Source organism: Buchnera aphidicola (Nurudea shiraii), from assembly GCA_039829955.1.
GTDB classification, from domain to species: Bacteria; Pseudomonadota; Gammaproteobacteria; order Enterobacterales; family Enterobacteriaceae; genus Buchnera_B; species Buchnera_B aphidicola_AY.
On the sequence record CP140035.1, the window covers coordinates 230,687 to 346,029 of the forward strand.

General features: G+C 24.6%; 94 protein-coding genes, 3 tRNA genes, 1 rRNA gene and 4 pseudogenes (1 of these 102 cut by a window edge). 56 read left to right on the top strand and 46 right to left on the bottom strand.

The features are described from left to right. The 12 genes and pseudogenes from murD to U0T63_01055 all read right to left on the bottom strand — a co-directional run. A protein-coding gene (gene murD / locus U0T63_01000; GenBank protein ID XBC39485.1) for a UDP-N-acetylmuramoyl-L-alanine--D-glutamate ligase crosses the window boundary here: on the bottom strand, positions 1-692 show its 5' portion. It extends 613 nt beyond the left edge of the window; 692 of the gene's 1,305 nt are visible here — the first part of the coding sequence; the start codon lies at positions 690-692; its stop codon lies beyond the left edge, outside the window. Positions 693-716: 24 nt separating this feature from the next. Further along, positions 717-1,796, bottom strand: coding sequence for a phospho-N-acetylmuramoyl-pentapeptide-transferase (gene mraY / locus U0T63_01005; GenBank protein ID XBC39418.1), 1,080 nt, complete (start codon positions 1,794-1,796; stop codon positions 717-719). Further along, positions 1,777-2,232, bottom strand: coding sequence for a cyanophycin synthetase (locus tag U0T63_01010; protein ID XBC39486.1), 456 nt, complete (start codon positions 2,230-2,232; stop codon positions 1,777-1,779). Before U0T63_01010 ends, mraY begins: the two co-directional genes overlap by 20 nt. Positions 2,233-2,334: 102 nt before the next feature. Further along, positions 2,335-3,163, bottom strand: a pseudogene (locus U0T63_01015) (Mur ligase family protein). Next, positions 3,160-4,545 (bottom strand): UDP-N-acetylmuramoyl-L-alanyl-D-glutamate--2,6-diaminopimelate ligase, encoded by a 1,386-nt coding sequence (locus tag U0T63_01020; GenBank protein XBC39419.1) that lies wholly within the window; start codon positions 4,543-4,545, stop codon positions 3,160-3,162. Before U0T63_01020 ends, U0T63_01015 begins: the two are co-directional and overlap by 4 nt. 121 nt (positions 4,546-4,666) lie before the next feature. Then, entirely contained in the window at positions 4,667-6,106 is a 1,440-nt protein-coding gene (locus U0T63_01025; protein XBC39420.1) for a penicillin-binding transpeptidase domain-containing protein, read from the bottom strand. Beyond that, the gene (locus U0T63_01030) at positions 6,061-6,378 is read right to left on the bottom strand and encodes a hypothetical protein (protein ID XBC39421.1); all 318 of its coding nucleotides are present in this window, start codon (positions 6,376-6,378) and stop codon (positions 6,061-6,063) included. Before U0T63_01030 ends, U0T63_01025 begins: the two co-directional genes overlap by 46 nt. 119 nt (positions 6,379-6,497) lie before the next feature. Next, a complete protein-coding gene (locus U0T63_01035) occupies positions 6,498-6,722 on the bottom strand; it encodes a cell division protein FtsL (protein ID XBC39422.1) in 225 nt (74 codons plus the stop codon). Further along, entirely contained in the window at positions 6,715-7,659 is a 945-nt protein-coding gene (gene rsmH, locus U0T63_01040) for a 16S rRNA (cytosine(1402)-N(4))-methyltransferase RsmH (protein ID XBC39423.1), read from the bottom strand. The genes U0T63_01035 and rsmH overlap by 8 nt, the downstream gene beginning before the upstream one ends. A gap of 75 nt (positions 7,660-7,734) precedes the next feature. Next, positions 7,735-8,214, bottom strand: a complete 480-nt coding sequence (gene ilvN, locus U0T63_01045) for an acetolactate synthase small subunit (GenBank protein XBC39424.1) — start codon at positions 8,212-8,214, stop codon at positions 7,735-7,737. Next, the gene (gene ilvB / locus U0T63_01050; protein XBC39487.1) at positions 8,211-9,941 is read right to left on the bottom strand and encodes a biosynthetic-type acetolactate synthase large subunit; all 1,731 of its coding nucleotides are present in this window, start codon (positions 9,939-9,941) and stop codon (positions 8,211-8,213) included. Before ilvB ends, ilvN begins: the two co-directional genes overlap by 4 nt. Positions 9,942-10,193: 252 nt before the next feature. Further along, the gene (locus U0T63_01055; protein ID XBC39425.1) at positions 10,194-11,138 is read right to left on the bottom strand and encodes an FAD:protein FMN transferase; all 945 of its coding nucleotides are present in this window, start codon (positions 11,136-11,138) and stop codon (positions 10,194-10,196) included. A gap of 413 nt (positions 11,139-11,551) precedes the next feature. On the opposite strand from U0T63_01055, the gene U0T63_01060 reads away from it, so the two are divergent. Continuing rightward, complete coding sequence (locus tag U0T63_01060; GenBank protein ID XBC39426.1) at positions 11,552-12,991, top strand: Do family serine endopeptidase; 1,440 nt, start codon at positions 11,552-11,554, stop codon at positions 12,989-12,991. A gap of 107 nt (positions 12,992-13,098) precedes the next feature. Here the strand turns inward: U0T63_01060 and dapD are convergent, their stop codons facing one another. After that, complete coding sequence (dapD, locus tag U0T63_01065) at positions 13,099-13,923, bottom strand: 2,3,4,5-tetrahydropyridine-2,6-dicarboxylate N-succinyltransferase (protein ID XBC39427.1); 825 nt, start codon at positions 13,921-13,923, stop codon at positions 13,099-13,101. 94 nt (positions 13,924-14,017) lie between these two features. Further along, positions 14,018-14,812: a type I methionyl aminopeptidase gene (gene map / locus U0T63_01070; protein ID XBC39428.1), complete on the bottom strand. Its 795-nt coding sequence runs from the start codon at positions 14,810-14,812 to the stop codon at positions 14,018-14,020. 295 nt (positions 14,813-15,107) lie between these two features. Here map and rpsB point away from each other — a divergent pair, with 295 nt between their 5' ends. From rpsB to dnaE, 8 genes are all read left to right on the top strand, one after another. Then, positions 15,108-15,809: a 30S ribosomal protein S2 gene (gene rpsB, locus U0T63_01075; protein ID XBC39429.1), complete on the top strand. Its 702-nt coding sequence runs from the start codon at positions 15,108-15,110 to the stop codon at positions 15,807-15,809. 31 nt (positions 15,810-15,840) lie between these two features. After that, complete coding sequence (gene tsf / locus U0T63_01080; GenBank protein XBC39430.1) at positions 15,841-16,641, top strand: translation elongation factor Ts; 801 nt, start codon at positions 15,841-15,843, stop codon at positions 16,639-16,641. A 153-nt stretch (positions 16,642-16,794) separates the two neighbouring features. Next, positions 16,795-17,532, top strand: coding sequence for a UMP kinase (pyrH, locus tag U0T63_01085; protein XBC39431.1), 738 nt, complete (start codon positions 16,795-16,797; stop codon positions 17,530-17,532). A 100-nt stretch (positions 17,533-17,632) separates the two neighbouring features. Then, entirely contained in the window at positions 17,633-18,190 is a 558-nt protein-coding gene (gene frr / locus U0T63_01090) for a ribosome recycling factor (protein ID XBC39432.1), read from the top strand. 111 nt (positions 18,191-18,301) lie between these two features. After that, the gene (gene ispC, locus U0T63_01095) at positions 18,302-19,498 is read left to right on the top strand and encodes a 1-deoxy-D-xylulose-5-phosphate reductoisomerase (GenBank protein XBC39433.1); all 1,197 of its coding nucleotides are present in this window, start codon (positions 18,302-18,304) and stop codon (positions 19,496-19,498) included. Between the two features lie 48 nt (positions 19,499-19,546). After that, positions 19,547-20,290 (top strand): polyprenyl diphosphate synthase, encoded by a 744-nt coding sequence (gene uppS, locus U0T63_01100; protein ID XBC39434.1) that lies wholly within the window; start codon positions 19,547-19,549, stop codon positions 20,288-20,290. Positions 20,291-20,520: 230 nt separating this feature from the next. Beyond that, positions 20,521-20,958 carry a 3-hydroxyacyl-ACP dehydratase FabZ gene (gene fabZ, locus U0T63_01105; GenBank protein XBC39435.1) on the top strand — a complete coding sequence of 146 codons (438 nt, stop codon included), beginning with the start codon at positions 20,521-20,523 and terminating at the stop codon, positions 20,956-20,958. A 113-nt stretch (positions 20,959-21,071) separates the two neighbouring features. Continuing rightward, positions 21,072-24,305, top strand: a complete 3,234-nt coding sequence (gene dnaE / locus U0T63_01110; protein ID XBC39436.1) for a DNA polymerase III subunit alpha — start codon at positions 21,072-21,074, stop codon at positions 24,303-24,305. 108 nt (positions 24,306-24,413) lie between these two features. On the opposite strand, the gene U0T63_01115 is transcribed toward dnaE, so the two are convergent. Further along, positions 24,414-26,117: a proline--tRNA ligase gene (locus U0T63_01115; protein ID XBC39437.1), complete on the bottom strand. Its 1,704-nt coding sequence runs from the start codon at positions 26,115-26,117 to the stop codon at positions 24,414-24,416. 214 nt (positions 26,118-26,331) lie between these two features. Here U0T63_01115 and flhB point away from each other — a divergent pair, with 214 nt between their 5' ends. Continuing rightward, positions 26,332-27,477, top strand: a complete 1,146-nt coding sequence (flhB, locus tag U0T63_01120; protein XBC39438.1) for a flagellar biosynthesis protein FlhB — start codon at positions 26,332-26,334, stop codon at positions 27,475-27,477. Next, entirely contained in the window at positions 27,478-29,586 is a 2,109-nt protein-coding gene (gene flhA, locus U0T63_01125; protein XBC39439.1) for a flagellar biosynthesis protein FlhA, read from the top strand. Positions 29,587-29,769: 183 nt separating this feature from the next. Here flhA and argS read toward each other — a convergent pair whose 3' ends face one another. Next, positions 29,770-31,497, bottom strand: a complete 1,728-nt coding sequence (argS, locus tag U0T63_01130; protein ID XBC39440.1) for an arginine--tRNA ligase — start codon at positions 31,495-31,497, stop codon at positions 29,770-29,772. Between the two features lie 360 nt (positions 31,498-31,857). Here argS and U0T63_01135 point away from each other — a divergent pair. The 3 genes from U0T63_01135 (at position 31,858) to U0T63_01145 (ending at position 33,651) form a co-directional block, all read left to right on the top strand. Next, positions 31,858-33,412: ribosomal RNA gene (locus U0T63_01135) — 16S ribosomal RNA — on the top strand. A gap of 59 nt (positions 33,413-33,471) precedes the next feature. Beyond that, positions 33,472-33,545, top strand: a tRNA-Ile gene (locus U0T63_01140). Between the two features lie 33 nt (positions 33,546-33,578). Then, positions 33,579-33,651 (top strand) — tRNA-Ala (locus U0T63_01145). Between the two features lie 3 nt (positions 33,652-33,654). Here the strand turns inward: U0T63_01145 and gloB are convergent. Beyond that, the gene (gene gloB, locus U0T63_01150) at positions 33,655-34,416 is read right to left on the bottom strand and encodes a hydroxyacylglutathione hydrolase (GenBank protein XBC39441.1); all 762 of its coding nucleotides are present in this window, start codon (positions 34,414-34,416) and stop codon (positions 33,655-33,657) included. Positions 34,417-34,457: 41 nt separating this feature from the next. Continuing rightward, entirely contained in the window at positions 34,458-34,919 is a 462-nt protein-coding gene (rnhA, locus tag U0T63_01155; GenBank protein XBC39442.1) for a ribonuclease HI, read from the bottom strand. Positions 34,920-34,955: 36 nt separating this feature from the next. Here rnhA and dnaQ point away from each other — a divergent pair, with 36 nt between their 5' ends. The 4 genes from dnaQ (at position 34,956) to grpE (ending at position 37,289) form a co-directional block, all read left to right on the top strand. Then, on the top strand, positions 34,956-35,678 hold the full coding sequence (gene dnaQ, locus U0T63_01160) for a DNA polymerase III subunit epsilon (protein ID XBC39443.1): 723 nt from the start codon (positions 34,956-34,958) through the stop codon (positions 35,676-35,678). A 64-nt stretch (positions 35,679-35,742) separates the two neighbouring features. Beyond that, positions 35,743-35,816: transfer RNA gene (locus U0T63_01165), tRNA-Asp, on the top strand. 343 nt (positions 35,817-36,159) lie between these two features. Continuing rightward, on the top strand, positions 36,160-36,630 hold the full coding sequence (gene gpt, locus U0T63_01170; protein ID XBC39444.1) for a xanthine phosphoribosyltransferase: 471 nt from the start codon (positions 36,160-36,162) through the stop codon (positions 36,628-36,630). A gap of 101 nt (positions 36,631-36,731) precedes the next feature. Further along, positions 36,732-37,289, top strand: coding sequence for a nucleotide exchange factor GrpE (gene grpE / locus U0T63_01175; protein ID XBC39445.1), 558 nt, complete (start codon positions 36,732-36,734; stop codon positions 37,287-37,289). A 90-nt stretch (positions 37,290-37,379) separates the two neighbouring features. Here the strand turns inward: grpE and U0T63_01180 are convergent, their stop codons facing one another. Further along, on the bottom strand, positions 37,380-37,664 hold the full coding sequence (locus U0T63_01180; GenBank protein ID XBC39446.1) for an RnfH family protein: 285 nt from the start codon (positions 37,662-37,664) through the stop codon (positions 37,380-37,382). Positions 37,665-37,790: 126 nt separating this feature from the next. Between U0T63_01180 and smpB the strand changes: the two genes are divergently transcribed. Continuing rightward, on the top strand, positions 37,791-38,270 hold the full coding sequence (gene smpB / locus U0T63_01185; protein XBC39447.1) for an SsrA-binding protein SmpB: 480 nt from the start codon (positions 37,791-37,793) through the stop codon (positions 38,268-38,270). Positions 38,271-38,314: 44 nt separating this feature from the next. Then, positions 38,315-38,773 (top strand): tRNA adenosine(34) deaminase TadA, encoded by a 459-nt coding sequence (tadA, locus tag U0T63_01190; GenBank protein ID XBC39448.1) that lies wholly within the window; start codon positions 38,315-38,317, stop codon positions 38,771-38,773. 17 nt (positions 38,774-38,790) lie between these two features. Here the strand turns inward: tadA and acpS are convergent, their stop codons facing one another. The 5 genes from acpS to lepA all read right to left on the bottom strand — a co-directional run bounded on the left by acpS (position 38,791) and on the right by lepA (position 43,670). Next, complete coding sequence (gene acpS / locus U0T63_01195) at positions 38,791-39,171, bottom strand: holo-ACP synthase (GenBank protein XBC39449.1); 381 nt, start codon at positions 39,169-39,171, stop codon at positions 38,791-38,793. Positions 39,172-39,287: 116 nt separating this feature from the next. Next, positions 39,288-40,151, bottom strand: a complete 864-nt coding sequence (gene era, locus U0T63_01200) for a GTPase Era (protein XBC39450.1) — start codon at positions 40,149-40,151, stop codon at positions 39,288-39,290. Next, a complete protein-coding gene (rnc, locus tag U0T63_01205) occupies positions 40,148-40,828 on the bottom strand; it encodes a ribonuclease III (protein XBC39451.1) in 681 nt (226 codons plus the stop codon). Before rnc ends, era begins: the two co-directional genes overlap by 4 nt. Positions 40,829-40,924: 96 nt before the next feature. Further along, on the bottom strand, positions 40,925-41,662 hold the full coding sequence (lepB, locus tag U0T63_01210; GenBank protein ID XBC39452.1) for a signal peptidase I: 738 nt from the start codon (positions 41,660-41,662) through the stop codon (positions 40,925-40,927). A 226-nt stretch (positions 41,663-41,888) separates the two neighbouring features. Further along, the gene (gene lepA / locus U0T63_01215) at positions 41,889-43,670 is read right to left on the bottom strand and encodes a translation elongation factor 4 (GenBank protein ID XBC39453.1); all 1,782 of its coding nucleotides are present in this window, start codon (positions 43,668-43,670) and stop codon (positions 41,889-41,891) included. Between the two features lie 294 nt (positions 43,671-43,964). Here lepA and mnmA point away from each other — a divergent pair, with 294 nt between their 5' ends. The 9 genes from mnmA (at position 43,965) to lipA (ending at position 53,592) form a co-directional block, all read left to right on the top strand. After that, a complete protein-coding gene (gene mnmA, locus U0T63_01220) occupies positions 43,965-45,074 on the top strand; it encodes a tRNA 2-thiouridine(34) synthase MnmA (GenBank protein XBC39454.1) in 1,110 nt (369 codons plus the stop codon). A 38-nt stretch (positions 45,075-45,112) separates the two neighbouring features. Beyond that, complete coding sequence (locus U0T63_01225) at positions 45,113-45,754, top strand: DUF489 family protein (GenBank protein ID XBC39455.1); 642 nt, start codon at positions 45,113-45,115, stop codon at positions 45,752-45,754. Between the two features lie 42 nt (positions 45,755-45,796). Continuing rightward, the gene (purB, locus tag U0T63_01230) at positions 45,797-47,185 is read left to right on the top strand and encodes an adenylosuccinate lyase (GenBank protein ID XBC39456.1); all 1,389 of its coding nucleotides are present in this window, start codon (positions 45,797-45,799) and stop codon (positions 47,183-47,185) included. Between the two features lie 171 nt (positions 47,186-47,356). Beyond that, positions 47,357-47,935, top strand: a complete 579-nt coding sequence (locus U0T63_01235) for a transglycosylase SLT domain-containing protein (GenBank protein XBC39457.1) — start codon at positions 47,357-47,359, stop codon at positions 47,933-47,935. A 93-nt stretch (positions 47,936-48,028) separates the two neighbouring features. Further along, positions 48,029-48,814 (top strand): SDR family oxidoreductase, encoded by a 786-nt coding sequence (locus U0T63_01240; GenBank protein ID XBC39458.1) that lies wholly within the window; start codon positions 48,029-48,031, stop codon positions 48,812-48,814. Positions 48,815-48,926: 112 nt separating this feature from the next. Further along, positions 48,927-50,873 carry an exoribonuclease II gene (locus U0T63_01245; GenBank protein ID XBC39459.1) on the top strand — a complete coding sequence of 649 codons (1,947 nt, stop codon included), beginning with the start codon at positions 48,927-48,929 and terminating at the stop codon, positions 50,871-50,873. Between the two features lie 254 nt (positions 50,874-51,127). Next, complete coding sequence (locus tag U0T63_01250) at positions 51,128-51,775, top strand: YchE family NAAT transporter (protein XBC39460.1); 648 nt, start codon at positions 51,128-51,130, stop codon at positions 51,773-51,775. Positions 51,776-51,894: 119 nt separating this feature from the next. Beyond that, entirely contained in the window at positions 51,895-52,503 is a 609-nt protein-coding gene (lipB, locus tag U0T63_01255; GenBank protein ID XBC39461.1) for a lipoyl(octanoyl) transferase LipB, read from the top strand. A gap of 162 nt (positions 52,504-52,665) precedes the next feature. Then, the gene (lipA, locus tag U0T63_01260) at positions 52,666-53,592 is read left to right on the top strand and encodes a lipoyl synthase (protein XBC39462.1); all 927 of its coding nucleotides are present in this window, start codon (positions 52,666-52,668) and stop codon (positions 53,590-53,592) included. Here the strand turns inward: lipA and pyrF are convergent. Continuing rightward, complete coding sequence (gene pyrF / locus U0T63_01265) at positions 53,589-54,317, bottom strand: orotidine-5'-phosphate decarboxylase (protein ID XBC39463.1); 729 nt, start codon at positions 54,315-54,317, stop codon at positions 53,589-53,591. The genes lipA and pyrF overlap by 4 nt on opposite strands. A 560-nt stretch (positions 54,318-54,877) precedes the next feature. Here pyrF and ribA point away from each other — a divergent pair. Then, positions 54,878-55,480: a GTP cyclohydrolase II gene (ribA, locus tag U0T63_01270; GenBank protein XBC39464.1), complete on the top strand. Its 603-nt coding sequence runs from the start codon at positions 54,878-54,880 to the stop codon at positions 55,478-55,480. A gap of 574 nt (positions 55,481-56,054) precedes the next feature. Here the strand turns inward: ribA and cls are convergent. The 8 genes from cls to trpD all read right to left on the bottom strand — a co-directional run bounded on the left by cls (position 56,055) and on the right by trpD (position 64,062). Beyond that, positions 56,055-57,515 carry a cardiolipin synthase gene (cls, locus tag U0T63_01275; protein ID XBC39465.1) on the bottom strand — a complete coding sequence of 487 codons (1,461 nt, stop codon included), beginning with the start codon at positions 57,513-57,515 and terminating at the stop codon, positions 56,055-56,057. 302 nt (positions 57,516-57,817) lie between these two features. Beyond that, entirely contained in the window at positions 57,818-58,213 is a 396-nt protein-coding gene (yciA, locus tag U0T63_01280; GenBank protein XBC39466.1) for an acyl-CoA thioester hydrolase YciA, read from the bottom strand. A 30-nt stretch (positions 58,214-58,243) separates the two neighbouring features. Continuing rightward, on the bottom strand, positions 58,244-58,774 hold the full coding sequence (ispZ, locus tag U0T63_01285; protein ID XBC39467.1) for a septation protein IspZ: 531 nt from the start codon (positions 58,772-58,774) through the stop codon (positions 58,244-58,246). A 34-nt stretch (positions 58,775-58,808) separates the two neighbouring features. After that, positions 58,809-59,552, bottom strand: a complete 744-nt coding sequence (locus U0T63_01290; protein XBC39468.1) for a YciC family protein — start codon at positions 59,550-59,552, stop codon at positions 58,809-58,811. Positions 59,553-59,645: 93 nt separating this feature from the next. After that, on the bottom strand, positions 59,646-60,455 hold the full coding sequence (gene trpA, locus U0T63_01295; GenBank protein ID XBC39469.1) for a tryptophan synthase subunit alpha: 810 nt from the start codon (positions 60,453-60,455) through the stop codon (positions 59,646-59,648). Positions 60,456-60,461: 6 nt separating this feature from the next. Beyond that, on the bottom strand, positions 60,462-61,643 hold the full coding sequence (gene trpB / locus U0T63_01300; protein XBC39470.1) for a tryptophan synthase subunit beta: 1,182 nt from the start codon (positions 61,641-61,643) through the stop codon (positions 60,462-60,464). A 34-nt stretch (positions 61,644-61,677) separates the two neighbouring features. Continuing rightward, on the bottom strand, positions 61,678-63,051 hold the full coding sequence (trpCF, locus tag U0T63_01305; GenBank protein XBC39471.1) for a bifunctional indole-3-glycerol-phosphate synthase TrpC/phosphoribosylanthranilate isomerase TrpF: 1,374 nt from the start codon (positions 63,049-63,051) through the stop codon (positions 61,678-61,680). A 15-nt stretch (positions 63,052-63,066) separates the two neighbouring features. Beyond that, a complete protein-coding gene (gene trpD, locus U0T63_01310) occupies positions 63,067-64,062 on the bottom strand; it encodes an anthranilate phosphoribosyltransferase (GenBank protein ID XBC39472.1) in 996 nt (331 codons plus the stop codon). 217 nt (positions 64,063-64,279) lie between these two features. Between trpD and U0T63_01315 the strand changes: the two genes are divergently transcribed. Together U0T63_01315 and sohB are read left to right on the top strand one after the other, a co-directional pair. Beyond that, positions 64,280-65,161, top strand: coding sequence for a DMT family transporter (locus U0T63_01315; protein ID XBC39473.1), 882 nt, complete (start codon positions 64,280-64,282; stop codon positions 65,159-65,161). A 391-nt stretch (positions 65,162-65,552) separates the two neighbouring features. Further along, positions 65,553-66,596 carry a protease SohB gene (gene sohB / locus U0T63_01320; GenBank protein ID XBC39474.1) on the top strand — a complete coding sequence of 348 codons (1,044 nt, stop codon included), beginning with the start codon at positions 65,553-65,555 and terminating at the stop codon, positions 66,594-66,596. Positions 66,597-66,892: 296 nt separating this feature from the next. On the opposite strand, the gene U0T63_01325 is transcribed toward sohB, so the two are convergent. Beyond that, a complete protein-coding gene (locus U0T63_01325; GenBank protein ID XBC39475.1) occupies positions 66,893-67,684 on the bottom strand; it encodes an inositol monophosphatase family protein in 792 nt (263 codons plus the stop codon). A gap of 253 nt (positions 67,685-67,937) precedes the next feature. On the opposite strand from U0T63_01325, the pseudogene rlmN reads away from it, so the two are divergent. The 4 genes and pseudogenes from rlmN to glyA all read left to right on the top strand — a co-directional run bounded on the left by rlmN (position 67,938) and on the right by glyA (position 72,999). Beyond that, positions 67,938-69,028: pseudogene (gene rlmN, locus U0T63_01330) on the top strand (23S rRNA (adenine(2503)-C(2))-methyltransferase RlmN). A gap of 111 nt (positions 69,029-69,139) precedes the next feature. After that, positions 69,140-70,234, top strand: coding sequence for a flavodoxin-dependent (E)-4-hydroxy-3-methylbut-2-enyl-diphosphate synthase (ispG, locus tag U0T63_01335; protein XBC39476.1), 1,095 nt, complete (start codon positions 69,140-69,142; stop codon positions 70,232-70,234). A 113-nt stretch (positions 70,235-70,347) separates the two neighbouring features. Next, the gene (gene hisS, locus U0T63_01340; protein XBC39477.1) at positions 70,348-71,634 is read left to right on the top strand and encodes a histidine--tRNA ligase; all 1,287 of its coding nucleotides are present in this window, start codon (positions 70,348-70,350) and stop codon (positions 71,632-71,634) included. A gap of 96 nt (positions 71,635-71,730) precedes the next feature. Then, on the top strand, positions 71,731-72,999 hold the full coding sequence (gene glyA / locus U0T63_01345; protein XBC39478.1) for a serine hydroxymethyltransferase: 1,269 nt from the start codon (positions 71,731-71,733) through the stop codon (positions 72,997-72,999). A gap of 1,216 nt (positions 73,000-74,215) precedes the next feature. Here glyA and bioB read toward each other — a convergent pair. Then, the gene (bioB, locus tag U0T63_01350; protein ID XBC39002.1) at positions 74,216-75,247 is read right to left on the bottom strand and encodes a biotin synthase BioB; all 1,032 of its coding nucleotides are present in this window, start codon (positions 75,245-75,247) and stop codon (positions 74,216-74,218) included. A gap of 726 nt (positions 75,248-75,973) precedes the next feature. Then, a complete protein-coding gene (locus tag U0T63_01355; GenBank protein ID XBC39003.1) occupies positions 75,974-76,972 on the bottom strand; it encodes a beta-propeller fold lactonase family protein in 999 nt (332 codons plus the stop codon). A 1,166-nt stretch (positions 76,973-78,138) separates the two neighbouring features. Between U0T63_01355 and U0T63_01360 the strand changes: the two genes are divergently transcribed. From U0T63_01360 to gap, 4 genes and pseudogenes are all read left to right on the top strand, one after another. Beyond that, entirely contained in the window at positions 78,139-79,338 is a 1,200-nt protein-coding gene (locus tag U0T63_01360) for an FtsX-like permease family protein (GenBank protein ID XBC39004.1), read from the top strand. Beyond that, positions 79,331-80,019: pseudogene (locus U0T63_01365) on the top strand (ABC transporter ATP-binding protein). The gene U0T63_01360 and the pseudogene U0T63_01365 overlap by 8 nt, the downstream one beginning before the upstream one ends. Positions 80,020-80,033: 14 nt before the next feature. Then, on the top strand, positions 80,034-81,278 hold the full coding sequence (locus tag U0T63_01370; GenBank protein XBC39005.1) for an FtsX-like permease family protein: 1,245 nt from the start codon (positions 80,034-80,036) through the stop codon (positions 81,276-81,278). A gap of 361 nt (positions 81,279-81,639) precedes the next feature. Continuing rightward, the gene (gene gap / locus U0T63_01375) at positions 81,640-82,635 is read left to right on the top strand and encodes a type I glyceraldehyde-3-phosphate dehydrogenase (GenBank protein ID XBC39488.1); all 996 of its coding nucleotides are present in this window, start codon (positions 81,640-81,642) and stop codon (positions 82,633-82,635) included. 146 nt (positions 82,636-82,781) lie between these two features. Here gap and fldA read toward each other — a convergent pair whose 3' ends face one another. Continuing rightward, positions 82,782-83,309, bottom strand: a complete 528-nt coding sequence (gene fldA, locus U0T63_01380; GenBank protein ID XBC39006.1) for a flavodoxin FldA — start codon at positions 83,307-83,309, stop codon at positions 82,782-82,784. A 297-nt stretch (positions 83,310-83,606) separates the two neighbouring features. Here fldA and U0T63_01385 point away from each other — a divergent pair. From U0T63_01385 to sucB, 5 genes and pseudogenes are all read left to right on the top strand, one after another. Beyond that, positions 83,607-84,027, top strand: a pseudogene (locus U0T63_01385) (deoxyribodipyrimidine photo-lyase). Between the two features lie 462 nt (positions 84,028-84,489). Continuing rightward, positions 84,490-85,038, top strand: a complete 549-nt coding sequence (locus U0T63_01390) for an FAD-binding domain-containing protein (protein XBC39489.1) — start codon at positions 84,490-84,492, stop codon at positions 85,036-85,038. 17 nt (positions 85,039-85,055) lie between these two features. Next, positions 85,056-85,799 (top strand): Nif3-like dinuclear metal center hexameric protein, encoded by a 744-nt coding sequence (locus U0T63_01395; GenBank protein ID XBC39007.1) that lies wholly within the window; start codon positions 85,056-85,058, stop codon positions 85,797-85,799. A 193-nt stretch (positions 85,800-85,992) separates the two neighbouring features. Beyond that, entirely contained in the window at positions 85,993-88,746 is a 2,754-nt protein-coding gene (locus tag U0T63_01400) for a 2-oxoglutarate dehydrogenase E1 component (GenBank protein XBC39008.1), read from the top strand. Between the two features lie 14 nt (positions 88,747-88,760). After that, complete coding sequence (gene sucB / locus U0T63_01405; protein ID XBC39009.1) at positions 88,761-89,969, top strand: dihydrolipoyllysine-residue succinyltransferase; 1,209 nt, start codon at positions 88,761-88,763, stop codon at positions 89,967-89,969. Positions 89,970-90,042: 73 nt separating this feature from the next. Here sucB and U0T63_01410 read toward each other — a convergent pair whose 3' ends face one another. Next, complete coding sequence (locus U0T63_01410) at positions 90,043-90,528, bottom strand: OmpA family protein (GenBank protein ID XBC39010.1); 486 nt, start codon at positions 90,526-90,528, stop codon at positions 90,043-90,045. Positions 90,529-91,319: 791 nt separating this feature from the next. On the opposite strand from U0T63_01410, the gene gpmA reads away from it, so the two are divergent. From gpmA to U0T63_01425, 3 genes are all read left to right on the top strand, one after another. Continuing rightward, complete coding sequence (gene gpmA / locus U0T63_01415) at positions 91,320-92,015, top strand: 2,3-diphosphoglycerate-dependent phosphoglycerate mutase (GenBank protein ID XBC39011.1); 696 nt, start codon at positions 91,320-91,322, stop codon at positions 92,013-92,015. A gap of 153 nt (positions 92,016-92,168) precedes the next feature. Beyond that, on the top strand, positions 92,169-93,131 hold the full coding sequence (pfkA, locus tag U0T63_01420) for a 6-phosphofructokinase (GenBank protein XBC39012.1): 963 nt from the start codon (positions 92,169-92,171) through the stop codon (positions 93,129-93,131). 99 nt (positions 93,132-93,230) lie between these two features. Beyond that, positions 93,231-94,028 (top strand): aquaporin, encoded by a 798-nt coding sequence (locus U0T63_01425; protein XBC39013.1) that lies wholly within the window; start codon positions 93,231-93,233, stop codon positions 94,026-94,028. Between the two features lie 17 nt (positions 94,029-94,045). Here the strand turns inward: U0T63_01425 and tpiA are convergent, their stop codons facing one another. The 5 genes from tpiA to serS all read right to left on the bottom strand — a co-directional run bounded on the left by tpiA (position 94,046) and on the right by serS (position 101,119). Then, positions 94,046-94,822, bottom strand: coding sequence for a triose-phosphate isomerase (gene tpiA, locus U0T63_01430; GenBank protein ID XBC39014.1), 777 nt, complete (start codon positions 94,820-94,822; stop codon positions 94,046-94,048). A 189-nt stretch (positions 94,823-95,011) separates the two neighbouring features. Beyond that, the gene (gene rpsA / locus U0T63_01435; GenBank protein ID XBC39015.1) at positions 95,012-96,688 is read right to left on the bottom strand and encodes a 30S ribosomal protein S1; all 1,677 of its coding nucleotides are present in this window, start codon (positions 96,686-96,688) and stop codon (positions 95,012-95,014) included. A gap of 579 nt (positions 96,689-97,267) precedes the next feature. Further along, a complete protein-coding gene (gene aroA / locus U0T63_01440) occupies positions 97,268-98,551 on the bottom strand; it encodes a 3-phosphoshikimate 1-carboxyvinyltransferase (GenBank protein XBC39016.1) in 1,284 nt (427 codons plus the stop codon). 81 nt (positions 98,552-98,632) lie between these two features. Beyond that, positions 98,633-99,727, bottom strand: coding sequence for a 3-phosphoserine/phosphohydroxythreonine transaminase (gene serC, locus U0T63_01445; protein XBC39017.1), 1,095 nt, complete (start codon positions 99,725-99,727; stop codon positions 98,633-98,635). 99 nt (positions 99,728-99,826) lie between these two features. After that, positions 99,827-101,119: a serine--tRNA ligase gene (gene serS, locus U0T63_01450; GenBank protein XBC39018.1), complete on the bottom strand. Its 1,293-nt coding sequence runs from the start codon at positions 101,117-101,119 to the stop codon at positions 99,827-99,829. A 358-nt stretch (positions 101,120-101,477) separates the two neighbouring features. Between serS and trxB the strand changes: the two genes are divergently transcribed. The 3 genes from trxB to aspS all read left to right on the top strand — a co-directional run bounded on the left by trxB (position 101,478) and on the right by aspS (position 104,674). After that, positions 101,478-102,446: a thioredoxin-disulfide reductase gene (gene trxB, locus U0T63_01455; protein XBC39019.1), complete on the top strand. Its 969-nt coding sequence runs from the start codon at positions 101,478-101,480 to the stop codon at positions 102,444-102,446. A gap of 80 nt (positions 102,447-102,526) precedes the next feature. Further along, positions 102,527-102,745: a translation initiation factor IF-1 gene (infA, locus tag U0T63_01460; protein ID XBC39020.1), complete on the top strand. Its 219-nt coding sequence runs from the start codon at positions 102,527-102,529 to the stop codon at positions 102,743-102,745. Between the two features lie 198 nt (positions 102,746-102,943). Next, a complete protein-coding gene (gene aspS / locus U0T63_01465) occupies positions 102,944-104,674 on the top strand; it encodes an aspartate--tRNA ligase (GenBank protein ID XBC39490.1) in 1,731 nt (576 codons plus the stop codon). 73 nt (positions 104,675-104,747) lie between these two features. On the opposite strand, the gene U0T63_01470 is transcribed toward aspS, so the two are convergent. Both U0T63_01470 and znuC read right to left on the bottom strand, forming a co-directional pair. Next, a complete protein-coding gene (locus tag U0T63_01470) occupies positions 104,748-105,533 on the bottom strand; it encodes an iron chelate uptake ABC transporter family permease subunit (GenBank protein ID XBC39021.1) in 786 nt (261 codons plus the stop codon). Positions 105,534-105,575: 42 nt separating this feature from the next. Continuing rightward, a complete protein-coding gene (znuC, locus tag U0T63_01475; GenBank protein XBC39022.1) occupies positions 105,576-106,286 on the bottom strand; it encodes a zinc ABC transporter ATP-binding protein ZnuC in 711 nt (236 codons plus the stop codon). 347 nt (positions 106,287-106,633) lie between these two features. On the opposite strand from znuC, the gene U0T63_01480 reads away from it, so the two are divergent. Continuing rightward, positions 106,634-107,839, top strand: a complete 1,206-nt coding sequence (locus tag U0T63_01480) for a peptidoglycan DD-metalloendopeptidase family protein (protein XBC39023.1) — start codon at positions 106,634-106,636, stop codon at positions 107,837-107,839. Between the two features lie 52 nt (positions 107,840-107,891). Here the strand turns inward: U0T63_01480 and pyk are convergent, their stop codons facing one another. Next, on the bottom strand, positions 107,892-109,331 hold the full coding sequence (gene pyk, locus U0T63_01485) for a pyruvate kinase (protein ID XBC39024.1): 1,440 nt from the start codon (positions 109,329-109,331) through the stop codon (positions 107,892-107,894). 393 nt (positions 109,332-109,724) lie between these two features. On the opposite strand from pyk, the gene zwf reads away from it, so the two are divergent. The 4 genes from zwf (at position 109,725) to tsaB (ending at position 115,254) form a co-directional block, all read left to right on the top strand. Continuing rightward, a complete protein-coding gene (gene zwf / locus U0T63_01490; protein ID XBC39025.1) occupies positions 109,725-111,191 on the top strand; it encodes a glucose-6-phosphate dehydrogenase in 1,467 nt (488 codons plus the stop codon). Between the two features lie 357 nt (positions 111,192-111,548). After that, positions 111,549-112,427 carry a protease HtpX gene (gene htpX, locus U0T63_01495; protein XBC39026.1) on the top strand — a complete coding sequence of 293 codons (879 nt, stop codon included), beginning with the start codon at positions 111,549-111,551 and terminating at the stop codon, positions 112,425-112,427. 545 nt (positions 112,428-112,972) lie between these two features. Then, complete coding sequence (locus U0T63_01500) at positions 112,973-114,538, top strand: TerC family protein (GenBank protein XBC39027.1); 1,566 nt, start codon at positions 112,973-112,975, stop codon at positions 114,536-114,538. A gap of 62 nt (positions 114,539-114,600) precedes the next feature. Beyond that, a complete protein-coding gene (gene tsaB / locus U0T63_01505; protein XBC39028.1) occupies positions 114,601-115,254 on the top strand; it encodes a tRNA (adenosine(37)-N6)-threonylcarbamoyltransferase complex dimerization subunit type 1 TsaB in 654 nt (217 codons plus the stop codon). The last annotated feature ends 89 nt before the right edge of the window (positions 115,255-115,343 follow it).

Sequence of the window (115,343 nt, forward strand, 5' to 3'; positions counted from 1 at the left end):
TCACCCTTAAGAGTTCCGAATGTAATATGTGGATATGCTTTAATTTTAGGGTTAAAAGATAAATTATCATCTAAATTTAAAACAGAAAACATAGCATTATTATAAATTTTTAATTTTTGTTTGATATACTCAGTTATACCGTATGGATATCTATTCATGTGATCTGGGCTAATATTAAGAACGGTTGCAACTCTAGCTTTTAAGCTAATAACGGTTTCTAATTGAAAACTAGATAATTCTATTACATATATTTCTGCAGAGTGATTAAGAATGTTAAGTACGGGTAGTCCAATGTTTCCGCCTAAGTATACTTTAATTCCAGAAAATTTTAATATATCTTTTACCATTGTTGCTACTGTGCTTTTACCATTAGATCCAGTAATGGCAATTATAGGAGTATTGGTTTCTCTTACGAATAATTCAATATCTCCAATTACTTCAATGCCTTTTAATTTTGCAAATATTATTGCTGGATGATATAGAGATATTCCAGGACTAACTATGATTAATTCGGATTCTTGTATCCATTTATAATTTATTGAACCAACGTGATATATTATATTTTTAAAGTTTTTTACATGTTGAATATATTTAGGATCTTTATTAAAATCTAGTATCTTTGGATATATGTTTTTTAATATAAAGAACTTTAAACAAGAAATTCCTGTTAATCCCATTCCTAATATTAATATTTTTTTTTATGATAATTATACATTTTAATTGACCTTAAGTATGAAATCTAGTCCTAATATTGTAAATATTAAAGAAATTATCCAAAATCTCACTATTAATCTTGGTTCAGGACACCCTTCTAGTTCATAATGATGATGTATAGGTGTCATTTTAAATATTTTTTTCTTTTTAATTTTAAAATAACTTACTTGAATAATTACTGATAGAGTTTCAATAATGAATATTCCGCTCATAATGAAAAATATCATCTCTTGATGCAATAATATTGCTATTATTCCTATAGTTCCTCCTAAAGATAAAGATCCAATATCCCCCATAAATATTTTTGCTGGATAGGTATTAAACCATAAAAATCCTAATCCAGATCCTATGATAGCAGAGCAAAAAACTGCTAATTCATCAATGTTAGGTGTGTATATAATGTTAAAATTTTGTAAATAATTTACATTTCCAGAAATAATTGATAAAAAGTATAATCCTGTAGTTATAAAAATTATAGGAACAATAGCTAGTCCATCTAGTCCATCTGTTAAATTTACCGCATTGCTAGATCCTAGCAATATAAAATATAGTAAAGCAATATATATTACTTTAATATTAATTAATATATATTTTTTAGTTGGCAATATCAATTGAATAAAAAAATTATTTTTAGTTGTGGAAAGAATCAAAATAATAGAAAAAATAGACATTATAGATAAAAGAATAAGTTTCGATTTGTATGACAATCCTGTTGATGTTTGATAATAATTTTTTTTATAATCATCAATCAACCCTATTAATCCAAATCCTATCAACGTTATAAGTGTATTCCATATATATATGTTAGACAAATCAGCCCATAAAAAGATAGAAATAATAATAGAAGATAATATTAGAAATCCCCCCATAGTAGGTACGTTTTTTTTTGTATAATGTATTTTTGGGCCGTTAGCGCGAATAACTTGATAAATTTTGTTTTTTTTTAGGAAATTAATTAGAATGGGTCCTAATAATAAAGAAGAAGTAAGAGCTGTTAATAGACTAAAGATGGAACGTTTTATTAAGTTCGAGTGAGTTTTAAAATATGCATAAAAAAAATATTTAAGAATTAGTAAGATCATTTCGGTACTCCTGAATTAATTTTTTAACTACTTTTTCTAATTTTTCACTCCTTGATCCTTTTATTAAAATTGTTATTTTTTTGTGTTTTAATGTTTTTTTTATTATTTTTTCTATTAGCATATTAAAAGAATAAAAATGTTGTCCTTTCTGGCTATTTTTACTTATTTCTAGACTTAATTTCCCAATACTCATGACATTATTTATTTTAGACATATAAATAACATTCCCGATTATTTTGTGATATAAGATACTCATCTTACCTAGTTCAGACATATCTCCAGAAACAAAAATTGTATAACCTGGCATATTTTCTAAAACTTTAATTGCTGCAATCATGGATGCAACGTTAGCATTATAAGTATCATTAATAATAGTTATATTTTTATTTATTTTAATTATTTCTAGTCGTCCAGATATTTTAGAAATTTTAGACAATCCGAGTTGAATAAACTTAAATGGAATTTTAGATGCTATTGCTATAGAAATTGCTGCGAGAGTATTAGAAATATTATGAAATCCTAATAATGGAATATTAATGTTAACGTTTCCGAAAGGGGAGTGTAATTTAAATGAAGAACCTTTATTATTAAGAATAATATTGCTGGCGAATAATTGGGTTTTTTTTTATTGAGAACCAAATTATGTTTCGGTTTTCCGCATTTTTTTTCCATTTATTCCAATGATGACTATCTGCATTACAAATAATTGTCCCGTTTTGAGACAATTTTAAAATAATTTCTTGTTTTGCTTTAGATACACCGAACAAAGTTTTAAATCCTTTTAAATGTGAGGGATGAATGTTGTTTATTAATACAATATTAGGTTTTACTATATTTGTAGAATATAAGATTTCTTTTGGATGATTGGCTCCAATTTCGACAATCAAATGTTTGTGTGATTTATTCAAATTTAATAAGGTCAATGGTACCCCTATATTATTGTTAAAGTTTTTCAATGTTGACAGAGTTTTTGCATAGCATTGAAATATGGAAGTAGCTATTTCTTTAACTGATGTTTTTCCAGAAGATCCAGTTATTGCGATTACGTTAGCATTACTTTTTTTTCTAATCCATAGTGCTATTTTTCCTAGCGCTAGAATGGTATTTTTGACGATAATTTGAGGAATGTTTATATTAGTTTTTTTTTCTAATAAAATGGCTGCAGCTCCTTTTTTGATCGCTTCTGGAATAAAATCATGTGCGTTGTAACGTTTTCCTACTAGGGCTATAAATAGGCATCCTGGAGTAATTTTTCTTGAATCGATATTTATAATAGAAAAAATCAAATTTTGTTTTTTTATATTTTTTGCGTTAAAATAAATTCCATTTGTAATAGAACGTATTTTTTTAAAGGAGAGTGGAATCATATTTGTTGTTTTAATAATGTTTTAATTGTTTCACAATCAGAAAAATATAAAACTTTTTCTTTTATAATTTGGTAAGTTTCATGACCTTTTCCTAATACTAGAATGCAGTCAGAAGTTTTCGCATTTTTTATTGCAAATTGAATAGCTTTTTTTCGATCTAATATAATATAAATATTTTTTTTTGATTGAAATCCTTTCATAATTTCATTAATAATTTCCATAGGATCTTCATTCCTTGGGTTATCGTTGGTTAAAATTATTTTGTCGGCTATTTTTTCCGAAATATGCCCCATTAAAGATCGTTTAGATTTATCTCTATCTCCTCCACATCCAAAGATGCACCATATGTTATGGTGGTATTGTTTTCGTACAAAAGTTAATACGTTTTTGAGAGCATTTTCGTTATGTGCATAATCAACAATTATAGATGGTTTTTGAGTAATTTTAAAGTGTTGCATTCTTCCAGAAATAGTTTTTATTTTTTTACATTTTTTTATTAATAATGAAAATGGATATTTTAACTTTAATAATGCAGCTAAAGCTAACAACATGTTAGTAACATTAAAGTCCCCAACTAACTTACTATTTAATTTTCCTTGCCCCCAACTAGATTTAAAAAAAATTATAGTGCCATCTATGTTATTTATAATTTTGTGAGCATATATCCATTTTTTAAATAAATAATATTTAAAATGTTTGTTTATGCTTACAACGATAGTATTTTTTTTAGAAAGTTTTTTAGTCCAAATATGTCCAAAGTAATCGTCATAATTTATTATAAATGTTTTAATGGTATTTGTAGAAAAAAAACTCCATTTTGTTTTTATATAGTTTTCTATGGTTTTATGATAATCTAAATGATCTGAAGAGATATTTGTAAGTATCGCTATGTGAAAACGTAACTTTGAAATTCTATTTTGTAGTATTCCGTGTGAAGATACTTCTATAGCGACAGTATTTACATCTTTTTTATTCATTTCTTTTATAAATTTTTGTATATTTATCAGTGATTCAGTAGTATTTAGAGACGGTTGGAGATTATTATAAACTCCGTTTCCTAAAGTTCCCATGATTCCTATTTTTTTTTTTAATAAATAACTCCATTGAGCTATAATATGAGTAACAGTACTCTTTCCGTTTGTTCCAGTTACTCCAATTAGTTTTGATATATTGACAATTTGGTAATATCTTTCTGATATTTCGTAAAGATATTTTGATAGTTCTAAAAAATATATTATAGGAATGCTTTGTTTTATATGTTTAATGTATCCATGCAGTTCTTTTTTTTTTGTTTCACATAGAATAGCAATAGCTCCTTTTTTAATAGCTTCTTGAATAAATTCTTTTCCGTGGTATTTAGTTCCCTTTAATGCTAAAAACAAGTTTTTTTTTTAATATTTTTACTATTTGATGTAATTCCAGTTATTTCTAAAGAATCTTTGATTTCTATCCAAGGTTTTAACAAAAATTTTAAGTTATTTTCCATTTTATTCCAGTATTTTACTATTTTAGTAAGTTATCAGGTTTAATATGTTTCGTTTTTAATGCAAAGCTCATAATTGAATGAAATACAGGAGCTGAAATTGCACCTCCATAATACTTTCCTGCTCTTGGATCATTAATAATAATAATTAAAGAAAGTTTGGGATTGCTAATGGGAGCTATTCCGATTGTATATGCAACATATCTATCAATGTATTTTCCTTGTGAATTTGTTTTCTTCGCAGTTCCTGTTTTTACAGCAATTTTGTATCCTTTTATCGCTGCTTTTTCTCCTACTCCTCCTGGTTGAGTAACTGATTGAAGCATATTGAGAACAATTTTTACTAAAGATTTAGAAAATATTTGTATTCCCTTAGTTTCGCTTTCTACTTTAATAATAGATAATGGTTTATACAATCCGTATCTACCAATTGTTGTATATACATTCACTAATTGAAGAGGGGTAGCCATCAAACCATATCCAAAAGAAAACGTTGCTTTGTCTAAGTTTGTCCAGTTCTTTTTTTTAGGGTAGATACCATTTGTTTCTCCTATTAGTCCTGAATTAGTAGATTTTCCTAAACCGAATTTAGAGTAAATATCAGTTAATTCAGATTCTGACATTAATAGTGCTAATTTAGATACTCCTATATTACTAGATTTTTTCAAAATATCAGTTATTGACAATTCTTTATGATATGACACATCTTGTATTATATGTTTGTTTATTATAAATGGAGTAGTATTAATTACAGATTTTGGAGTGATAATTTTTTTTTGTAACGCTTTCATAATTATCATAGGTTTAACGGTAGATCCAGGTTCAAAAACATCAGTGACAGCTTTATTTCGAATTAATTCCATAGATACGTTCTTTAAATTGTTTGGATTATATGTAGGGCTATTAGCTATAGCTAAGATTTCTCCAGTTTTGATATTTATGAGTATGGCTGTTCCAGATTTAGCTTTATTAAGATCTACGGCATAATTTAATTCACGACATATGACTTCTTGTAATCTTATATCGATACTTAAATTGATATCGTGTGGAGCATTTTTTTTAATTAATGTTATATTTTCGATAACATTTCCAAATTTATCAGTTCTAATTTTTCGTTTTTCTGGAGTTCCTGCAAGTGTGTTATTAAAGCTTTTTTCTACTCCTTCAATTCCGATTCCATCAATATTAGTGAATCCAATTAATTGCGAAGTTAAAGTTCCAAATGGATAGTATCTTTGAAAATCTTTCGTGACGTAAATTCCTGGAAAATTTAGTTTTTTTATACGTTTTCCAATGTTTTGACTTACTTTTTTAGCTAAATATGTAAAACGATTATTTTTGAAATATTTAATTTTATATAGAATTTCTTTTAATGGCATATTTAATATATTAGACAGTGTATTCCATTGTTTTTTTAAAATGGTTTTTTTTTTAAAAAAAATAGTTTTGGATCTATGCAAATATTGTTTACAAGCATACTTAAAGCTAAAAGGTTTCCTGATCTATCTTTAATCGTTCCTCTCAAATTTGGTTTTGTTTGTATTCTTAATGTTCTAAAGTCATTTTCTTGTATTAACTGCTTAGTTTTAAATACTTGTAATTTAGTAATATTATATAAAATAAAAATAATAGACAATATTATTATACTTAACAGAAAAAATATTCTATTATTAAAATAATAATATTTTCTTGGTACGTTATTAAATTGTAGGTCGTCAATAATGTGTTTCATTAATTTAAAGATTTCCTATTATGTTAGTTCAATTATCGTTAAAAATAGTATTTTTTTGGACGAATTTATAAATATTAGATTAAATTTTTTGGCATCTTTTTCAATTTTTTCATGAGAAGTTAATAAGATTTTTTTAAGATTGAGTTACTCCAATTTAGGTTCATTTTTTCGTTAATTTCATTTAATTGTTCTTCTTGTGAAATTAATAGTCTAGTTTTTTGTATTGTAATAACTGTTAAAATTGAAAAAACGGTAATCATTAAAATCAAAGTTAAAACGTGCTTATGTAGTTTTATTATATCTTTCAAAATTATTTTAGGTAAGGTGTCAGTATTGTTATTCATTAATGCCTTTTTTTTCGGCTACTCTTAAAATTGCACTTCGTGCTCTTGGATTAGAATGAATTTCAGATTGTGTTGGAAAAAATTTTTTTATGATTTTTAATTCTAGTTTCTTTAGATTTTTTAGTTGTGTTTCAGTAATAGCTATTCCAGATGGAATAAATGGAAGTGTGCTATTTTTAAGCATAAATTTTTTAACAATGCGATCTTCGAGAGAATGAAAACTGATAACTAACAATCTTCCATTTGGAGCTAATATTTTTAACGCATATTTTAGGACTTTACTTAATTCATCTAGTTCTTTATTAATGTGTATTCTAATAGCTTGAAAAGTTTTTGTAGCTGGATGTTTTCTTCGTTTTGGAACAATTTTTTTTATGAGTGTAGTGAGTTGAATAGTTCTAGTAATAGGTATAATTTGGTTTTGTTTTATAATAGTTTTAGCTATTTTTTTTGAAAAACGTTCCTCTCCAAAATTGTACAATACTTTTGAAAGTGATTTTAAATTAGATTTCATTAGCCATTGAGCTGCTGTTATTCCTATAGTAGGATTCATTCGCATATCAAGTGGACCATCTGAAAGAAAAGAAAACCCTCTACGGGAATCGTTAATTTGCATTGATGATATACCTAAATCTAATAATATTCCATGTACTTTTTCTTGAGTATATTGTTTTCTAAAGTTCTTTAAAATATGAGAGAAATTTCCTGAAATGATATGAAATCTACGATCTTTTATTTTTTTAGCTATTTTAATAGAAGATGGGTCTTTATCAATAGCATATAATTTATTTTCTTTAGTTAAATGTTTTAATATTTCTTTTGTATGCCCACCACATCCAAATGTACAATCAATATAAATTCCATTACTTGTAATTTTTAAAGATTGGATTACTTCTTTCAGTAAAACTGGTATATGATTTATAGTGAGATCTTTCATGATTTTATTGATTATATTAATATGTTTTTAACCATAATATTTTATGGGGATTTTAATTTTGAATGAATTTACATTTTAATTTTTAGAAATATTAATTATTCCTGAACGAGATATCTCTATAATTTCAGATATATTTTTAATAATTTTTAAATATGAATTCAGTTTATTATTAGTTCCTGATAATTCTACTATATAATGTAAAGATGTTACGTTTACAATAATTCCTTGAAAAATATTTGTAATTTTTTTAAGTTTTGTTTTAATGCTATTTTTGGTATTTTTAATTTTAACTAATATGATTTCTCGTTCTAAGTAGTCTTTATTTTTTATCTCAGTTACTTTTAGTACATCAATGAGTTTATGTAGTTGTTTTTCAATTTGTTCGATTGTCTTTTCATCGCCTATAGTTTGTATAGTAATTTTTGACAATGACGGGTCTTCAGTAGGTGTTGCTGTAATGCTTTCTATATTATATCTTCTTTGTGAAAATAATCCTACTACTCTTGACAATGCTCCAGATTCGTTTTCTAATAAAATAGTTATAGTTTTTTTCATAGAACTGTCTTTCCGTTCTTTTTTAACATCATATTGTTCATGCCACCATTTCGGATTTGCATAGGATATACATGTTCAGAAGTATCTATGATTATGTCAACAAATACTAAATTTCCTTTATTTAGTTTTTTTAAAGATAATTTTAATTTTGTTTCTAGTTCTTTTGGATTTTTAATCGATATTCCTATGTGTCCATATGATTGTGCTAACTTAACGAAATTAGGTAACGATTCCATATAGGAGTGAGAATGTCGACCTGAATAAATTATATCTTGCCATTGTTTTACCATGCCTAGTGATTTATTATTCAGATTTAATATTAAGATTGGTAAGTTGTATTGCATAGCTGTAGATAGCTCTTGAATGTTCATTTGAATACTTCCGTCTCCGGTAATACATATAACAATGTCTTTTGGACATGCTAGTTTTACACCTAAAGCAGCAGGTAATCCAAAACCCATAGTACCTAATCCTCCTGAGTTAATCCATCTCCTTGGTTTACAAAAAGGATAATACAGGGCTGTAAACATTTGGTGTTGTCCTACATCTGATGAAATATAAGCATTTCCTTTAGTTAACTTCCAAATCGTTGTAATAACTTTTTGTGGTTTAATATTCTTTTCATTTTCATTGTAATGTAAACTATTTGTTTTTTTCCATTCATTTATTTTTTCCCACCATTTTTTTAAACGATGTGATCTTTTTGTGAGTAAGTTATTAGTTACAATTTTTAACATTTGTTGCAATATATTTTTAGCATTTCCTAGTATTGGAATGTGAGCAGTGATAGTTTTTGATATAGATGTAGGATCAATATCAATATGTATAATTTTAGCGTTTGGACAATATTTTTCTACATTGTTGGTTGTTCTATCATCAAATCGTACTCCAATTGCTAGAATAACGTCTGAGTGGTGGATAGCCATGTTAGCTTCATAAGTTCCGTGCATTCCTAACATTTGAAGATTTTGAGGATGATTTCCTGGAAAAGCTCCGAGACCCATTAAAGAAGTAGTTACTGGAATATTAAGTTTTTCTGCAAACACTGTTAATTCATTGTGACTATTTGAACTGATGATTCCTCCTCCGGCATAAATTATGGGTTTTTTAGCTGACTTTAAGATATCTATAGCTTTATTGATAAGTTTAGTGTCTCCTTCAGTTATAGGATTATATGATCTTATATTTATTTTAGAAGGCCATTGATATGACTTTTTGTTACATGAATTAAGTATATCTTTTGGGAGGTCTATAACTATTGGTCCTGGTCGACCACTTGATGCTAACCAGAAGGCTTTTTTAAAGGTGATCGGGATATCTTCAGTTTTTTTTACTAAAAAACTATGTTTTACTATTGACCTAGAAATCCCGATCATATCGCATTCTTGAAATGCATCATAACCTATTAAGCATGACGCTACTTGACCTGATATTACTACCATAGGAATTGAATCCATATATGCTGTTGCAATTCCTGTAATGGCATTAGTAGCACCGGGACCTGATGTTACTAGTACGACTCCTACTTTTCCAGTAGCTCTTGCATATCCATCAGCCATATGTGTTGCTCCCTGTTCATGACGTACTAAAATATGTTTAATATTAGTGTTGAATTTCAAGGCGTCGTATATATCTAATACTGCGCCTCCAGGATATCCAAAAATATATTTAATACCTTGGTCAACTAATGATTGAACAACCATCTCAGATCCTGATAACATTTTTATTTTTTCATTCATAATTTTTGCTTTTTTAAAATATGGTTTGAAAATAGATATTTAATATTTTTTATGTATTTTGAATTATTTATATACATAGCTAAGAATTCGAATTTATAACGTTATAATTACAACATATATATTGAATTTTAGATTAAATTTATAAGTTTATGATAAAATGTTTATTTTTAAATGTAAATCTATATATTTTAGGTTTTTAAATTTTGTTTTTATTGTGAGGTTGAACTTATAATTTATATATTATAATTTCATTAAATGAAATAAGTTTTTTATTAAAAAATCATGAAATCGGGGGGAAATCCAAGTAAATAAGGTGGATTTATATTGTCTTATCAAACATACAGCTAACTTTTCTTTGACTGCTAGATTTTTAGCTCGTTCAAATCCTAATATTATTAATCCTGTATCCCATGCATCTGATTCTAATGCTGATTTTGAAATTACACTCACTGAAACTAAATTATTTTCAATAGGTTTCCCTGTATTAGGGTTAATTAAATGTGTTATTTTTTTTTTATTTAAATAATAATAATTTCTATATGTTCCTGATGTACTAATAGAATGGTTATATAGTTTTACAAGCATATGGATTTTTAATGTTGTATCTATCGGTTTTTGTATAGCTATTATTTTAGGTTTAGAAAGGTCGTTTCCAATGTGACTAACAATTGCTCCTCCTACAGAAATTATAAAGTCTTTAACTCCTCTTTTTTTTAATAATTCTCCTAAATGGTCTGCAATAAAACCTTCTCCTAATGTGGATAGATCTAATGTTATTGTTTTTATTTTTTTTTTTAAATAGTAATTTTTATTTTTTTTGATAAGTTGTATTTTTTTTAATCCTGTTGAGAATAGTGCATGTTTGATGTCGTTGTTATTTGGAATATGAAACAAAACAGAATTAGGTCCAAATCCCCATAGATTAATTAATTTTCCTATAGTAATATCTAAAGAATTAAATGTTTTTTTACCTACTATTAATGCTGTTGATATAACTTGTGCTAAATTTTTGCTAATATGTTTAGGTGTAGTACTGTTGTAGTTATTAAATTTAGAAATTTCAGAGTTTTTTTCCCAAAAAGACAATGTATTGTTATCTTTATTAATTTGTTTTTTAATTTCTTGAATTAGTTTATTTTTGTTGATGTTTTTAGGAATAAATTTTATTTTCCATGTTGTGCCCATGGTTATTCCGGATAGATAGATTATTTTATTATGCTCTTTTTTTGACAAATTTATATACAATATTATAAATAAAAAAAAAATGTGTTTTTAAGTAGTTTTTCATTATTTCCTTATGTTTTAAATAGAATGCATATTTTTGTTTTATATATATTTTAAACACCAAATAAATTCCAATGAGCAGATTTTAGAATTTCTATTAATTTTAAATTTTAACTTAGATATTAATGAACTATTACTTATTTTCGTATAATAATTATATTTAGCAAATTTTTATTTTAATTTTGTATAAAATAGATGTATATATTATATAATTGAATTAAATAAAAGAGTATTATTTTAAAGTTTTAATTTTGAAGCGTATTTAACTATATTTTAAATGTTTTGTTAAATTTTAATTTAATGATGAGAAAAAGATGAAAATTGTAGTATTATTATTGCAGATAGTTTCTACATGTATTATTTTGTTGTTAAATGTAGGTATTTCGTCAAATAAATCTCCATTGCTTCGAGATATATCACGTTTAGAATCTTTTAATGCTAGTTTAGCTCCGATGTTGGAGAAAGTTATGCCTTCCGTAGTAAGTATAAATGTTGAAGGTAGTATTATTGTTCAAAATCGTTATATTCCTCGTCAATTTCAACCATTTTTTAAAGATACTTCTCCATTATGTCAAAAAGGATCTCCATTTAGAGATTCTCCATTATGTAAGGATGATTCAGATAGCGGCCCTTATAACGAGCAATTTCGTGCATTAGGATCAGGTGTAATTATTAATTCTAAAAAAGGATATGTAGTTACTAATAACCATGTTATTGATCACGCTAATAAAATTCAAGTTCAATTAAGTAATGGAAGTCAATATAATGCAAAAGTTGTGGGTAGAGATTCGCGTTTCGACATTGCTTTACTACAATTAGATGATATTCAGAATTTACAAGAAATAAAAATTGCTGATTCAAATTCATTGAGAGTAGGGGATTATGTTATTGCTATTGGTAACCCATATGGTTTAGGTGAAACTGTTACTTCAGGAATTGTTTCTGCTTTAAATCGAACTGGATTGAATATTGAAAGTTATGAAAATTTTATTCAAACTGATGCGGCTATTAATCGAGGTAATTCTGGAGGGGCATTAATTAATTTAAAAGGAGAATTAATTGGAATTAATACTGCGATTTTAGCACCAGATGGTGGAAATATAGGTATAGGATTTGCAATTCCAGTTAATATAGTACACAGTTTAGCTAAACAAATGATAGCTTATGGTCAAGTACATCGTAATGAATTAGGTATTTCAGGTTCAGAATTGAATTCTGAATTGGCTAAAGCTATGAAATTAGATATAAGTCAAGGAGCTTTTGTTAGTCGAGTAGTTTCAAAGTCACCAGCTGATGTTGCAGGAATACGACCTGGAGATATTATTGTTTCTTTAAACAAAAAACCTATTTTAAGTTTTTTAGCGTTACGCGCTGAAATAGCTTCTTTACCAGTTAATACAAAAATGGAATTAGGGTTATTAAGAAACGGAAATTTTAAATCTGTTGTTGCAGAGTTAAAATTGCGAGTTATACGAAAAATTAATTCGAGAAGTTTAAGAGAATCAATAGGAGGTGCTGAGTTAAGTGATTTTTATTTAAATGGTCAAAAAAAAGGTATTTACGTTGAGGGTGTTAAAAAAGATACAGAAGCTTTTCGTATTGGTTTTAAAAAGGATGATATTATTATTGATATAAATAAATATGAGATATCCTCTCTAGAGGATTTTAGAAAATTATTAAGTAATAATCCAGAAGTGTTAGTATTTCATGTTAAACGTGGAAATGAAATGATATATTTGTTAACACAAGAGTAAAAATAATACTTACCTAAAATAAAAATTGAACATTTTATTTTAGGTAGGTTGGTTTTTAATTGCATATGTGCGCTTAAAATATTCTAAAACAATTTTTCTAAAAGTATTTATTTAATATTTCTTAAAATTTTATTTATTTTTATCTTGTCAAGTGTTTTACTGTCTACTTTTTTTACGATAATAGCACAATATAAATTATAATCTTTGTTTTTAGAAGGTAGACTTCCTGGAACTACGACAGATCCTTTTGGAACAATCCCGTAAGAAATAGTTTTTTTTTCTCTATCATAAATTTTTGTACTTTTTCCTATGTATACACCCATTGAAATAACTGAATTAGATTCTATAATCACTCCTTCAACAATTTCAGATCTTGCTCCGATAAAGCAATTGTCTTCAATTATTGTAGGATTGTTTTGTATGGGTTCTAACACTCCTCCTATTCCAACACCACCCGATAAGTGCACGTTCTTTCCTATTTGCGCGCAAGATCCAACTGTTGCCCATGTATCTATCATGGTTCCTTGATCAATATAAGCACCTATGTTCACAAAAGATGGCATTAAGACAGTATTTTTCCCAATAAATGTTCCGTATCTAATTGATGCAGGAGGAACAATTCTGATTTTATCGTGAATAAAGTGATGTTTTTGATATTTCGAATATTTGTATTTTATCTTATCATAATATTGAATATCTCCATTTTTTAAAATTTTATTTTTGTTTGTAATAAAGTATAATAAAATAGCTTTTTTAATCCATTCATGGGTAATCCAAGTTTTTTTTATCTTTTCAGAAACTCTTAATATGCCTTCGTTTAACATAGATATTACTTGATTAATAGTAGTGATAATTGACGTGTCAATGTTTTCGAAATCAATGTCGTTTCTATTTTCAAATGTATTTTCAATTATTTTTTTTAAATTTTTCATATTTGATTTATGATATATTTTGTTTTGAGTATAAATATTACAATAGCATGTTTTAAGTAATTTGATTTTAAAATTAAAAGATATTTAATAACTATTAGTTTTTTAATATTTTTGGAATTTTTTCCCCTTTTTGTATTGTTAATATTTCGCATCCTTCTTCGTTAACTAAAATTGTATGCTCATATTGAGCAGATAAACTAGCATCTTTTGTTTTTACTGTCCACCCATCATCCATACATTTTACTTCGCAATTACCTGCATTTATCATAGGTTCTACTGTAAATGTCATTCCAGGTTTTAAAACTATTTTTTTGTCACTGTGATGATTATAATGTAATATTTGAGGTTCTTCATGAAATTTAGTTCCAATTCCATGACCGCAATATTCTTTTACTATAGAAAAATGATAATTTTCCACATGTTTTTGTATCGTTTTTCCAATTTCATTTAAAAGTATTCCGGGTTTTATAACTTTTAATGATAAATATAAACTTTTTCTAGCTACTTTACATAGTAATTTTCCCAGTTTTGTGGGTTTTCCGACGAAAAACATTTTAGATGCATCTCCGTAGTATTTATTTTTTATAATTGCTACATCGATATTTACAATATCTCCATGTTTTAGTTTTTTATTATGGCTAGGAATTCCATGACAAACGACGTTATTGATAGAAACACATATAGATTTTGGAAATCCATTGTATCCTAAACATGCTGGTTTAGATTTTTGGTGATTTATCATATATTTATGACAAATTAAATCTAGTTCTCCTGTAGAGATACCAGGTTTAATATGATTTTTAATCATTTCTAAAACTTCTGCTACTAGCTTTCCAACTTTTCGCATTTTTTCTATTTCATAATTTTTTTTTATAGAGATATTGGTCATGATATTTTTATGTATTAGTTTTTATAAATATTTATTATAAATATTTTTTGTAATAATAGATATTATTGGATAATTATATCTTTTAAAATGTTTGTATTTTATACTTTTAAAGTATTATATTGTTAGATATTAAAAAAACAGTTCAAATGTTATTGATACATATATGTTATTGTATAGATTTAATTACATTTTAACTTTTTAAACTTATAGAATTTTATTCTAATTTATATTAAAAATATGTCTTATTCAAATTTAACTTTATGTTACTTTCTTGTATTTATTTGTTGGAGCATCTATGTCTGTTACATCAATCAAAGATATGCTAAAAGCAGGTGTACATTTTGGCCATCAAACTCGTTATTGGAATCCGAAAATGAAATCTTTCATTTTTGGTTCAAAAAACAAGGTTCATATTATAAATTTAGAAATTACTTTTTCAATGTTTCATTTTGCATTGTCTGAGTTAAAAAAAATTGTGTCAAAAAAAGGAAAGATATTATTTGTTGGAACGAAAAAGTCAGCACGTAAAATAGTAAAAAGTACAGCAATATTATGTGAACAATTTTATGTCAGTCATAGATGGCTGGGAGGAATGTTAACAAATTGGAAAACTGTACGTCAATCAATAAAAAGATTAAAAGATTTAGAATTACAGTCCAAGGACGGAACGTTTAAAAAACTAACAAAAAAAGAAGCATTATTACGTATGCGTGAATTGTATAAATTAGAAAGTAGTTTAGGTGGTATTAAAAACATGGGAGGATTGCCTGATGCTTTGTTTGTTATAGACGCAGAATATGAAAAGATAGCTATAAGAGAAGCTAATAATTTAGGAATTTTGGTGTTTTCTATAGTAGATACTAATTCTGATCCTGATGGAGTAGATTTTATCATTCCTGGAAATGATGATGCTATTAGAGCAATAACTTTGTATTTAAATGCTGTTTCTAAAATTATCGTTAGTAGCGTAATAAACAAAAATGAAATCAATTCTTAAAATTAAAATAGTATAATTTGAAGGATATTTAATGAAAGAAATTACAGCACTTTTAGTAAAGAAATTGCGTCTTCAGACTGGTGCAGGAATAGTTGATTGTAAGAATGCTTTGGTACAACAAAAAGGAAATTTTGAAAAATCTATTGATTTTTTAAGAAAGTTAGGACAGGTAAATGCAGTACAAAAGCAATCGAATATTACTTCTCAAGGTTGCATATTCATTGGTCGTAATGAAAAACATTCTGCTATGTTAGAGTTAAATTGCGAAACTGATTTTGTTTCGAAAGAACATAATTTTTTAAGTTTTGGAAAAGATATAATAAATTATTTAATTGTTTCAGGAACAGATGATAAAAAATTGTTAAGAAAATTTTTCGAACAAAAAAGAATTGATTTAATTTCGAAACTAAATGAAAATATTTTTATTCGTCGCTCAGTAGTGTGTAATGGATCTAATATTGGTAGTTATTTACATCATAATCGAATAGGTGTTTTAGTACAAACTAAATCTTATTGCCAAGAGAAATTAATTAAAAACATTGCTATGCATATAGCTTCTAGTAAACCTGAATATCTTTGTCCTAAACTTATTCCTCAGTCTGTTTTAAATCGAGAATATAATATACAATTAGAATTAGCTAAGAAATCTAAAAAATCTGAATTTATTATAGAAAAAATAGTACAAGGAAAAATGACTAAATTTTCAAATAAGGTATCGTTATTAGGACAAAATTTTGTTTTTGATCCTCATAAAACGGTTGGAGATATTATATTAGAAAATAATGTTGAAATAATTTCATTTTTTCGATTTGAAGTAGGAGAATTGATTTAGGTGAAGATTATGTTTTATAAATGATGAACTTAAATATTATTAATAAACCGCCTGGTGGCGGTTATTGCAGTTTTAATTAAGTATTGGTAACTTTATAGAGTTAGTAACATGTTTATTTTATTTATTTTAACTTATTTCGGTAATAAATTTTAAATGTCAAACAAAAATGATGCAATATTTAAATTTAAACGCATTTTAATAAAATTAAGTGGTGAATCGTTATTAGGTAATAGTGAATTTGGAATAGATATAGAGGAATTAGATCGTATTGTAAAAGAAATAAAAGATGTTGTAGATTTTGGCGTTCAAGTAGGTTTAGTTATTGGTGGAGGGAATATATTTCGAGGAGGAAAATTAGCAAATTTTGGAGTAAACAAAATCATTTCAGATAACGTAGGTATGCTATCAACTATTATTAATGGATTAATATTGCATGATGCAATGAGTAGAATTAATATTAATGTACGCTTAATGTCGTCATTTCAAATTGGTTCTATATGTGAAATTTATCATTTTGAAAAAGCTATAAATTGGTTAAATAAAAAAAGTGTGGTTATATTTTCTGGTGGATTAGGAAATCCATGTTTTACTACAGATTCTGCTGCTTGTTTACGTGCGATAGAAATACAAGCTGATATTATTTTAAAAGGAACTAAAGTTGATGGAGTTTATTCCAGTGATCCAAATCGATATTGTGACTCAATATTATATAAAACAATTACTTATGATGAAGTTTTAAACAAAGAATTAAAAGTTATGGATTTGTCTGCTTTTATATTGGCTCGTGATTATGAATTGCCAATTTGTATTTTTAATATATATAATCCAGGAATTTTATTTCGTATTGTTAGAGGGAAGCAAGAAGGAACATTGATTAAATCTTCCTTTTAAATATATGGTTTAAATATTTTCATAAAATTTTTAGATAGTATTAATGTTTGATTGCATATTTTATGCAAATGTTATTCATGAAAATCGTAAGGATATTATTATGATTGAAAATATTAAGGAATTTTCAAAAACTAAAATGGAAAATTGTATTACAATACTGATAAATAATCTTGATACATTACGTACAGATAGAGCATCTCCTTCAATTTTAAATTCTATTTATATAGATTATTTTGGAAATAATGTACAATTACAAAAATTAGCTAATATAATTGTAGAGAACTTTAATACTTTAAAAATTAGCTTATTTGACGTTTCTATTAAAAATCGTGTGAAAAAGTCTATAGTAAATTCTAATCTTGGTTTAAATCCAATTTCAATAGGAAATGATTTAAGAATAGTATTGCCTTCTTTAACAGAGGAAAGAAGAAAGAGTTATATTAAGATGGCAAAAAATTTTTCGGAACAAAGTCGAATTTGTATAAGAAACGTGCGTCGTTCTTCTAATGAGAAAATTAAACGTACTTTAAAAGAAAAATTAATTAGTAGTGATATAGAAAAAAGTTTACAGAGTGATGTTCAGATTTTAACGGATTTTTATATAAATAAGATTTCTAAAATTTTAAAAATAAAAGAACATGATTTAATGAATATATGATCAATGGTTTAATACACGAACTATAAATAATAGATTGTATAACGTTATATTTTGGTTGTTGCGAAAAATATTGTTTTTTAAAATTTTTAGTCTTTTGTATTGGATAATACTATGAAAAAAATAGTTATTTTAGGTTCTACGGGATCGATTGGAATTAATGTTTTATCGATTATTCAAAAAAATCCTAAATTGTTTAAAGTAGTTGCGTTATCTGCTGATAAAAATATAAAAACGATGATTCGACAATGCGAAATTTTTTCTCCAAAATGGGCCTCTTTAAGAAGTATAAAAGCTGCTAAAGAATTGAAAATTCAACTTGAGAAAAGAAATATAAAAACTCAAGTTCTTTCGGGAAATCAAGCTTCTTGTCAATTAGCTAGCTTAGAATCAGCGGATTATGTTGTTTCTGCAATTATTGGTGCTTCAGGTTTGATTTCTACATTACATGCAATTAAGTCTAAAAAAACGATATGGTTGGCTAATAAAGAGTCTCTTGTTATTGGAAATCATTTATTGATGAAAGAAATAAAAGCTAATAACACTGTTTTAATACCTCTTGATAGTGAACAGAATGCTATGTTTCAAAGTTTTCCTATTAATATTCAAAAAAATATAAGATCGATAAACTTAAATGAATATGGGGTAAAATCTATTGTTTTGACAGGTTCCGGAGGCCCTTTTTTAAAATTTCCTTTGCGTCAGTTAAGAGATGTCACCCCGTATCAAGCTTGTAAGCATCCAAATTGGATTATGGGAAAAAAAATTTCAGTTGATTCAGCTACTATGATGAATAAAGGATTAGAATACATTGAAACTAAATTATTATTTAATGTTCGTAATGTTGAAATAGAGTTAGTAATACATCCGGAATCAATTATTCATTCTATGATTAGATATCAAAATGGAAGTGTGATAGCAAATTTATCTGCTAACGATATTAGAATCTCTATTGCATATGCAATGTTTTGGCCCGATAAGGTAATGTTTAATTTACCTCATCTCGATTTTTTTGAACTTCAAAAATTATCTTTTAAAAAACCTAATTTTAAAAAATATCCATGTTTGAAGTTAGCGTTACATGCGTATCGTAGTGGACATGCTTCTATAATAGTATTGAATGCTGCGAATGAAGTCGCTGTTTTTGAATTTTTACGTTCAAGAATTCGATTTACTGATATTCACAAAGTTGTTGAATCTGTATTAAATATGTTATCTTTTTCTAATCCTCTTGATTTTGATGAAATATTAAATATTGATAGAGTTTCTCGAGTTAAAACACATGAGATTATTTCTGAATTTTTCAAATGAAATATAAAATTATTATTTTATTAGTAGAATTTAGGTTATAGAACATTTATGTCATTAAAAAATTTTTTGAAACACAATAAAAACTATGAAGATATTTTTCCGAAACATATAGCTATAATCATGGACGGTAATGGAAGATGGGCTAAAAAAAGGGGACAGCCTCGTGTTTTTGGTCATAAAGAAGGGTTAAAATCTATTCGAAGAGCGGTGTCATTTTCTATATTTTATAAGTTGAAAGTTCTCACTTTATATGCATTTAGTAGTGAAAATTGGAAACGACCAATTTTAGAAGTCATGGTGCTAATGGAATTATTTTTTTTTGGATTATATCATGAAGTTAAAAATTTAAATAAACATAATATATGTTTAAAAGTTATTGGAGATACTACTAAATTTAATTCTGTTTTAAGGAAGAAAATTGATATTGCAGAAAAATTAACTAAAGATAATGATGGTTTGATATTGAACATTGCTGTAAATTATGGAGGAAGATGGGACATTGTTGAAGCTGTTAAAAAAATTTCTCGTCAGGTAATGAACAACTCTTTATCTATTGATAATATTACTGAATCTACTATTTCCGAGAACGTATCTATCAATGATTGTATTCCTATAGATTTTGTAATTCGCACTGGTGGAGAATATCGATTAAGTAATTTTTTTATTTGGCAAATTGCATATTCAGAATTGTACTTTATTGATGTTTTTTGGCCTGACTTCAATAGAAAGTTTTTTGAAAAAGCAATTTTTTCATTTTTAAGAAGAAATCGTCGATTTGGTACTTCTAATTAGGTATTAATATTAATAGATATCCAAGTTTTTATGATTTTACATAGAATTCTTAAGATGTTTGTACATGCTATTTACATATTTAAATTATAGTTTTTGAAAAATTTTTTGAAATATGTTTAAAAGAAGTAATGTTTAATTATATTGAAAGCGTTTTAATTATCAATTTATCATGTTAATGATTGTTAAGTTATATATAATTCATATTAGTTTAATAATTTGTAATTTTTTATATGTGTATATTAATATCTAAAGATATTTCAAAAATTTTGCCCCATCAATATCCCTTTATATTTATTGACAAAATTATTAAATATGTAAGAGGAAAATATGTTATTGCAGTTAAAAATGTAAATTTTAAAAGTTCTTTTTTAAAAGGACACTTTCCAAATTATCCAATTTTTCCAGGAGTATTAATTTTAGAATCAATTCTTCAGACAGCGTGTTTTTTAGCATTTAAAAGTATGACTGAGTTATGCAAAAAAAAACTATTTTATTTTTCTAGCATTGATTATGCAAAATTTAGAAAAAAAGTATTTCCAGGTGATACAATGATTATATATGTAAATATTTTAAATTTTAGAACAAATATAATGCGATTTCATGGAAATGTAGTAGTAAATGAGAAAATGGTATGTGATACACAAATGTCTGTTGTATATAGTAGATAGTTATAGAATTTTATTTTTAACAATATATTTTAAATATATATGACAATTATTTTTAATTTAATATTAAAATAACTTATTTATATGTAAGTAAATATTATTATCGGAATGCATTTATGCTAAATCCAAAATTTATTCATCTTAGAGTGCATAGTGACTTTTCTATGATTGATGGATTAGCTAAACCTAGTGCATTAATTAGAAGAACAGAAAAATTAGGTATGCCTGCTGTTGCTATTACAGATTTTAGTAACTTGCATGGTGCAATTAAATTCTATAAAGAAGCGTTTCATCGAGGTATTAAGCCTATTATAGGTGTTGATTTTAATATGAGTTCTGATAATTCTAATGTGTTAGATAGTTTGACTAGAGTTACTTTGTTAGCAAAAACTAATATAGGGTACAAAAATTTAATTCTTTTAATTTCTCGAGCATATCAAAATGGATATACCAACGAGGTTGGAGTATCAATAAAAAAAACGTGGTTAACTGAGCATTGTGAAGATATCATTTTGTTATCAGGTGGTTGTTATGGTGATATTGGAATTAATTTACTACAAGATAATAAGTTAGAAGTTTATAAAAATTTGGTATTTTATGAAAAATATTTTCGTGATTCTTATTATTTTGAAATAACTCGTACTGGAAAATTATATGAAGAAGAGTATATTGAATTAGTAAAATATTTGTCTATTAAAGAAGGTATACCTTTAGTAGCTACAAATGAAGTTTGTTTTTTAAATAAAAGTGATTTTTTAATTCATAAGTATCGAGTTTTTATCAACAAAGGATATACGATATTTGACAAAAAAGCTAATCATGATTATACGCCTCAACAATTTTTGAAAAATGAAATTCAAATGTCTAAATTATTTTTAGATCTTCCTGAGTCTCTTTTAAATAGTGTAGAAATAGCAAAACGTTGTAACGTTATCTTACAATTTGGGAAATATTTTTTACCGAAATTTCCAAAAATTAAAAATAGTGCCAATGACTATTTAATTTCTAAGGCAAAAAAAGGATTGTTAAAGAGATTGATGTATCTTTATCCTGATAAGGATACTAGAGATCAATGTCAAAGGAAGTATTTTTCTCGTTTATTTTCTGAGTTGGACATAATATTCAAAATGGGTTTTTCTGAATATTTTTTGATAGTCATGGAATTTATTAATTGGTCAAAAAAAAACTTTATTCCTGTTGGACCTGGAAGAGGATCAGGTGCTGGGTCTTTAGTTTCTTATGTTTTAAACATAACAGAATTAGATCCGTTGCAGTTTGATTTAATATTTGAAAGATTTCTTAATGTAGAACGTGCTTCGATGCCAGATCTAGACATCGATTTTTGTATGGAAAGTAGAGACAAAGTTATTGAACATGTTTCAAAAGTTTATGGCCGAAAATCTGTATCTCAAATTATCACTTTTGGAACTTTAACGGCCAAAGCAGTTATCAGAGATGTTGGTCGAGTATTAGGTTTTCCTTATGGGTTTTTAAATCGTATTTCTAAATTAATCCCTTTAGATCCTGGAATGACTTTAGATAAAGCTTTGTCTTATTCTCCAGAATTTTTAAAACTTTATAATTCTGAAGAAGAAGTAAAAAAATTAATTGAAATTTCTAAAAAATTGGAAGGAACAACTCGGAATGTTGGGAAGCATGCTGGAGGAGTAGTTATTTCACCAGGAAATATTACGGATTTTTCTCCTTTATATTGTGATGAAAATGGTTTTAATCCTGTTACTCAATTTGACAAATCAGACATTGAATCAATAGGATTAGTAAAATTTGATTTTCTTGGATTGAAAACACTTACAATAATTTATAATACTATAAAAATAGTAAATTTTAACTTATTAAAAAATAAGAAAAAGTTAATAGATATAAATTATGTTTCTTTAAAAGATTACAATTGCTTTAAATTTTTGCGTTTATCTCATACTGTTGGAATTTTTCAATTAGAATCATACGGAATGAAAAATTTAATTTTTCGTTTAAAACCGGACTGTTTTGAAGATTTAGTAGCCCTTATAGCTTTATTTCGTCCAGGTCCTTTAAAATCAGGTATGGTAGATAATTTCATAAATAGAAAGCATAAAAGAGAGAAAGTATTTTATCCTGACAAAAAATGGCAGCATATTTTATTAAAACCTATTTTGAAATCTACATATGGAGTAGTTTTGTATCAAGAGCAAGTGATGAAAATTGCTCAGGTATTAGCAAATTATACTTTAGGAAATGCAGATATTTTACGTTATGCTATGGAAAAGAAAGATCCATTAGAAATGAATAAGCAAAGAGCCATATTTAAATTAAAATCTAAAAAAAATGGTATTGATTCGAAATTAGCAATGAATATTTTTAGTTTGTTAGAAAATTTTGCTGGGTATGCATTTAATAAATCTCATTCTGTTGCTTATGCTTTAGTTTCATATCAAACTTTATGGTTAAAAGTGTATTATCCTTCTGAATTTATGTCTTCTGCGATGAACGCTGATATAGATAATACTGACAAATTAGTTATTTTAATACGTGAATGTAAAAGAATGAAATTAAGTATTGTACCTCCAAATATTAATATAAGCGATTATTATTTTAAAGTAGATAGTTTTGGAAATATTATTTATGGTTTAGGAGCAATAAAAGGAATTGGAAAAAATATTGTTTCTTCTATTATTAGTAATAGAAAAAAACATGGATTGTTTTCTGAATTATTTGATTTATGTATTCGCATTAATTTGCCACAATTAACAAAAAGAGTAATTGAAAGGTTAATTAAATCAGGAAGCTTTGATTGTTTAGAACCTAATCGATTTGCTTTAATGGAAGACTATGGAAACATAATACAATCTGCTTATCAATATTTACAATATAAAAAATTAAAAAAGATAGAATTATTTGGATCTTTATTTATGGATTTAAAAAAAATAAGAAACGATAATTCTTCTGCTCATGTCAGTTGTTCTAAAAAGTTAATTCTTGATTGGGAAAAAGATAGTTTAGGGTTATATTTTAGTGGACATCCCGTTGATGAGTATTTGAATTTATTTCAAGCGTTCTCAAATTGTGTTCGTATTAAGGATATATGGAGTTTTAAAAATAATCATAGAGTAACTGTATGTGGTATGATAACTATGTTAAAACACAAAGTAACAAAGAATAACAACAAGATAATAATATTTTTATTAGAAGATCATTTTCTTCAATTAGATGTTATATTATATAATAGTGTTTTAGAAAAATATAAATCTAATTTAAAAAATGATTTAGTAGTTGTTGTTGTAGGATACTTAAAAATTAATAAGATTAGTAAGAAATATTCCATTTTAGCAGAAAAAGTTATATTTTCTTAAAGTTTTAATAGGTCATTCTTGTTTTTATAATTTTAAAGTTTTATTGAAAAATTTTAATATATATGGTTAAATTTTTTATAGTTACATAAAATAATTTAACCACGTCTTTTATGCTGATGTTATTTTTTGTACAAGTATTGAAATTATTATGCTTTTTAAAACAATTTCTCTTTTATTTTTAGACCTATCGTGATATTCCACTTTACCATCTTTTATAAGATTTTCACTAATTATAATATTATATGGTATTCCTATAAGTTCCATTTTAGAAAACATTATTCCAGGACATTCGTCTTTGTCATTTAAAATTACTTCAATATTATTTTTGCGCAGTTTATGATAAATTATTTGTGATTCTTGTTGAACTTTTTTAGATTTATAAAAATTAATAGGTATAATAGCTACTTGAAATGGTGCTATAGAAATAGGCCAAATGATTCCTTTTGTATCATTATGTTGTTCGATAACAGAAGATATGGTTCGCGTAATTCCAATTCCGTAACATCCCATTTTTAAGAATTTTTTATGACCAGTTTGGTCTCGAATTTCTGCTTTCATTATTCGAGAGTACTTTTCTCCTAATTGAAAAATATGTGCTATTTCAATGCTTTTTTTAATTTTTAATTTTCCTTTTCCATCAGGACTAATATCGTTTTTTACTACGTTTCTGATATCAAAACTTTTAGGAATATCTAAATCTTTATTCCAATTGACATTATTAAGAAATTTACCTGTAATATTAGATCCTATAGTAAAATTTTCAAGAGAGATTACTGAAAAATCAGCTATGACAGGTATATTTAATCCAATAGGTCCTATGAATTCGTGTGTAGTTCCTGTTATATCTAGTATTTCTTCTTTAGAAGCTAATTTAATAGGAGGTGAAATAACATTTGTATTTAATAGTTTAGTTTCATTAATGGTAAAATCTCCACGTATTAATATTGCTAAAAATTTATTTTTTTTAAATTTTATTAATATTGTTTTAATTGTGTTTTTATTTAATAAATTACATTTTTTTGAAATATATAATGAAGTTTTCGAAAGAGAGTTATTTTTAAAAGTATTTAATACGCTATTGTTTTTAGATTCTATTTTGTAAGTAGCTACTTGTATATTAGCTGCATAATTAGATTTATTTGATAATGCAATGATGTCTTCTCCATTTTCGCTTAATGCTTGAAATTCATGTGATTTAACCCCTCCTATTGTTCCTGAATCTGCTTTTACAATATGAAATTTTAAATTCATTTTTAAAAATATGTTTTTGTAGGTATCTTGTATTAAATCATAAGTATTTTGAAGAGATTCTACGTTAGTATGAAAAGAATATCCGTCTTTCATAATAAATTCTCTAGATCGTATTACTCCGCAACGTGGTCTAATTTCATCTCGAAATTTAGTTTGAATTTGATATAACAATAATGGAAGTTGTTTGTATGACTTAAGTTCATGACTAATAAAATTTGTTATTAATTCTTCATGAGTTGGTCCTAATATAAATTTACTTTTTTTTCGATCTAATATTTTAAATAGTTCTAGTCCATATATGTTGTTTCTGTTGCTTAAATTCCATAAATTTTCAGATTGTAATATTGGCATTTTAATTTCTAGTGCATTAAGTTTGTTCATTTCTTGTCGAATTATTTTATTTACATTGTTTAATATTCGTATTCCTGTAGGTAGCCAAGTGTATATTCCTGATGCGTGTTGTCTGATTAGTCCTGCGCGTAACATTAATGTATGACTAATACTATTTGTATTTTTAGGATTTTCTTTTAATGTTGAAAATAGATAATTTTTAGCAAGCATTTATTTTGATTCTCAAGTAAAATAATGTTCGTAATATATTTACAAATCTGTAGGACATTTGTAGAAATTTAAAATTTTAGTTTTTATTCTGTTTATAGTTATATTTTAGAATTATTTTAAATATTTAAATTGAATTTAACATAACGATATGTTTTGTTTTTAGTAGATAATATATTATATATTAAATACATTATTTAATAAAAAGGTAATAATTTTGAGTAAAGACAATAGTGAAGAAAAAACGGAAAGTCCTACAAGTTATCGATTAAAAAAAGCTAAAAAAGAAGGTAACAAACGATATTTTCGAGAATTAAATATGTTTTTGATTTTAATATGTGTTTTGTTTATTTTTTGGTTTAATCGAAATTATATATCTATTGTTTTCGAAAATATTATGCGTTCTCATTTAACTTTTAATAGTGATATTATTAAAGAAGAATTTGTTTCAAATTGTAACTTATTTTCGTTAGTAAAATTTAATATTTTTTATTTATTAAAAATTATTTTTTTTCCTATTTTTTTAGTGATATTGCTTTCAATAGTTTTCAGTAATTCGAATTTTAGTATTAAGTGTTTAAAATTTGATTTTGAGAAATTAAATCCTATTGAAGGAGTAAAAAAATTGTTCTCAAGTCAAGTTATTGTAGAATTGATTAAAACACTTTTAAAACTAATTTTAGTGAGCTATGTATTGTATATTTACATGTTTGATTTTTTTTTTAAATCTTTAAATTTTATGGATAGAAATATTATTTTTGTATTGAAAAAAGGATTTTTTTCAATTTTTTTGTGTGTTTTAACTATTTTAGTAGTAATGATTCCTATTGTATTATTTGATTTTTTTTGGGTAACATATTGTTTTTATAAGAAACTTAGAATGACTCGCCAAGAAATAAGTGACGAGTTTAAAAAAATGGAAGGTAATCCTCATATTAAATCTCGCATTCGAAGAACGATGCGAACAACAGCACGTCGTCGTATGCTGTCTAATGTTAAAAAATCTGATGTTATTATTATGAATCCTATACATTATGCTGTCGCATTACAATACGATAAAAATAATATGAGTGCACCTAAAATTATAGCTAAGGGATCTGGAAAATTGGCTTTTAAAATTAAAAATATAGGCAATAAATACTCTATTCCTATTTTTTTTTCATTTTCGTTAGCGAGTGTTTTATATCATTATACAGATGTTGGACAATATATACCAAATACATTATACGCCGCTGTTGCAGAAGTATTAGCTTGGGTGTGGAAAGTTCAAAATTGGAAAGAAAAGGGTGGAATTTTTCCTCAACAACCTAACGATTTTTTTATTCCTTTAAAATTACATAGTTTAAAAAAGGATAAAAATTAAATGGCTAAAACTTCATTATTATCTAATATTTTAAAACAATTAAGTTTAATAAAATGGCAAATATTAGCTGGACCTTTTTTAATTTTAATTATTTTATCAATGATGGTTTTACCTTTAGCTCCGTTTATTCTAGATTTATTATTTACTTTTAATATTTCTATTTCAATTGTTATATTATTAGTTTCGATGTTCACAGTTCATACATTAGAATTTACTGCTTTTCCCATAGTTTTATTATTTTCTACGTTATTGCGTTTAGCATTAAATATTGCATCTACAAGAGTTATTTTACTTTATGGACATATAGGATCTTATTCTGCTGGAAATGTAATACAAGCATTTGGGCATTTTTTAGTAGGCGGAAATTTTGCAATAGGCATAGTTGTATTTGTAATTTTAGTTATTATAAATTTTATGGTAATTACGAAAGGAGCAGGTCGTATAGCTGAAGTAGGAGCAAGGTTCACATTAGATGGTATGCCAGGAAAGCAAATGGCAATTGATGCTGATTTAAATGCAGGATTAATTGGAGAAAAGGAAGCAAAAAAACGTCGCTTAGAAATTGCACAAGAAGCTGACTTTTATGGTTCTATGGATGGAGCGAGTAAATTTGTTCGTGGAGATGCTATTGCTGGAATATTAATTATGGCAGTTAATATTATTGGAGGATTGATTGTTGGAATTTTTCAGCATAATATGTTATTTTCTGAAGCAGCTAAGGTATATACGATATTAACTATAGGAGATGGTTTAGTAGCTCAAATTCCTGCTTTAGTAATTTCTACAGCTTCTGGTGTTATTGTAACACGTGTCAGTACAGAACAAAATGTAAGTGAACAAATGATTAGTCAATTATTTTATAATCCAAGAGTAGTATTATTAAGTGGAATTGTTTTGGGGATTCTTGGACTAGTTCCTGGTATGCCTAATATTATTTTTTTATTATTTACTAGTTTATTATTTTTATTGTCTTGGTTATTGTATAAACGCCCTGAACCACTTAGAGCGTTTTCTTTAAGTAATAAGCAAGATGACCGTGTGAGTTCTTATGACAATGTTCGAGACGCTACTTGGAATGACGTACAATTAGAAGATTCTATAGGAATTGAATTAGGACATCAACTTATATCTATGGTGCAAAGTAAATCAGAAAATAATTTACTAAATAATATACGTAGTGTTCGAAAAGAATGTGCTAAAAAAATTGGATTTTTACCTCCTTTGATTCACATTAGGAACAATATTTATTTACCTCATGATACTTATCGTATATTAATTAAAGGAATTGAAGTAGGAAGGGGAGTAGTACAACTTAATAAATTTTTAGCTATTGATACAAATAATACATTGGATGTATTACCAGAAAAAGAAACTATTGATCCTACTTTTGGTTTCAAAGCATTCTGGATTGATTATTCTTTGTTAAATCATGCAAAGAATAAAGGATATAATGTTGTTCAAGATTATACTATTATTCCCACTCATCTAAATAAAATTATTTTGGATAATGCTAGTAAATTATTCGGAAGACAAGAAGCTCAGCAATTATTAGATTATGTTGGGAAATATTTTCCAAAACTAATAGAAGATTTAGTTCCAAATATAATTAGTTTAACAGTATTTCATAAAGTTATTCAAAACTTATTATTAGAACATGTTCCTATTAGTGATATGCAAACTATTTTAGAAGCTCTTATAATTAATTCTCCTTCTCATAAAAATGATGTTGAAATATTAACGAGTTTAGTAAGAATTTCTTTACAAAAACTTATTATTCAAAAAATTTTTAAAGATAGTGAAATCAAAGTGATGAGATTAGGTAATAAGTTAGAAAGCATATTGCTTCAGACTTTGAATAGTGAAAGCAATAACGCTAAAAATAATGTATTAGAACCAGGATTATATCAGTATTTTTTACAAGAATTAAAGAAAAATATTGATAATCAAATTTCATTACGTAACCAAGCAGTACTTTTAGTAAATCATAAATTACGTATGTATTTGTCGAAAATGTTATTAAAAATCTTTCCTAATTTGATTATTTTATCTAATTTAGAGTTAGAAGAAAACGATAAAAAAATACATGTTATTAGTGTTTTGGGATCTTAAAGATTTATTTTTTGTAATATTTAAGTGACACGATTAGTTTATATTTTCTGTTGTTTTGAGGGTGCATATTTATAAATTTATACATATCACTTTAATATGTTTAAACATTTAATTTTAAACATTAATATTAAAAGTAATTTTTTATAAAAATTTTGTATATTATATTGTATATAATATACAATTTTACATATAGTTAATTGTTGAAATTCCAATAATATTTAATCCTTTTTTGAGTGTTCTTGCAGTTAAAAAAGTTAATAATAATCTACTATTACGTATTTCAACATCTTTAGAAAGTAAAATAGAACAGTTTTCATAAAATTTTGAAAATAATATCGAGAGTTGATATAAATAGAGACACAATATATGAGGCATTCCTTTATCAGCTGTATCTAAAATTATTTCTTCGAATTCTAATAATTTAGCACCCAGTTTATTTTCGAATATATTTGATAATTTGATTGTTCCTTGTAAGCTAAACATAGAAACGTTTAATTTTTTAAAAATTGATAGTATTCGAGTATATGCATATTGTATATAAGGGGCTGTATTTCCGTTGAATGATAATATGTTATCCCAGTTAAATACGTAATTAGTTGTTCTATTTTTAGATAAATCAAAATATTTTATTGCTCCAATTCCTATTCTTTCAGCTAAAAAGTTTAGTTTTTCTTTAGAGATTTTAGGATTTTTGTGTTTTGCAATAATTTTAGCTCTTTTTATTGCTTCTTTTAATAAAGAAGATAATTTAATGTTATTTCCAGATCGTGTTTTAAAAGGACGATTGTTTTCAGATAGTATCATTCCAAACATATGATGTTCTACTTTCATATGATTCGGAATATAACCAGCTTTTTTTCCTATTTCTATTATTTGCATCAAATATTGATTTTGTCTTATATCAATATAATACAGAATTTTGTCAGCATGAAGAATTTCATATCGATATTTTAAGCATGCTAAATCAGTGGTGGAATAAAGAAATCCTCCATCTTTTTTTTGAATAATTACCCCCATTGAATTTCCATTTCTATTTTTAAAATTTTTTAAAAATACTATTATTGCACCATTATGTTTTACAGCTATTTTTTTTTGTTGTAGATCTTTTACAATATCGAATAGCATGTTTTTATAGAAACTTTCTCCTATAATATTTTTATTGGTTAAAGTTACATTTAGAGTTTTATAAATTTTTTCATTTTGTTTAATAGTAGTTTGAACAATTTTCTTCCAAATTTTTATACAGGATTTATTTTCAGATTGTAATTTTTTAGTGTAATTCTTTACTTTTTTCAAGAATATCTTGTCGCATTCATATTTTTCTTTTGCTTTTTTATAAATTTTTTCATAACTAATATCATGTAAAGTATTATTTTCATTGTGATATGTTTTTAGATAAGCTATTATCATTCCAAATTGCGCTCCCCAATCTCCAATATGATTTATTCGTATGACATTATGTCCTAAGAATTCCATAATTCTTGCTATAGCGTCCCCTATTATAGTGGAACGTAAATGACCTACATGCATTTCTTTTGCCATATTAGGTGATGAATAATCTATAATAATATTTTTAGGTTTTACATAATCTATATTTAATCTCACTGATTTTATTTTTTTTTCTAGTTTTTTCTCTATCCAAACTTTGTTTAAAAAAATACTTATAAAACCAGGTTGAGATACTAAAACTTTTTTATAAATTTTGTGTTTACGTATATTTAACGCGATATTATTAGCTAAATCAAAAGAATTTATACTTAGTTCTTTTGCTATTTTTATTATTCCATTAACCTGATAATTCCATGTTTTTTTATGATAAGTATTATGAACAACAAGGTATTTTATATTTTTTATTCCGATACGTGTTAGTGCTTGAGTGACATGTTTTTTTAGTATTAATTTTATATTCATAATTTCATCTTTGTTTATTAAATTTTTTAAGTTAAATGTGATTTTGAACTATCAGATATATTTTATAATAGATTATAAAAAATTTTCAATTTATATAATTAATAATTAAAGTACGTAGTAATTGAGTGTTATAGATTTTTAGATTGTTGTTATGTTAAGTTTTTAATAGAAATTATATATAAATTAAAAAATTTATTTTTAAAGTTGTTGACAATGAAGATAAAAAGTGTAATTATGTAAAAAGTTAAAAAAATGTTCTTTAAAAATATATCAGAAAATTTGTGTGGGCACACTAAAATTTAAGAATAAAATGTTTAATATTTACTTATGTAAATTATTTTCTTTTTTATAAATTAATTTTAATTGAAGAGTTTGATCATGGCTCAGATTGAACGCTGGCGGCAAGCCTAACACATGCAAGTCGAGCGGCATCGAAAGAAAATGTTTTTTATTTTCTTGTCGGCAAGCGGCAAACGGGTGAGTAATATCTGGGGATCTGCCTAAGAGAGGGGGATAACTATTGGAAACGATGGCTAATACCGCATAATGTTGAAAAACCAAAGTAGGGGACCATTCTGGCCTTACGCTTTTAGATGAACCCAGACGGGATTAGCTTGATGGTGGGGTAATGGCTCACCAATGCTACGATCTCTAGCTGGTCTGAGAGGATGACCAGCCACACTGGAACTGAGATACGGTCCAGACTCCTACGGGAGGCAGCAGTGGGGAATATTGCACAATGGGCGAAAGCCTGATGCAGCTATGCCGCGTGTATGAAGAAGGCCTTAGGGTTGTAAAGTACTTTCAGCGGGGAAGAAAAAAAGTTTATCTAATAAATAAATTTTTCTGACGTTACCCGAAGAAGAAGCACCGGCTAACTCCGTGCCAGCAGCCGCGGTAATACGGAGGGTGCGAGCGTTAATCAGAATTACTGGGCGTAAAGAGCACGTAGGTGGTCTTTTAAGTCAGATGTGAAATCCCTAGGCTTAACCAAGGAACTGCATTTGAAACTGATAGTCTAGAGTATCATAGAGGGAGGTAGAATTCTAGGTGTAGCGGTGAAATGCGTAGATATCTAGAGGAATACCTGTGGCGAAAGCGGCCTCCTAAATGAATACTGACGCTGAGGTGCGAAAGCGTGGGGAGCAAACAGGATTAGATACCCTGGTAGTCCATGCTGTAAACGATGTCGACTTGGAGGTTGTTTCCTAGAGAAGTGACTTCCGAAGCTAACGCGTTAAGTCGACCGCCTGGGGAGTACGGTCGCAAGGCTAAAACTCAAATGAATTGACGGGGGCCCGCACAAGCGGTGGAGCATGTGGTTTAATTCGATGCAACGCGAAAAACCTTACCTGGTCTTGACATCCATAGAATTTTCTAGAGATAGAAAAGTGCCTTCGGGAACTATGAGACAGGTGCTGCATGGCTGTCGTCAGCTCGTGTTGTGAAATGTTGGGTTAAGTCCCGCAACGAGCGCAACCCCTGTCCTTTGTTGCCATCGGTTCGGCCGGGAACTCAAAGGAGACTGCCGGTTATAAACCGGAGGAAGGTGGGGATGACGTCAAGTCATCATGGCCCTTACGACCAGGGCTACACACGTGCTACAATGGCATATACAAAGAGACGCAACTCTGTAAAGATGAGCAAATCTCATAAAGTACGTCGTAGTCCGGACTGGAGTCTGCAACTCGACTCCACGAAGTCGGAATCGCTAGTAATCGTAGATCAGAACGCTACGGTGAATACGTTCCCGGGCCTTGTACACACCGCCCGTCACACCATGGGAGTGGGTTGCAAAAGAAGCAGGTATCTTAACCGATTTTTTCGGATGGCGCCTTCCACTTTGTGATTCATGACTGGGGTGAAGTCGTAACAAGGTAACCGTAGGGGAACCTGCGGTTGGATCACCTCCTTACAAAGATAATTCTTAATTTTAAGTTGTGCCCACACAAATTTTCTGATTGGCTTTAAAGCAGGCTTGTAGCTCAGCTGGTTAGAGCACACCCCTGATAAGGGTGAGGTCGGTGGTTCAATTCCACTCAGGCCTATTTAATTTCATTTTTTGTTTTAGAAATTTATGAGGGGCTGTAGCTCAGATGGGAGAGCGCCTGCCTTGCACGCAGGAGGCCAGCGGTTCGACCCCGCTTAGCTCCAAATTTAACTTTTATACCTTTCTTTCATTTTTCTTAATGTTGATAAAATATTTAGTTCTAACATTAAATCTTTATGAATTTTTGTAGATTTTTGTACAAAACTTTTGTTTAAATTCAAAAACGGATTAATTTTTTTTTCTATTTCAAGATTACTAGGTAATGTACATTGATTTTTTAAATAAAGTTTTTTAGTCTTTTTTAAGAAATTAGATATTTCTTGATTTTCTGAACAAATGGATTTAGAAAATTTCAAATTGTTTAATGTGTATTCATGAGATGGATAAATTAAAGTATTTTGTGGTAATCTTGAAATTTTTTTAAGTGAAGTGTACATTTTTATAATCATTCCATTTTTTATTTTGCCACACCCCCCGGAAAATAATACATCACCACAAAATAAATGGGGCTTTATATAATAAGACACATGTCCAGATGTATGACCTGGGGTAAAAATAATTTTAAACTTGTAGCCTAAAATAGAAATATAATCATTTTCTTTACATATTTTGTTAATTCCAAAATTTTTTGTTTCTTTAGGTCCATATATATATAATTTTGGATATGATTGCAACAATTTTTTAATCCCTCCAATATGGTCTTGATGACGGTGTGTAACTAAAATAGCTATTGGGTATAAATTATGTTTTTTAATAAAATTTAAAACGGGAATGTAATCACCTGGATCAACGATGATACAAAATTTGTTGTTGTTTATAATTACCCAAACATAGTTATCGTTTAATATAGGAATGTATGTAATTTTCATATTTTGATTTAATTATTTATAAAAGTATTTGTATTTTAAAATTATGATATATATCCAATATCTTCCGAAGTAGGATGTTTAGCAGAATTTTGTGCTAAAGTATTACATTTTTCATTTTCTATATGCCCTGAATGACCTTTTATCCATTTCCAAGTGATTTGATGCAAATATGAAATATTGCTTAATCTTAACCATAAATCAATATTTTTAACTTTTTTATTATGTGTAGTTTTCCAATTATTTAATTTCCATTTTTTTATCCAAAGTACGATTCCATTTTTTACATATTGGCTATCAGTAAAAATTTCAATAATACATGGTTTTTTAAGTTTTTCTAAAGCTTTTATAACTCCCATCAATTCCATACGATTGTTTGTAGTGCAATAAAAACCTGAACTAATAATTAGTTCGTATTGATTATATTTAATAATTGAACTATATCCTCCTGGTCCAGGATTTTTTAAACATGATCCATCTGAAAATAATTTAATATAAGGTAACATACTTGTATTTCCTCATAACTATAATTTATAAAATATATGAAAAAAAAAAGAAAAATTGTTTTAGATACTGAAACAACTGGAATTAATTTTTCAGGACGTTTTTATGATTCTCATAAAATAATAGAAATAGGAGCAGTAGAAATTGTTGATAATTGCGTTACAGGAAATGATTTTCATTCATACATTTGCCCTAACAGATTAATTGAAGAAAGTGCTTTTAAAATTCACGGTATTTCTAATGATTTTTTATTAAATAAGCCTAAATTTTTTGAAATAGCTCAAAATTTTTTAAAATATATTGAAGGTTCTGAATTAATTATTCATAATTCTAAATTTGATGTTGGTTTTATTAACTATGAATTAAGTATGTTAGATTTACATATTAAAAATATTTTGGATCTGTGTAATGTTACCGATACATTGACAATAGCAAGAAGAATGTTTCCAGGTAAAAAAAATACTTTAGACGCTTTATGTTCACGATATAAGATTAGTACATATAAAAGAAATATTCATAGCGCAATTCACGATGCTCAGCTATTAGCTAAAGTATATATATTTATGACAAATCGTCAAGAGCCTTTGCCGTTTTCTATAGAAAGTAACTCTTATTTTCAAAATAAGAGCAAATTTAAATCTTCTAATAATATTAATCTAAAATTTTTTTCAGCAACAAAGCAAGATATTGTTAATCATAACGCATATTTAAAACATATGATTAAAACATCAGGAAAGTGTATTTGGATAAATAAAAAGTAATATGAAACTGTATTGACAGAAATAAAATTAAATTATATAATTTTATTAGAGTTAGTAGTATTATGGTGCGGTAGTTCAGTAGGTTAGAATACCGGCTTGTCACGCCGGGGGTCACGGGTTCGAATCCCGTCCGCACCGGTTTTAGATTTTAAAATCATAACATATCTTCTCTCCTAAATAATTATTTTTAAAAATAAAATTATAATTGACAAATAAATAAAACTATTAAAATAATACATTATAAATAAAACAATATTAACTTTAAACATGTGAGCTTTTATTTAATAGTTAATATTCTTTAAAATAATTAAAAAGTTTTTATTGTTAGAAATTACACAAACTATTATCAATATGAAAATTTAAAGTTTTTAATTTTTTATCTAATTTTGTTTTAAAATATTGAAAAATAATTTTAGCATAAATCTGGTAATTTTTTGTTTAGTTCAAAAAATTATATAAAATTACGTTATTGTGAGTTTATATGAGTAAGAAATACATTGTTACTTGGGATATGCTACAAATTTATGCTAGAAAATTAGCTTATAAGTTACTTCCAGCGACACAATGGGATGGTATTATTGCAGTTAGCAGGGGGGGGTTAATTCCGTCAGCACTGTTAGCAAGAGAATTAAATATTAGATTTATAGATACTATATGTATATCCAGTTATGACCATAATAATTTACGTGATTTAAGAATTTTAAAATATGCGTCTATGACTAAATTAAATGAATCAAAAATAATCGTAGTTGATGACTTGGTAGATACTGGAGGAACAGGTCAAGTAATTCGACATATATATCCCAAAGCTACTTTTGTTGCCATTTTTTCTAAACCAATGGGAAAACTATTAGTAGATAAATATGTTATAGATATACCTCAAAAAGTTTGGATTGAACAACCCTGGGATATGGGAATTTCTTATAAATCACCATTAGTTCGAGATTTTTAAAATACTAATATAAGTTTTATTTTATTAACAATATACATGTCATTTTAAAAAATATAGAAAATTTTTCAAAATATGCAATACTTTATTTTTGGAGTATAAATATGGAAGATCAATTATTAAAGCATAATGATCGTAATAATAATGAAAATTTAAAATGCGATGATATAATTTTAGAAGATAATACTAACTATATTCAAGATATCAGTATACTTAATAAGAAAATTAAAGATCTTGAGAAAAACATGTTAGATAAAACGTTATTATCAAGAGAAAAAATAAAATTATATAGACATAGAACAGATAAAGATATTGAAAATACTTATAAATTTTCTTTAAGTAATTTTATTAATGCATTGCTTCCTATTATTGATAATATTGAACGTTCATTAAAATTATTTGATAAAGAAGATAAAATCTTAAATCCTATATTTATTAAGTTACAAGATTTATTAAATTCTTTTTTAAAATTATTGCGAGAATTTGGTTTAAAAGAAATAAAAAAATCAAAAATTCCATTTAATCCTGACATACATCAAGCTATGGCTACGCAAAATTTTAAAAATATAGAAGAAAACTATGTTGTTTCAATTATGCAAGTAGGATATTTGTTAAATGGTAGATTATTACGTCCAGCAATGGTTATAGTTTCTAAATCATAAAAATAACACTTTTGAAATAATAACATTTACTATTTTCTTGCAGAAAATATAGTATTCTTATTATACGTTTTATTCTGCAAGGATATTATCTTATTTTTTATTTTTTAATAACATCTTTCTTCGCCTTAATTCTCTAGGATTTACTAATAATGGTCTATAAATTTCAATTCGATCTCCATTGTTTACTAAATCTTTTAAATTAACTATTTCACCATATATTCCTACATTGTTGTTGTTAATGTTTATTTTTATGAGATCTAAAATTTTAGAAAATATAATAGCTTCTTTGACAGAGACTTTATCTTTAAGTTTTATTTTTTTTATGTATTGTTTATTTTTTAATGCATATACAACGAGCACTTTAATAGGTTTCATAATATATTTTTGTAATTTTTATTTTGAGATATTTATAATATTTAGTTAGAATAATTAAATTTATTTGAATTAATCATAAAAACAATTATTATAAAATACTTTATATATTACAAAGGATGAAATTTTATGATAGAAAGAAAAAAATATAACAATTTAATTACAAAAATCGCTTTTAATAAAAAAGCAAAATATAAATATTTTATTAAAGAAACTTTAGAAGTAGGTTTAGTTTTATTGGGTTGGGAAGTAAAAGCTTTTAAATCAGGAAATATAAATATTAGCGATAGTTATATATCTTTTAATTCAGGTGAATTTTACCTAATTGGGGCTCAATTTAATGCTCTTCCTACAACTCAATCATATTCATCATGTATATTTAACAGAGATAGAAAAATATTGCTTAATAAACATGAAATTATGTTTTTATATCAAAAAATGTATAAAAGTGGTTATACTATAATAACATTATCATGTTTTTTAAAAAACAATTGGTGTAAAATGAAAATAGCTATTGCAAAAGGAAAAACACAACATGATAAACGTGAAGAGAAAAAACAAGCTCAATGGAATTTAGAGAAAATTAAAATCTTTAAAAAGATACGTTAATTAATATATTTAATTTTAATTAATATCATGCGTTTGAGAAAAATATGAATGTTTATGATACATACTTTATGAAAAAAGCTCTTGATTGTGCGAAATTAGCTGAAATAAAAGAAGAAGTTCCTGTTGGAGCGGTACTAGTTTTAAATAATATTATTATTGGAAAAGGATCAAATAGTTCTATTTCACAACATGATCCTACTGCTCATGCTGAAATAATAGCATTACGTTCAGGAGGAGCATTTTTAAAGAACTATCGTTTAATTAGTACGACTTTATATGTTACATTAGAACCTTGTTTTATGTGTTATGGAGCAATAATACATAGTAGAATTTCGAGATTAGTATTTGGTACAAGTTATAAAAATAAAAAAAGTTATAATTATTTTAATGCAATTTATTTAAAAAAAATAAGAAAAAACAAAATAGAAATCACAAAAAACGTTTTACACGAAGATTGTAAGAATATATTAAAATTTTTTTTTAAATATAAAAGGAAGAAATAATATTTAAATATATTATTTCATGTTTCAATGATTACGATAGAAGTAACATATAATTTTTCATCACTTAAACTGACGTAAATTGAGTTTATATTTAAATTTTTCGAAAGTATCTTTGCTTTTTTTAATAATTTAAGATGTGGTTTTCCTAAATAGTCGTGATATAATTCAAAATTATTAAATTTTATTCCGTTTTTAATTCCCGTACCTAATGCTTTTGAAGCTGCTTCTTTTGTAGAAAATCTTTTTGCTAAAAATAAAACAGGATTTTTGCTTTTTTTATATTCTGTCAGTTCATATTTAGATAGTATACGATTCGAAAATTTTTTTTCTAATTTTTGAACGATTTTTTTTATTCTTTTAATAGATAAAATATCTATTCCTATTCCAATAATGCTCATAAAATTTTTATATTTTCACTTTTCTTTTTTTTATATGGTTTTAAAAAAATTTCATTATTTAAATGTTTATAAATAAATTTCATATTTTAAAATATGCATTAAAATAAATGTTTTATTTAAATAGAAATATATTTTTTATTTTTAGTTACAAATAATGATAAATATACTGGAGTTTTGAAATGTTTTTCTAGTTCTTGTCTAGCTATAGTACTGCATAACTTTATTTTTTTTCCGTGTTTTCCAATAACAATTTTTTTATGTTGATTATTTTTTACAAATATTGCTGCTTTTATAATGTGCATTCCTTTTTTATTAACGTTAATATTTTCTAATGAAACTTGTATTGAATAAGAAAGTTCATTTCCTAGGTAAAATATAAATTTTTCTCGAATTATTTCTTCTATTTTAAAATTTAAACTACAATCTGTAATTTTGTTATTTAAAATTTTTGGTTTAGACTTTGGTAACATATTTTGAACTATACGCGATAGCAAATCGACGTTTTCTCCTGTTTTTCCTGAGATAGGTAAAATTTGTTCAAAAGAATGTTTTTTTCTTAAAAAATCTATATATGGTAGCAATACTTTTTTATTAGAAATTTTATCATTTTTATTAATAATGACTATGATAGGAGTAGTGGTATATTTAATAGTATTAAATACTAAATCATCTTCTAATGTCCAAGTAATTGCATCTAAAATAAATAATACTACTTCTGAATTATTGCATAACTTATTAATATGGTAATATTTTCTTTTTTTCATAAAGTCAAGAGCTTTATGGGAAATTCCAGGTGTATCTATATAAATTGCTTGAAAAATGTCATAATTTTGAACACCAATAATATTTTTTTGAGTAGTATGTGGTCTTTTTGAAACTATAGAAATTTTAGATTTGACTAATTTATTAATAATTGTTGATTTTCCAACGTTTGGTTTTCCAACTATTGAAATAGTACCACAATAGATTATTTGTTTCACTCTAACCCCAATTTTATTAATGCGCTTTGAGCAGCTTCTTGTTCTGCTTTTCTTCGACTTGATCCAATTCCAATTGATTTTTCGTGTATCCCAGTAATTTCACAATAAATAGTAAATAATTGATTATGCGCTTCTCCATATACTTTTTTTACTACATATTCAGGTAGAGGTAAATGTTTTGATTGTAAATGTTCTTGTAATCTAGTTTTTGGATCTTTTTGAGTATCTCCAGGACTAATTATTTCTAGTCTTTTTTTATACCATTTCAAAATTAATTTTTCTACTATATTTAGATTACTATCTAAAAATATACTTCCTATGATAGCTTCTATTGTATTTGCTAAAATTGATTCTCTTTTAAAACCACCACTTTTTAATTCACCTTGTCCTAACTGCAAATAATAACCTAAATTAAATTCGTTTGCTATTTGTGCTAAGGTATTACCTCTTACTAATGTTGCTCTCATTCGACTCATATCTCCTTCATTAACATCAGGAAAATCATGGTAAAGAGCGTTAGCTATTACGAAACTTAAAATAGAATCTCCTAAAAATTCTAGTCTTTCGTTATGTTTTTTATTTGCACTTCTATGAGTTAATGCTTGAATTAATAGTTTTTTTCTAGAAAAAGTATATCCTAAAATTTTTTGTAATTTTTGTATTACATTATAATTCATGTTTGTGGTAATCACACTAATTTAATAGTTTTTGCATTAGACAATAATTTTGTATATATTAAAGTAATAAAGAATATTAATTTATTTTGAATCATTTTAATATATACTTCCAATTCGATTAATTTTAATACTTTTTATCCAGTTTTTATTTATTTTTTCAAAACTCATCCATATGATAGTAGCTTTTCCTATTAAGTTATTATCTGAAACAAATCCCCAATATCTACTATCTAAGCTATTATCTCTATTATCACCCATTACAAAATACATGTTTTTTGGAACAATCCATACTCCTTTTTTTTGGTTGATTTGTTGAAAATACATATTTTTTTTATCAAGTATTTCCTTTGAAAATAGAATATTATATCTTAAATTTTTTAATTTTTCTGTACACGTATTTAAACGAAAAAAGATATTTTTAACATTTTCATATTTCTTGTAGTAATTATCAAAAAAGGAATATTGAGTATAATTTTTAATCTCTTGAATAAAGTTACTAGGTGTTATATTTGTATGAGGCAGTAAAAATTTTTTATTAGAATTTTTAAACTGTACAATTAAATTTTTAGATAATGAATTATATATAATTTTATCTCCGGGTAATCCAATTACTCGTTTAATATAATTTATATGAGTATTTAGAGGATATTTGAAAACTACTATGTCACCATGTTTAGGACAACTTATATTAATCCATTTAGAATGAGTAATAGGATTTTTGATTCCATAAGAAAATTTTTGTACTAATATTAGATCACCTGATAGCAATGTAGGCATCATTGATTCAGACGAAATTTTAAACGGTTCATATAAAAACGATCGAATTACAAACAATACAAGAAAAAAGGGAAACCAAGATGCTACTAACTGAATTAAATTATTAAAATATATAAATATTTTATTAATTTTCGTAGTTCCATATATTTTGTTTTTTTTTTAAGCTTATTTTTATTTTTTTTAACACCCAAAATATCCCAGTAATCCATACAAATATAAATAACAATATAATTATATTATCGTTGTTCATAAGATTTCTCGTTTTTAATTTTAGTTAAATTTATTATTTAATACAAATAAAAAAAATTTCTTGAGGTATATTTATATTTCCTATTCTTTTCATTTTTTTCTTTCCAGCTTTTTGTTTTTCTAATAATTTCTTTTTTCTAGTTATATCTCCTCCATAACATTTTTCTATAACATTTTTTCTTAATTGTTTGATAGTAGATCTTGCAATAATTTTTTTTCCTATTACTGCTTGAATGATAATGTCAAATTGATGTCTTGGAATTAATTTTTGTATTTTTTCTACTATTTTACGTCCTTGAAAAGCTAATTTTTTTTTGTGAACAATAAATGATAAAGCATCAATTACTTGATGATTGATTAATATTTCTAATTTTTGCATATCGGAAAATTGATATGATTCAAAATTATATTCTAATGAGGCGTATCCACTAGATTTTGATTTAAGTTGATCAAAGAAATTTGATATAATTTCTGACATAGGGATATTATAATCTAATAATACTTGATTTCCGTAATAAATTAAATCATTTTGTATTCCTCTTTTTTCTGAGCATAATGATAATATATTACCTAAGTATTTAGTTGGAAGTAAAATTTTACATTTAGCTATAGGTTCTTGAATTTCTTTTATTACGTTTGTTTTAGGTAATTTTGACGGAGAGTCTAAAAAGAATGTTTTATCATCATTAGTAACCACTTTATATATGACAGTAGGTTGTGTAGTTATTATTTTAAGGTCATATTCTCTTTCTAACCTAGCTTTTATGATTTCCATATGTAATAATCCTAGAAAACCACATCTAAATCCAAATCCTAATGCTACAGAAGTTTCCAATTCGTAAAATAAAGATGAATCATTTAAGCTTAATTTTTTTAGTGCATTTTTAAAAATTTTAAATTGATTTGATTGCATAGTGAATAAACCTGCATAAATTTTAGGTTTAATTTTTTCGAATCCTGATAATACATATGTTGATGGACTTTCAAAAGATGTTAAAGTATCTCCTACAGGAGCTCCAGAAGTATTTTTAATTCCACATATTACCCAACCTATTTCTCCGCATTTTAATAAGTCCTTTTTTATTTTTTTAGGAGTAAATATACCTATTTTTTCTACCAAATAAACTTTTCCTGTGCTCATAATTTTAATTTTAGATTTTTTTTTAAGCACTCCATTTTTTACGCATATTAAAGATACTACTCCTAAATAGTCATCAAACCAAGAATCAATAATTAAGGCTTGTAAATTATCATAGATGTTTCCTTTTGGAGGAGAAATATCACGAATAATACATTCTAATAGATCAATAATGCCTTCTCCAGTTTTTGCTGAGCAATATACTGCATTATTGGTAGAAATTCCTATAATTTCTTCTATGTCTTTTTTTACTTTTTTAGGATTAGAATTAGGTAAATCAATTTTATTTAATACAGGTATAATTTTTAAATTCATATTTAATGCTTTATGACAATTAGATACAGTTTGAGCTTCTACTCCTTGCGCTGAATCTACAACTAATAATACTCCTTCACAAGCAGATAAAGAACGTGATACTTCATATGAGAAATCTACATGTCCAGGGGTATCAATAAAATTTAATTGATAAATTTTGTTTTTAATTGATTTGTATTGTATCGTAACATTACGAGCTTTAATTGTAATTCCTCTTTCTTTTTCTAATTCCATTGAATCTAATACTTGAGAACACATTTCTCTTTCTGATAATCCTCCGCAAATTTGGATTAATCTATCAGAAATTGTTGATTTTCCGTGGTCAACGTGAGCAATAATGCAAAAATTTCTTATTTCTTTCATTTGATTTTATATCGCTTTTAATATGGCAAGATATTGTTATTTTAAATTAAATCAGTATTTAAAAAAATTAAATTTGCTATATATAATTTAATTTTTTTATCAATGATTTTTTAAAGTCATAAAAATTAAAATATTTGTATTTTATTTGTAGTAAATATATATATTTATATAGTAGAAATTATCTTCAAATTAGTTTATATATAATATATAATATTTTATGTTGGATGTTTTATCCATTTAAATTAACGATCTATGCATAATTATTCAATAGAATAATCTTTTAAAATTAAAAACATGTTAAAATCAAAGAAGAAAGTAATTTTGGCTATGTCTGGTGGTGTGGACTCTTCTGTATCTGCATGGATTTTAAAACAGCAGAATTATCATGTAGAAGGGTTATTTATGAAGAACTGGGAAGAAAATAATAATAAAGTTTATTGCTCTTCCAAGAAAGATTTAGAAGATGCCGAAAATGTTTGTAACCAATTAGGTATACATTTAAACAAAGTAAATTTTTCTTTTGAATATTGGAACAATGTATTTAAAAAATTTATAAAGGAATATAAGTTAGGAAGAACTCCTAATCCTGATATATTATGTAATAAAGAAATAAAATTTAAAATATTTTATGAGTTTGCTACTAACAATTTACAAGCAGATTTTATTGCTACTGGTCACTATGTATGTCAAAAAAAGATTAATGGATCTTTTTGTTTATTAAGAGGTATAGACTTAAGCAAAGATCAAAGTTATTTTTTATATGCTATTAATAAAAAAGTGCTAAAGAAATGTTTATTTCCGTTAGGTCAGTTAACTAAAAATATTGTTCGAAAAATAGCTAAACATTTGAATTTAATTGTATCTGATAAGAAAAGTTCTACTGGAATTTGTTTTATTAATCCTAAAAATTTTAATAATTTTTTGAGAAATTATATTTTTCAAAAAAAAGGAAATATAATTACTCCTCACAAAGAAGTCATAGGTAAACATAAAGGATTAATGCATTATACTTTAGGGCAAAGAAAAGGATTAGGTATAGGGGGAATAAAAGGGATAAAAAACATTCCATGGTATGTAGTTAAAAAAGATATAGTATGTAATACTTTAATGGTTTCTCAAGGTATAAATAATTGTTATTTAATGTCTATAGGATTAATAGCATATAAATTGCATTGGATTAATAATATAAAATTAAATAATCCTTTTTTATGTTCAGTAAAAATACGATCTTGTCATAAAGACGTTTCGTGCCAAATATCTTTATATAGAAAGAAATTTTTAAAAGTATTATTTAAACATCCCATATCTTCAATTACTCCAGGACAATCTGCAGTATTTTATTTATCTGAAATATGTCTTGGAGGAGGAATTATTAGAGAAAGATTACCAATGTTAACGCTTTAAAAATCATTTTATTTCAAACTTTAGGAAAAGTATAATTTGTGAATAAAAACTTCTATTCAATTATGTTATCTCTTTCTGGAATATTTCAATCTATTTCTATTGTTTGTCAGTTATCTCAAACTGGGATATGTAATTATGATGCATTTAAAATTAGTATCAATAGTATATTAAATATAAATCCTGAAACTACATTATCTGTTTATGGAAATTCAGAAAAAAATTTAAAATTAGGTATAACGACATTATTATCTTTATTAAATAATTCTAATAGTTATAAAGTTTCAGGAAGAATGTTGCGTTATATAATGAGAATAATTATTCTAGAAAAAAAATTAAAAAAAAATATCTTTTATAGTGAGATGTTATTTAAACAAATTTCTGAACTAGTTCAAAAAAATATAAATTGTATTAATTCATATGATATATTGTCTGATCAACTATCTAAAATATATTTAAGTGTTTTTAGTAAGCTAGGTTCACGTATAAAAATATTTGGTTCACATAAAGTATTAAAAGACATATTAGTACAAAATAAAATTCGCTGTGCATTACTATCAGGAATCAGATCAGTTGTTTTATGGAAGCAAGTTGGTGGAAGTTTTTTGCAACTTGTGTTTTGTAAAAATCAGATATATAGTCAAGCTAATAATGTATTTAAAAAAAATTTTTTTAACTTTTAATTATAAATTTATATTGTATACTTCAAAATAGGTAAATATATAATGATATTGTCATCTCTTACTGCTATTTCACCTATTGATGGACGTTATAGTAGTCATACTACTAAATTACGAGATATTTTTAGTGAATATGCATTTTTAAAATTTCGCGTAAAAGTTGAGTTATTATGGCTCAAGAAATTATTAGAATTACATGAAATAAAAACATCTTTAAACGAAAATGTAGTAATTAATTGTTATCTTGATGAAATCATAGATAATTTTAGTGAAAATGATGCTCAAAATATAAAAAAATTAGAAAAAACTATTAATCATGATGTAAAATCTATCGAATATTTTTTGAAAGATAAGCTTTTTAAAATATTAGGACAACATAAGATTATTAATTTCGTACATTTTTTATGTACTTCAGAAGATATAAATAATTTAGCTTATTCACTCATGCTAAAAACTGCTAGAGATAAAATAATTATTCCACGTTGGAAAAATATTATAAAAGAAATAAAGAAAATTATATCTAATTACTATAACTTTCCTATTTTATCACGTACTCATGGCCAACCAGCTACTCCATCTACTATCGGAAAAGAAATGGCTAATTTTTCTTACAGGATAGAACGTCAATTAAGACAATTGAAAAATATAAACTTATTAGGAAAAATGAATGGTTCTACTGGGAATTACAATGCACATTATGCCGCTTATCCTAGTATTAATTGGCATCAAGTTAGTCAAGATTTTGTTTTATCTCTTGGATTAATTTGGAATCCTTATACTACTCAGATTGAGCCACATGATTATATCTCAGAATTCTTTAGTTGCATATCAAGAGTTAACACAATTTTAATCAATTTTAATCAGGATATGTGGGGATATATTTCTTTAAATTATTTTATTCAAAAAAATAATCATAATGAAGTCGGATCGTCTATCATGCCACATAAAATAAATCCTATTAATTTTGAAAACTCTGAAGGCAATTTAGGTCTTGCAAATGCTATGATTGGTTATTTTATTAATAAATTACCAATTTCACGTTGGCAAAGAGATTTAAGTGATTCTACAGTTTTACGAAATATAGGATCAGCAATAGCATATTCAATTATAGCGTATGATTCTTTTATAACTGGAATACGAAAATTAAAAGTGAATGAAGTACAACTATTAGAAGATTTAGATAAACATTGGGAAATATTAGCAGAACCTATTCATACCATTATGTGCAAATATGGAATAAGAAATGCTTATGATCAATTGAAAATTTTAACAAAAGGAAAAAAAATTAACTCAGCTATTATTCATAGTTATATTAATAGTTTAACTATTCCAGAAGAAGAAAAATTACAATTAATTCAATTAACACCAATGAATTATTTAGGGTTATCAACAAAATTAGCAAAAAATTTTAAAAATCAGCAATATCACGAATAAGAAAATACTATGTTTATTCATATCACAGAGTAATTTTGCATTTTTAGATACTAATATATGCAAAAATTTCATTGTTTTTATATAATTTAGTTAAATTTAATTTCAAATAAAAGTTATATATATGACGATATTTCTAAAAAAAAAATATTAATAGTATTCATTATTTTTCATATGATATTATGTTCTGGATTTAAAACATTTGAAAAAAATCCTAGCAAGTGTTATGAAAAACAGACATATAATTATTTTTGTAAAATTAATTTCGTTAATTTTTTTTCTAAAATAATTCAACAATCTTCCAAAAAATATAATGTAGATCCCAATTTGGTCAAATCTATTATTTGTGTTGAGTCATCTGGAAATATAAAAGCTATTAGTCGTTCCAAAGCAATTGGATTAATGCAAATTAAGCAATTTAGTGCAGGAAAAGAAGTATATCGTTTCCAGGGAAAATCAGGTCAACCTTCTATTTATGATTTATATAATCCTAAAACTAATATTGAAATAGGAACGGCATACATTCACATTTTACAAGAAAAGAACTTGTCAGGAATTCATAATTTAGAAATTTTAAGGTATGCTACTATTGTGTCATACTCAAATGGACCAAATATGTTATTAAAAATTTTTTCTAATAATAGATTGTCAGCAATAAAAAAAATAAATAAACTAAAAAAACAAGAATTTTTAAATTATATAAAAAAAAACACCCAGAATTGCAAGCTTGGAAATATCTTGAAAAAGTTATAATGGTATATAATTCATGTAATTTATGAATTATTAAAATTATTTAAAATTTTATATTGTTTTAATATTTCAAAATTTTTATAAGGTTTCAAAAGTATGGGTTTTATGAAAGGTAAAAAGATTTTAATTACAGGAATAACAAATCGATATTCTATAGCTTTTGGAATAGCAAAAGCGATGATTTCACAAAATGCTACTTTAGCATTTACATATCATTTAGATAAAGTTAAAGAAAAAGTACGTTCTTTATCAAAAGAATTAGGGGTAAAAATTATATTTCCATGTGATGTTTCTAGCGATGAAAGCATTAAAAATTTATTTTTTAATATATCTAAAAAATGGAAAAGATTTGATGGATTAGTACATTCTATTGCTTTTTCTCCAAAACATCAAATGTCTGGAGACTATGTAAATAATATAAATAGAAATGATTTTTTAAAAGTACATGATATAAGTTCTTATAGTTTTGTAGGAATGGTAAAAGAATGTCGATCTATGTTAAGAAAAAATTCTTCTCTTTTAACTTTGAGTTATATAGGTTCTAAAAGAGCAATTTTAAATTATAACATAATGGGTGTTGCTAAAGCTTCTTTAGAGTCAAATGTTAGATATATGGCTAGTAGTATGGGAGTTGACGGTATTAGAGTAAATGCTATTTCATCTGCTCCAATAAGAACATTATCTTCCTATGGAATTAAAAATTTTCATAAAATATTAAATCATAGTAATACTTTAACTCCTTATGCTCACTTAGTAACTACCAAAGATATAGGAAATACAGCAGCATTTTTATGTTCTGATTTGTCGAAAGGTATTACTGGACAAATTATTTATGTAGATGGGGGGTTTAACATTACTACTTCAAATTTTTTAGAAAAATAAATATATTTGTAAATAAATTTAAAATTTATAATTTTTAAAAAGTTTTATATTATTAATTTTAAAATATTAAAATTAATTTTTATTTCATTTACTACGTACAGGTTTTATAAATATGTTTCATAATCACCCACTACTTTCGAAGTTAAAAAGAAAGTTGAACTCTAAAATACCTCGTGTAGAAGGAATAGTAAGGAGCACGAATAAAGGATTTGGATTTTTAGAAATTAATTCAAATACTAGTTATTTTATACCTCCTAAGAATATGAGAAAAGTAATGCATGGAGATCGTATTATAGCTCAAATAAAAATTGAAAATTTTAGAGAAGTTGTTTATCCGGAAAAATTAATAGAACCTTTTTTATCTCATTTTATTGGTCAAATACAACGACTTAAAGAAAAAGTGTATATAAAACCTGATTTTCCATATTTGAAAGAACCTATCATGTGTATAAATTTTGATTCTCTGAAAGAAAATATTCAAAATGGAGATTGGGTAATGGCTGTTTTAGTTCAACATAGATTAAAAGGCGACAATCAATTTTCTGTTAAATTAATAAAATTTGTTGCAAAAAATCATAATCCATTAGTTCCATGGATTGTAACTTTATCACGTCATAAATTGGAAATGTCAGAACCTAAATATAATGCTCATGAAATTGTGTTTGATAATAATAGCGAAAGGATAGATTTAACTAATTTACATTTCATTACTATTGATCATTGTTCTACAAAAGATATTGATGATGCTGTGTTTATAAAAAAAAGTTCTTCAGGTATTTATAGTTTAATTGTAGCTATTTCTGATCCTACTTCTTATGTTTCTTTAGAAAGTACATTAGATAATATTGCGTTACAGAGGGCATTTACTAATTATTTACCTGGTTTAAATATTCCTATGCTTCCTAAAATTTTGTCTGAAAATAAATGTTCATTAAAAAAAAACACGCGTCGTCCCGTTATTGCTTGTCAAATTTCATTTGACTGCAGTGGAAATATATTATATAAAAATACTCATTTCTTTTTAGCATGGATCATGTCTAAAGCACAGTTATCCTATGATTCTGTTTCAGATTGGTTAGAACATAAGGAAAAAATAACATGGCGTCCAGAATCTGATTTAATTTCTAATCAATTACATTTATTGCATGAATTATGTAATTTACGTACTCGATGGAGAAAAAAGTATGCACTGTTATTTAAAGAACGTCCAGAATATGTTTTTAAATTATCGAATACTTTTGAAATATTGAAAATATATGTTGAACCGAGACGAATAGCACATAAAATTGTCGAAGAAGCTATGATAGCTGCTAATGTATGTGCAGCAAGATTATTATCAGATAAATTAGGTTTTGGAATATATAATACACATTCTGGTTTTGAACCTAGTAATTTCAAGTATATTACGGAATTATTGTCTGAATTTGGAATTTCATCTAATGTAGATGAACTTCATACTTTAAAAGGATTTTGTAAACTTAAAAATATATTAGATAATGTTTCAAACGATTATCTTGATATCAGAATTAAAAAACTTTTATCTTTTGCAGAAATCAATAACATACCAAGTCCTCATTTTGCTTTAGGGTTTCCAGTATATGCTACATGGACCTCACCTATTAGAAAATATAGTGATATGATTAATCATCGTCTTTTGAAAATAATCATTACAGGAAAAGGAAAGGCTTTTTCTCCTAGACGTGATATCTTGAACAAGATAAATGACAAACGTCGTCGAATAAGAATGGCAGAACGAGATATAGAAAATTGGTTATATATTATTTTTTTTAAAAATAAGAATTATAAAAATAAAATTTTTAAAGCTAAAATAGTTGATATATTTCGAGGAGGAATGAAAACTAAATTGTTAGAAAACGGAGCAAATGTATTTGTACCAGCTTCTTTTTTGCATAATACAAAAGATGAATTAATTTGTGATCAAGAAAAAGGAATTGTGTATGTCATGGGGGAAAAATATTACACTGTTTCTGACATTATTAAGATTATGGTAATAGATGCTAAAATAGAAACAAGAAGCATTATAGGAAAGCCGATTTAACATAATAATATTATATATGATACAAGTGATATTTTATGTTTTATATAAAATCTTATCAAAAAAGATCTTATGTGAAATAATTATAAATTAAACATATTTAAAATTAATTTAACATATTCAAGATTTTCAAATTTACAAATTAACATAATATATTTAATTGTTTTGACAAATCATTATCAATTTTGTATTAAATATCGTTAATTTCGTTCATTTTTTAATTTTTAATTAAATCTATATTAATTTTGGAGTGAAATATGAATATTCCTATTTTTGATTTTTCTATATATATAAGTTTCTTTTTCAGTTTATTTGCCTTAGTTAATCCTATTGGTATGATTCCTATTTTTACTAGTATAACTAACACTCAATCTAAAAAAGAGAGAAATAAAACTAACTTTACTGCGAATTTAGCGGTAATTTGTATTTTGTTTTTTTCGTTGTTATTCGGAAATGTCATTTTAGATTTATTTAATATTTCTTTAAACTCTTTTCGTATTGCTGGAGGAATATTAATTATTTCTATTGCATTTTCAATGGTTAGCGGAAAGTTTATAGACAGCATAAAAGATAGTAAAAATAAAAATTTAAAAAATAATTTAACTAAAAATATTGCAGTTGTACCATTGGCTATGCCATTAATAGCAGGACCAGGGGCTATTAGTGCTACTATAATTTGGAGTACACATTATTCAAGTTGGATAAATACTTTAGGATGTACTATTACCATTATTTTATTTTCATTTTTATGTTGGTGTTTATTTAAAATTGCGCCATTAATTGTTAATTTTATAGGAGAAAATGGAATTAACATTATGACTAGAATAATGGGTTTGTTATTGATGGCTATAGGTGTAGAATTTATTATTATAGCTTTAAGATCTATTTTGTTTATTAACATTTGATTTTTATATTTTAAGTTGTGTGCATTGATATGTTTTTAAAAAATAGTTTTCAATTTTTTGAATATTTAATATTATCAATTTTAAAACAAAATACTATTTGAATGAGTTTTTAAATAATTGTGAAATTTAAGGTAAAAATTCGTAACCTAGGATTACGTAATATTAACGTTGTTTCAAATCGAATGCAAGAATTTACTATTACACGAAATAAATTTTCATTAGATGAAGTGTGGTTAGTTCAACATTATTCTGTTTTTACACTTGGAGTGAGTGAAAAAAAATATGATTGGATTGTTCCAAGATATATTCCTGTTGTGTTCAGCAATAGAGGTGGAAAAATAACGTATCATGGCCCAGGACAATTGGTTGTTTATTTTTTAATAGATTTAGTTCGTAGAAAATTAAAAATTAAAGATTTTATTATGTTATTACAAAAAATAGTATTGTCTACTTTAAAATATTTTTCTATTGATGCATATGTACTAAATAAATTTCCTGGAATATATGTTAGTAATAGAAAAATATGTTCTTTTGGCTTTAAAATTATACGAGGTTGTTCTTTTTATGGCATTGCTTTAAACATTGATATGGATTTGTCTCCATTTGATTATATTAATCCTTGCGGAAACAATATAAAAATGACTCAAATTGTAGATTTTCAACCTCATCTAAACTTCAAAATAGTTCAATCGCTTTTATTTAATAATATAAAAAAATATTTTCAATAACTTCGTATTGATGACTGGACAAATTTAAATTTTTAAAGTTTTGAAATATATTTTAAATATGTATAATATATTCTTATTGTAGTTTTAAAAAATGTCTTATAAAAAATTTATAAAGAATAAAATTTATTAAAGTAAAATATTATTAAGGATGTATATAACTCAATGTATAAAAAAAAAATTCCAATAAAATTTTTGTCTAATTTTAATAAAAACATTTTAAAAAAACCTGATTGGATTAAAATTAGGTATCCATCTAATATGAGTACAATTCATAGTACCAAATATATTTTGAATAAAAACAAATTAAATACTGTTTGTGAACAAGCATTATGTCCTAATATTTCTGAGTGTTATAATTTGGGAACCGCTACCTTTATGATTCTTGGTACTATGTGTACACGAAAATGTCCTTTTTGTGCCGTAAATCATGGAAAACCATCAAGTGTTAATTTAAAGGAACCAGAACAATTAGCTCAATCTGTAGTAGATTTAAATATAAATCATGTTGTTATTACTTCTGTAGTGCGAGATGATTTAAAAGATAAAGGAGCTGAACATTTTTCAAATTGTATTAAAGCTATTCGAAACAAAAAAAAAATTATAATTGAAATTTTAGTTCCAGATTTTAAAGGTGCATTAGATAATGCTATTGAGATTATTAGTTCTTCACCTCCAGATATATTTAATCATAATTTAGAAAATGTTCCAAGATTGTATAAGTTGATAAGACCAGGAGCTATTTACAAAAATTCTTTGAAATTATTAAGATATTTTAAAAAAAGTAATCCAGATGTTCCAACTAAATCAGGATTGATGTTAGGATTAGGAGAAACAGAAAAAGAAATAGTGCAAGTAATGAAAGATTTATTTAATAATGGTGTAAAAATATTAACTTTAGGTCAATATCTTCAACCTAGTATTTTTCATCTTCCAGTACAAAGATATGTTGATCCATTGGAATTTTTTCACTTCAAAGAAGAAGCATTATCTATAGGTTTTAAGAAAGCATTTTGTGGACCGTTTGTACGCTCATCATATCATGCGGATTTACAACATAAAAATTTTATCATTGAAGACAGTGACAGTTAATTTTGCTTAGGATTTTTTAACTCTATTTGGATTTTTTTAAGTTCATTTAAGGGATTTTTAGAAGATGTAATAGCTCTTCCTATTACTATATAGTCAATGTTATATTTTTTAGCAATACATGGGGTAATTACATTTTTTTGATCACAAAGAGAATTATTATTGAATTGAATCCCAGGAGTTAATATTTTTAGCATATCTCCTAATTTATTTTTTATGTGTAACACTTCACTTCCAGGACAAATAATTCCATCTAAGTTACATTTTTTTGCTAATTTTGATAATATTAAAACATGGTTTTTAATGAGCATATTAACTCCTACATTACGAATATCGTTATTATTTAAACTCGTAAGTACTGTTACACCCATTAACAATGGTTTTTTTTCATAGCAGAAATTTAATGCTAACTTAGCTGATTTAAGCATTTGAATTCCTCCACAAATATGAATACTAATCATCCATATACCTAAATTTGCTATAGCTCGAATTGTTTTAAATATTGTATTTGGAATGTCATAAAACTTTAAATCTAAAAAAATTCTAAATCCTTTTTTTTGAAGTTCTTTTACAAATTGAATTCCGAATAAAGTAAACATTATCGTTCCTATTTTTAATGCAAAACATTTAGGATCAAGACTATTGATTAACTTTAAAGCTTTAATTTTATTAGAAAAATCTAAAGCGATAATTATTTGAGGTTTTTTAACAAATAATTGCGATATCATTATATTATAATCCTTTAATGAATTAAAAATGAATAATTTTATATAAGTATAAGGCGTTTTTTTAATGTAGTCATTAAATTTAAAATAAAACATTAATATTATATATTTTAGAAATAAATATTATAATAAATGAGTTTAAAAACATTTAATGATTTTGACATAAAAATATGACATTATAATGAGTATTCACATTACGAATTATTAATTGAGAATTTTAAAAATACAAAATTACGTTGTACTTTAATCCATTTAAATTTCTATATATATCGTTTTTATAAAATATATTTTTAAATTATACAGAATACAAACATAAAATAGAAATAAAAAAATTAATTCTAATAATTTTAATTTTTAAAAATGGTTGAATGTATAATTAACTTTTATCAACATTGTTCTATTAGCATACTTTAATATATATTATATTTTAAATCATTAATGAATTAATTTAATAAAAGTGTTATTAGAATAAGTAATATATTAGATTACTACATGTTTTTAAATTTCTTTTAAAATATTTTTGAAAGAAATCAAAATTTCAACAAAATTATCATGGAGAATATATGCAGCTTAAAAGGATAGCAGAATCTAAACTACCTACTATTTTTGGCGAATTTATTATGATTGTATTTGAAGAAAAAAATGGAGGTAAAAATCATATAGCTTTAGTTTATGGAGATATAAATAATCACCACCCAGTTTTGTCAAGAATTCATTCTGAATGTCTTTCTGGTGACGCATTATTCAGTTTGAGATGTGATTGCGGTTTTCAATTACAATCGGCATTGATGAAAATTACTAAAGCTGGTAGTGGAGTGCTTATATATCATCGTCAGGAAGGTCGTAATATTGGTTTATCAAATAAAATTAAAGCTTATGCATTACAAGATGTTGGCTTGGATACTGTGGAAGCTAATCATTATTTAGGATTTTCTGAAGATGAACGAGATTTTACCTTTTGTGCTGATATATTTAAATTATTAGACATAAAAAAAATACGGTTATTAACTAATAATCCATTAAAAGTAAAAATATTACATGAAAATGGAATTAAAATTATAGAAAGAGTTTCATTAATTTCAGGAAAGAACGTTAATAATTTAAAATATTTAAATACTAAAGCAAAAAAAATGGGACATATTTTACCTATTGAAAATTTAAAATAATGTTAATTTTTTAAAATCAAATTAGTCAATATATTGTGTGTATATATCAATTAAAATGAACAGCTATTTTATATGTAGGTATTGATATATAGATAAATTATTAAATGCCTACATAATTGATTCGTAAGTTCTTATCAAAATATTTAATAATTATTTGATGTTTTGAAATTAAATATGTAATAATTTAAAATTATTGTTTTTACCAATTGTTATAAAAATTTTTTAAAAACTTTATATGAAAGAAGAATTTTTTGTTTATTATTAGAATTTAAAAAAATTGTTTTACAAAAATATTTTTACTTCAAATAAATTTGAAAAATAAAAGTTTTTGCATTAAATTACAAGAAATAAAATTATTTTTAAAAAAGATATATGACATTTTTTATGAAACATTATGAATAAAATATTTTTTATATTTAATTGTTAAAGTTTTTTCAATAATTTTATAAGTTTAAAATCTTAAAATTTTTTTAAAATAAATTCGATATTTTAACATAAAATTTTTGTGTACTTATCGTGTTGTAAATTTAAATAATTGTCTATGTTGCGTTTAAATAATTATTTACAAAAAACGTTATAATAGAGGACTAAGTAAATAAAATAATTTTTCTACAAACTTTTTCCAATAAGATCGAATGGCCCATGATTTTGGATCTATTAGTTTAGAATGCGATATATATTCATTATGTAATAAAAACAAATCTCTTCCAAAATTACTATCATCTACTACTAATGTAATTTCAAAATTTAACCATAAACTACGCATATCTAAATTTGCAGTACCTACCAAACTTAATTGATTATCTATTAAAATACTTTTACTATGTAACAATCCTTTTTCAAACAAATAAATTTTTACACCAGATTCTAAAAGTTCACTAAAAAATACACGACTAGCCCATTGTACTAATATAGAATCATTACTTTTTGGAATTATTAAACTAACTTCTACTCCTCTTTGAGCAGCTGCACATATTGCATATATTAAATCATCACTAGGTACTAAATAAGGTGTAGTTATTATAATTTTTTCTCTTGCTGAATATAAAGAAGTTAATAACACTTGATGAATAATATTTTTAGTAAATCCAGGACCAGAAGCAATTATTTGTATTGCAGATGTATTTTTTTTGGGAAAAGTAACTATTTTATGAGAAGGTTGTTTAGGAAAAATTTTTTTTCCTGTTTCTATTTCCCAATCACAGGAATATATTATTCCCATAGTAGTAGCTACAGGACCTTCTATGCGAATCATAAGATCTATCCATTTACCAACTTTTAATGATTGTTTAAACAAGCATGGATCTACTAAGTTCATACTTCCAGCATATGTGATATAATTATCTATGAGAATAAATTTTCGATGTTGTCGTAAATCAATTCTTCTAAAAAATAATTGATATATATTTACTTTTAATGCCTCTACTATTTCTATTCCAGAATTTCGCATAGTAGTTACCCATTTACTACGAAAAAATTCTAAACTTCCAGCAGAGTCTAACATCATTCTACACTTAATTCCTCTTTTAGCTGACTTTATTAAAGCTATTGCTACGTCATCTGCTAGTCCTCCTGGTTTCCAAATGTAGAAAACTATCTCAATATTTCTTTTAGCTAAATAAATATCTTTTATTAAAGTTTTAATAATTTTTTTAGTATTTTTTAGTAATTTTAGTTTATTATATTTAATTCCTGATATTCCTTGTCTATGTTTACATAATCGAAATACTGAAGTTGCTACTTCACTATTGTTGTTTTCAAAAATAAAATTTTTAGATTTCAAATTATTTAGCCATTTATTTTTTCTAGTCCACATAGTATTAGCTAATTTAAATCTTCTCTTTCCTAAATTAAATTCTTTAAAAAATAACCAAGTTATTATTCCTACAATGGGAACCATATAGATAACTAATATCCATGCCATGGAAGATGATATTGCTCGACGTTTAGAAAGTATTCGTATTGTTATACAAGCAATTAATAACCAATATCCGGAAATAGTTAACCAAGCTATTATAAAAGAAAAACTAATCATTCAACAAAAATCCAATTAATATTTTAAATTTTAAATGATAGAAAAACATTGTATTTTAATAGTTCAAAAATGTTTTTAATACATTTAAAATAATAAAATTTAAAAAAGTAATACTCTGTGTTGACATTGTATTTTAAGTGATATTGTCTCAAGTATAAATATAGTTTTTAAATTATATTTTAGATTGAGAACGATATAAAAATATATTAGAATACTTTTAAAGATTTCAAATTTAATTCGTTTAAAAACATGTCATCACCCTTATAGTACTAAATAAAATATTAATATATTAAAATAATATTTTATAACGATATATTTCTTGGTTTTCCTAGTTTGTCTACAGCAACATAAACAAAAATTGCTTCTGTAGTACGATATTTTAAACCTATAGGTTCAGAAGCTACTTTTTTTATCCACACTTCTATTTTTATAGTAATTGAACTATTTCCTATTTTAATACAACGAGCGTAACAGCTAACAACGTCACCTACAGTAACTGATTTTAAAAATATCATTCCATTAACGCTGACTGTTACTACTCTACCCTTTGCTATTTCTTTTGCTAAAATAGATCCTCCTATGTCCATTTGTGACATAATCCATCCACCAAAGATATCTCCATTTGCATTAGTATCTGCTGGCATGGCTAAAGTACGTAAAACTATTTTTCCTTTCGGCAAATGATGGTGTTGATGCATAGATAATTATTCTCTAATTTAAGTTGTTAATTATTTTTTAGACATTGAATAATGTATATAAATTCCATTAATAAATATAAAACATAAAGTTAAAAAAGTTAATCCAAAAACTTTAAAGAGCACCCACATATTTTCAGATAAATAAGACATACAAATCCAATTCATTCCAGCACATATCAAAAAAAATATAGACCATATAATATTTAATTTTTTCCAAACAATATCTTTTAAGTATATTTTATTTTCTAATAACTTCTGAATTAAGGGTTTTCTAGAAAACAAATAACTGATTAAACATGTTAAAAACAAAAGTAAGTAAATTACTGTTATTTTCCATTTAATATACATACTATTATGAAATAATAATGTCAAAAATCCAAAAAATAAAACAGAAATACAATTAATAAAATCCATTTTATCAATCTTTTTAAAAAGAACCTGCATTAATATGCATGTTAAGACAGTTGAAATCATTAATGCAATTGATGCAGTGAAAATATTAAAGAATTTGTATATTATAAAAAAGATAAAAATTGGAATTAAATTAAGGATGTGTTTCATAAAATTATCCCTAAGGTTAAAGTTGTTTGAAGTATTATGGAAAAGACAATAACATGTATAAACGAAATAAATATATAATTAACATTGAAGAAATTAAATTTAAAACTATATTTAAGAAAAAGGATAGAACTAATTCAGGAATTATTCTAAAATTAGATATTAATATTAAAATAAGTAATTTTGTTAAAAACCATAACATTACTGCTGGAAAAATAACTTTAAAATTGTTGAGAGAAATCTGAATACTAGAACTAATTGATTGTATAACGTTTGTCTTTTTTATTATTAATATAATGGGAGATAAGGAAAGAAACGAAAAGAACACAATTCCTGGAACTATTAAAAATAACAATCCTATTTGAACAATTACTGTAATAATAAATATTAATAAAAACAAATTCATATATAAAAATAAATTAATTTTTCTTAGTTTTAAAAAAAATTTTTCTTTTTTTGAAGATATTGATTGAATAAAAATTGTTAAAATTCCTATTAAAAAAGTACTACCGACCAATGATGAAAATAACTTTTTTAATGAAAAAAATAATAATCTTTTTTGTTGATCAAAATTTAAAGTGTTTACAAACTCAAGTAATGAAGAATATTGATGTATTTTAGATTTATGAAGTAGTGTTAAAACATTTGAATTTAAAAGTAAAATATTTTCTAAAACAATAGTTATACTAGAAGTAAATAATACAATAATACATACTATTAACCATTTCGTTTTTAAAAAATTTATTGTATCACGATATAGTAAGTTCTCTGTAATATTCATATATCTTCCTTAATATAAAATTTTGGCAATATTAAGTATAATATTGTCTAAAATATTATATATTCTAAAATAGAAATAAAAAAGACCATTACATTATATTTTTGTAGCTTCTTTCAACGATTTAGATAATTTTTTTATTTCTTTTATAAGTTTTTGTTCATCGAAATGATACATTTCAATTAATTTAATGATGACTGATCCACATATTATTCCAGATACTCCAGATTGTATAATTTTTTTAATTTGATTTGGATTAGAAATTCCAAATCCTTGTATTAAAGGGGTAGCAGTATATTTCTTAAGTTTATTTATTAATTTAAGTGGAGGTAGAATAATTTCTGTGTCTATTCCAGTTACTCCAGATCTAGATAACAAATAAATATATCCTGAACTATATAAAGAGATTTTTTTGATTATGTCTTCTTGAGCATCAGGAGGGCATATAAAAACTTTTGATATATTATTATTTATAGCATGTTGTCTAAAATCTAGTGATTCTTCAATCGGAAGATCTGCTATTAATACTGAATCTATGCCAACGTTAAAACATTTTAAATAAAATTTATTAATTCCGAATTTAAATACTAAATTTGAGTATAACAATAGTCCGATAGGAATAAAATTATTTTTTTTTCGTATTATACTTAACATTTTAAAACATTTTTTAACAGTAATCCCGGAATGGAAAGCTCTTAAATTAGCTTTTTGTATTATTTTTCCATCAGCTAAAGGATCAGAAAATGGAATTCCTAATTCTAATCCATCTGCTCCGTTTTTTATTAAAGTATCGATAATTTTCATTGACATATTTATCGATGGATCTCCTAAAACCACAAAAGGAATAAAACATCCTTTTTTAAATGGAACTAAATTTTCAAACAATTTTAAATAACGATTATTCATACACTTCTACTCTATTTTAGAAAATTTTTCAACGATATTAATATCTTTGTCACCTCTTCCTGAAATATTAACAATGAATATTTGGTTCTGACTAGGATTATTATTCATTAATTTAAGTGCATAAGCTAATGCATGAGAAGATTCTAACGCAGGAATAATTCCTTCTGATTGACTTAAAAGTCGAAATGCAGACACTGCTTCTTCATCAGTGACTGATACATATATAGCACGTTTAATGCTTTTTAACCAAGCGTGTTCAGGTCCTACTGCTGGAAAATCTAATCCTGCAGAAATAGACCATGATTTTTTTATTTGCCCTTCTTGGGTTTGCATAATTTTCGTTTTCATTCCAAAAAAAATTCCTGTATCTCCGCATGTCAAAGGAGCTCCATGTTTTTTAGTATGAATTCCTTTACCTCCAGGTTCAACTCCAATAAGAGCTACAGAACTATGTTTAATAAATGAAGAAAATATTCCAATAGCGTTTGATCCTCCTCCAACACATGCAATAATAGCGTCAGGGAAACGATTTTCTTTCCTAAGAATTTGTCGTTTCGTTTCTTTTCCAATAATACTTTGAAATTCTTTGACTATAGTTGGATAAGGATGAGGTCCAGCAGAAGTTCCTAATATGTAATGAGAATGGATATAATTTTTAGACCAATCACGCAAAGCTTCGTTACATGCGTCTTTGAGAGTTCCTTCTCCTGATTTTACGGGAATTACTTGAGCTCCCATTAATCTCATTCGAAAAACATTTTGCTTTTGCCTTTTTACATCTTTTATTCCCATATAAATACGACATTTTAAATTTAATAAAGCACAAGCTAATGCAGTAGCAACTCCATGTTGCCCAGCTCCTGTTTCCGCGATAATTTCTTTTTTTTTCATTTTTTTTGCTAATAAAGCTTGGCCTAATACTTGATTTGTTTTATGTGCTCCTCCATGTAATAAATCTTCTCGTTTAAGATAAATTCGTGTTTTTGTTCCTTGTGTTAAATTTTTACATAATGTTAATGGTGTAGGTCTTCCTGCATAATTCGTTAAAAGGTCAGATAGTTCTTTTTTAAATTTAAAATTTTTTAAACAAATAACAAATTCTTTTTCTAATTGATACAAAGCAGGCATTAAAATTTGTGGAACATACATACCACCGAAATCACCAAAATATGTATTTAATAAATTCATTTGAATAATATAATCCCTAATTTTTCAATTTCGATTAGTGAGAAATTACTTTATGTTCTTTTAAAGAACGAAATAACAGTTTTATTTTATTTTTATCTTTTATTCCAGGACAAATTTCTAACCCAGAATTAAAATCAAGTCCAAAACAACCTATTTTTGACGCTATAATGCAATTTTTTACGTTTAATCCTCCAGCTAAAAACACATTGTCTAAATTTTTATTTTTTAGTAGAGACCAATCAAATGATTTTTTTTTGCTTCCTTTTATATTGTCTATAACATATTTGTGTATATTTTTAAAATCAAAATTTTTATTTATATTTGTCCACGTAATTGCTTTCCATATTTTTAAATTAGATGATAACTTTTTTTTTAAATTATTAATATATAATTGATTTTCGTTTCCATGTAATTGAATAGCATAAAACTTAATTTTTTTTGTTAAACTAGTAATGTACTCTATATCTTCATTACAAAAAACTCCTATATATTTTATATTTACTAAATTACTTATATTTTGAGCTTTTTTAGGATCAATATATCTTGGAGAGGATTTGCAAAAAATAAAACCCGCATACGTTGCTCCATATTTTTTAGAGATCTCAACGTCTTTTAATCTTGTTAATCCACATATTTTATTGTGACCTATTATTATTTTCTGAATAGAATTCTCTACATGAGAACTTTTCATTAAAGATGACCCGATTAGGAATCCTTGTACCATAGATCTTAATTGTCTTATTTGATGATAATTAGTTATTCCAGATTCGCTAATAACAGTTATATTTTTAGGAACCATAGGAGCTAATAAATATGTATTTGAAATTGAAATAGAACCGTCATGTAAGTTTCGATTGTTAATTCCAATAATATTAGCATTTAAATTAATAGCTCGATTTAATTCGTTTTTATCTTTAACTTCAGTTAATACGTGCATGTTTAAAAACGTTGCTAAATTTCTAAGAAAAGTATATTGATAATCGTTAAGAATAGATAATATTAACAATATGGCGTCTGCCTGATAATATCTTGCTAAGTAAACTTGATACGGATCAATAAAGAAGTCTTTACATAAAATAGGTTGATTAATAGCAATTTTTCTAATAAGTGGAATGAATTCAAATTTTCCATTGAAATACTTTTCATCTGTTAATACTGATATGGCTGAAGCATGTTTTTTATATATTTTAGCTATAAACTCTGGATTAAAATTATTAAGTTGCCCTAAAGATGGAGATTTTCTTTTAAATTCAAGTATAAAAGAAGGATCATTTTGCTTTAATGATTGATAAAAATTGCGATTTGATTTCTTGACACTATGTTGAAAAACAGATAGAGGTTTTATTTTTTTTTGATTTATAATCCACTCTAACTTATCTTTTACTATTTCTTTCAATGTGTTTGTCAAATCTATAAATCCTCTTTAAAATTTAGAAAGTGCATTGATAGTTTCATATACTTTCCCACTATAAATTATTTCTAATGCATATTGTGTATTTTTTTTTAAATTTTCGTGTCCAAACAATTTTAATAACATAGCTGTATTAGCAGCTATAGTTTCTGCAATCAAACTTTGACCTTTTCCTAAAAATACGTCCTTTATTATTTTATAATTTTCTTTTGGTGTGCCTCCTAAAATGCAATTTTTACTATGATATTTTATTCCGAAATCATTAGGATTTAATGTATATGAAATTATTTCAGAATCATGTAATTCTACAACACTTGTAGAGTTATGAAGGGTAATTTCATCAACATAATTACTGCATATTATTATCGCATGATAAACATTTAATTTTTTAAGTACGTTTGCTATAGGAATCATCAATCTAAAATTGTAAACGCCTATAATAGATAATGGAGGTTGAGATGGATTTAATAAAGGACCAAGTATATTAAATAATGTTCTAGTTTTTAAAATTTTTCGTACTAACATAATATGTTTAAAACTCATATGATATTGAGGAGCAAACAGAAAACAAATATTATGTTTATCTAACATTTTTCTAGATTTACTTCTTGATATATTTATATTAATATTAAACTCTTTTAAAAGATCGTATGAACCCGTTTTACTAGATATGTTTGAATTGCAATGTTTTACTATTTTTAGCCCACATGTTGCTCCTACTAAAGCACTAGCAGTAGATATATTTATAGTATTACTGAAATCTCCCCCAGTACCCACAATATCGGAAAACATATAATTTGGTTTTGGGAATGGTTTCATATATTTTAAAAAAGCACGTGTAGCTCCTATTATATCGTTTTCAGATTCCATTCTAATTTTTAAAGCTATTAAAATAGCAGATAATTGAACATCATTTATTTTTTTGAGTATTACAGATTTAAATATTTCATATGTTTCTACTTCAGTTAAATATTCACCTTTATACACTTTATTTAATATAACTTGCATTTTAGTCTCATAATAAAAGAATATTTAAATTTTTTAAAAATTAAATAATAATTAATAATTAATTTTAATATTAATACATATATATTTTAAATATATATTAAACATGATTATAGTTAAATTAATCTTCTTGTTTGATGTAATAATAGAAATCTTTATTAAATTTTAGATTTATTATTAAAGCATATAAAAATTCAAAGTATGTTAGGAATAACTTATAATGAAAAAAACAATTACAATATTACTTTTTATAATAGTATCGTTAGCTTGGGGAACTACATTTATAGCTATGAAGATTGCTTTAAATACTATTCCTCCTTTATTTACGACAGGGATGAGATTTTTATTAGCTTCATTATTTTTAATATATTTATGTTATCAAACTAATACCTCATTATTTTTTCCAGAAGGAAAAAATAATTTCCAACTAATTATATGTGTATTTTACTTTTCTATTCCTTTCACATTAATGTTATACGGAAGTATTTACATTAATTCAATTATTGCGTCTGTAATATTTTCTAGTATGCCAATTATAATATTATTATTTTCATTTCTTTTTTTTAAAAAAAAATTACACACTTCTCAATTCATAGGATTAATATCAGCTATTTTATCTTTGTTAGTAATTTTATTTAAAGAAGTAAAACTAGGAGATGAAAAAACTATAGTAGGTATTATAGCATTAATATTAGCGTTACTTTGTCATTCAGTAGTATATTTATATTCTCAAGAAAAATATTCTAATATATCTGTTTTAACTTTTAATACTCTTCCTTCTTTATTTTCGGGTATTTTTATGTTATTAATGTCTAATTTTATTGAACATCCTATATTTAATAATTTTTCTAATACATCTATTTTAGCAGTATTATATTTAAGTTATTTTTCAGGAATATTTGGTATATTATCATACTTTTATTTGCAAAAAAAAGTAAGCTCTTTTTATGCTTCTTCTGTATTTTTTATTTTCCCATTAATAACTGTTATTTTAGAAAAATATATGTATGGGAATGTCATAAAGATAGATCAATTACAACCTATATTGTTTTTAGTAATTAGTATATTTTTAACTTTAATCCCTTTAAATTTTAAAAAATAAATGCTTTTTAGAAAAACAGAAACGCTTGAATGGTTTTTAATAATATATAAAATATTATTATAAAAGTAATAGAATATGTGAAATCAAAACATTTATATTTTTGTATATGTTTAACGTATTTTTTTAAAAACTTAATTAATTAAACAAAAACAAAATAGTATTTTAAAATTTCTCAAAAATTTTTGTGTATTTTATTATGTATAAAATTTTATGTTATTTTAAAATGAACATAAAACAATTTAATTTTTATATATACTTTTAAAGCAGTAAGCATATATAATTTTAAAAATTCTATATAATTTAAAATTATTGACTTCAAAAATTAAAAATAATAATTTTTAATATTTTATATTAAGATTGTATCTTAATAAAACGTGAGAGGATATTTATTATGAACTTTCTTTTTAGTTATGTTTTATTTCTTTTTAAAACGTTTACTTTTTTTATATTATTTTTTTTTATTATATTTTTGTTTTTCAATATTATTCGCAGAAAAAACCAAGAACAACATCAATTTAGTATAATATCATTAAATGAATATTATGAATCGATTAAAAACAAAATTATTTTTTCGGCACTTTCAAAATATGAAAAAAAGATATGGAAAAAAAATCAAAAAAAAAGTAAAAAACACAAATTTAGTACTATGTTAAAATTAATTAAAAAAGAAAATAATCTTAATTGTACTGTGCGAGAAAAAAGACCAATATTATATGTATTAGATTTTAAAGGAAGTATTAATGCAATAGAAGTAGAATCGTTACGTCAAGAAATATCTGCAATTATTTTAGCTTTTAAAAAAAATGACGAAGTTTTAATACGTTTAGAAAGTGGAGGAGGAGTAGTACATGGTTATGGATTAGCAGCTGCTCAACTTAATAGGCTCCGTGAAAAAAATATACATTTAACTATTTCTGTCGATAAAATTGCAGCTAGTGGGGGATATATGATGGCATGTGTTGCAAATTATATTATTGGAACCCCATTTTCTGTTATTGGTTCTATTGGAGTAGTAGCTCAAATACCTAATTTTTACAAGTTTTTAAAAAGAAATGATATTGATGTAGAGTTACATACAGCTGGGAAATATAAAAGAACACTAACCACATTTGGAAAAAATACACCTGAAGCTCGTGATAAATTTTGTTTAGAATTAAATGATACTCATAAGTTGTTTAAAGAATTTGTTTCTAATATGAGACCATCATTAAACATTGAGGAAGTATCTAATGGAGAATATTGGTTCGGATCTATAGCATTACAAAAAGGTTTAATAGATAAAATTGAAACAAGTGATGATTTTATTATGTCTAAAATTAAAGATTTTATAATATTAAAAATTAAATATAACCACAAGAAAACTTTTTTAAGTTCTTTTTTATTTAAAATGAAATGTAGAATAAAAAATGCAATTTTTAAAGTTTTGAACATATAGATTTGTTAACTCGTGTAAGTAATAAATATGTTATGTAAACTTTTAAATTTACAAATTTATATTTTTACTCTACTTTTATGATAGAATTCCTTTTTAATATAGACTTTTAATAATAGGTTATATATTTTAAATTAATTTAAATTGACATATGGTATTATACTAAAGTAACATTGGTAATATTAAAAATAAAAATTTTGATTTGAATAAATTGAATTAACTATGTAATGTTAAATTATAAACAACAAGATATACATATTTTAAAACTTTAAAATTATTTTTTGTAATTAAATTACATATTATTTAAAGTTATTTCGTATTTTTATAAGAATTGTTCTCATTAATTTTGCATTTCCTATTAATGTAACAGAATCTGATGCAAAATAATTATTTCCTCCATTTAAATCACTAATTAAACCACCTGATTCTTTTACTTGTAGAGATCCAGCTGTTATCATAAAAGGTTGTATTTTGAAATTAAACAAAAAGTCTAACCTTCCTATAGCAACGTAACTATAATCTAAATTTAAACATCCAGTAAACCGTAATTTAATATCTCTTGATAAAAATATATTAAAAATTTTTAAAAAATTGGTATTTACATCGAATTTATTACATGCATAAGTCATTCCAATCAAACTATTTTTTAAAGAGTTAATATTATTACATCTCATCCTATATCCATTTAATTGTGCTCCCTGCCCCTTAACAGCAGTAAATAATTCATTTCTTAGGGGATCATATATTGCAGATATTTCAGTAATATTTTGTATTTTAATAGCAATAGAAACACAAAAATGTGGTAAATTTCTTTTAAAGTTATTTATTCCATCGAGTGCATTAATTAACCATATTATTTTTAATTTTGCATTTTGTACATTTTTTGTAGTTTTGGTAATTATAATATGTTCAGGATAAGATTTATGAATAATGTTTGTCATTAATTTTTCTGAAATTTTTATTATTTTAGTAATTAGTTCTTGCTTTTCTATTTTTTTTTTATTATTAGTTTTGTAATTATCATAATTTTGAACTAGTATACTTCCACCCTTTCTAACAGCACGAATGGCAATATTGAGCATAGGATGCATAATTTTTCCTATTTTGAACAAAGAGATTAATTATATAATGAAATTATAACTTTGTCTTTTTATATTCTGTTTGTTTATATTAATTGTTATTTAAAATTAATTTTTTATAATATTGAATTGTTTAAAAATTTAATTTTAACTTATAAAGGTTCTAATTGTAATTATTTTAAATAATTTTAACATATAATTAGTTTTAAACATTATTCGAATATGTAAATAAATTAGGATTAAATCAATATGAAAACACATTTTCATGTATCTCAAAATGCTGATTTTAAAGTTAACTTGTTAAATTTTGATTTGAAAAAAATGAAAAAATTTTTTTTATCTCTCGGAGAAAAAGAATTTTGTGCTATACAAATTATGCAATGGATATATAAATATTATTGTGACGACTTTAAAAAAATGTCTAATATAAGTAAAAAACTACAAAAGAAATTATCAAAAATATGCTATATTTCTGCTCCTATTTTTTCAAACCAAATGATTTCTTCAGATGGAACAATAAAATGGTATGTTTCTATCGATAATAAATTTATAGAAACTGTTTATATTCCTAATAAAGATCGTATAACGTTATGCATTTCATCTCAGTCAGGTTGTCCTTTATCTTGTGAGTTTTGTGCTACTGGAAAACAAAAATTTAATAGAAATTTAACTACTTCAGAAATAATAGGGCAAATTTGGTATGTTAACAAACTAATATATGAAAAAAAATTAAAAAATGCAAAAAAAATTACTAATATAGCTATGATGGGAATGGGAGAGCCTTTATTAAATTTAAATAACGTTATAAGATCATTGAATATCATGATGAATAGTTTAGGGTTTAATTTATCAAAAAATCGTATAATTGTGTCTACTTCAGGAATTGTTCCTGCCTTAAAAAAACTTAAAAACATGATTGATATATCATTAGCTGTTTCTTTACATGCATCAAATGATATTATTAGAAGTCAATTAATGCCAATTAATAAAAAATATAACATTGAAACTTTATTAGATTCAGTAAGATCATATCTCGAAACTTCTCGATCTAATAAAGGAAAAGTTACTATAGAATATGTTATGTTAAATAATATAAATGATAAATTGTTTCATGCGAGAGAATTAGTTAAGTTACTAAAATATATTCCTAGTAAAATTAATTTAATTCCATGGAATATTTTCCCAAATAGTAACTTTACACCTAGTACTAAAATTTCTATAAGAAACTTTTTTGATATATTAACTCGAAAAGGATTTGTTACGACTATTAGAAAACCACGAGGTAATGATATTAATGCAGCTTGTGGTCAATTAACAGGTAATATTTTTAATATTATTAATTCAAAAAAATTATAAAATTTTAATAAGTATTTAGTTTTTTAAATGTAAATATATTTTTATAAAAAATATTTAGTAACATATATAATAACTTCAAACAATTATAATTTATAGAAGAATGAATTTAATATGAAAGCTAATTTATCTATTAAAAGACGAAAATCAAATAAGATTTATATTGGAAATGTTCCAATTGGAGGTAATTCATTTATTTCTGTTCAAACTATGACAAATACTGAAACTACTGATATTGATTCTACCGTAAAACAAATTGTACAGTTAAAACATGTTGGAGCAGATATTGTCCGAGTTTCTATTCCTACAATGGAAGCTGCGGAAGCTTTCAAAAAAATTAAAGATCAAGTCGATATTCCATTAATTGCAGATATACATTTTAATTATAAAATAGCAATAAAAGTGTTAAATAATGGAGTGGACGGATTAAGAATTAATCCAGGAAATATTGGAAACAAGCTCAGAATTAAACAAGTAATAGATTGCGCAAAATATCATAATACACCTATTAGAATTGGAATTAATTCTGGATCATTAGAAAAAGATATTTTAGAAAAATATAAATTTCCAACTTCTGAAGCATTGTTAGAATCAGCTATGAGGCATATCAATTATTTTGATAATTTTAATTTCGATAAGTTTAAAGTAAGTATAAAGTCTTCTGATATATACATAGCTATTCAAGCATACAGATTATTGGCAAAAAAAATTAGTCAACCTTTGCATGTAGGAATTACTGAATCTGGAGGATTCAGAAATGGGACAGTAAAGTCATCCATTGGAATTGGATTGCTTTTATTAGACGGAATTGGTGATACAATTAGAGTGTCATTAGCTGAGAATCCATTAGAAGAGGTAAAAGTAGGATTTGACATTTTAAGATCTTTACATATTCGTTTTAAAGGAATTAATTTTATAGCATGTCCAACTTGTTCTAGACAAGAATTTGATGTTATTAATACAGTTAAAATACTTGAAAAGAGATTAGAAGATATCAAAGTACCTATGAACGTATCAATTATAGGATGTATTGTCAATGGATTAGGAGAAGCACTTACTTCTACTATAGGACTGACTGGATATAGAAAAAATAGTGTTTTGTATGAAGATGGAGTTCGTCAATTAAATCGCATAGAAAATGATAATATTATTGATGAATTAGAAAAAAAAATTCGAAATAAATCTAAAAAGTTGTTACTTTCAATATAATTTGTAGTGAACATACATGATATTAAATTAAAAAATGTTAAATAAATAAAACACAGTTAAAATATATTTTATAACTTAATTTTATCGTATTTAAATATTTAAAAGGCAAATAAGTGAACCATATAATCCAATCTGTAAAGGGAATGCATGACTATACTCCTAAAAAAATTTTAATCTGGCAATATATAGAAAGTATTTTAAAAAGAAATTTAACTAGTTACAATTATCAAGAAATTCGATTTCCTATTATAGAAAGAACAGAATTATTTAAATATGGAATTGGAAATATCACTGATATAGTTGAAAAAGAAATGTATTCTTTTCAAGATAAAAAAAGTAATAGCCTTACATTACGTCCAGAAGGAACCATAGGGTGTATGCGTTCTTGCATTAAAAGCGGATTACTTAGAAAGCATTCAGAACAAAAATTATGGTATTTAGGTCCAATGTTTCGATATGAAAAACCTCAATTTGGAAGACATCGACAATTTCATCAATGTGGAATAGAATCTTTTGGTTTCTTAGATCCTAGTATTGATTTTGAGATTATCTTACTTGTGCAAAGAATTTTGAAAAATTTAAATATTTCTCGATATGTCAATTTAGAATTGAATACTATTGGTTCAATAAATGATAGGATGAATTATAAAAAATCGTTATATTTACATTTTAAAAAACATGAGTTTTTATTGGATACAGATTGTAAGCGCCGTTTGTATACTAATCCATTGAGAATTTTAGATAGCAAAAACAATGCAATGACAGAGATTATTAATACTGCTCCAGTTCTTATTAATTTTGTCAGTGACGATTCTTTAGAACATTTTGAAAAACTATGTAAATTTTTAAAAAAAATAAAAATTCCATATTCAATTAATTATAAATTGATAAGAGGATTAGACTATTATAATAAAACAGTATTTGAATGGACTTCTGATAAATTTACATCAAAACATGCTATTTGTGCAGGAGGTAGATATGACTATTTGTCGCAATCTTTTGGAGCTCCTTTTATTCCAGCTATTGGATGTGCAATTGGAATAGAACGACTAATACTATTATTAGAATCTTTAGAGAAAACATGGTATCCCGAAAATTTTATTGATATTTTTGTCATCTTTTCACATAAAAACATAGAGCTATATGCTATAAAATTGTCAGAAAATATTCGCACAGCATTTCCGTGTAGAAGAGTTCAAGTGAATTTTTCAAATGGGAATATCAAAAAGCAATTTAAAAAAGCAAACAAACTAGGTGCTCGTATTGTATTATTAATTGGAACTATAGAAGTTCAAAATAAAACAGTATTAATGAAAGATTTAAAATTTAACACACAAAAAACATTTTTAATAATAAACGTTATTCAAGAATTAAAGTGGTTTTTTGAAAAATATTTCTAAAAATGAATTTAAAATTTAGAAAATAATTACTACTTAAAAAGTCTTTATAAACATATAATTAAAAGTATTAAAATTTTAAATTAGGACAAAAGCTTTATGATTGATACTCAAAGTAATATTAAAAAGTTTGATTTAAATATATGGAAAATTATAAAAAAAGAAGAAAAAAGACAAGAAACGCATATTGAATTAATTGCTTCAGAAAATTATACTAGTGTGTGCGTTATGGAAGCACAAGGTTCTATATTAACCAATAAATATGCAGAAGGATATCCTGGAAAAAGATATTATGGAGGTTGTGACTATGTAGATATGATAGAAAAATTAGCAATTGAACGTGCAAAAATGTTGTTTAATGCAGATTATGCTAATGTTCAACCTCATTCTGGATCACAAGCTAATTTTGCTGTATATAATGCATTACTAAATCCAGGTGATTCCATATTAGGAATGGATCTCTCTCATGGAGGTCATTTAACACATGGTTCTTTAGTGAATTTTTCAGGAAAATTATATAAATCTACTTTTTATGGATTAGATGAGAACGGTAATATTAATTATGAACAAATGGAAAAATTAACTGATATACATAAGCCTAAAATGATTGTTGGAGGATTTTCTTCATATTCTGGAATATGCGATTGGAAAAGAATGAGAGAAATTGCAGATACAGTACATGCATATTTATTTGTTGATATGGCGCATATAGCTGGCTTAGTAGCTACTAATTTATATCCAGATCCATTGAAATATGCGCATGTTGTAACTGCTACTACTCATAAAACTTTATCTGGTCCAAGGGGGGGATTAATATTATCTAGAAATAGTGAAAGTTCTTCTTTGTATAAAAAATTAGATTCTTCGGTCTTTCCATGTTGTCAAGGTGGACCATTAATGCATGTCATTGCAGCTAAAGCAATTGCGTTTAAAGAAGCTATGCATTCTAATTTTAGAAAATATCAAATGCAAGTAATAAAAAATGCTCAAGTCATGGCAAATATTTTTTTAAATAGACAGTACAATATTGTTTCGAAAACAACATTCAATCATTTGTTGTTATTAGATTTATCTGATAAAAATTTAACAGGAAAAGAAGCTGAGACAGTACTTAGTAAGGCTAATATTGTTGTAAATAAAAATAGCATTCCTAATGATCTTAGAGGTCCATTTATCACTTCAGGTATAAGATTAGGTACTCCTGCTATTACTCGACGAGGCTTCAAAGAACAGGAAGTATATAAAATTGCTCATTGGATATGTGATATATTAGATAATATTCGAAACACTAAAAACATTCTAAAAATAAAAGAAAAAGTATTAAAATTGTGTATAAAATTTCCTGTTTATGAATCTTGTAGAGATTAAAATTATATTTACCTGTATTTTATAATATAAACAAATATATTAGGGTACATAAAGATACAATAAATTTTTTTCTAAATTTATTATTATTTACAATAGATTATACTGCTTTTAAAATATAGAGATACTCTAATAATAAAACATTTAATAGATCTTAAAACTTAGTTTTAAAATTTTTGAAATAAAATGTTTTTGTACTTAAATTTGATATTAAAAAAAATGAAATTCATAATTTAATTTTAAAAGTACCTTAGTGTTTAAATTTTATTTAAAGTTAATTTAATTAATAAGATATTTATTGTATATCTTTTAATTTGAAATAATATTCGATTTTTAATGATTTCACTCAACTTATGATGATTTTCAAATAATTAAAAGAAACAATTTTTTATTTTCATTAAAAAAGTTAAATTTATAAAAGATATAAACTCAATACTAATATATTTTACATGTTTATAGCATAAATTTTAATTTTCAATATAAATGTACAAATAAATTTAAAAGAACTAATTTACTTTTTAATAAAATAACTTAATAATGTTGAACGTTATAACGCAATCACATTTATATTTTATTTTAGAAATTTAAAATTATAAATTTATAATATTTTACTACATTGTTATATTAAAATTTCAATTTATTCATATGTTTTAAAGAATTAGTTTAAAAAATACAAATTTTGCATTTTAATTATTAATTCTAAAATAAGTTTTAATAAATAAATGTTTTATAAAAACTATCTATAAAATTATCATTTTAAAATCTAAAGTATTAGTTTGTATCTTAAATAGTATTTAATTTTAAAGTTATGTTTTAGAACATTATAACTTTAATTATTATAAAATTTTTAATTCATATACATTAAATATAAAATTAACATTTCAAAATAAGATCTTATTAAAAACAATACATTTAAAAGATTTTAAATAATTCTTGATCATAATTAATTTATTGAATATATAAATTTATTAAATTTTAAACTTTTTATAAAAATGATCAATATCTTATTTTTAAAATAGTTGTTTTGAAGATGTGAATATATTATATAATTTTGAAACCGTCAAGAAATGAAAGTTATGTAGAATGTAAGTTGAATATTGTCTTAGTAAAAATAATAAAACAGTATTCGAAAAATAACTGTTATACAACTTTATACATTGATTTCTTAGGAATATAAAAATTTTAATAAATTTTTTAAAATATTATACATTTTATGTTCTTATGGTTTTGCTTCATACCAATATTTATTAGTTATAATATGTTTTTGTTCTAAAATTTTATTTAAATTTTTTATATCCTTTGAATAAATATGATTGTTTTTTAAATTTAATCCTAATTTTTTAAAAAGACGAAAATCACTATCTTGAACAGGATTAGCAGTAGTAAGAAGTTTGCATCCACAAAATATAGAATTGGCACCAGCCATAAAACATAATGCTTGAGTTTGTTCATTCATATTTTCTCGACCAGCTGATAAACGTATGTAAGACTTAGGCATCATTATACGAGTTATTGCAATAACTCTTATAAAATCAAATATGTCCACATCTTTATTGTTTTCCATAGGTGTTCCTTTTACTCTTACTAACATATTTATAGGTATACTTTCTGGAACTTTTGATAACTTAGATAATTGTATTAAAAAATTTATTCGATCTTCTATTTTTTCTCCTAATCCTAATATTCCTCCTGAACATACTTTCATACCAGAATTTCTCACTATTCTCAAAGTATTTAATCTCTCTTGATAACTTCGAGTTGTTACAACATTTTTATAAAAACTTTCTGAAGTGTCTAAATTATGGTTGTAGAAATCTAATCCTGCTTCAGCTAATTTTTTTGCTTGGTTTTTATTTATTGTCCCTAAAGTCATGCATGTTTCCATCCCCATTTTTTTTACTTTTTTAATAATTTCTTCTAAATACGGTATATCTCTATCTTTAGGATTTTTCCAAGCTGCTCCCATGCAAAATCGTTCTGATCCCATTTCTTTTGCTTGCTTTGCGAATTTTAATATTTTGTCTATTTTGAGTAATTTTTCTATCTTTATATTTGTTTTATATTTAGAACTTTGAGGACAATATTTACAATCTTCTGGACATAAACCCGTTTTTATTGATAACAGGGTACTTATTTGAATTGTATTAGGTTCAAAATTCTTCCTGTGAATAGTCTGTGCTGAAAATAAAACATCAAATAGTGGTAAATCAAATAATAATTTTACCTTTTTAAAATTCCATTGTTTTCTCATTTGTATTCCAAAAATTATTTTTTATTTAAATATAAGTCTATGACTATAACTGAATTTTTTTAAATGCATTTTTTGGATAAATTTAATAAATAATATATTTAAAATCTTTATTAATTTAAATAATTATTTTTACTTAGTGACTTAATATAATAAAAAATTTTTAAGTTGAATGATGATTTATAAACTACTTAATAAGTTACTATAGTTTAAAAATCTAATTTTATTCATATATACAATTATTTTTTAAATAAATTGTTCTTTAAAACTTTAACAAATTAACTATGTTATGTCATATTAACTAATTATATAATATTATTATATAAACATTTCATAGAATGTCAAAAATTCATTATAATGGAATTAAAAAATTTAAATTATATTTTATATCGAACTAAAATTTATTATTATTTGAATAATAATAAATATAATAATCTAACGTTAAAAATTACAAATAAAATAATTTTCGAATAATTAAATAAGATGTTCGGAAATATTTATGTTAAAGTTTTGTCATCTAAAATCTTACAATCATAAAGCTATTTTGAAATATATTTAATATTAAAAAATTCTTATAATTTTAGAAAAACTGTATTAAGAGGAATTAGTATTTTATCACCTATCTTTATTAAACATCATAAATGTCCTTGTAATGATAATAAAATATTAAAATTTTTAAATAAATAACATTTTTAATGTTGTGTAGAAAATTTTATACTTTTAAATAAGTCATATTGCGTAGATAGAAATCCATACAGGTCTTTCTCCAGTAGGATATCTATTTTTGAATTCTAAAAGTCCAGTTTCATTATCAACACGATAAATACTCATTTTATTTGATTGTTCTCCAACAACAATCAAACATGTTCCATCTATTCCTATTGCAAAAGATCTAGGTTGGGTTTCTGTAGGTATATATTTTATGACTTTTAAATCATTAATATTTATGCTATTTTGTAAAATTATAATATTATTATTATTTCTATCAGACGCATATAAATATTTTTTACATGGAGAAATATGAATATCTGAAGACCATGCATGAAGTGCATTATAACTTTTAGGTATAATACTTATGTTTTTTAATAAAATTATTGTATTCAATGATTCGTCAACATTCGAAACACTTATAGTTCCACTTAATTCATTAATACTAAATAAACGATTAAGATTTTTTTGAAAAAGAATATGTCTGGGTCCAGAATTATTTTTTAATTGTAAAAATGTGTATTTATGTTTTAATAATATTCCTTCTTCGGTAAAATTATATAAATAAATTCGATCTTCTTTAAGAGATGATATAAATAAGTTGGTGTTATTGTTATGCATCAATGATGCATGGCATCCTTTTATTTCACGTATAGTTTGTGTTGAAGACCCAGGAATTCCTAAAGAATCTATAGGAGAAACACTGATACAGTTAAAATGATAAGAACTAGAAAATACATACCGCTCGTTTTTATCAAGTTCAAGATGATTTATATTATGTGTCATACTAGTTTTCGTGACATAAGTTAGAGTCCCATCTATTTCAATTTTATATGAATAAATATAAAATTTAGGACGTACCCCTACGTACAAACATTTTTTATTATTTAAAATAACAATAGATTGAGGTTCACTATCTAATTTTACAATTTGAATTAAGTTTAAAGATAAATCATTATTTAAACTCCACACTTCAATTTGATGACTATTTGCACTAGAAATATAAACTATTTGGTTCATTTGTTTACTTACTCCCAATGTAAAATTATAAAATATATTGTTTTTACAAATTTTAAAATTATTAACATAAGAAATATTAATGTTTTATACAAAATGAATGAAACTTTTTTAAAATGTTCTAAATATTTTAAATATAAATATATATAGTATTTAACATAAATAAAAAATTATGAAAACAATTATTTAAAATAATAAATATTTTAAAATAAACATGCGTTGAATAGAGTTATTTTGAACAAACAATTACATATTTAAATAGTACTTATATATTTTAGTTCTACAACAATCATCCAGAGTTTTATAAAGTATATAAAGCGTGCTCAAAAAATTTTAATTTAAAACATGATTCATTAAATCTTTTTTTAAATAAATAACATATAATATATTTTATTTATAATATTTAGTGAATAGAGTTTTAAAATACTATTAAGAGAATTAGATATTGTATTCAATTTATAATAGTTTATATGTATAACAAAGGTTTTGTGAAAATAGCACTAGAATATTAATTCTTATTAACGATATATTTCAATTTGTTGTCATAATTAGAATAATTTTAGGTAATAAAATTAAAAATGTAATATATTTGTATAAGAATTTTATTTAATACCTTAATAGGTATAAATCAAATATAATTATATTATTTTCAATTAAATTATTTCGTTTTATTATGTTTTAAATACAAATTTTAAGATTTTTGAATAAGAGTTATGTTTTAATTCAAGAGCATTGATAATAACCATTATTTTAATATAAATAAGATATTTCTATTAAACATAATCAGATTAAAATATGTGTAAATTTTATGATATGTTACTTCTATGGTTTAATATATATGTTAAATTATAATATTTTAAATAATTTTAAATTAATTTACAGCGTCATTTATTTTAATTTTAAAAGATATTAAAAATTAAATTGTACTTAAAACGATATTTCAATGCTAAATAATTAGTGTAACATACTTTTTTTGATTTAAAATATGTAAATAACGTGGTTAGATGTGTATTTTTATAAAAGTAAAACATATCATTAGTCATCAATATTGAAATAAAAATTTTATACAAAATATTTTTGATAATTTTTTTAAATTTGTTATATTTTCATTTGTAAACAATTTTAACAACATTTATCGTTTGGTAAAAAATTCTAATAGATGTATGCATATGAATTTATTTATTTCTTTTTTTATAAGTTCACGTTATTTTTTTAGTTTATCTAAAAATTTTTTTAATAAATTTACAAGTATATTATCTATTATTATTATGTCGTGTGGAATATCTTCCGTAATCACTGTTTTATCTATCATGAATGGATTTGAAAATGAACTAAAAAACAATATTTTAAAGTTTATACCTCATATTTTCATTAACAATACCAATGGTAATATAAAAATAGTGGATATAAAAAAAAATAATATTCTTTCAAAATATATAGAAGATATCTCTGAAACAATTATCAGTGATGTGATTATTAAAAGTAATTTTGCAATATCTATAGGTTCAGTGTCATCTGAATATATCAAAAAAAATGAATTTAAATCTTATTTAACAAATCAAAATAGTTTTAATTACTTAAAACCAGGCCATTATAACTCAATTATGGGAAGGGAATTAGCAAATCAGTTAGGCATCAAAGTTGGTGATACATTTGAATTAATTACCATGAATTTCATAAAGTTTCCGAAACTTAAAATTATTCCAAATAAACATTTATTTTTATTAACTGATACTTTTTCTACCAATAATAATATTGATAATTATCAAATATTAGTTGATAAAGAAGATTTGTCTAATTTTTTATATTATTCTAGAAATTATATTAAAGGATTTCGTATTTGGTTATACGATCCATTAAACATTGAAAGTTGTTTGAAAGATTTTTATGCACTTAATTTTCAAGTAAACAGTTGGAAAGACAGTCAAAAAGAATTATTAAAAGCTGCAAAAGTAGAAAAATATATGATGACACTGTTGTTTAGTTTGATTGTCTTAGTTTCTATTATTAGTTTAATGGTATCTATTAGTTTATTCATTATAGAAAAAGAAAAAGATATTGCTATTTTTAAAACATTGGGTATATCTAAGTGGAGTATCATGTTAATTTTTGTTTTCCAAGGGTTATTAAGTGGAATATTAAGTATATTATTAGGTATGTTCTTAAGTATATTTACCATGAACAATACTATTGGTATAGTATCTATTATAAAACTTTTTTATTCAAATTTTTTCTTACCTTATTCTGTCGTTTTTATACAAATTGTGTTTGTAAACTGTATATTTATATTGTGTGTTTTATTATCCATTATTTATCCTGCTTGGAAAGCCACTCAATTATGCCCGTCGAAAAGGTTATCTTATGAATGATATGTATTTGTTAAAATGTAACTCTATATGTAAGACTTATTTTGATATGACAAAAAAAAATAATATACTTAAAAATATTTCTCTAAGATTAAAAAAAGGTGACATGATGTCTATCACTGGTGCTTCTGGATCAGGAAAAAGTACTCTTTTACATATTATAGGAGGGCTAGATTTACCTGATTCAGGAAAAATTTTTTTTTAGGACAGGATATACATAAAATTTCTAATACAGCGCAATGTATTTTAAGAAATTTTCATTTAGGTTTTATTTATCAATTTTATCATTTATTATCAGACTTCAATGTTATTGAAAATGTAGCTTTACCATTGTTAATTCAAAAAAAAAGTAAATTAGAAGCCTTTGAAAAAGCTAATAATATTTTAAAAAATTTAAAAATAGAAAAAAAAATTAAGCATTTGCCTTCAGAACTATCAGGAGGAGAACGTCAAAGAGTAGCTATTGCTAGAGCATTAGTTACAAAACCTAGCTTAATTATAGCTGATGAATTAACTGGAAATTTGGATAAAAAAAATTCTAAGTATGTTTTAGATTTATTGTTTAAATTTAATTATAAATATCAAATTACTTTTTTAATAGTTACACACGATACTTACTTATTTAGAAATATACCACTAAAAATGGAATTAAAATTTGGACAACTATATAAAATAAATACTTAAAAGGAAGTTACAAGGTGATTTATTTGTCTTTTTTAATATCTCAAAAGCTTAATAGTCAATGCAAAAAAAATAGTATTATTTCTGTAGTAACAATGATTTCTAAAGTTGGTATATTTTTAGGAACATGTGTATTAATTATTAGTTTTAGTGCTTTAAATGGATTCCAATTTGAATTAAACAATAGAATTTTGTCAGTATTACCACATGGTGAAATTTTATCTATAAATCAACCATTTAAAGATTGGATTAAAATAAAAAATTTATTAAACTTATATACTGATGTTATATCTGTAACATCATATGTAAGTACTACAGCGTTTATTGATCATGTAAATGGAATAAAAGGCATTCAATTAAGAGGATTAGATTTTAATGACACTTTTGAATCTAAAAAATTACAAAAATTTATAAATATAAACGTTTTGAAAAAAATGAAAAAAAATGAAAATCAAATAATTCTTGGAGAAAATATTTCGAAATCTTTATCTATAAAAAAAGGAGATTGGATAAATATTATTATTTGCAATAATTATAATCCTTCAGTTTTAAAATTTAAATATGTTACTTTTAAAGTAATAAACATTTTTAAAATAAATAAAAATATAGATAATACGTTAGCATTAGTTTCTATTTCAAAATTACAAAAATATCTTAATATGCAATCTATTATTTCAGGATTAGAAATATTTATAAAAAATCCATTTAATGGAACTGAAGTATTTCAAAAAATTCAGAAAAATTTACCGAATAACTTTATAATTAAAAATTGGATAACTGAATATAATTATATATATAGCGATCTTAAACTAGTAAAAATCATAGTTTATTTAACAATGACGTTAATTATTATTATTTCATGTTTTAGTATATCATCGATTAATTTTATAGAAATATCAAAAAAAATAAATAATATTGCTATACTTAAAACTTTAGGAATAAGTAATAACTTAATTATAATTTCACTTTTAATACATGGTATTAAATCTATATTAAAAACTGGATGTTTTTCTCTACTAATAAATATAATGTTATTATTAAATTTTAAATATTTTATATATTACATCGAAATTTTTTTAGGTCATAAGATATTATCTAGTACTGTATATTATATTGATTTTATTCCTATCTCAATTTCTTATTTAGATGTTATTTCAATATTTTTTATACTATTTTGTATAGGATTTGTGACTAGTTATTTTCCAGCTTACTATGTTAGTAAAATCAAACCTGCAAAAATTTTAAAAAATATTAAAATATAATTAAATAAAAACGTTTTTTAAAATACTTTTACAGTTTAAAAAATTATTAAGGTAAATAATGCAGGTAGTTAATAGAAGATTAAAAAATGTACGTTATAAAAAACATAAACGAAAAATTCATCAACGTTTTCGGAATAATATTTTTGAACGAGAAATTAAAAATATTTTTTAATATATAATTTTTTTTAATAATTTACATCTGTTTACGTAAACATGCATTATCATAAATTATTTTAAAAAAAATAAAAGTATTTTACTTTAAAATTATTTAAAAACTTAAATTTTATTGGATGAAAATAAAATTAGAATTGTCTTAAATGATTTTAAAGTTCTTAATTCTATAACAATAATTGGCAAAAAAATGACTATTAAAGTAGGTATAAATGGATTTGGAAGAATAGGAAGAATGGTATTTAGACTAGCTCAATCGCGACCTAATATTGAAATATTGGCTATAAATGATTTTATTGACGCAAAATACATGGAATATATGTTGAAATATGATTCTATACATGGACATTTTTGTGGAACAATACAAGTAAAAAACAATGTTCTTATTGTGAATGACAAATATATTCATATAACTAATGAAAAAAATCCTAATAATTTATTATGGGGAGATTTAAATATTGATGTTGTAGTAGAATCCACTGGAACTTTTTTAACTTCTAAAGATGCTTATAAACATTTACAATCTGGGGCTAAAAAAGTAGTAATTACAGGACCATCTCAAGATGACACTCCTATGTTTGTTAGAGGAGCTAATTTTTGTAAGTATTCTGGTCAAAAAATAGTTTCTAATGCATCTTGTACTACTAATTGTCTAGCTCCTATAGCAAAAATTATCAATGATAAGTTTGGTATTATAGAAGGTTTAATGACTACAGTGCATGCTACCACAGCCACTCAAAAAACTGTTGATAGTGCTTCATACAAAGATTGGAGAGGAGGTAGAAGCGCACTTCAAAATATCATTCCATCTACTACGGGAGCAGCTCAAGCTGTAGGTAAAATTTTACCTGAACTTGATGGAAAATTAACGGGAATAGCTTTTAGAATTCCTACAGCTAATGTTTCTGTAGTAGATTTAACTATTCGTCAAAAGAAATCTGCTACATATCTAGAGATTTGTCAAGAAATACAACACGCTTCTATTAGTAATATGAAAAACATAATTGGTTATACAGAAGATAAAGTAGTTTCAACAGATTTTAATGGAAGCGAACTCACTTCTATTTTTGATGCTACAGCAGGATTATCTTTAAATAAAAATTTTTCAAAATTAATAGCTTGGTATGACAACGAAACCGGGTATTCTAGCAAAGTTCTTGATTTAGTAGAATTAATATGTCAGTAATTTTATAGGACTTCATTTAGTTTATATAAATTTCATATTGACATTATATTTTTTATAATGTCATATGAAATTTACAAAATTTTAAATATCTCTAAATGATTTTTATAAGTTTTAATACATTAATATATCATGTATAAATTAAAAAATTAATATAATATTTTTTTGTTTTGAAGCTCTCGTTTTAATTGTTGAACCCATGTATTTACTCTTTTCTTACTTTTTTCTGGTTGTCTATCCTCATCAATTATTAATCCTAAAAATTGCTGATTATCATATAATGCTTTAGAATTTTCGAAGCAATAACCCTGAATAGGCCATTTTCCAACAAAGTGTATGTGTGACGTTTTTATCATATTAAATAATATTCCAATTCCATCACAAAAATACTCAGAGTAGTCTTCTTGATCTCCACACCCAAAAAAAGCAACAGTTTTTTTTGAAAAATCTGTTTTTTTTAAAATTGAAGAAAAGTCATCCCAATCACATTGAAGTTCTCCATAATACCAAGTAGATGTTCCTAAAAGAATAACGCTATATCTTTCTATATCTTCTCTTTTTGAATCAGCAATGTCGTGAACGTTAGAAATATGTTTACCAAATTCGCTTTGAATATACTTTGCTATTTTCTCTGTATTTCCTGTGTCACTTCCGAAAAAAATTCCTATATCTTTCACTATGTTTTATCCTCTTTTGTATAAAATTTACATTTTTAAAATTTTTTAAATAAACATACAATATTAAAACATTTGAAGATATTTAAAAAATAGGACATAAAATGTATAAAAAAATAAAATCTTATATACTATAAAATAGTTTATTTTATATTAGTAATAAAAATATTATTTTGCTAATATAACAATTACAGTTATGCAATTAATTATTTATAATTTTATTAAATACAAATACGTGAAAATTAATATATTTATAAATTGCATTTTAAAGCATATAAATAATATTTTAAATTAAATAAAATGACTATCAATCTTGTATGGTTTCGAAATGATTTACGTATACGTGATAATTTAGCATTATATTATGCTTGTAAACACAATAAAAATACAGTATTTGGCTTATTCATTTCTGTTCCGAAACAATGGAAACTAAATACAATGTCTCCGAAAAGAGCATTCTTTATATATAAAAATCTTGTTTTTCTTAGAAAACAACTAATGCGATTAAACATTTTTTTATACTATTACGAATCTACTACTTTTTCTAATTCAATTGAGTATCTTGTTAAATTTTGTAAAAAAAAAAGTAGAAAACTTATATTATAATTACGAATATGGATTTTTTGAAAAAAAACGAGATGATTTGATAGAAAAGAAATTAAAAATTCATAAAATATCATCATATGGATTTCATAGTTCTACATTAATAAATCCAGGAAGCATTAAGAATAAACATAATACAATGTATGTACGATATAGTAGTTTCCAAGAAAAATGTATAATAACATTATTAAAAAAAAATTTTAAGTCTCTAACTATATTTAAAAGAAAAAAAATTTTTAAAAATACGTTCTGTTCTCACATTCCGTTATTTAAATGTTCTTTAGAAAACTTTAATGAACAACTTTTTCCAATAGGAGAATTAAAAGCAATTAAAAAACTTAAAATATTTTTAAAAAAAAAATTAAAGTATTATAACATTAATCGTAATTATCTTTCATTAAATAGTACTAGTATGCTTTCCGTTTACTTTTCTACTGGAATATTATCTCCTATTCGTTGTCTCTTAATCATACATAGATATTATTCTAACACAGAGTATGAGCAATTAATTAAAAATTGTCGTTGGATCCATGAGTTAATTTGGCGTGAATTTTTTAAGCATTTGCTATATTTTTATCCTATGTTAAGTTATAAAAAAGTGTTATGTAATTGGGAGAAAAACATAAAATGGAATAATAATAAAAAAAATTTAAATGCATGGAAAAAAGGAAAAACAGGATTTCCAATTATAGATTCTGGAATGAGGCAATTAAATAAAATAGGATGGATGCACAATCGTTTAAGAATGATTACTGCTAGTTTCTTAGTTAAAAACTTATTAATAGATTGGAGAGAAGGAGAAAAATATTTCATGTCGAAATTAATAGATGGTGACATGGCATTAAATAACGGCGGATGGCAATGGATTTCCTCAACAGGATATAATCATATGCCATATTTTCGAGTATTTAATCCTATATTACAATCTAAAGAATTTGATAAAAAAGGAAAATTTATTAAAAAACATATTCCTGAATTAAAAAAAACTTCTTTAATTAATATTCATAATCCAGATTTATGGAATAAAAATGACAAAAAAAAAATCAATTATCCTCATACAATAATTAATCTTAAAAGTTCAAAAAAGATAGCATTAAAAATTTTTAAATTAGCACGATATAAATCATAATTTAGTTAAAGTTTAACATGAAAAATATTATATTAGAAAAAATTATAAATAATAAATTGAATTCTATGTCATATAAAGATTACATTCATAATGGTTTACAAATAGAAGGTATTAAAGAAATAAAAAAGATTATAACTGGAGTAACAGCATGCCAAGAATTATTAAATATTGCTGTACAAAAAAATGCTCAAGCTATAATAGTGCATCATGGATATTTTTGGAATAATAGTGAAAGAACTATTAAAGGTATACATAGAAATAGAATAAAAACTATACTTGAAAATAATATTAATTTATATTGCTGGCATTTACCTTTAGACTATCATCCTGAATTGGGAAATAATGCTCAAATAGCAAAAATATTAAATATTAAAATAAAAGGATATGTGGCCCCATTAGTTCCGTGGGGTATTTTGAAAAAGAAAGTTACTGCGAACGAAATAATTAAAATAATTACACGAAAATTTAATAGAATTCCTTTTCATTATCAAAATAATGCAAAAGAATTAATTTATAAAGTTGCATGGTGTAGCGGAAAGGGACAGTCTTTTATAAATTTAGTTTCTCAATTTGGAGTTGACGCATTTTTTACAGGTGAAGTATCAGAAGAGACGATACATGTTGCTAAAGAGAAAAACTTTCATTTTTTTTCAATTGGTCATCATGCTAGTGAGTGTGGTGGAATAATTGCTTTAACTAATTGGATAAAGACCAAAATTAATTTAGATATTACTTTTTTTGATATTTATAATCCAATTTAGTTCTTCTAAAAGCAATTTCATAAAATTTAATGCATTTTATCTTACATTGAGATGTGTGACATAACATTTATTTGTTTTTAATTCTTTACAGAAACAATAATTTTATACATAAATTGTATTTTATCTATGATATAAAGCAAATGTTACAATCGAATGTTATTTTTAAAAGATAATGTTTATACTAAGGAAAATTATGAAAGAAAATGAATTTAAAAATGAATTCCAACATTTATTTTTAACAAATTCTAATTTATATTATTTAGATAACATGTATAAAAACTTTTTAAATAATCCTACTTCTATAGAGAGATCTTGGCATTCTTTTTTTTTAGAATTCCTTAATAATTCGAATTTAAAAATAAAATCACATACACATAACAATAAAATCTTTCAAATTCAAAACGATACTTCGTATATAGCATGTATTATTATAAATTATTTTCGTGAAAATGGACATAAGTTTTCAAACCTGGATCCATTGAGCTTAAACAAAAAAGTATTTTTTCCAGATTTAAATCACTTTTTGGAACAGAACAATGTTGATATTATTAAAAAAGAATTTTTAATGCAGTTATCCAAATTTTCTTTTAATACAACTACTTTAGAAAACTTATATTCCGCTTTATATAAAGTGTATTGTAATAATATAGGATATGAATACATGCATATCGATTGTAAAGATGAAAAAATTTGGATACAAAATTATATAGAACGAGATTATAGAAAGCATGTCTTTACCAAGACGGAAAAAAAAAATTTGTTAACAAGCTTAGTTTCTGCAGAAATATTAGAAAAATACTTTGCAGTTAAATTTCCAGGTACAAAAAGATTTTCTTTAGAAGGATCAGAATCGTTGATACCTATGTTACTAGAAATAATTAATTATATTTATAAGTTCAATATTAATAAAATTATTTTAGGAATGGCTCATAGAGGAAGATTAAATGTATTAACTAATATTTTAAAAAAGCCTGTCAAAGATATATTCCATGAATTTGATAATACAAATAATACAAAAAATTCTACTAATGGAGATGTAAAATATCATATGGGTTATAAAAATGATATATTTACTAAATATGGATGTATCAATATAGATTTAAAATTTAACCCATCACATTTAGAGATTATTAATCCTGTGGTAGTAGGTTCAGTTAGATCATATCAAGATGATACTAAGAAAAAGAATATCTTATCTTTGATATTACATGGAGATGCATCTATTTCTGGACAGGGAGTAGTACAAGAAACATTAAATATGTCTCAAGTAGAAGGCTATAAAGTTGATGGTAGTTTACACATCGTATTAAATAATCAAATTGGGTTTACTACTTCTAATTTAAAAGATTTAAGAAGTAGTAGATATTGTACTGATATCGCTAAAATAGTATCATCCCCTATATTTCATGTAAATGCAGACGATCCAGAATCAACTTTATTTGCAATACGTTTAGCTCTAGATTACAAAAATCGTTTTAAAAAAGATGTATTTGTAGATTTTGTATGTTATAGACGACATGGACATAATGAAGTAGACGATCCATCAATAACACAACCTATAATGTATGCTAAAATTAAACACCATCCTACTGTATGTAATATTTATAATAAAAAGTTAATAAGCAAAAATATTGTTAATAAAAGTTACTTAAGTATTAGTATAAAAAAATACAAAAAAGAACTAGATAAACAATATTTAAAATTTATGGAAGAAAAAACAATATGGAATAGAAATACTAATTTTCATAAAGTCTATTTCCCTACACTTTATACAGAAAACAATAAAAATATTTCAATAGAATTTTTAAAAAGCTTGATTAAAAAAATTAGTACTATTCCTACTAACATTTCTGTACATGATAGAGTTTTAAAGATATATAACGAAAGACTACAAATAGTTGATAATAACAAAAATTTAGATTGGGGTACATCAGAGACGTTAGCATATGCTTCTTTATTAAATCAAGGTATTTCTTGTAGACTTACAGGAGAAGATGTAGGAAGAGGTACTTTTTCTCATAGACATGTTACTATTTATGATCAAAATAACGGTTCCATATATGTTCCTTTACAGCATATAGGTTCCCATCAGGGAAATTTTTATGTTTGGAATTCTGTATTATCAGAAGAAGCAGCATTAGCTTTCGAATATGGATATTCTATTGCTCAAAATAATACATTAACTATTTGGGAAGCTCAGTTCGGAGATTTTTCAAATGGAGCACAAATTGTTATTGACCAATTTATTTGTTCTAGTGAACAAAAATGGGGAATTACATGTAACTTAATTATGCTATTACCTCATGGATATGAAGGACAAGGACCAGAACATTCTTCATCTAGATTAGAAAGATATCTACAACTTTCTGCTGAAAATAACATACAAATTTGTATACCTACAACTTCTTCACAAATATATCATTTATTTAGAAGGCAAGCTTTGAATGTTTATAAAAAACCTTTAATTATTATGACACCTAAATTCTTATTACGTTATTCTCCATCTTTTTCATCTTTACAAGAATTTTCAAACAACTCTTTTCAAGAAGTGATTGATGAAAACGACCAAATACATTTTTCAAAAATAAAACGAATAATTTTATGCTCTGGGAAAGTATACTATGATCTTCTACAACAAAGACGTTTCAATCAACAAACTAATGTAGTTATTATAAGAATAGAACAGCTATATCCATTTCCAAATAATGTTTTATCAAAAATATTGAAATTATATTCATATGTTAATGATGTTGTTTGGTGTCAAGAAGAGCCTTTTAATCAAGGTGCATGGTTATATGTTCAACATCATTTAATAAAAGTTCTATCTAAAACATGTTCTTTAAATTACATTGGGCGTTTAGAATCTTCATCCACAGCTACTGGATATTTCAATGTTCATAAAAAGCAACAAAAAAAATTAATTTATGATGCTTTAAATATAAATTAAATAAAGAGACAATAATGAATACAATTAATATTCTTGTTCCTAACCTTCCTGAATCAGTTACTGAAGCTACAATCGCAACTTGGCATAAAAAACCTGGCGATCGTATAAAGGAAGGTGATATTTTAGTAGATATTGAAACTGATAAAGTAGTTTTAGAAATTCCATCTCTTTTTAATGGAAAATTGCAAAATATTATTTCAAAAAAAGGAGAAAAGATTATTGCAGGACAAGTTATAGGAATATTAATTCGATCAAAGGATATTCATGTTCCTCCTATTCCGAAATATACGAAACAGGAAAGTTCTAAGATAGATAGAAAATTAATGTCTTCTCATAAAGAGCGAATTAGTCCATCAGCGAGAAGACTAATATCTAAGCATAATTTACAAAAACCTTTTGTTCAAAATACTGGAAATAAGAGTTGTATTACTCGTGAAGATATAATTAAACATGTAAATAATAATATTAAGAATAATACACATACTTTTGAAAATAAAACAAATCCAAATGAAGTACATTATAATCATAATATTAAACGTATTAAAATGAATGCATTAAGGAAAAAAATTTCTGAAAGATTATTAGAAGCAAAAAACAATTCAGCTTCATTAACTACATTTAATGAAGTTAATATGGAACCTATTTTAAAGATAAGAAAAAGATATGGAGAATTATTTAAAAAAAAATATGATGTTAAATTAGGATTAATGTCCTTCTGTGTAAAAGCAGTTGTAGAAGCACTGAAGAATTTTCCTAATATTAACGCTTCAATTGATCAAGATGAAATTATTTATTACAAATATTTCAACATTAATATTGCCATTTCTACTCCAAGAGGATTAGTAGCTCCTGTTTTAAAAAACGTAGATTCCATGAGTATGTCAGATATTGAAAAAAATATTCAAAATTTAGCTATAAAGGGAAGAAACTCTAAACTAACTATAGAAGATTTAAATGGAGGAAATTTTACTATTACGAATGGAGGAATATTTGGATCTTTATTCTCTACTCCAATAATCAATCCACCCCAATCAGGAATTTTAGGAATGCACACTATTAAAGAACGACCAATAGTTGTCAATGGAAATATAAAAGTGCTTCCTATGATGTATTTAGCTTTAACATATGATCATCGTCTAATTGATGGAAAAGAATCAGTAGGGTTTTTGTTAAGAATAAAAGAATTATTAGAAGATTTTAATCGTATTATTTTAAGTATATAACATAATGCGATAAAACTTAAAAATTAAAATTTGGTGCTATGATAAATCTTAGCACCAATGTTTAATATCTCTATTAATATACTATAACTGCACGTCTATTTTTTACATAAGAATCTTCTTTATCTCCATTCTCTATTGGTCTACCTGAACCATAAGATATTATAGAAATCTTTCCAGAAGGTATTCCTCTGCTTTCTAAATACGTTTTTACTGCATTAGCACGACGTTTTCCTAATTCTATATTGTATTTGTCCGAACCTCTCTTATCTGTATGACCTTCAATAATCACGTTTATATCAGGGTGACTATATAAAAAATCAACAGTATCATTTAATATTTTAGAAAACCTTGCATTAATACTAAATTTATTTAAATCAAAATAAACAACACTATTTTGCTTCAATGTATCTAATTGATCGTTTGTATTAATATCTTGATAAGAATTCATAGATTTATTACTTTTATCAGGAGCAATTTTATTTTTTTGAAAACTACACGAAAACATCATTACTGTTGGTAATATAAAAGTTATAATTTTAAAAACATCATTTAATTTCATTCAAAATTCCCATGTTTTAATATGTCTATTACTATAATGTTCTATATTTTAATAATTTTAAAATTAATGCATTTAAAATACTCAAAATATATTTAATACTAATATTAATTGAAATTTTAAATCGTGTACGAAGGTATTAAAATAACAGTAGAAATATTAACATATATTTGAGTATATAACGGAATTGTAATAAATAATCTTTTAAATAGCTTATAAATTATGTTGTATATTTCTATATATAATATAAACTTTATTATAAACTATACTGTGTGAAATACTAACATATAAATATTTAAATATAGTGTAAATTTATTTGTGTTATTCATAATATTTTAGTTTTTTTAAAAATTGCTTTTTAAAAAATATAGATTAAAAACTTTTTTTAAAAATAATAAATATTTGACATAGATTAATTATCTTTATAAATCACAAAAATGATATATTAAACAATAAATATACGAATATTTTCAATTTTATGATTTTAACTTTCAAATATTAATTTAAAATTAAATTAATATTTAATAACATTAAACATTAACATAATTTAAATTATATAAAAATAATGTATTCAAAAATTATCGAATTTTTTGTAAAATTAATATTTTTTATGAAATAATTAACTAACTATGTAGTATGTATACACTATAATTCTTTAATATACAAACAACTTTTATATACAGATTTAAAAATTTATAACAATATAAATTGTATTTTTTGTTATAAATGATTTAAATTACACAGTATTACTAATAAATAAATCTTTATTAATATGATTATAAGGTTATATCATTATGGAAATACATAAATTGATTTTAATGCGTCATGGTGAAAGTAAATGGAATCAATTAAACAGATTTACAGGATGGAAAGATATAGATTTATCGGAAAGAGGTGTCATTGAAGCAATAACATGTGCTAAGTTATTAAAATCACATGGTTTTAATTTTAATTACGCATATACTTCTATCTTAAAACGATCTATTCACACTCTTTGGAACATAATAAAATATTTAAATTGTTCATGGATTCCGGTAAAAAAATCTTGGCATTTAAACGAACGGCATTATGGTGCTTTGCAAGGACTAAACAAAGACGATGTAATTAAAAAACATGGTGATGCTCAAGTACAACAATGGAGAAGAGGATTTAATATTTCTCCTCCAGAGACAGACGTTTCTGAAAGAAAAATGTTGTCATTAGATCCTAAATATTCTAGCATGCACTTTAATGATATTCCATTATCAGAAAGTTTAAAAGCTACTTCTAAAAGAGTAATTCCCTTTTGGAAAAAAGCTATTCTTCCAAACCTAAAAAAGAAAAAAAAAATTATTATAACAGCACACGGGAATTCTCTTCGAGCATTAATCAAATATTTAGACAATATGAGTGATGAAGACATTATGAATTTAAATATTATAACAGGAGCTCCTATAGTATATGAATTTAATTGTCGATTTGAACCTGTTAGATATTATTGCTTAAAATAACATACACATAACTAATTTAGTAAACTGATATATTTTATTATCTTAATTAAAATTTTATTTCATAAATGTCCTTATATTACAATATTTCTAATTTTTTATGCTAATTTAAATATTATATGTACATATAAATTTAAAAATATTTTAGAGAATAACATGATTAAAAAAATTGGTGTGCTGACTAGCGGGGGAGATTCTCCGGGAATGAATGCAGCTATTCGAGGTGTAGTCAGAACTGCATTAAGAAAAAATTTAGAAGTCATTGGAATATATGATGGATATCGTGGACTATATGAAAATAGAATAACTACTTTAGATCGGTTTAGTGTTTCTGATATGATTAATAGAGGAGGAACTTTTCTGGGATCTACTCGTTTTCCTGATTTTTCAAAAAAACAAATAAGATTAGTTGCTATTAAAAATTTAAAAAAACATAAAATAGATGTTTTAGTAGTAATCGGAGGAGGAGGTTCATATATAGGAGCTAAAAAATTAACAGAAATGGGAATTCCATGCATTAGTATACCAGGAACTATTGACAACGACGTAGCAGGAACAGATTATACAATAGGATATTGTACAGCATTAGAAACAGTAGTAGAAGCAATTGACAGGTTAAGAGATACATCATCTTCTCATCAAAGAATTTCTATAGTAGAAGTGATGGGTCGAAATTGTGGAGATTTAACATTAGCTGCAGCTATAGCTGGTGGATGTGAATTTATAGTTTTACCTGAAATCAAATATATACAAGAAGAGTTAATTAAAGAAATCAAAATTGGAATAAAAAAAGGAAAAAAACATGCTATAGTAGCTATTACAGAATGTATTTGTGACGTTGAAAGATTAGCTAAATATATCCAAAATGAAACTAAAAGAGAAACTCGAGCAACAATTTTAGGACATATACAAAGAGGTGGAGCTCCTAAAGCATTTGATCGAATATTAGCATCTAGAATGGGTGAGTATTCTGTAGAATTATTATTACAAGGATATCAAGGAAGATGTGTTGGAATTAGAAATGACAAAATGGTAAATCACGATATTACCGATGCATTAAAAAATATGAAAAGACCTTTTAAATTAGATTGGTTAATCACTGCAAAAAAACTATACTAACGATAAAATTAAATACGTTATTATGTAAGTTAATATTTTGATATTTTATTTTTTTAAATATTAGCTATATATTTAATCCTATACCAAAGGAATTTTAAAATGAGTAGTAATGTAGATAAAAAAAATATATTACTAATAGAATGTATTTCTGAATTTCTTGGTACAGGATTAATAGTTTTTCTTAATTCTAGTTATATTGCTTCATTACAATTAATTAATAAATTTAATAATTGTTCATGGAAGTTTAGTTTTATACTCGGATTAAGTACGTGCACTTCAATATATTTCAGCTCACTGATATCGAAATCGCATTTAAATCCGATTGTTACTTTTTCGTTTTTCTTATTATCTAATTTTAAAAAAAGTAAAATGCTTCCGTATATTATATCTCAAATATCCGGTTCTTTTGTTTTTTCGTTTATAGTTTATATATTGTATTATAATTCATTAGTAAAGTTTAATAAACATAATGATATTTTGAAAAATGGTCCAGATAATTTAAATATAGCTTCCATTTTTTCTTTTTTTCCTAATAAAGATATAAATATAGAAAAAATTTTCATAATAGAAGTTATTATTACTTTTATATTTATATTAGTTATTTTTATTCTAAATGATAAAAAATTTTTTTGTACTTATAACAGTCTCATTTCTCCTATATTGATAGGTACATTAATTTTTATCTTTAATATTGTAATTTCTCCATTTTCTTCTTTCACTTTAAACCCTGCACATGATCTCGGATCTCAATTATTTATTTATTTATTAGGATTAAAAGATATAGCATTTTTAAACGAATTAAGAAGTATAACTAATTTTTGTATACTTATATTTGGAATGATTATAGGTTCTATTATATCTGTTTATTTTTATAAATTTATAAGGTTTAAAAATTAATTTTGCATTTAATAAATTTAGCGTAGTTTTTCGTTCTCCATTGATACTATAGACAATATCTTTAAAAAACGACTTAAAAATAACGATGCAGATCCGACTAAAACTCCATTAATACTAGAAATCTGGCATATTTCTCTGACATTGTTCTCATCTACAGAACCTCCATATTGAACAGACAATGATTTTTCGTCTATATTCTGTCTTTTCAAAACATAATTTTTTATGAGATCACATGTATTTTTGATATAATTAAGAGATGGAATTCGTCCTGATCCAATAGCCCAAATAGGTTCATAAGCGATAATTGAATTATTAAAAGCTTTTTTACCTAACAAATCTATTATCGGATTTATTTGACTTTGACATATTTTTTCAATTTTTAAAAGATTAGAGTCATTTTCAGATTCTCCAATACATAATATTGGAGTTAATCCAAATTTTTTAACTATTTTAAATTTTTTTGCAATTAAATCATTACTTTCTCGATGATATAATCTTCTTTCAGAATGCCCTATAATAACATATTGTACATGGATGTCATTTAGCATGTTAATTGATGTTTCTCCAGTAAAAGCACCGTAAGAATGTATATCAACGTCTTGTGCTCCAATTATAACATTTTTATTCATGACAATATTAAGTGCTGGATATAAATATATAAATGGAAGAGCAATAATCAGTTTTAGATGTAATTCATTTAAATTAACAAAGTTAGCTATGGGTTTCAATAAATTATGGAGTAATGTCATACTTCCATTTAATTTCCAATTAGCTATAATAATTTTTTCTTGCATTATTAAATCTCACTTAAAATGATGACTAAGTTACTAATTGGAAATTTAAAAAATAACTTAGAATTAAATTTTCAAATTTATAATATAAAACGTACGTTTCAAACAATTTGAAATTATTATTCAAATTTACAGAATGAGATCGATATTATTTATGAATTTTAAAAACTATAATATATAATTTTATCACATTTATGTTTTAGCTGCTTTAAATGCTTCTGTCATAGCATTAGAAAAATTTTGATCTTTTTTATTTTGATCATGATGTTTTGATATTTCTGTATTTTTCAAAAGTTCAGATAATATAACAGACAAATAAATTGTTCTATTTTTTCTATCTATATTGTTTAATTTTGCATTTACTTTGGTTCCAATTATGAAACTTGATAAGATTGTTTTATGATTAGAATGTGTAGCAGAAATATCCGAAATTTTAACATATCCCTCAATAAATTCGGACAATCGAATAGTAATGACGTCATTTCCAATTTTTTTAACAATTCCAGAAACTATATTTCCTTTTTTATAGTTAGAAATATATTTGTTAAACGGATCTTCTTCTAATTGTTTAATCCCCAAAGAAATGCGTTCTCTTTCAAAATCTACTTGAAGTACTTTAGCTGAAATTTCATCACCTTTTTTATATTTTTTAACTGCTTCATCTCCCGGCATTATCCAAGAAATGTCAGATAAATGTACTAATCCATCAATACCACCGTCAAGTCCGATAAAAATACCGAAATCAGTAATAGATTTTATCTTTCCCTTTACGATATTTCCTTTATTATTTATTTTTGAAAATTCTTTCCATGGATTAACTTTGCATTGCTTTATCCCTAATGAAATACGTCTTTTTTCTTCATCAATATCTAATACTACAACTTCAATATTAGCGTTAATACTTACTACTTTAGATGGATGAATGTTTTTATTAGTCCAATCCATTTCTGAAACATGAACTAAGCCCTCTATTCCTTCTTCAATTTCTACAAAACATCCATAGTCAGTCAAGTTAGTTACTCTTCCAATCAATTTAAATCCTTCAGGATATTTTTTTGAAATATCTCTCCATGGATCATCTCCTAACTGTTTTAATCCTAATGAAACTCTTATTTTTTCTCGATCAAATTTTAGTATTTTTACTTGTATTTCATCACCTATATTAACAATTTCATTTGGATGTTTTACTCTTTTCCATGCCATGTCAGTAATATGAAGTAATCCGTCCACTCCACCTAAATCTACAAATGCTCCATAATCGGTAAGATTTTTTACTGTTCCTTTTAATTCCATTCCTTCTTGCAAATTTTTAAGCAGTAAATTACGTTCTATACTGTACTCTGATTCTATTACTGCTCGACGAGATACAACTACATTATTACGTTTTTGATCTAATTTAATAACTTTAAATTCTAATTCTTTTCCTTCTAAATGTATAGTTTCTCTAATAGGCCGAATATCTACTAAAGAACCTGGTAAGAACGCTCTAATTTCATTAAGTTCTACGGTAAAACCACCTTTTACTTTTCCATTAATTGTACCTATTACTGTTTTGGAATTTTTATAAGATTCTTCTAATAATAACCATGCTTCGTGACGTTTAGCTTTTTCACGTGATAATAGTGTTTCTCCAAATCCATCCTCAATAGCATCTAATGCAACATCTATTTTATCTCCTATTTGTATTTCTATTTTTCCTTTAGAGTTCTTAAATTGTTCTATAGGAATATTTGATTCAGATTTTAATCCAGCATCAACTAATACTGTGTCTTTGTTTATAGAAATAACAACACCTTGAATAATAGATCCAATCTTAATTTCAATTTTTTTTAAAGATTCTTCAAATAATTGGGAAAACGATTCACTCATGTTAATGATCTTAAAGTATAGTTATAAACATCTATTGTTTACATCATGTAAATAGTGTTTTTCATAAGTCCTATAATATTCTTTATTATAGATTTATTTAAATATTTTATGTAAAAATTAGTAATTTTAATTTTAAATTAAGTTTAAAAATAATATAAATATTAAACAATGAACATATTTTAATAATTTTGTTTTAGTAAAATACTTTATATTTTATTTTTAATAATATTCATAAACTAATTAGTAAAGATAAACCTTTATATAGAAGTTTATATTTTAAGGTATCATAAACTTCCAAAATATTTCTAAAAATATAATCTTTAAGTATTTTAACCACAATTAAACATGTTTTAACTTAAAATTTTTATGAATCTTAAATTTATTTAATTCTTATGAATAAAAATTAAATACACGCTCTAAATAAAATATTTAAAATATTATTAATTTTTTAAAAATACTTTATCACTTTAAAGTCAATTTACGTATTAAATGATAACATGATAAATTCATTTATATAATACACAAATATATTTTTATATGTACATAAAATATTAATATATAAAATCTAAAACAAAACGCTTAGAAACTGATAGACTTTAGTATATTGAAATAATTTGGAAATGTTTTATTTACACAATTAGGATTTAACAAAGTGACTCGAGTATTAGATAATGCTATTAAGGAAAAGCACATAGCTATTCTATGATCATTATAGGTATCGATTTTAGCACAATGAAATTTTTTTGGAGGAGAAATATAGATATAATCATTTCCTGATTTTACACTAGCTCCTATTTTTTTTAGTTCTGTAGACATTGCTAATAATCTATCAGTCTCTTTTACCTTCCAATTATAGATATTTCGAATAATAGTATCTCCTTTGGAAAACAAAGCTACTATAGCAATAGTCATTGCAGCATCTGGAATATGATTCATATCTAAATCAATACCATTTAGTACTCCTTTTCTGCAACAAATAAAATTTTTTCCCATAGTAACACATGCACCCATCTTTTTAAGTACTTTTAAAAATTTTACATCACCTTGAATACTATTGGAACCAATTCCTGTAACACATACTGTTCCACCTTTAATTGCTGCTGCAGCTAAAAAATACGATGCAGATGACGCATCTCCTTCAATTAAATAGTTACCTGGAGATTGATATTTTTGACGTCCTTGAATATAAAAACACTTATAAGAGTCATGTATAATGTTTACCTTAAATTTTTTAATCAATTCTAGAGTCATATTAATATAAGGTTTAGAAACTAAATTACCTTTTATTATAATTTTAGAATCTAAAATAGCCAATGGAGATGCAATTAGCAAAGCTGTTAAAAATTGACTAGAAATAGATCCATCAACAATTATTTCTCCCCCTCGAAACCCCCCTTTTATATAAATTGGAAGATAATTGTTTTCTTCAAAGTATTGAATATTTGCACCTCCTTGTCTTAAAGCATCAATTAAATGTTGTATTGGTCTTTGTTTCATCCTAGAATCGCCAGTCAATAATACATTATTATTACCACTTAAAGATAACATTGCTGTTAAAAATCTTACAGCTGTTCCTGCATTTCCTAAAAATAACGAAGTTTTTTGGTTTAAAGATAATGAACTAGATTTACCTTGAATTTCACATACGGTGTTATTTTTTGATAAAGTAAAATTTATTCCAAAAATTTTTAATGCATTTAACATATATTTTGTATCATCACTATATAATAAATTTCGTATATTAGTAACTCCATGAGATATAGAAGATAACAGCAAAATTCTATTAGAGATACTTTTCGAACCTGGTAAATTAACTTTTCCATTGACAAACGAAATTGGATTTAATGTTAAAGTTTTTTTCATGATATATCTCTTTAAAGTAATTATTTAAGGAATTCAAAATATATGATAAAATTTTAACATCATATTATATACAAAGATAATTTATGAGTATTGTTTTTCAAATATTTTCATAAACTTTACTAATTTTATTACACCTTCTATTGGCATAGAATTATAAATAGATGCACGAAAACCTCCAATTATACTATGACCTTTTAAAAAATGTAATCCAAAATTATATGACTCTTTTAAAAACAACGATTGAAGATTGATATTTTTAATGTTAAATACAACATTCATATAAGAACGATTGTAATTAGAAACGTTATTAATATAAAAATTGGTACTATCTATTGCTTTATACAATAAAGTTGCTTTTTTTTTATTTAATGCTTCCATTTTTTTTAATCCACCTATTTTTTTAATCCATTTTAAAACTAAATCTGATACATACAAAGAAAATGTAGTAGGTGTATTAAACATAGACTTGTTTTCGGACATTATTGTATAATTTAGAATAGAAGGACACATGACTTTAAATTTTCCTAATAAATCTTGACGTATTATAACTATAGTTACTCCAGATGGGCCTATATTTTTTTGTGCACTAGCATAAATAACACCATATCGCTTAATGTCTATAATACGAGAAAATAAAGTAGATGAAAAATCACCTACTACCACAATATTGTCATTGAAACTAGGCTCTTCATGAATAGCAATTCCTTCAATAGTTTCGTTAGGACAATAGTGCAAGTATGCACTTTTAAAATTAATATTCCAATTACTCATAGGAGAGATATAAGTTTTTTTGTTTAATTTTTTTTTTACATTAATAATATAAGGAGTACAATATTTTTTACTTTCTTCTGCCGCTTTATACGACCAATATCCACTGCTAATATAATCTGCATGTTTATTATTCCCTAACAAATTCATGGGAACAGCAGAAAATTGTCCCCTTGCTCCACCATGAAAAAATAATACTCGATAATTTCTAGGAACTTTTAATAAGTTTCTAAGATTATGTTCTAAACTTTCTAATATTAATAAAAAATTTTTAGATCTATGGCTAATTTCTATAATTGATCTTCCATAACGTTTCCAACTACCAAATTCTAAATGTATTTTTTTTAAAACTTTTTTTGGTAACATGGAAGGTCCTGCACTAAAATTATAAATTGTATTTTCTTTCATGCGTTTATGTTTATCCTTGTATAATTAAAAGATAATAATCATATTAATTTATAAAAATCATAACAACGTTTTATAAATATTTTATAATATAATTATATTTTATAAAAATTCTAACCCTCTCATATAGTTTTTCCTTAAAATTTTAGGCACTTTCACTCGACCATCAGCTTGTTGATAATTTTCTAAAATTGCAGCTAATGTTCTACCAATTGCTAATCCTGATCCATTAATAGTATGTATAAAATGATTTTTACTATTTGAATGTGAACGAAATCGAGCATATATGCGACGTGATTGAAAATCTAACATATTTGAACAAGATGATACTTCTCTATAAGAATTTTGAGATGGAAACCATGCTTCTAAATCGTAAGTTTTTGCGGATGAAAAACTTGTTTCTCCTGAACATAATAGTACTTTTCTATATGGTAATTCTAACAATATTAAAATTTTTTCCGCATGTGAAGTTAATTCTTCTAATTTTTCCATAGAATTATTAGGATGAACTATTTGAATGATTTCAACTTTTTCAAATTGATGCATTCTAATTAAACCTTTAGTATCACGTCCATATGAAGAAGATTCTGAACGAAAACAAGGAGTATTAGCAACTAGCATTATAGGTAATTTTTTTTCTTCTAAGATACAATTTCGAAACAAATTAGTTAAGGGAACTTCTGCTGTTGGTATCAATACATACTTATTGTTTTTAGATGTATGAGACAATGCCTGAGTGTAAAATAAATCTGTACTAAATTTAGGTAATTGTCCTGTACCATATAAGTTATCTTTGAAAACTAAATAAGGAACATAAGTTTCTAAATATTTATGTTCTATAGTATGTACATCTATCATAAACTGCCCTAATGCACGATGTAATAAAGCAATATTTCCTTTCATAACGACAAATCTAGATCCGGAAATTTTAGCTGAAGCTTTCCAATCAAAACCATTTAATTGACATCCTAGTTCAATATGATCTTTTATTTTAAACGAAAAATTATGTATAATACCCCAATTATTTACTTCTTTATTATCAGTATTTGTACACCCAATTGGAATAGAATCATCAGGAATATTTGGAATATAACTTAAAAATATATTAATTTCTTTTAATAAAACATCTAAATCTTTTTTAGCTAATAATAACTCTTCAGAAATAATATGTGCTTGATTTTTTAAATTGAGATAATTTTTATTATTTTTTTTCTTATCTCGTATAAGATTAGAAATAACATTTCTTTTGAATTGAAGATTTTCAGTTTTTTTTTGTAAAAGTTTTCTTTTTTCTTCTAGAAAGATAAATTTTTCTTTGTCCAAAAAAAAGTTTCTTCTTTTTAATTTTCGAATAATATAATCAATATCATTGCGTAATAGCTTAATATCTAACATATTATGAATCTTTTTTTACAAAATTATTTCTAATTTTAATAATAAATTAAAAATAAAGATACTAAAAATAGATTATATTTTAATCTATCCTTACTATTATTTATGTTTGTTGCAATTTGTTGTTGTTGATTATTTATCTTAGATAGTTTTAAAATATATTAACATTATCAAATTTTTAAAATTTTAAATATATTTATAAAATTTCTATATTAAAACTATGCTGTATTTTATATAAAATTTAGATCTATGTAAAATAACAAAACTTTGATCAATACAATAACAATTTAATTATAAAAATTATTTTATGTGATAAAATATAAATCAAAAGTTAACATCACATATATCTTAAACACTTTAAATGAATGAACACATCAATAAACATAAAAAATTAATTATTATTGGATCGGGACCAGCTGGATACACTGCAGCTATTTATGCATCTCGAGCTAATCTTTCACCCTTATTATTTACAGGAAGTAACCCAGGAGGGCAGTTGATACATACTAATTCAATTGAAAATTGGCCAGGAGATCATAAAATTATATCTGGAATAGAATTAATGAAAAGAATGGAAGATCATGTAAAACTATTTAACACTACTATGATCTCTGAAGAAATTATCAAAGTAAATTTAAAAAAACGTCCTTTTACATTGATTAGTGAATCTAACAAAAAATATACTTCTGACGCAATTATCGTTGCTACTGGTGCTTCTGAAAGGAACTTAGGTTTACCTTCAGAAAAAAAGTATCAAGGAAAAGGCGTATCAACATGTTTTATTTGTGACGGATTTTTTTACAAAAATAAAAATGTTGCTGTTATAGGAGGAGGAAATTCTGCTATAGAAGCAGTATTATATTTATCTAACATAGTAAAATGTATACATCTCATTCATAGAAAAAACACTTTTCGTGCTGAAAACATACTAATTCAAAGATTATTTGAAAAATCAAAAAAAAATCATATCATATTACATATGAATAGCACAACACATAAAATTTTAGGAAATACAAAAGGTGTAACTGGAATTAATATTATTTCCGATAAAAATATTACAAAAACTATACATGTTTCAGGAATATTTATATCTATTGGACATAATCCTAATACAAAAATTTTTTTGAATCAACTCTCTATGAAAAATGATTATATCGTTGTTAAATCTGATTTAAATGGAAATTTTACACAAACTAGTGTTCCAGGTGTTTTTGCAGCAGGAGATGTAATAGATTATACTTATAAACAAGCCATTACTGCATCTTCTAGTGGTTGTATGGCAGCATTAGATGCAGAAAAATTTCTTAATAAGTTCCAAAATCTTTCTTAACTTTCAAAATAAAATTTAATGATGTTACATGTCGATTTTGTGAAAATTGTTTTATATTTATTCCAAAAAAGGATAACTAAATGATAAAAGAAAGCAATATTGAAATGCAAGGTACAGTAATTGATACACTACCTAATACTACATTTCGTGTAGAACTAGATAATAAACATGTTGTTATAGCACATATTTCTGGAAAAATGCGAAAAAACTATATTAGAATTTTAACTGGTGATAAGGTAACTTTAGAATTAACTCCTTACGATTTAAGTAAAGGAAGAATTATATTTAGAACTAGATAATATCTTCATGCAATTTCAAAGTAAAAACTCTAGTTCTAAAAAAAATTTAATTTATGCACGCAAAATGTTTTAAATTTTAATATATAACACCTTATTTTATCTATGTTTATTGAAATTAAATTCTATAAGTTATAAAACTACTTTAATTAGATATTTACTAAAAATTTATATAAAATATTTTACAATAGGGTAAGTATGATGCGTACAAAATATTGCGGAGAATTGAATTTAAGTCATATAAATAAACGAGTAGTATTATGTGGGTGGGTTAATAAAGTTAGAAATTTAGGAAAAATATTTTTTCTAGATATGAGAGACAGAGAAGGAATAGTGCAAGTATATTTTCATAATTCATCAAAAAGTTTATTTGAACAAGCAACTAATTTAAAAAATGAATTTTGTATTAAAATTGAGGGAATCGTACAAGAGCGGAGCAAAAAAAATAAAAATTTTAAGTTAGTTACCGGAGAAATAGAAGTTTTAGCTTTAAAATTAGTTATTTTTAATAAATCAAAATCATTACCGTTAGATTTTAATTATGAAAACTTAGATGAATTGCGTTTAAAATTTCGTTATTTAGATTTGAGACGCTCTGAAATGACTAAAAATATAGTTATGAGAAGTAAAATTACCAATTTTATTAGATTTTTTATGAGTAAAAAAAAATTTTTAGATGTTGAAACTCCTTTACTCACTAGGTCAACACCAGAAGGAGCTCGTGATTATATTGTACCTAGTCGTATACACAAAAATAAATTTTACGCTTTACCTCAATCTCCTCAATTATTTAAACAATTGTTAATGATTTCCGGAATAGATAGATATTACCAAATTGCTAAATGTTTTCGAGACGAAGATTTAAGATCAGACAGACAACCAGAATTTACGCAAATTGATATTGAAGCATCATTTGTAAAAGGAAAAAAAATACAAAAAATTACAGAACAAATGATCAAATATTTATGGAAAAAAACGTTACAAGTTGATTTAGAAAAGTTTCCAATATTAACTTTTAATAAATCTATTCAAATGTATGGTACTGATAAACCTGATTTGAGAAACCCGTTACAGCTTACAAATATTACTAATATTTCTAAAACTGAAAAAAACAATTTTTTTTATAAATCTGAAATTAAAAACAATAGTTTAGTACTTGCGTTACGTGTACCTGAAGGATCTACTCTACAAAAGAATAAATTAGACAATTATCAGGAATTTGTTAAAAATTATAGTGATAAAAAATTATTTTTTGTAAAAGTTAATAACATAAAAAATTTAAAATGTAAAAATAAATCAGTTTTTAATCCGCACAACTTAAATTATTTAAAAAAGTTGTTTGAAAAAACCTCATCAAAAAACGGTGATATTATATTTTTTCTTTTAGATTCACAAAAAATAGTTACTCATGCTATGAGTGAATTAAGAATACACGTCGGAAATGATTTAAATATAACTAATAAACAAATTTGGAAACCTGTATGGATTATAGATTTTCCATTATTTGTTCGAAATAAATTTAATAATTATATTTCTATGCATCATCCGTTTACAGCTCCTAAAAACGCAAATGATTTAACCTTAAAGAAAAAGCTAGACTATATCATATCAAATTCATATGATTTAGTAATTAATGGATATGAAATAGGAAGTGGATCTGTGAGAATCAACAATGAAAAAATTCAAAAAAAAATTTTTAATATATTAAACATTAATCAACGCAATCAAGATAAAAATTTTGGATTTTTTTTAAACGCATTGCGGTTTGGTACTCCTCCTCATGCCGGAATAGCTTTAGGATTAGATCGAATAATTATGTTATTAACACATAGCAATAACATAAGAGATGTCATTGCTTTTCCAAAAACTACTTCTGCTTCATGTCTTACTACAGAAGCTCCACACGAACTTGACTACGAAACATCAAAATGATTTTAAATAAATTCACATAAATTTATAAAAATTCAAATTATATTATTTTATAATAATGACATATTCAAAAATACTAATTTATTTTTTTTACATAACTCAGTAAAAATATACTAGTTGAAAATAATGCAATGGAAGGACTAATAGGAATACTAAATAATATTGAAATTATCACTCCACCTGTTAAAGAAATCATTCCTATTAAAATTGAAAATATAGCCATAATTTCAGGAGAAGAAGAAAAACCTTGTGCGGTCGCTGCAGGAATCAGTAAAAGTGATATAATAATTAAAGACCCTATAAATTTTATAGCAATACTAATGGTTAATGCAATTAAGAAAATTAAAATAAAGTTAATTTTGTAAACATTAATTCCATCTACTTTAGCAAGATCAGAACTAATTGTAACTAATAAAATATAATTCCAATATTTTAATAAAATAAAAAAAATAACCAAGGAACTAAAAAATATAAGAGTTAAGTCGAAATTAGTTACTTCTAATAAATTTCCAAATAAATAGTTCGTAAAACGCGTTTTTTGAACATCAGAAACTATACTCATAATTATCATTCCAAGAGATAAAGAACTATAACCTATAATTCCAAGAATAGTGTCTAAAGACAAAGAAGAATTATTTTCTAGCCAATTTACAAATATTCCAAAACATAAAATTATGACAAGAACTACACAAAATGGATGTATATTAAATAATATAGCAAATGCAATACCTAGCAAAGAAGAATGAGATAAAGTATCTCCAAATGAAGACATTCGACGCCAGATTATAAATGAGCCAAGCGGTCCAGCAATTAAAGTTAAAAACATACCTGCCAACCACCCAGAAAAAATTAATTCACACATATTTTTATTGTTATTCTCTTAATATAAAACTTTGCACATATATTAAAAATTATGATAGTGATTATGTTTATGATGATATAGTGCTAATTTATTTTTTTTTAAATTCCCAAAAATAGCAATAAATTTAGAATTTTTTGAAACTACTTCTGGAGACCCCGAACAACAAATATGTTTATTAAGACAAATTACTTCGTCTGTATTTGACATTACTAAACTTAAATCATGTGATACAATCAAAATAGAACAATTTAATTCTTTTTTAATTTTATTGATTAATTTATAAAAAATAGTTTGACCTAACAAATCAATACCTTGTGTAGGTTCATCTAAAATTAACAATTGAGGGTTATTTAGCAACGAACGAGCTAATAACACTTTTTGCATTTCTCCGCTAGATAAATCTTTTAATAAAGTATTTTCTAAATGAATAGCATTTAAACGTTTTAATATTGTTGAAGAAGATATTTGACATTGAGAAAGATCCATAAACTTTTTTACAGTTACAGGAAGAGTTTTATTAAAAATCAACTTTTGAGGCATATATCCAATTCGAAATTTTTTATTATATATTACTTTCCCTATACTAGGATATATTAATTTTAATATTACCTTTACTAAGGTAGATTTTCCAGCACCATTTGGTCCTATTAATGTTAAGATACAATCAGAATGTAATTCTAATGAAATATTAGAAAGAATTGTTGTTGTATTAAAGTTTACTGAAACATTTTTTAAAGAAACGAACAGAGACATATTTATTAAACATAATATCAAATTTGTCAATTTAATATGCTATCATAAAATATTATTTATTTAAAATAAAAGATTACTATTAATTTAAAACAATTTTTATAACCTTATAGTTGTTTAAGTAATAATGTACACATTTTAACAAATTTAAAAGTATGATATTAAAATGTGATAAACAAAAAAGTATATTTATAGTAATATATAACTCATTCATAAAAAACAATATAGAATTGATACATTTTATTCTTCGATTTTTAAAATTTAAATATTTAACTAATCTTAAAAATATTATTTTAAAACTTAATTACAGTTTTAAATAATCATAATTTTAAAAATAGGAAAAACAAAACGTGTTTCATACATTTAAAAACATTTTTTTTATTTTGGTAAAAAAATATGCAAAATTAGCAAATTTCATAAAATGCGCTATATTTTTAACACTATATATTAATTGTAGTATAGAAAGATATAATAATATAGTTAAACCTCAAAACATATGTAACAATAAAGTTTCAAAAATAAATACTGTTCTACATAATAATAATTCTACAAATACTAATTATGAGACATTATTTTTTTTAAAAAATAATTATTTTTTACATTTTATAAAAGATCATATCCCTTCTATCTTTTTTAAAAATTTTTTTATGTCTAACACAATTTTATACCCACCATGTTTAATGAATTTTTTACAAGAAAAAAGTGTAACTTTAAGCGAAATATTTAAAAATAGTATAAAATGTTCTATTAATCATGACGTTAATTTTAATTATTCACAAAAAAATTGTGAATATGTCAGTTCTTCAGGTGAGATAAGCAAGAGATCTTTTGAAAATTCCAAAAGTTTTGGATTAGATATAAATGAAATTCAAAATATAATAGAAATTATAAAATATCAAATTAATTATCATAAGTTAAAAATTAATAATCCATTTAGTTTTTTAATTAAAAAAAATATACTTGATATAAAAGTTTATAAAAACAAAATTATAGGATTTAAAATACATAATAACAAGTTAAATTATTATGGCGTTGTAGCAAATAACGGAAAATTTTATGATCATCAAGGATACAGCTTGACAGAAACGTTTCTTAAGTTTCCATCTTTTAAAAGATATCGCATATCTTCTAGCTTTAATTTGCATCGATTGAATCCAATAACTAAAAAAATTTCTCAACATCAAGGTATAGATATAGCTATGCCTGTAGGAACTCCTATACTGTCTATAGGAAATGGAGAAATTACAAAAATTAAATCTAGTACAGTCGAAGGAAAATATGTGACTATTAAGCATAATTTTCATTACGTTACCAAATATATGCATTTAAAAACTATATTAGTAAAAGTAGGTGATAAAGTAAAAAAAGGCGAAAAAATTGGATTGTCTGGAAATACAGGTTATTCAACAGGACCACATTTACATTATGAAATATGGTTAAATAATAGAGTTATTAATCCAGAAAAATTAGTAATTTTTGAAAAATTATCAAGAAATGATTTAAAAGTTTATTTAAAGTTTTTAAACAGTATTTTCATACATTTAAAAAATATTTAATTTAAATATTTACTTAAATATTTGTTTTAATTAAATATATGAAGTTTGAAAATTATACTTTTAAAATCCTGCTAGTATTAGTGGTTCCAATTCTACCCATAACATCTCCTTGTGTAATAATCACTAAGTTACCTTTATTTAAAAAACCTCGATCTTTTAATAAAATTATTGCATCGTTAGCCGCTGATACACCTGAATTTTTGCTATTAAAAAATATAGGAGTAACACCACGATATAATGAAGTTAATCTTAAAGTTTTAATTTTAGAAGATAAAGCAAAAATAGGTAATCCCGAAGTAATTCTAGAAGTCATTAAAGCTGTTTTTCCTGATTCTGTCATTGTAATAATTGCAGTAATGCCATGTAAATGATTAGCTGTATACATAGCTGACATAGCAATGGCTTCTTCAATATCATAAAATTTATCGTTTAATCGATGTCTAGATACATTTATGCTTGGCATTTTTTCTGCTCCTTTACAAATTTTAGACATCATTTGTATTGTTTCAATAGGATATTTCCCAGAAGCTGTTTCAGCTGACAACATTACAGCGTCACTTCCATCTAAAACAGCATTAGCAACATCCATTACTTCTGCTCTAGTAGGCATAGGATGAATAATCATTGATTCCATCATTTGAGTGGCTGTAATTACCACTCTATTTAACTGTCTAGCACGCCTAATTAAAATTTTTTGAATTCCCACTAATTCAGAATCACCTATTTCTATACCTAAATCTCCTCTAGCAACCATAATAGCATCTGAAGCTAATATAATATCATCAATAATTTTTTGATTAGATACCGCTTCAGCACGTTCTATTTTAGCTACAATTTTAGCTGAACTTCCATATTTCAAAGCTAATGTTCGAGCAGTATTTAAATCTTTACTACAACGAGGAAAAGAAACCGCTAAATAATCTACACCAATTTCGGATGCAATTTTAATATCTTTTTTATCTTTTTCAGTTAATGTATCAGCTGATAATCCTCCACCTAATTTATTAATTCCTTTATTGTTAGATAATATACCTCCTACAATTACCTGAGTAAATATTTTATTACCTTTAATATTTGTTACTTCTAATTGTATTTTCCCATCATCTAATAATAATTTGTCCCCCTTACAAACATCTTTTGGCAATTTTTTATAGTCTATTCCTACTTGCTTTTCATTTCCATCATCTACACTTAAGTCAGTATTTAATATAAATGTATCTTTTGAATTCAAAATTACTTTATTTTTTTTAAACTTTGAAATGCGAATTTTAGGACCTTGCAAATCACCTAGTAATGCAATATGTACTCCTAACTTTTTCATAATATTCTTTGCATTTCTAGCTCGCAGTACATGCTCTTCTGGAGTGCCATGAGAAAAGTTTAGCCTAATTACATTTACTCCTGATTTAATCATATTCTCAAGTACAGTATTATTGTCTGTAGAGGGTCCTAGAGTAGCGACAATTTTAGTTCTTTTAAAACGATTTTTCATATTTTTATTTTTACTTAATAATTTAAAATTACTAATTTAATAAAATAAAACACAAAAAATAAAACTTTAATGTTTATATGTATAACTATATAAAACATATATATTCTAATAATTATTAATTTTATAGAAATATTTTATTTTGTCTTATAATATAAAATTTTTTATATTAAGTTGAGAAATTTTGTTTTTATTTTACATAATGTTATTATACATTAATATATAAATCAAAGAAACACTAATAGTTTTATTATCACATTATTATATATAAAAGAGATCCTATATTTCGTATTATGTTTTTAAATAACTATTTTAATTATGTTAAAGTAAAATATTAAACTTAAAACAATGACAGTTATGAAACATGCTTAACATTAAAATAACAAGGAAATAATTATGAACGATGTAACTGCTACATATGATTTAGTTATCTTTGGTGCTAAAGGAGATCTTGCATGTAGGAAATTGTTGCCCGCTTTATATCAATTAGAAAAAAATGAAAAACTAGCAAAAAACATGAAAATTATAGGGGTAGGGAGAGCTCTATGGAACAAACAAGACTATTTAGAAATAATTCGAAAATCGCTAAAAAAATTCATGCATGAAGAAATACAAGAAAATATATGGAAAACGTTTTCATTACGTTTTGAATTTTGTAATCTCGATATAAATGATACGAAAAACTTTATAAAATTAAAAAAAATGTTTTACGATAAAAAAAAATTAATTATACATTATTTTGCAATGCCTCAAAATACATTTAGCAAAATTTGTAAAGGACTAAAATATATACATTTAAATCTTGAACCTACAAGAGTTATAATAGAAAAACCGTTAGGTTCTTCTTTAAAAACATCACAAAAAATAAATTCTGGAATTAGTAAATATTTCAAAGAAAACCAGATTTTTCGAATAGATCATTATTTAGGAAAAGAAACAATATTAAATTTGTTAGCTTTTAGATTTTCTAATTCTCTTTTTTATTACAATTGGAACAGAAATTTTATCGATCACGTCCAAATAACTATTTCTGAAAGTATAGGTATTGAAGGACGAAAAGAATACTTCGATAATGCTGGTCAAATTAGAGATATGGTTCAAAATCACATGTTGCAAATATTAACTATTATTACTATGTCTGAACCTATTAATTTGTATTCTAATAGTATAAAGAACGAAAAAATAAAGATCTTACAAGCACTACGTCCATTTACTCATAAAAATATCTATGAAAATGTTGTATTAGGTCAATATTCTTCTAATATTGTTAATGGAAATAAAATATCTTCATATTTAGAGGATATAGGAACGAATATATCTAGTAATACTGAAACATTTGTGTCTATGAAAGTTAACATTGATAATAAACAATGGTCTGGAGTACCTTTCTATTTACGAACAGGAAAAAGAATGCCTAAAAAGCATTCAGAAATAGTTATATCCTTTAAAGATATTTCAACTAATATTTTTAATAAAAATTCTCCATATCTATCTAAAAACAAAGTAATTATATTTCTACAACCCAATGAAGGAATAAACATTCAAATTTTAAATAAAGTTCCAAACTTAGAACATAAGTATAAATTAGATACAATTAATTTAAATTTTCATTATGATCAACATTTTAAGTCATTAAAGTTATTTGATGCATATGAAAAATTATTGCTAGAAGGAATACGAGGTAATCATTCTTTATTTGTACGAAGAGACGAAATAGAATTAGCATGGAGTTGGATTGATTCAATTTTTGATTCTATAAAACATAACAAAAAACTATTATTTTTATATCCTTCTGGAACGTTAGGACCTCATGCATCTAAAAATATAATTGAAAAAGATGGTTATACATGGAACGAATTTTAAATATGATATTTCGTAGTAATTATACATTAATAAAAAACAGAACATTAAAACTTTTTTTAATAAATTGATATATATAAAATATATTTTTAAAATTTGTTAAAGTAATGTTAAATGTTATATATAAATTTATTAAAAACGAGTTTTTATATCATAAAGTTTTATTTGATATATTTAATACTATATAAATTCTGTAATAAAATAAATACTTAATTTATAAAAACTATAATAATAAATTTTAAAATTTTATAAATTACTTTAAAATTTAAAAATTAACATTAAAATGTTATAAAAAAGATTTAAATATATAAGCTATTATATATAATGTTTATTATTAATTAAAACGTTCAGGAAAAAATTATGATACGCATAATACTATTTTTATTAACTAATTTAGCAGTGATTTGTGTTTTTGGATTTGTTTTAAGTATTACTGGAATTAAATCTGGAAGTATGTCTGGATTACTTATTATGTCTACTATATTTGGATTTAGTGGATCTATAATATCATTATTGATGTCAAAATGGATTGCATTAAGATCTGTAAATGGGCAAGTAATACATTTTCCTAATAACGAAACTGAAAATTGGCTAATAAATACTGTCACATCACAATCTAAAAAAGTAGGTATTAGTACACCGGAAGTAGCAATATACCATGCTTCTGATATTAATGCATTTGCTACAGGAGCAAGACGAAATGCTGCTTTAATAGCTGTTTCTACTGGTTTATTAGACAACATGAAAAAAAATGAAGCTGAAGCAGTAATAGCACATGAAATTACTCACATAGCTAATGGTGATATGATTACTATGACGTTATTGCAAGGAATAGTAAATACATTTGTCATTTTTGCATCTAGAATTGTGGCTCAAATGGTTTCATTTTTCTTGTCAGGAGAAAAAAACGAAAATAATTATTCTCTTGGAAATACTTGGACATATGTAATAACCTCTACTATTTTAGAATTAATCTTTGGTATTTTTGCTAGTATAATTACTATGTGGTTTTCTAGACATCGTGAATTTTATGCTGATGCTGGATCAGCAAAACTAGTAGGAAAGCAAAAAATGATAGCTGCACTAGAAAAATTAAAGTTAAGTTACGAACCTCAAGAATCTAGCAGTATGATAGCATTTTGCATTAACGGAAAGTCCAACCATTTTATTAACTTATTTATGTCCCATCCATCATTAGAAAAACGTATTAATGCTTTATATCAACAAGATTACATGTAAATTTATATTTAATTTTAGAATTTAAAAATGTTTTTATTTATTTTAATTATAGCTTTCTTAAATAAAAACATTATTTGAAATAATCTCAAATTAATAAATTTATATTAAATTTTTAATTTAATAAACTTTTCACTAATAATTTAAAATTACAAAAATTTTAAATTAAAATTAAAAATGAATTTAATCAATCATTTTCGTATATTATACTGTACAATATTTGAAATTTACAAAGATTTAAAATTAATAACTATAAGTTTAAAAATCTTAAAAGCATTTTAAATGACAAACTTCTATAAAAAAATTTTAAACAAAATTGTTACATTTATATTTATAATATCATCATATTAAGCATGAACATAAGTGAATGGATATAGATTAAAAATTTTTATTAAAAACAAATTTAATATATAATTTTAACATCGAATTAAAGGTGATAAATAAAAAAAATATGTCTATTTTAAATAGTACTTTTAAAAATGTTATAATTAATAACTAATTTAATAAAATTCAATTTTATTCTGTCCTATTATTTTACGGGGTTTCTAATGGAAATTTTTTTAGATTCGTCAATCTGGGCAGGTCTACTAACATTAGTTATATTAGAAGTGGTATTGGGAGTTGATAATATAGTCTTTATAGCTATTTTGTCAGAAAAATTACCATCTCATAAACAAGATAAAGTTCGTTTAATTGGTCTTAGTTTAGCACTTTTAATGAGATTAAGTTTACTTTCATTGATGTCATGGATGGTTACTTTAAAATCAGTAATAATTAAAAATTTGTATTTTTCTTTTTCAGGAAGAGATTTAATATTATTAATCGGTGGAATTTTTTTACTATTTAAAGCAACCATAGAATTACATGAAAGGTTGGATAATAATATACATAGAAACGAAAGTAACAAAGACAGCGCTAGTTTTTGGACTGTAGTAATTCAAATTGTTATTTTAGATGCTGTATTTTCTTTAGATTCTATAATTACAGCTGTCGGAATGGTAAATAATTTGCCAATTATGATGATAGCAATAGTTATAGCTATGACTTTAATGGTATTAGCTTCTAAACCATTGATAAGTTTTATAAATTCACATCAAACAGTAGTAGTATTATGTCTAAGTTTTTTATTAATGATAGGATTTGGCTTGGTTTCAGAAGCATTAGGTTTCTTAATACCTAAAGGTTATTTATACGCTGCAATTAGTTTTTCTATTATTATAGAACTATTTAATCAAATTGCACGACGTAATTTTATCAGACGCCAATCTAGGAAACCAATGCGGCAAAGAGCAGCAGAAGCTATATTACGACTTGTAATTCGAGATCAATTTAAAAATCCTAAAAAAACATCATTTAATAAACATGAAGAAAAAAAAAATGTATGTATTACTTCTTCAGATGTCGGAGAATTTAAAGAAGAAGAAAAATATATGATTAACAGTGTTTTAACTTTAGCTGCTAGATCTATTAAAAGTATTATGACACCTAGGAGTGAAATTTCATGGGTAGATATAAAACAACCAATTTCTAAAATTCGAATTCAATTATTAGACACGCCCCATAGCTTATTTCCAATTTGCAAAGGAAAATTAGATGAAGTAATAGGAGTAGTACGTGCCAAAGAATTACTTGTAGAAATAGAAAATAAAACAAACGTAGTACAATTTTCTTCTATAATTCCTCCAATAATTATACCAGATACTATAGATTCAATAAATTTAATTGGAGTTTTAAGAAAATCAAAAGGAAGCTTAGTTATTGTCACAAACGAATTTGGTGTAGTACAGGGTTTAATTACTCCATTAGATGTATTAGAGGCGATTGCTGGTGAATTTCCAGATGCAGACGAAACGCCTGATATTACTTTTGAAAAAAACAGTTGGTTAGTAAAAGGTAAGACAGATTTACATTCTTTACAACAATGTTTAAATATTACAAATCTGATAAAACAAGAAGAAAGCTATGCTTCCCTAGCTGGATTACTAATTTCTCAAAAGGGAAAATTACCTTTACCGGGAGAAGTGATTTGTATTCCTCCTTTAAAATTTTATATTTTAGAAGCGACTCAATATCGCATAAACTTAGTTCGAATTACAAAAGATAGAAATTATTAAATTATATAAACATTTATTACATATATGCTATTTAATTGGCAACATAAAATATACTAAAAAACATGTCTAAAAACATTCTAGCATTTAATTCCTCACTTTTTTGTTGTTCTATATCATTATTATATCAAGGTAATATTTATAATAAAATTAAAAAATGCAATAAAAATCAAATTGTACATATACTTCCAATGATACAAACTATGTTAAAAGAAAATTATATTGATTTGCATGAAATAGAAATCATTGCTATTTCTACAGGTCCAGGAAATTTTATAGGGATAAGAACTTCTATTGCTATAGCTCAAGGTTTATCATTAGGATTGAATGTTCCAATCGCTTCATTTCCCACACCATTAATCTTAGCAGAAGAAGCTTATAACACTTTTAACAAACATAGAATTATAATGATTATGAAAACTAACAACAAAAATGTATATTTAGAAAAATACACTAAAAATAAAGATAAAATTTGGACTAAAAAAAAATCTAAAAAAACGTTTTCTATTCAAGAAATATATGAAAAATTATCTTATTTAAAAAAAACATGGATATTAGTTGGTGACATCTTTGGAATAAAATCAACAGAAGTTCATAAAAACTTAATTATTTCTAATATTCAATTTCCAAAATCTCAATTTATTATCACTTTATATTTATCTAATAAATATTATCAAAAATACAGTTTTTCTTATAAAATATTTCCTAGATATTTTTAAAAATAATGTTAATTCTCATTGTAATCACTAAATTAAATAAATATAAACAAGTTGATACATATTTATTTATCCAGAATAGAAATTCTGGA

Coding starts and splice junctions, on each gene's coding strand:
- mraY (XBC39418.1), bottom strand. CDS start 1,796: ATGATCTTACTAATTCTTAAATATTTTTTTTATGCATATTTTAAAACT.
- U0T63_01030 (XBC39421.1), bottom strand. CDS start 6,378: ATGAAACACATTATTGACGACCTACAATTTAATAACGTACCAAGAAAA.
- U0T63_01035 (XBC39422.1), bottom strand. CDS start 6,722: ATGAATAACAATACTGACACCTTACCTAAAATAATTTTGAAAGATATA.
- rsmH (XBC39423.1), bottom strand. CDS start 7,659: ATGAAAGATCTCACTATAAATCATATACCAGTTTTACTGAAAGAAGTA.
- ilvN (XBC39424.1), bottom strand. CDS start 8,214: ATGAAAAAAACTATAACTATTTTATTAGAAAACGAATCTGGAGCATTG.
- U0T63_01055 (XBC39425.1), bottom strand. CDS start 11,138: ATGGGCACAACATGGAAAATAAAATTTATTCCTAAAAACATCAACAAA.
- U0T63_01060 (XBC39426.1), top strand. CDS start 11,552: ATGAAAATTGTAGTATTATTATTGCAGATAGTTTCTACATGTATTATT.
- dapD (XBC39427.1), bottom strand. CDS start 13,923: ATGAAAAATTTAAAAAAAATAATTGAAAATACATTTGAAAATAGAAAC.
- map (XBC39428.1), bottom strand. CDS start 14,812: ATGACCAATATCTCTATAAAAAAAAATTATGAAATAGAAAAAATGCGA.
- rpsB (XBC39429.1), top strand. CDS start 15,108: ATGTCTGTTACATCAATCAAAGATATGCTAAAAGCAGGTGTACATTTT.
- tsf (XBC39430.1), top strand. CDS start 15,841: ATGAAAGAAATTACAGCACTTTTAGTAAAGAAATTGCGTCTTCAGACT.
- pyrH (XBC39431.1), top strand. CDS start 16,795: ATGTCAAACAAAAATGATGCAATATTTAAATTTAAACGCATTTTAATA.
- frr (XBC39432.1), top strand. CDS start 17,633: ATGATTGAAAATATTAAGGAATTTTCAAAAACTAAAATGGAAAATTGT.
- ispC (XBC39433.1), top strand. CDS start 18,302: ATGAAAAAAATAGTTATTTTAGGTTCTACGGGATCGATTGGAATTAAT.
- uppS (XBC39434.1), top strand. CDS start 19,547: ATGTCATTAAAAAATTTTTTGAAACACAATAAAAACTATGAAGATATT.
- fabZ (XBC39435.1), top strand. CDS start 20,521: ATGTGTATATTAATATCTAAAGATATTTCAAAAATTTTGCCCCATCAA.
- dnaE (XBC39436.1), top strand. CDS start 21,072: ATGCTAAATCCAAAATTTATTCATCTTAGAGTGCATAGTGACTTTTCT.
- U0T63_01115 (XBC39437.1), bottom strand. CDS start 26,117: ATGCTTGCTAAAAATTATCTATTTTCAACATTAAAAGAAAATCCTAAA.
- flhA (XBC39439.1), top strand. CDS start 27,478: ATGGCTAAAACTTCATTATTATCTAATATTTTAAAACAATTAAGTTTA.
- argS (XBC39440.1), bottom strand. CDS start 31,497: ATGAATATAAAATTAATACTAAAAAAACATGTCACTCAAGCACTAACA.
- gloB (XBC39441.1), bottom strand. CDS start 34,416: ATGAAAATTACATACATTCCTATATTAAACGATAACTATGTTTGGGTA.
- rnhA (XBC39442.1), bottom strand. CDS start 34,919: ATGTTACCTTATATTAAATTATTTTCAGATGGATCATGTTTAAAAAAT.
- dnaQ (XBC39443.1), top strand. CDS start 34,956: ATGAAAAAAAAAAGAAAAATTGTTTTAGATACTGAAACAACTGGAATT.
- gpt (XBC39444.1), top strand. CDS start 36,160: ATGAGTAAGAAATACATTGTTACTTGGGATATGCTACAAATTTATGCT.
- grpE (XBC39445.1), top strand. CDS start 36,732: ATGGAAGATCAATTATTAAAGCATAATGATCGTAATAATAATGAAAAT.
- U0T63_01180 (XBC39446.1), bottom strand. CDS start 37,664: ATGAAACCTATTAAAGTGCTCGTTGTATATGCATTAAAAAATAAACAA.
- smpB (XBC39447.1), top strand. CDS start 37,791: ATGATAGAAAGAAAAAAATATAACAATTTAATTACAAAAATCGCTTTT.
- tadA (XBC39448.1), top strand. CDS start 38,315: ATGAATGTTTATGATACATACTTTATGAAAAAAGCTCTTGATTGTGCG.
- acpS (XBC39449.1), bottom strand. CDS start 39,171: ATGAGCATTATTGGAATAGGAATAGATATTTTATCTATTAAAAGAATA.
- rnc (XBC39451.1), bottom strand. CDS start 40,828: ATGAATTATAATGTAATACAAAAATTACAAAAAATTTTAGGATATACT.
- lepA (XBC39453.1), bottom strand. CDS start 43,670: ATGAAAGAAATAAGAAATTTTTGCATTATTGCTCACGTTGACCACGGA.
- mnmA (XBC39454.1), top strand. CDS start 43,965: ATGTTAAAATCAAAGAAGAAAGTAATTTTGGCTATGTCTGGTGGTGTG.
- purB (XBC39456.1), top strand. CDS start 45,797: ATGATATTGTCATCTCTTACTGCTATTTCACCTATTGATGGACGTTAT.
- U0T63_01235 (XBC39457.1), top strand. CDS start 47,357: ATGATATTATGTTCTGGATTTAAAACATTTGAAAAAAATCCTAGCAAG.
- U0T63_01240 (XBC39458.1), top strand. CDS start 48,029: ATGGGTTTTATGAAAGGTAAAAAGATTTTAATTACAGGAATAACAAAT.
- U0T63_01245 (XBC39459.1), top strand. CDS start 48,927: ATGTTTCATAATCACCCACTACTTTCGAAGTTAAAAAGAAAGTTGAAC.
- U0T63_01250 (XBC39460.1), top strand. CDS start 51,128: ATGAATATTCCTATTTTTGATTTTTCTATATATATAAGTTTCTTTTTC.
- lipA (XBC39462.1), top strand. CDS start 52,666: ATGTATAAAAAAAAAATTCCAATAAAATTTTTGTCTAATTTTAATAAA.
- pyrF (XBC39463.1), bottom strand. CDS start 54,317: ATGATATCGCAATTATTTGTTAAAAAACCTCAAATAATTATCGCTTTA.
- ribA (XBC39464.1), top strand. CDS start 54,878: ATGCAGCTTAAAAGGATAGCAGAATCTAAACTACCTACTATTTTTGGC.
- cls (XBC39465.1), bottom strand. CDS start 57,515: ATGATTAGTTTTTCTTTTATAATAGCTTGGTTAACTATTTCCGGATAT.
- yciA (XBC39466.1), bottom strand. CDS start 58,213: ATGCATCAACACCATCATTTGCCGAAAGGAAAAATAGTTTTACGTACT.
- ispZ (XBC39467.1), bottom strand. CDS start 58,774: ATGAAACACATCCTTAATTTAATTCCAATTTTTATCTTTTTTATAATA.
- U0T63_01290 (XBC39468.1), bottom strand. CDS start 59,552: ATGAATATTACAGAGAACTTACTATATCGTGATACAATAAATTTTTTA.
- trpA (XBC39469.1), bottom strand. CDS start 60,455: ATGAATAATCGTTATTTAAAATTGTTTGAAAATTTAGTTCCATTTAAA.
- trpB (XBC39470.1), bottom strand. CDS start 61,643: ATGAATTTATTAAATACATATTTTGGTGATTTCGGTGGTATGTATGTT.
- trpD (XBC39472.1), bottom strand. CDS start 64,062: ATGCAAGTTATATTAAATAAAGTGTATAAAGGTGAATATTTAACTGAA.
- U0T63_01315 (XBC39473.1), top strand. CDS start 64,280: ATGAAAAAAACAATTACAATATTACTTTTTATAATAGTATCGTTAGCT.
- sohB (XBC39474.1), top strand. CDS start 65,553: ATGAACTTTCTTTTTAGTTATGTTTTATTTCTTTTTAAAACGTTTACT.
- U0T63_01325 (XBC39475.1), bottom strand. CDS start 67,684: ATGCATCCTATGCTCAATATTGCCATTCGTGCTGTTAGAAAGGGTGGA.
- ispG (XBC39476.1), top strand. CDS start 69,140: ATGAAAGCTAATTTATCTATTAAAAGACGAAAATCAAATAAGATTTAT.
- glyA (XBC39478.1), top strand. CDS start 71,731: ATGATTGATACTCAAAGTAATATTAAAAAGTTTGATTTAAATATATGG.
- bioB (XBC39002.1), bottom strand. CDS start 75,247: ATGAGAAAACAATGGAATTTTAAAAAGGTAAAATTATTATTTGATTTA.
- U0T63_01355 (XBC39003.1), bottom strand. CDS start 76,972: ATGAACCAAATAGTTTATATTTCTAGTGCAAATAGTCATCAAATTGAA.
- U0T63_01360 (XBC39004.1), top strand. CDS start 78,139: ATGAATTTATTTATTTCTTTTTTTATAAGTTCACGTTATTTTTTTAGT.
- gap (XBC39488.1), top strand. CDS start 81,640: ATGACTATTAAAGTAGGTATAAATGGATTTGGAAGAATAGGAAGAATG.
- U0T63_01390 (XBC39489.1), top strand. CDS start 84,490: ATGTTAAGTTATAAAAAAGTGTTATGTAATTGGGAGAAAAACATAAAA.
- U0T63_01395 (XBC39007.1), top strand. CDS start 85,056: ATGAAAAATATTATATTAGAAAAAATTATAAATAATAAATTGAATTCT.
- U0T63_01400 (XBC39008.1), top strand. CDS start 85,993: ATGAAAGAAAATGAATTTAAAAATGAATTCCAACATTTATTTTTAACA.
- sucB (XBC39009.1), top strand. CDS start 88,761: ATGAATACAATTAATATTCTTGTTCCTAACCTTCCTGAATCAGTTACT.
- U0T63_01410 (XBC39010.1), bottom strand. CDS start 90,528: ATGAAATTAAATGATGTTTTTAAAATTATAACTTTTATATTACCAACA.
- gpmA (XBC39011.1), top strand. CDS start 91,320: ATGGAAATACATAAATTGATTTTAATGCGTCATGGTGAAAGTAAATGG.
- pfkA (XBC39012.1), top strand. CDS start 92,169: ATGATTAAAAAAATTGGTGTGCTGACTAGCGGGGGAGATTCTCCGGGA.
- U0T63_01425 (XBC39013.1), top strand. CDS start 93,231: ATGAGTAGTAATGTAGATAAAAAAAATATATTACTAATAGAATGTATT.
- tpiA (XBC39014.1), bottom strand. CDS start 94,822: ATGCAAGAAAAAATTATTATAGCTAATTGGAAATTAAATGGAAGTATG.
- rpsA (XBC39015.1), bottom strand. CDS start 96,688: ATGAGTGAATCGTTTTCCCAATTATTTGAAGAATCTTTAAAAAAAATT.
- aroA (XBC39016.1), bottom strand. CDS start 98,551: ATGAAAAAAACTTTAACATTAAATCCAATTTCGTTTGTCAATGGAAAA.
- serC (XBC39017.1), bottom strand. CDS start 99,727: ATGAAAGAAAATACAATTTATAATTTTAGTGCAGGACCTTCCATGTTA.
- serS (XBC39018.1), bottom strand. CDS start 101,119: ATGTTAGATATTAAGCTATTACGCAATGATATTGATTATATTATTCGA.
- trxB (XBC39019.1), top strand. CDS start 101,478: ATGAATGAACACATCAATAAACATAAAAAATTAATTATTATTGGATCG.
- infA (XBC39020.1), top strand. CDS start 102,527: ATGATAAAAGAAAGCAATATTGAAATGCAAGGTACAGTAATTGATACA.
- aspS (XBC39490.1), top strand. CDS start 102,944: ATGCGTACAAAATATTGCGGAGAATTGAATTTAAGTCATATAAATAAA.
- U0T63_01470 (XBC39021.1), bottom strand. CDS start 105,533: ATGTGTGAATTAATTTTTTCTGGGTGGTTGGCAGGTATGTTTTTAACT.
- znuC (XBC39022.1), bottom strand. CDS start 106,286: ATGTCTCTGTTCGTTTCTTTAAAAAATGTTTCAGTAAACTTTAATACA.
- pyk (XBC39024.1), bottom strand. CDS start 109,331: ATGAAAAATCGTTTTAAAAGAACTAAAATTGTCGCTACTCTAGGACCC.
- zwf (XBC39025.1), top strand. CDS start 109,725: ATGAACGATGTAACTGCTACATATGATTTAGTTATCTTTGGTGCTAAA.
- htpX (XBC39026.1), top strand. CDS start 111,549: ATGATACGCATAATACTATTTTTATTAACTAATTTAGCAGTGATTTGT.
- U0T63_01500 (XBC39027.1), top strand. CDS start 112,973: ATGGAAATTTTTTTAGATTCGTCAATCTGGGCAGGTCTACTAACATTA.
- tsaB (XBC39028.1), top strand. CDS start 114,601: ATGTCTAAAAACATTCTAGCATTTAATTCCTCACTTTTTTGTTGTTCT.